This window comes from Listeria goaensis, assembly GCF_900186125.1.
GTDB classification, from domain to species: domain Bacteria; phylum Bacillota; class Bacilli; order Lactobacillales; family Listeriaceae; genus Listeria; species Listeria goaensis.
This window is the reverse complement of record NZ_FYBQ01000001.1, coordinates 1-115,343: the sequence shown is the minus strand read 5'-3', so window position 1 is coordinate 115,343 and position 115,343 is coordinate 1. Positions and strand designations below refer to the sequence as shown.

117 protein-coding genes, 1 other RNA gene, 1 pseudogene and 1 riboswitch (1 of these 120 running past the window's edge) are annotated in these 115,343 nt (G+C 41.9%); of the genes and pseudogenes, 21 read left to right on the top strand and 98 right to left on the bottom strand.

From position 1 onward, the window contains the following. On the bottom strand, nt 1-1,039 hold the 5' portion of the coding sequence (locus CFT42_RS00590; protein WP_088808663.1) for a molybdopterin molybdotransferase MoeA. Its footprint begins 173 nt before the window's first position; only the first 1,039 of its 1,212 coding nucleotides appear in the window; the start codon lies at nt 1,037-1,039; its stop codon lies off the left edge, out of view. A gap of 168 nt (nt 1,040-1,207) precedes the next feature. On the opposite strand from CFT42_RS00590, the gene CFT42_RS00585 reads away from it, so the two are divergent. From CFT42_RS00585 to CFT42_RS00575, 3 genes are read left to right on the top strand one after another with little or no spacing between them, the layout of a single operon-like run. Beyond that, a complete protein-coding gene (locus CFT42_RS00585; RefSeq protein ID WP_088808662.1) occupies nt 1,208-1,879 on the top strand; it encodes a molybdate ABC transporter permease subunit in 672 nt (223 codons plus the stop codon). Between the two features lie 33 nt (nt 1,880-1,912). Continuing rightward, nucleotides 1,913-2,545, top strand: a complete 633-nt coding sequence (locus CFT42_RS00580) for an ATP-binding cassette domain-containing protein (protein ID WP_088809060.1) — start codon at nt 1,913-1,915, stop codon at nt 2,543-2,545. Next, nucleotides 2,520-3,089 carry a molybdenum cofactor guanylyltransferase gene (locus CFT42_RS00575; RefSeq protein ID WP_244169911.1) on the top strand — a complete coding sequence of 190 codons (570 nt, stop codon included), beginning with the start codon at nt 2,520-2,522 and terminating at the stop codon, nt 3,087-3,089. The genes CFT42_RS00580 and CFT42_RS00575 overlap by 26 nt, the downstream gene beginning before the upstream one ends. A gap of 53 nt (nt 3,090-3,142) precedes the next feature. Here the strand turns inward: CFT42_RS00575 and CFT42_RS00570 are convergent, their stop codons facing one another. The 4 genes from CFT42_RS00570 to CFT42_RS00555 all read right to left on the bottom strand — a co-directional run bounded on the left by CFT42_RS00570 (nt 3,143) and on the right by CFT42_RS00555 (nt 7,357). Next, on the bottom strand, nt 3,143-4,021 hold the full coding sequence (locus CFT42_RS00570) for an ROK family protein (RefSeq protein ID WP_088815145.1): 879 nt from the start codon (nt 4,019-4,021) through the stop codon (nt 3,143-3,145). Between the two features lie 94 nt (nt 4,022-4,115). Next, nucleotides 4,116-4,457 (bottom strand): PqqD family protein, encoded by a 342-nt coding sequence (locus CFT42_RS00565; protein WP_088815144.1) that lies wholly within the window; start codon nt 4,455-4,457, stop codon nt 4,116-4,118. A gap of 12 nt (nt 4,458-4,469) precedes the next feature. After that, on the bottom strand, nt 4,470-6,380 hold the full coding sequence (locus tag CFT42_RS00560) for an OPT family oligopeptide transporter (protein ID WP_088808658.1): 1,911 nt from the start codon (nt 6,378-6,380) through the stop codon (nt 4,470-4,472). Between the two features lie 206 nt (nt 6,381-6,586). After that, a complete protein-coding gene (locus CFT42_RS00555) occupies nt 6,587-7,357 on the bottom strand; it encodes a Cof-type HAD-IIB family hydrolase (protein ID WP_088815143.1) in 771 nt (256 codons plus the stop codon). Between the two features lie 443 nt (nt 7,358-7,800). Between CFT42_RS00555 and CFT42_RS00550 the strand changes: the two genes are divergently transcribed. After that, complete coding sequence (locus CFT42_RS00550; RefSeq protein WP_088808656.1) at nt 7,801-8,010, top strand: DNA-dependent RNA polymerase subunit epsilon; 210 nt, start codon at nt 7,801-7,803, stop codon at nt 8,008-8,010. Between the two features lie 6 nt (nt 8,011-8,016). Then, nucleotides 8,017-9,684, top strand: coding sequence for a ribonuclease J1 (rnjA, locus tag CFT42_RS00545; protein ID WP_088808655.1), 1,668 nt, complete (start codon nt 8,017-8,019; stop codon nt 9,682-9,684). 31 nt (nt 9,685-9,715) lie between these two features. Here rnjA and CFT42_RS00540 read toward each other — a convergent pair whose 3' ends face one another. From CFT42_RS00540 to CFT42_RS00495, 10 genes are all read right to left on the bottom strand, one after another. Further along, complete coding sequence (locus tag CFT42_RS00540; RefSeq protein WP_088808654.1) at nt 9,716-10,375, bottom strand: potassium channel family protein; 660 nt, start codon at nt 10,373-10,375, stop codon at nt 9,716-9,718. Nucleotides 10,376-10,390: 15 nt separating this feature from the next. After that, on the bottom strand, nt 10,391-11,032 hold the full coding sequence (locus CFT42_RS00535; protein ID WP_088808653.1) for a response regulator: 642 nt from the start codon (nt 11,030-11,032) through the stop codon (nt 10,391-10,393). Further along, nucleotides 11,029-12,087 carry a sensor histidine kinase gene (locus CFT42_RS00530; RefSeq protein ID WP_088808652.1) on the bottom strand — a complete coding sequence of 353 codons (1,059 nt, stop codon included), beginning with the start codon at nt 12,085-12,087 and terminating at the stop codon, nt 11,029-11,031. Before CFT42_RS00530 ends, CFT42_RS00535 begins: the two co-directional genes overlap by 4 nt. Beyond that, nucleotides 12,084-12,797: a cell wall-active antibiotics response protein LiaF gene (gene liaF, locus CFT42_RS00525; RefSeq protein WP_088808651.1), complete on the bottom strand. Its 714-nt coding sequence runs from the start codon at nt 12,795-12,797 to the stop codon at nt 12,084-12,086. The genes CFT42_RS00530 and liaF overlap by 4 nt, the downstream gene beginning before the upstream one ends. 105 nt (nt 12,798-12,902) lie before the next feature. After that, the gene (locus tag CFT42_RS00520; RefSeq protein ID WP_088815142.1) at nt 12,903-13,781 is read right to left on the bottom strand and encodes a CvfB family protein; all 879 of its coding nucleotides are present in this window, start codon (nt 13,779-13,781) and stop codon (nt 12,903-12,905) included. Between the two features lie 120 nt (nt 13,782-13,901). Then, the gene (locus tag CFT42_RS00515; RefSeq protein WP_088815141.1) at nt 13,902-14,597 is read right to left on the bottom strand and encodes a copper homeostasis protein CutC; all 696 of its coding nucleotides are present in this window, start codon (nt 14,595-14,597) and stop codon (nt 13,902-13,904) included. 89 nt (nt 14,598-14,686) lie between these two features. Further along, nucleotides 14,687-16,138 (bottom strand): PTS transporter subunit EIIC, encoded by a 1,452-nt coding sequence (locus CFT42_RS00510; RefSeq protein ID WP_088808648.1) that lies wholly within the window; start codon nt 16,136-16,138, stop codon nt 14,687-14,689. Nucleotides 16,139-16,170: 32 nt separating this feature from the next. Further along, the gene (locus CFT42_RS00505; protein ID WP_088808647.1) at nt 16,171-16,644 is read right to left on the bottom strand and encodes a PTS transporter subunit EIIC; all 474 of its coding nucleotides are present in this window, start codon (nt 16,642-16,644) and stop codon (nt 16,171-16,173) included. Between the two features lie 21 nt (nt 16,645-16,665). Then, a complete protein-coding gene (locus CFT42_RS00500; RefSeq protein ID WP_088808646.1) occupies nt 16,666-17,496 on the bottom strand; it encodes a PRD domain-containing protein in 831 nt (276 codons plus the stop codon). Between the two features lie 61 nt (nt 17,497-17,557). Further along, nucleotides 17,558-18,049 carry a PTS sugar transporter subunit IIA gene (locus CFT42_RS00495; RefSeq protein ID WP_088808645.1) on the bottom strand — a complete coding sequence of 164 codons (492 nt, stop codon included), beginning with the start codon at nt 18,047-18,049 and terminating at the stop codon, nt 17,558-17,560. A gap of 256 nt (nt 18,050-18,305) precedes the next feature. Here CFT42_RS00495 and CFT42_RS00490 point away from each other — a divergent pair, with 256 nt between their 5' ends. After that, nucleotides 18,306-19,166, top strand: coding sequence for a mechanosensitive ion channel family protein (locus tag CFT42_RS00490; protein ID WP_179946362.1), 861 nt, complete (start codon nt 18,306-18,308; stop codon nt 19,164-19,166). Between the two features lie 274 nt (nt 19,167-19,440). On the opposite strand, the gene CFT42_RS00485 is transcribed toward CFT42_RS00490, so the two are convergent. The 11 genes from CFT42_RS00485 to pyrR all read right to left on the bottom strand — a co-directional run bounded on the left by CFT42_RS00485 (nt 19,441) and on the right by pyrR (nt 33,156). After that, on the bottom strand, nt 19,441-21,129 hold the full coding sequence (locus CFT42_RS00485) for a MucBP domain-containing protein (RefSeq protein WP_088815140.1): 1,689 nt from the start codon (nt 21,127-21,129) through the stop codon (nt 19,441-19,443). 564 nt (nt 21,130-21,693) lie between these two features. Next, nucleotides 21,694-22,320, bottom strand: coding sequence for an orotate phosphoribosyltransferase (pyrE, locus tag CFT42_RS00480; protein WP_088815139.1), 627 nt, complete (start codon nt 22,318-22,320; stop codon nt 21,694-21,696). Then, nucleotides 22,317-23,018: an orotidine-5'-phosphate decarboxylase gene (pyrF, locus tag CFT42_RS00475; protein WP_088808641.1), complete on the bottom strand. Its 702-nt coding sequence runs from the start codon at nt 23,016-23,018 to the stop codon at nt 22,317-22,319. The genes pyrE and pyrF overlap by 4 nt, the downstream gene beginning before the upstream one ends. Further along, nucleotides 23,015-23,929 carry a dihydroorotate dehydrogenase gene (locus CFT42_RS00470; RefSeq protein ID WP_088808640.1) on the bottom strand — a complete coding sequence of 305 codons (915 nt, stop codon included), beginning with the start codon at nt 23,927-23,929 and terminating at the stop codon, nt 23,015-23,017. Before CFT42_RS00470 ends, pyrF begins: the two co-directional genes overlap by 4 nt. After that, a complete protein-coding gene (locus CFT42_RS00465; protein ID WP_088815138.1) occupies nt 23,926-24,687 on the bottom strand; it encodes a dihydroorotate dehydrogenase electron transfer subunit in 762 nt (253 codons plus the stop codon). Before CFT42_RS00465 ends, CFT42_RS00470 begins: the two co-directional genes overlap by 4 nt. 18 nt (nt 24,688-24,705) lie before the next feature. Next, nucleotides 24,706-27,891 carry a carbamoyl-phosphate synthase large subunit gene (gene carB / locus CFT42_RS00460; RefSeq protein ID WP_088815137.1) on the bottom strand — a complete coding sequence of 1,062 codons (3,186 nt, stop codon included), beginning with the start codon at nt 27,889-27,891 and terminating at the stop codon, nt 24,706-24,708. Further along, a complete protein-coding gene (locus CFT42_RS00455; protein ID WP_088808637.1) occupies nt 27,884-28,978 on the bottom strand; it encodes a carbamoyl phosphate synthase small subunit in 1,095 nt (364 codons plus the stop codon). The genes carB and CFT42_RS00455 overlap by 8 nt, the downstream gene beginning before the upstream one ends. Continuing rightward, nucleotides 28,975-30,252, bottom strand: a complete 1,278-nt coding sequence (locus CFT42_RS00450) for a dihydroorotase (protein ID WP_088815136.1) — start codon at nt 30,250-30,252, stop codon at nt 28,975-28,977. The genes CFT42_RS00455 and CFT42_RS00450 overlap by 4 nt, the downstream gene beginning before the upstream one ends. After that, the gene (locus CFT42_RS00445; protein ID WP_088808635.1) at nt 30,240-31,151 is read right to left on the bottom strand and encodes an aspartate carbamoyltransferase catalytic subunit; all 912 of its coding nucleotides are present in this window, start codon (nt 31,149-31,151) and stop codon (nt 30,240-30,242) included. Before CFT42_RS00445 ends, CFT42_RS00450 begins: the two co-directional genes overlap by 13 nt. A 70-nt stretch (nt 31,152-31,221) precedes the next feature. After that, nucleotides 31,222-32,493: a solute carrier family 23 protein gene (locus CFT42_RS00440; protein ID WP_088808634.1), complete on the bottom strand. Its 1,272-nt coding sequence runs from the start codon at nt 32,491-32,493 to the stop codon at nt 31,222-31,224. A gap of 117 nt (nt 32,494-32,610) precedes the next feature. Further along, the gene (pyrR, locus tag CFT42_RS00435; RefSeq protein WP_088808633.1) at nt 32,611-33,156 is read right to left on the bottom strand and encodes a bifunctional pyr operon transcriptional regulator/uracil phosphoribosyltransferase PyrR; all 546 of its coding nucleotides are present in this window, start codon (nt 33,154-33,156) and stop codon (nt 32,611-32,613) included. Between the two features lie 244 nt (nt 33,157-33,400). Here pyrR and CFT42_RS00430 point away from each other — a divergent pair, with 244 nt between their 5' ends. Then, nucleotides 33,401-33,661: a hypothetical protein gene (locus CFT42_RS00430; RefSeq protein WP_088808632.1), complete on the top strand. Its 261-nt coding sequence runs from the start codon at nt 33,401-33,403 to the stop codon at nt 33,659-33,661. Here CFT42_RS00430 and CFT42_RS00425 read toward each other — a convergent pair. From CFT42_RS00425 to CFT42_RS00325, 21 genes are all read right to left on the bottom strand, one after another. Continuing rightward, nucleotides 33,651-34,292, bottom strand: coding sequence for a hypothetical protein (locus CFT42_RS00425; protein WP_088808631.1), 642 nt, complete (start codon nt 34,290-34,292; stop codon nt 33,651-33,653). The genes CFT42_RS00430 and CFT42_RS00425 overlap by 11 nt on opposite strands. A 187-nt stretch (nt 34,293-34,479) precedes the next feature. Further along, nucleotides 34,480-35,379, bottom strand: coding sequence for an RluA family pseudouridine synthase (locus tag CFT42_RS00420; RefSeq protein ID WP_088815135.1), 900 nt, complete (start codon nt 35,377-35,379; stop codon nt 34,480-34,482). Further along, nucleotides 35,376-35,846 (bottom strand): signal peptidase II, encoded by a 471-nt coding sequence (gene lspA, locus CFT42_RS00415; RefSeq protein ID WP_088808629.1) that lies wholly within the window; start codon nt 35,844-35,846, stop codon nt 35,376-35,378. The genes CFT42_RS00420 and lspA overlap by 4 nt, the downstream gene beginning before the upstream one ends. Nucleotides 35,847-35,906: 60 nt before the next feature. After that, nucleotides 35,907-37,196 (bottom strand): NCS2 family permease, encoded by a 1,290-nt coding sequence (locus CFT42_RS00410; protein ID WP_088815134.1) that lies wholly within the window; start codon nt 37,194-37,196, stop codon nt 35,907-35,909. Nucleotides 37,197-37,292: 96 nt separating this feature from the next. Continuing rightward, on the bottom strand, nt 37,293-38,213 hold the full coding sequence (locus CFT42_RS00405) for a metal ABC transporter substrate-binding protein (RefSeq protein WP_088815133.1): 921 nt from the start codon (nt 38,211-38,213) through the stop codon (nt 37,293-37,295). After that, complete coding sequence (locus CFT42_RS00400) at nt 38,210-39,043, bottom strand: metal ABC transporter permease (protein WP_088815132.1); 834 nt, start codon at nt 39,041-39,043, stop codon at nt 38,210-38,212. Before CFT42_RS00400 ends, CFT42_RS00405 begins: the two co-directional genes overlap by 4 nt. 1 nt (nt 39,044) lies before the next feature. Next, the gene (locus CFT42_RS00395; protein ID WP_088808625.1) at nt 39,045-39,758 is read right to left on the bottom strand and encodes a metal ABC transporter ATP-binding protein; all 714 of its coding nucleotides are present in this window, start codon (nt 39,756-39,758) and stop codon (nt 39,045-39,047) included. Between the two features lie 140 nt (nt 39,759-39,898). Beyond that, on the bottom strand, nt 39,899-40,312 hold the full coding sequence (locus CFT42_RS00390; RefSeq protein ID WP_088808624.1) for a MarR family winged helix-turn-helix transcriptional regulator: 414 nt from the start codon (nt 40,310-40,312) through the stop codon (nt 39,899-39,901). A gap of 25 nt (nt 40,313-40,337) precedes the next feature. Then, nucleotides 40,338-41,813 carry a lmo1851 family serine protease gene (locus CFT42_RS00385; RefSeq protein ID WP_088815131.1) on the bottom strand — a complete coding sequence of 492 codons (1,476 nt, stop codon included), beginning with the start codon at nt 41,811-41,813 and terminating at the stop codon, nt 40,338-40,340. 172 nt (nt 41,814-41,985) lie between these two features. Beyond that, on the bottom strand, nt 41,986-42,192 hold the full coding sequence (locus CFT42_RS00380; protein WP_088808622.1) for a copper ion binding protein: 207 nt from the start codon (nt 42,190-42,192) through the stop codon (nt 41,986-41,988). Between the two features lie 12 nt (nt 42,193-42,204). Then, nucleotides 42,205-44,418 (bottom strand): heavy metal translocating P-type ATPase, encoded by a 2,214-nt coding sequence (locus tag CFT42_RS00375; protein WP_088815130.1) that lies wholly within the window; start codon nt 44,416-44,418, stop codon nt 42,205-42,207. A 14-nt stretch (nt 44,419-44,432) separates the two neighbouring features. Then, nucleotides 44,433-44,729 carry a metal-sensing transcriptional repressor gene (locus CFT42_RS00370; protein ID WP_088808620.1) on the bottom strand — a complete coding sequence of 99 codons (297 nt, stop codon included), beginning with the start codon at nt 44,727-44,729 and terminating at the stop codon, nt 44,433-44,435. 109 nt (nt 44,730-44,838) lie between these two features. Next, nucleotides 44,839-45,657 carry a M15 family metallopeptidase gene (locus CFT42_RS00365; RefSeq protein WP_088808619.1) on the bottom strand — a complete coding sequence of 273 codons (819 nt, stop codon included), beginning with the start codon at nt 45,655-45,657 and terminating at the stop codon, nt 44,839-44,841. A gap of 69 nt (nt 45,658-45,726) precedes the next feature. Further along, a complete protein-coding gene (deoD, locus tag CFT42_RS00360) occupies nt 45,727-46,425 on the bottom strand; it encodes a purine-nucleoside phosphorylase (RefSeq protein WP_088808618.1) in 699 nt (232 codons plus the stop codon). Nucleotides 46,426-46,438: 13 nt separating this feature from the next. Continuing rightward, complete coding sequence (locus tag CFT42_RS00355) at nt 46,439-46,669, bottom strand: YozE family protein (protein WP_088815129.1); 231 nt, start codon at nt 46,667-46,669, stop codon at nt 46,439-46,441. Nucleotides 46,670-46,753: 84 nt separating this feature from the next. Beyond that, nucleotides 46,754-47,659 (bottom strand): Gfo/Idh/MocA family protein, encoded by a 906-nt coding sequence (locus CFT42_RS00350; protein ID WP_088815128.1) that lies wholly within the window; start codon nt 47,657-47,659, stop codon nt 46,754-46,756. 55 nt (nt 47,660-47,714) lie between these two features. Next, nucleotides 47,715-48,152 carry a peptide-methionine (R)-S-oxide reductase MsrB gene (gene msrB / locus CFT42_RS00345; protein ID WP_088808615.1) on the bottom strand — a complete coding sequence of 146 codons (438 nt, stop codon included), beginning with the start codon at nt 48,150-48,152 and terminating at the stop codon, nt 47,715-47,717. A 6-nt stretch (nt 48,153-48,158) separates the two neighbouring features. Next, on the bottom strand, nt 48,159-48,692 hold the full coding sequence (gene msrA, locus CFT42_RS00340; protein WP_088808614.1) for a peptide-methionine (S)-S-oxide reductase MsrA: 534 nt from the start codon (nt 48,690-48,692) through the stop codon (nt 48,159-48,161). Nucleotides 48,693-48,718: 26 nt separating this feature from the next. Continuing rightward, nucleotides 48,719-49,345, bottom strand: coding sequence for a YpmS family protein (locus CFT42_RS00335; protein ID WP_088808613.1), 627 nt, complete (start codon nt 49,343-49,345; stop codon nt 48,719-48,721). Between the two features lie 14 nt (nt 49,346-49,359). Further along, nucleotides 49,360-50,154 carry an SGNH/GDSL hydrolase family protein gene (locus CFT42_RS00330; RefSeq protein ID WP_088815127.1) on the bottom strand — a complete coding sequence of 265 codons (795 nt, stop codon included), beginning with the start codon at nt 50,152-50,154 and terminating at the stop codon, nt 49,360-49,362. An 18-nt stretch (nt 50,155-50,172) separates the two neighbouring features. Beyond that, a complete protein-coding gene (locus tag CFT42_RS00325; protein WP_088808611.1) occupies nt 50,173-51,012 on the bottom strand; it encodes a DegV family protein in 840 nt (279 codons plus the stop codon). A gap of 155 nt (nt 51,013-51,167) precedes the next feature. On the opposite strand from CFT42_RS00325, the gene trhA reads away from it, so the two are divergent. Next, on the top strand, nt 51,168-51,800 hold the full coding sequence (trhA, locus tag CFT42_RS00320) for a PAQR family membrane homeostasis protein TrhA (protein WP_088808610.1): 633 nt from the start codon (nt 51,168-51,170) through the stop codon (nt 51,798-51,800). Nucleotides 51,801-51,832: 32 nt separating this feature from the next. Here trhA and CFT42_RS00315 read toward each other — a convergent pair whose 3' ends face one another. From CFT42_RS00315 to CFT42_RS00305, 3 genes are all read right to left on the bottom strand, one after another. Beyond that, on the bottom strand, nt 51,833-53,830 hold the full coding sequence (locus CFT42_RS00315; RefSeq protein WP_088815126.1) for a heavy metal translocating P-type ATPase: 1,998 nt from the start codon (nt 53,828-53,830) through the stop codon (nt 51,833-51,835). 174 nt (nt 53,831-54,004) lie between these two features. After that, nucleotides 54,005-55,786: an ABC transporter ATP-binding protein gene (locus CFT42_RS00310; RefSeq protein ID WP_088815125.1), complete on the bottom strand. Its 1,782-nt coding sequence runs from the start codon at nt 55,784-55,786 to the stop codon at nt 54,005-54,007. Further along, complete coding sequence (locus CFT42_RS00305) at nt 55,773-57,521, bottom strand: ABC transporter ATP-binding protein (protein ID WP_088808607.1); 1,749 nt, start codon at nt 57,519-57,521, stop codon at nt 55,773-55,775. Before CFT42_RS00305 ends, CFT42_RS00310 begins: the two co-directional genes overlap by 14 nt. A gap of 150 nt (nt 57,522-57,671) precedes the next feature. Between CFT42_RS00305 and CFT42_RS00300 the strand changes: the two genes are divergently transcribed. Together CFT42_RS00300 and CFT42_RS00295 are read left to right on the top strand one after the other, a co-directional pair. Next, nucleotides 57,672-58,493, top strand: coding sequence for an AraC family transcriptional regulator (locus CFT42_RS00300; protein WP_088808606.1), 822 nt, complete (start codon nt 57,672-57,674; stop codon nt 58,491-58,493). A 136-nt stretch (nt 58,494-58,629) separates the two neighbouring features. Next, on the top strand, nt 58,630-60,003 hold the full coding sequence (locus CFT42_RS00295; protein ID WP_088815124.1) for an L-cystine transporter: 1,374 nt from the start codon (nt 58,630-58,632) through the stop codon (nt 60,001-60,003). Nucleotides 60,004-60,024: 21 nt separating this feature from the next. Here CFT42_RS00295 and CFT42_RS00290 read toward each other — a convergent pair whose 3' ends face one another. From CFT42_RS00290 to mntR, 9 genes are all read right to left on the bottom strand, one after another. After that, nucleotides 60,025-60,582, bottom strand: a complete 558-nt coding sequence (locus CFT42_RS00290; protein ID WP_088815123.1) for a 2'-5' RNA ligase family protein — start codon at nt 60,580-60,582, stop codon at nt 60,025-60,027. Nucleotides 60,583-60,631: 49 nt separating this feature from the next. Then, nucleotides 60,632-61,609 (bottom strand): aromatic acid exporter family protein, encoded by a 978-nt coding sequence (locus CFT42_RS00285; protein WP_088808603.1) that lies wholly within the window; start codon nt 61,607-61,609, stop codon nt 60,632-60,634. A gap of 83 nt (nt 61,610-61,692) precedes the next feature. Then, nucleotides 61,693-63,180 (bottom strand): phosphohexomutase domain-containing protein, encoded by a 1,488-nt coding sequence (locus CFT42_RS00280; protein ID WP_088815122.1) that lies wholly within the window; start codon nt 63,178-63,180, stop codon nt 61,693-61,695. 44 nt (nt 63,181-63,224) lie between these two features. Beyond that, nucleotides 63,225-64,094 (bottom strand): putative RNA methyltransferase, encoded by an 870-nt coding sequence (locus CFT42_RS00275; RefSeq protein ID WP_240310283.1) that lies wholly within the window; start codon nt 64,092-64,094, stop codon nt 63,225-63,227. Continuing rightward, the gene (locus CFT42_RS00270) at nt 64,091-64,576 is read right to left on the bottom strand and encodes a dihydrofolate reductase (RefSeq protein WP_088808601.1); all 486 of its coding nucleotides are present in this window, start codon (nt 64,574-64,576) and stop codon (nt 64,091-64,093) included. The genes CFT42_RS00275 and CFT42_RS00270 overlap by 4 nt, the downstream gene beginning before the upstream one ends. Before the next feature lie 11 nt (nt 64,577-64,587). Next, complete coding sequence (locus CFT42_RS00265) at nt 64,588-65,532, bottom strand: thymidylate synthase (RefSeq protein ID WP_088815121.1); 945 nt, start codon at nt 65,530-65,532, stop codon at nt 64,588-64,590. 10 nt (nt 65,533-65,542) lie between these two features. Beyond that, on the bottom strand, nt 65,543-67,417 hold the full coding sequence (gene abc-f / locus CFT42_RS00260) for a ribosomal protection-like ABC-F family protein (RefSeq protein ID WP_088808599.1): 1,875 nt from the start codon (nt 67,415-67,417) through the stop codon (nt 65,543-65,545). Nucleotides 67,418-67,728: 311 nt separating this feature from the next. Further along, nucleotides 67,729-69,411, bottom strand: coding sequence for a formate--tetrahydrofolate ligase (locus CFT42_RS00255; RefSeq protein ID WP_088815120.1), 1,683 nt, complete (start codon nt 69,409-69,411; stop codon nt 67,729-67,731). A gap of 139 nt (nt 69,412-69,550) precedes the next feature. Further along, on the bottom strand, nt 69,551-69,979 hold the full coding sequence (gene mntR / locus CFT42_RS00250; protein ID WP_088808597.1) for a transcriptional regulator MntR: 429 nt from the start codon (nt 69,977-69,979) through the stop codon (nt 69,551-69,553). A 354-nt stretch (nt 69,980-70,333) separates the two neighbouring features. Here mntR and cspD point away from each other — a divergent pair, with 354 nt between their 5' ends. Both cspD and CFT42_RS00240 read left to right on the top strand, forming a co-directional pair. Beyond that, nucleotides 70,334-70,534 carry a cold-shock protein CspD gene (cspD, locus tag CFT42_RS00245; RefSeq protein ID WP_088808596.1) on the top strand — a complete coding sequence of 67 codons (201 nt, stop codon included), beginning with the start codon at nt 70,334-70,336 and terminating at the stop codon, nt 70,532-70,534. A 113-nt stretch (nt 70,535-70,647) separates the two neighbouring features. Beyond that, the gene (locus tag CFT42_RS00240) at nt 70,648-71,034 is read left to right on the top strand and encodes a ribonuclease HI family protein (protein WP_088808595.1); all 387 of its coding nucleotides are present in this window, start codon (nt 70,648-70,650) and stop codon (nt 71,032-71,034) included. Nucleotides 71,035-71,082: 48 nt separating this feature from the next. Here the strand turns inward: CFT42_RS00240 and CFT42_RS00235 are convergent, their stop codons facing one another. From CFT42_RS00235 to CFT42_RS00175, 14 genes are all read right to left on the bottom strand, one after another. Further along, nucleotides 71,083-71,337 carry a hypothetical protein gene (locus tag CFT42_RS00235; RefSeq protein ID WP_088815119.1) on the bottom strand — a complete coding sequence of 85 codons (255 nt, stop codon included), beginning with the start codon at nt 71,335-71,337 and terminating at the stop codon, nt 71,083-71,085. After that, entirely contained in the window at nt 71,276-71,452 is a 177-nt protein-coding gene (locus CFT42_RS14695) for a hypothetical protein (RefSeq protein WP_159458133.1), read from the bottom strand. Before CFT42_RS14695 ends, CFT42_RS00235 begins: the two co-directional genes overlap by 62 nt. Nucleotides 71,453-71,473: 21 nt before the next feature. Continuing rightward, nucleotides 71,474-71,857 carry a DUF1801 domain-containing protein gene (locus CFT42_RS00230; protein WP_088815118.1) on the bottom strand — a complete coding sequence of 128 codons (384 nt, stop codon included), beginning with the start codon at nt 71,855-71,857 and terminating at the stop codon, nt 71,474-71,476. 14 nt (nt 71,858-71,871) lie between these two features. Further along, entirely contained in the window at nt 71,872-72,747 is an 876-nt protein-coding gene (locus CFT42_RS00225; protein WP_088808592.1) for a 5'-3' exonuclease, read from the bottom strand. 193 nt (nt 72,748-72,940) lie between these two features. Further along, nucleotides 72,941-73,840, bottom strand: coding sequence for a helix-turn-helix domain-containing protein (locus CFT42_RS00220; protein ID WP_088815117.1), 900 nt, complete (start codon nt 73,838-73,840; stop codon nt 72,941-72,943). A 592-nt stretch (nt 73,841-74,432) separates the two neighbouring features. Continuing rightward, nucleotides 74,433-74,702, bottom strand: a complete 270-nt coding sequence (gene rpsN, locus CFT42_RS00215; RefSeq protein WP_088815116.1) for a 30S ribosomal protein S14 — start codon at nt 74,700-74,702, stop codon at nt 74,433-74,435. Nucleotides 74,703-74,809: 107 nt separating this feature from the next. Beyond that, a complete protein-coding gene (locus CFT42_RS00210) occupies nt 74,810-76,120 on the bottom strand; it encodes a nucleobase:cation symporter-2 family protein (RefSeq protein ID WP_088808589.1) in 1,311 nt (436 codons plus the stop codon). Continuing rightward, nucleotides 76,110-76,703 carry a xanthine phosphoribosyltransferase gene (locus tag CFT42_RS00205; protein WP_159458132.1) on the bottom strand — a complete coding sequence of 198 codons (594 nt, stop codon included), beginning with the start codon at nt 76,701-76,703 and terminating at the stop codon, nt 76,110-76,112. The genes CFT42_RS00210 and CFT42_RS00205 overlap by 11 nt, the downstream gene beginning before the upstream one ends. Before the next feature lie 79 nt (nt 76,704-76,782). Next, a riboswitch (purine riboswitch) is annotated at nt 76,783-76,884 on the bottom strand. A gap of 40 nt (nt 76,885-76,924) precedes the next feature. Beyond that, nucleotides 76,925-78,433, bottom strand: a complete 1,509-nt coding sequence (locus tag CFT42_RS00200) for a carboxypeptidase M32 (RefSeq protein ID WP_088815114.1) — start codon at nt 78,431-78,433, stop codon at nt 76,925-76,927. A 6-nt stretch (nt 78,434-78,439) separates the two neighbouring features. Continuing rightward, nucleotides 78,440-79,582 (bottom strand): THUMP domain-containing class I SAM-dependent RNA methyltransferase, encoded by a 1,143-nt coding sequence (locus tag CFT42_RS00195; protein ID WP_088808586.1) that lies wholly within the window; start codon nt 79,580-79,582, stop codon nt 78,440-78,442. A 137-nt stretch (nt 79,583-79,719) separates the two neighbouring features. Further along, an RNA gene (rnpB, locus tag CFT42_RS00190) (RNase P RNA component class B) lies at nt 79,720-80,205 on the bottom strand. Between the two features lie 34 nt (nt 80,206-80,239). Next, nucleotides 80,240-80,578 carry a cell division regulator GpsB gene (gpsB, locus tag CFT42_RS00185; protein WP_088808585.1) on the bottom strand — a complete coding sequence of 113 codons (339 nt, stop codon included), beginning with the start codon at nt 80,576-80,578 and terminating at the stop codon, nt 80,240-80,242. 115 nt (nt 80,579-80,693) lie between these two features. Beyond that, nucleotides 80,694-81,242 carry an SLOG family protein gene (locus tag CFT42_RS00180; protein ID WP_088815113.1) on the bottom strand — a complete coding sequence of 183 codons (549 nt, stop codon included), beginning with the start codon at nt 81,240-81,242 and terminating at the stop codon, nt 80,694-80,696. After that, nucleotides 81,239-81,607: a DUF1798 family protein gene (locus CFT42_RS00175; protein ID WP_088808583.1), complete on the bottom strand. Its 369-nt coding sequence runs from the start codon at nt 81,605-81,607 to the stop codon at nt 81,239-81,241. The genes CFT42_RS00180 and CFT42_RS00175 overlap by 4 nt, the downstream gene beginning before the upstream one ends. Before the next feature lie 205 nt (nt 81,608-81,812). On the opposite strand from CFT42_RS00175, the gene recU reads away from it, so the two are divergent. Beyond that, nucleotides 81,813-82,427, top strand: coding sequence for a Holliday junction resolvase RecU (gene recU / locus CFT42_RS00170; RefSeq protein ID WP_088808582.1), 615 nt, complete (start codon nt 81,813-81,815; stop codon nt 82,425-82,427). A gap of 19 nt (nt 82,428-82,446) precedes the next feature. Continuing rightward, nucleotides 82,447-84,966 carry a PBP1A family penicillin-binding protein gene (locus CFT42_RS00165; RefSeq protein WP_088815112.1) on the top strand — a complete coding sequence of 840 codons (2,520 nt, stop codon included), beginning with the start codon at nt 82,447-82,449 and terminating at the stop codon, nt 84,964-84,966. 37 nt (nt 84,967-85,003) lie between these two features. Here CFT42_RS00165 and CFT42_RS00160 read toward each other — a convergent pair whose 3' ends face one another. The 16 genes from CFT42_RS00160 to CFT42_RS00085 form a co-directional block, all read right to left on the bottom strand. Then, the gene (locus tag CFT42_RS00160) at nt 85,004-85,495 is read right to left on the bottom strand and encodes a YpoC family protein (protein WP_088815111.1); all 492 of its coding nucleotides are present in this window, start codon (nt 85,493-85,495) and stop codon (nt 85,004-85,006) included. Further along, on the bottom strand, nt 85,488-86,147 hold the full coding sequence (nth, locus tag CFT42_RS00155; RefSeq protein ID WP_088808579.1) for an endonuclease III: 660 nt from the start codon (nt 86,145-86,147) through the stop codon (nt 85,488-85,490). Before nth ends, CFT42_RS00160 begins: the two co-directional genes overlap by 8 nt. Before the next feature lie 7 nt (nt 86,148-86,154). Then, entirely contained in the window at nt 86,155-86,868 is a 714-nt protein-coding gene (locus CFT42_RS00150) for a DnaD domain-containing protein (protein WP_088815110.1), read from the bottom strand. A 378-nt stretch (nt 86,869-87,246) separates the two neighbouring features. Beyond that, entirely contained in the window at nt 87,247-88,539 is a 1,293-nt protein-coding gene (gene asnS / locus CFT42_RS00145; protein ID WP_088815303.1) for an asparagine--tRNA ligase, read from the bottom strand. 12 nt (nt 88,540-88,551) lie between these two features. After that, a complete protein-coding gene (locus CFT42_RS00140; protein ID WP_088808577.1) occupies nt 88,552-89,736 on the bottom strand; it encodes a pyridoxal phosphate-dependent aminotransferase in 1,185 nt (394 codons plus the stop codon). 15 nt (nt 89,737-89,751) lie between these two features. After that, nucleotides 89,752-90,258, bottom strand: coding sequence for a cell wall elongation regulator TseB-like domain-containing protein (locus tag CFT42_RS00135; RefSeq protein ID WP_088808576.1), 507 nt, complete (start codon nt 90,256-90,258; stop codon nt 89,752-89,754). A gap of 97 nt (nt 90,259-90,355) precedes the next feature. Continuing rightward, nucleotides 90,356-93,148: an ATP-dependent DNA helicase DinG gene (gene dinG, locus CFT42_RS00130; protein ID WP_088815109.1), complete on the bottom strand. Its 2,793-nt coding sequence runs from the start codon at nt 93,146-93,148 to the stop codon at nt 90,356-90,358. Between the two features lie 37 nt (nt 93,149-93,185). After that, complete coding sequence (gene panD, locus CFT42_RS00125; RefSeq protein ID WP_088808574.1) at nt 93,186-93,569, bottom strand: aspartate 1-decarboxylase; 384 nt, start codon at nt 93,567-93,569, stop codon at nt 93,186-93,188. Further along, nucleotides 93,562-94,413 carry a pantoate--beta-alanine ligase gene (gene panC / locus CFT42_RS00120; protein WP_088815108.1) on the bottom strand — a complete coding sequence of 284 codons (852 nt, stop codon included), beginning with the start codon at nt 94,411-94,413 and terminating at the stop codon, nt 93,562-93,564. Before panC ends, panD begins: the two co-directional genes overlap by 8 nt. 1 nt (nt 94,414) lies before the next feature. Continuing rightward, nucleotides 94,415-95,248: a 3-methyl-2-oxobutanoate hydroxymethyltransferase gene (gene panB / locus CFT42_RS00115; RefSeq protein ID WP_088808572.1), complete on the bottom strand. Its 834-nt coding sequence runs from the start codon at nt 95,246-95,248 to the stop codon at nt 94,415-94,417. A gap of 217 nt (nt 95,249-95,465) precedes the next feature. Next, the gene (locus CFT42_RS00110; RefSeq protein ID WP_088808571.1) at nt 95,466-95,921 is read right to left on the bottom strand and encodes a thioredoxin family protein; all 456 of its coding nucleotides are present in this window, start codon (nt 95,919-95,921) and stop codon (nt 95,466-95,468) included. A 153-nt stretch (nt 95,922-96,074) separates the two neighbouring features. Next, nucleotides 96,075-97,052, bottom strand: coding sequence for a biotin--[acetyl-CoA-carboxylase] ligase (locus CFT42_RS00105; protein ID WP_244169910.1), 978 nt, complete (start codon nt 97,050-97,052; stop codon nt 96,075-96,077). Next, complete coding sequence (locus CFT42_RS00100; RefSeq protein ID WP_088815107.1) at nt 97,045-98,217, bottom strand: CCA tRNA nucleotidyltransferase; 1,173 nt, start codon at nt 98,215-98,217, stop codon at nt 97,045-97,047. Before CFT42_RS00100 ends, CFT42_RS00105 begins: the two co-directional genes overlap by 8 nt. Before the next feature lie 16 nt (nt 98,218-98,233). Beyond that, nucleotides 98,234-98,641 (bottom strand): methylglyoxal synthase, encoded by a 408-nt coding sequence (locus CFT42_RS00095; protein ID WP_088808568.1) that lies wholly within the window; start codon nt 98,639-98,641, stop codon nt 98,234-98,236. Between the two features lie 14 nt (nt 98,642-98,655). Next, a complete protein-coding gene (dapB, locus tag CFT42_RS00090; protein WP_088809057.1) occupies nt 98,656-99,444 on the bottom strand; it encodes a 4-hydroxy-tetrahydrodipicolinate reductase in 789 nt (262 codons plus the stop codon). Then, nucleotides 99,444-99,776, bottom strand: coding sequence for a nucleotide pyrophosphohydrolase (locus tag CFT42_RS00085; RefSeq protein WP_088808567.1), 333 nt, complete (start codon nt 99,774-99,776; stop codon nt 99,444-99,446). The genes dapB and CFT42_RS00085 overlap by 1 nt, the downstream gene beginning before the upstream one ends. Before the next feature lie 77 nt (nt 99,777-99,853). On the opposite strand from CFT42_RS00085, the gene CFT42_RS00080 reads away from it, so the two are divergent. Further along, nucleotides 99,854-100,720 (top strand): YitT family protein, encoded by an 867-nt coding sequence (locus CFT42_RS00080; RefSeq protein WP_088808566.1) that lies wholly within the window; start codon nt 99,854-99,856, stop codon nt 100,718-100,720. Here the strand turns inward: CFT42_RS00080 and CFT42_RS00075 are convergent. Together CFT42_RS00075 and CFT42_RS00070 are read right to left on the bottom strand one after the other, a co-directional pair. Beyond that, nucleotides 100,717-101,811: an NAD(P)/FAD-dependent oxidoreductase gene (locus tag CFT42_RS00075; protein WP_088815106.1), complete on the bottom strand. Its 1,095-nt coding sequence runs from the start codon at nt 101,809-101,811 to the stop codon at nt 100,717-100,719. The two genes, CFT42_RS00080 and CFT42_RS00075, sit on opposite strands and share 4 nt — an antisense overlap. Next, nucleotides 101,808-102,479 (bottom strand): uracil-DNA glycosylase, encoded by a 672-nt coding sequence (locus CFT42_RS00070; protein WP_117590145.1) that lies wholly within the window; start codon nt 102,477-102,479, stop codon nt 101,808-101,810. Before CFT42_RS00070 ends, CFT42_RS00075 begins: the two co-directional genes overlap by 4 nt. A gap of 162 nt (nt 102,480-102,641) precedes the next feature. Between CFT42_RS00070 and CFT42_RS00065 the strand changes: the two genes are divergently transcribed. Genes CFT42_RS00065 through CFT42_RS00040 form a run of 6 tightly spaced genes read left to right on the top strand, consistent with a single transcriptional unit; the run spans nt 102,642 to nt 109,277 of the window. Further along, the gene (locus tag CFT42_RS00065) at nt 102,642-103,790 is read left to right on the top strand and encodes a GGDEF domain-containing protein (protein WP_088808564.1); all 1,149 of its coding nucleotides are present in this window, start codon (nt 102,642-102,644) and stop codon (nt 103,788-103,790) included. 5 nt (nt 103,791-103,795) lie between these two features. Then, nucleotides 103,796-104,944 (top strand): GGDEF domain-containing protein, encoded by a 1,149-nt coding sequence (locus tag CFT42_RS00060; protein WP_088808563.1) that lies wholly within the window; start codon nt 103,796-103,798, stop codon nt 104,942-104,944. Next, nucleotides 104,937-105,920, top strand: coding sequence for a glycoside transferase (locus CFT42_RS00055; protein WP_088808562.1), 984 nt, complete (start codon nt 104,937-104,939; stop codon nt 105,918-105,920). Before CFT42_RS00060 ends, CFT42_RS00055 begins: the two co-directional genes overlap by 8 nt. Further along, nucleotides 105,917-106,591 carry an EAL domain-containing protein gene (locus CFT42_RS00050; protein ID WP_088808561.1) on the top strand — a complete coding sequence of 225 codons (675 nt, stop codon included), beginning with the start codon at nt 105,917-105,919 and terminating at the stop codon, nt 106,589-106,591. Before CFT42_RS00055 ends, CFT42_RS00050 begins: the two co-directional genes overlap by 4 nt. A 44-nt stretch (nt 106,592-106,635) precedes the next feature. Further along, complete coding sequence (locus tag CFT42_RS00045) at nt 106,636-108,267, top strand: NAD-dependent malic enzyme (RefSeq protein ID WP_088815105.1); 1,632 nt, start codon at nt 106,636-106,638, stop codon at nt 108,265-108,267. Between the two features lie 2 nt (nt 108,268-108,269). Further along, the gene (locus CFT42_RS00040) at nt 108,270-109,277 is read left to right on the top strand and encodes a serine hydrolase domain-containing protein (RefSeq protein ID WP_088815104.1); all 1,008 of its coding nucleotides are present in this window, start codon (nt 108,270-108,272) and stop codon (nt 109,275-109,277) included. 21 nt (nt 109,278-109,298) lie between these two features. Here CFT42_RS00040 and CFT42_RS00035 read toward each other — a convergent pair whose 3' ends face one another. The 7 genes and pseudogenes from CFT42_RS00035 to CFT42_RS00005 all read right to left on the bottom strand — a co-directional run. Continuing rightward, nucleotides 109,299-110,579: a BaiN/RdsA family NAD(P)/FAD-dependent oxidoreductase gene (locus CFT42_RS00035; protein ID WP_088815103.1), complete on the bottom strand. Its 1,281-nt coding sequence runs from the start codon at nt 110,577-110,579 to the stop codon at nt 109,299-109,301. 65 nt (nt 110,580-110,644) lie between these two features. Further along, on the bottom strand, nt 110,645-111,328 hold the full coding sequence (locus tag CFT42_RS00030; RefSeq protein WP_088808557.1) for a zinc metallopeptidase: 684 nt from the start codon (nt 111,326-111,328) through the stop codon (nt 110,645-110,647). Nucleotides 111,329-111,430: 102 nt separating this feature from the next. Next, nucleotides 111,431-112,021 carry a lipoprotein heptaprenylglyceryl N-acetyltransferase LhaT gene (lhaT, locus tag CFT42_RS00025; RefSeq protein ID WP_179946361.1) on the bottom strand — a complete coding sequence of 197 codons (591 nt, stop codon included), beginning with the start codon at nt 112,019-112,021 and terminating at the stop codon, nt 111,431-111,433. 99 nt (nt 112,022-112,120) lie between these two features. Next, complete coding sequence (locus CFT42_RS00020; protein ID WP_088808556.1) at nt 112,121-112,657, bottom strand: ReoY family proteolytic degradation factor; 537 nt, start codon at nt 112,655-112,657, stop codon at nt 112,121-112,123. A 25-nt stretch (nt 112,658-112,682) separates the two neighbouring features. Then, nucleotides 112,683-113,939: a tetratricopeptide repeat protein gene (locus tag CFT42_RS00015; RefSeq protein ID WP_088815102.1), complete on the bottom strand. Its 1,257-nt coding sequence runs from the start codon at nt 113,937-113,939 to the stop codon at nt 112,683-112,685. A gap of 495 nt (nt 113,940-114,434) precedes the next feature. After that, nucleotides 114,435-114,791: a hypothetical protein gene (locus CFT42_RS00010; RefSeq protein ID WP_088808554.1), complete on the bottom strand. Its 357-nt coding sequence runs from the start codon at nt 114,789-114,791 to the stop codon at nt 114,435-114,437. 5 nt (nt 114,792-114,796) lie between these two features. Next, a pseudogene (locus CFT42_RS00005) lies at nt 114,797-115,343 on the bottom strand (hypothetical protein); the annotation flags it as partial.

The window sequence follows — 115,343 nt, the reverse complement described above, 5'->3', positions numbered from 1 at the left end:
GTAAGAAGCGGTCGTAGCCATTATTTTTTAAGTAGTCTTCTGCCATAATCCCCGTCACCTCACGAATCGGTAACTTTTTCCCCGAAAGTTTCGCAAGTGCAGGTAGAACAAACAAATGATAGCCTGTAAAACACGCGCCTGGGTTGCCAGACAAGGCGATTAAGAGTTTGCCGCGAAAGCGCAGAGCCGTGGTTGGACTGCCGGGACGCATTTGGATTTTGTTGAAAAGAAGCTCGTTTTGGGTCGCGATATCGGCCATAAAATCATAATCGCCAACGGACACCCCGCCAGTTGTAATAATCAAATCTGCCGTTTCGCTTGCCAAAGTCAATTTTTCAAGTGTCAATTCGTAATCATCTGGCAGCGCCTCTTGGAAACAAATTTCGCAATCAAATTCTTCTAGGAGCGTGCGCAACAGTGCGTCATTACTATTATAGATTTTCCCATCTGGTAAAGCTTCAAATGGTGAGACAAGCTCGCTTCCAGTTGAAAAAATAGCCACTTTGGGGCGTTGAATGGTATGTATTTCCGTTATGCCAAAAGCAGCAAGCAAGCTTACTGAACCCGCGTTTATGACATGGCCTTTCGGAAGTAAGACGTCACCAGCGCGAAATTCTGCTCCCACTTCAGTAATGTTGCTTTGTGGTTGCGTATTAATTAAGGTGATAAAACCGTCTTCCGCTCGTTTTGACTGCTCCAGCATAATAATTTTAGCGGCTCCATCTGGCACCTTTGCACCGGTCATAATGCGAACCGTTTCTCCTTTTTTTAGCGGCTTGTCATACGTCGCACCACATGGCACTTCGCCCACCACACGAAGCGTAATCGGATAGTTCCAATCATCAGCCGCACAAATCGCAAAACCGTCATAGCCTGACCTGCGGAAGTAAGGAAAGTCAAACGGCGCAAGAATAGCGCGGCTTAACACCCTTCCTTTACTTGAATAAAGCGCGGTCAATTCTTCACTTAATGTGACTGATTTCTCGACCACGATATTTTGAGCTTCTTTGTAGGAAATCGAATCCCGTTTAAACGTCATAAAAACCCCTCATTTTCTGTATGCGTTTACTTTATACTAATATAACGTAAATGAGCGTATTTGAACAGTGAAGCCGTTTGATTTCGGCTAATCATTGACATTTTATAGTCCAGAAAGCGATAATAATAGCAGAAAACATCTTCTTTTCTTGGCTTGGAGGTCATCAATATGTTTACGCCTGTTTGGCATTCTATTTTTGTGGCGGTTATTTCTACAACTATCGCCTTTTTCGCTATGTTACCACTTAGTTATTATTTTGCAAAACGGAAATCAAAAATTCAGCTTCCAGTTGAAACTTTAATTTTACTTCCACTCGTCTTACCACCAACCGTTGTTGGTTTAATTTTGCTTTCTATTTTTGGGAAAAACAACCCGTTTGGGGGCATGATTTGGGATACCTTCCATTTTAGCTTTATCTTTTCGCTGGCTGGTGCTATCGTTGCTACCGTCATCATCATTTTGCCCATCATGTATCAAGGTTTAAAAGCGGCGTTTTTATCCATTGATCACGAACTCGTCTGGGCAGCGGAAACGCTATCTGCAAGTTCCGGTCAAATTTTCCGCAAAGTCATTCTGCCAAATTGCTGGCAACCTATTTTAGCTGGTATTCTGTTAAGCTTTTGCCGCGCAATGGGTGAGTTTGGCGCAACCCTTATGGTCGCTGGTTACATCGAAGGAAAAACCGATACGATTGCATCAAGCATTTATTTTATGGTACAGCAAGGAAATATGAAACTTGCCTTTTATTTAGGACTTCTAAATTTACTTATTGGCGTTGTGGCACTCATGATTATTCATGTTTTAACCGTTAGACAAAGCAATTTGATGAGGGGGATGTAAAACGTGACTTTACAACTTCAATTTACTAAAAAAATGCCTTTTCATGATTTAAAAGTGGATTATACTTTTGGGAATAAAATCACCGCGATTATGGGAGCGAGCGGTGCCGGGAAATCAACGCTATTTCAATGTATAAGCGGCTTGAAGCGAATTGATTCTGGCATTATCCAGTTTGAGGATATCGCTTTCGACGACACGTCTATTGCCCTTCATTTGCCGACAGCAGAACGAAAAGTAGGCTACTTGTTTCAAAATTTAGCGCTCTTTCCCAATATGAACGTGTACGACAATATTTCTTTTGGGCTTAAAATGAATAAAGCTAAGCGAAAAGATACAGCAGCAATCGAACGCCAAGTTCGCCACATCGGCGATTACTTGCAAATTTCACACTTGCTTTATTCTTCCGTTCAAAAGCTTTCTGGGGGCGAAAAACAGCGTGTGGCGATGGCGCGCGCAATGATCATTAACCCGAACCTGCTCCTGCTTGATGAACCGTTTAATGGGCTTGATGAGGATACGCGCCACCTTTGTATGGACCTTGTTCAAAATATGGCTACGGATTTCAATTTACCTGTCATTTTTGTGACGCATTACCGTTTTGAAGCGCAAAAAATGACGAACGAAATTGTGATTTTAAAGGATGGTCACCTTGAAAAAGACGCCTAGTGTTGCCATAATTTTAGCTGGTGGGAATTCGACGCGCTTTGGCTGTGACAAGGCGTTCTATGTCCCGGAAGGTAAAACGAAAACGTGGGTGGAGGAACTTGTAGCCAAACTAACGCCCGTCGTCTCACTGATTTATATTTCCATTCAGGAAAAACAATTGGGTAAGATGAACACCCTTTTTTCTCAAAACGAAAGAATTAAACTGGTTGTCGATGAGCCAGAACTTGCTGATTACGGCCCGCTTGGTGGCCTTTATAGCGTTTCGCGCATGTTACACGGGGAAAATTGCCTGATTACACCCGTCGATGTGCCGCATATCCAAACAGCCGATTTTGTACGCCTTCTTGCCGCTCAGAACGTCTATGTCAAAACAAAAGAGCATGACCACTATTTAATGGCACATCTTCCGAATTTCAAAAGCGCCATCGCAAGTTGCATCCAGCTGGATGAGCATCGCGTGATACATCTTTTAGAAAAACTGGGCACTGCCCCGCTCTTTTTCAACGACGAACTGGCCTTCCTCAACCAAAATACGCCGTTATAATATGAATTTAAAAAGGCACAGCTCTAAAATGAGAGCTGTGCCTTTTTGAAATATCAGCCTGAAATTTGGCTTTTGAAGTATTCTGCCGCTCCAATTAGGTTGGCTTGATTTTGGAACTCGCATTGTCTGAGTTCTGGCGCAAAGTAGCCCCACTCCTTTTCTTCCAAAAAAGCGTCCATTGTTTGCTTCATTTCAGTAAGAAAAGCTTGGCGCGACGAAATCCCACCGCCTAGAACGATGCAGTCTGGGTCGAGGGCAACTTGCAAGTTAAAAATGCCAAGCGCAAGCGTGTGGTAAAACTTCTTGATTTCTTCTTGTGCGACTGTGTCTCCGTCTTCTGCACGTTTAAAAATAATTTCTCCGCTTAACGAGCCCTCTTCTTCTCCTGTTCGCTTACTATAGCGTTCTACAATGCGGACAACCGTCCCGAGTTCACTAAAGGTTTTATCGCCTTCTAAAAACATCATGCCGTATTCGCCAGCATAGCCATGTTTTCCTGTGTACAGCTGACCGTTTTGAATGAAAACACCACCAACCCCAGTTCCGAGAATTAGAAATAGGACGTTCGGTAAACCTTTCGCTGCCCCACAAATTGCTTCCGCCATTCCGGCCGCATTCGCGTCGTTAATCATTTCTACTGGCAATTCGAATAGCTTTTTTAATTCTTCTTTGATTGGAAAGTGGTGAATATACGGAATAGCACTAATGCCATCGATAATCCCTTGTTCGTTTAATACAACGCCCGGGGCACTAATTGCGACGCCTGAAAACGAAAATTTATTTTGCCGACTTTCAAGTTCCTTTTTTAATAACGCTTTCATTTTGTCCCAAGTTTTAGGTGTTGGAAATGAAAAAGTGTCTTCGAGCGCATTATTATGCCAGACGCCGCCTTTTACACTTGTACCACCGAAGTCAAAAACTAGTAGATCCATTCTATTCCCTCCAAAAGCTTTTTCTTAATTAATGCCATAGTTTTTCGTATCTGTCAAAAAAAAGCTGGGAATGTTTTAACATTCCCAGCTTAGGTTAAGCTTTTCTCCATTTTAGCCAACCGTATGATTCAACAATTTGCAGGAAGCGGACTAAGCGTGATAGGCTCATTTCATCTTCATTACCGAAGGTTTCATTAAACTCTGCTTCAAGCTCAAACACGTTTTTTTGCCCGTCAATGCGGCTTAAAATAAATTCGCCTTCTGCATCTAATTGAATTTTACGAAAGGCTTTTTGTTTAAAAAAGCGGACTGCTATTTTTTCAATAGGGTTATTTCGTGCCACAAGTAAATACGCTTTATCGCCTTCTTTCGTGACTTGCAATTTATCTTTTAAAACCGGAATTTGATGGAGCAAATTCACTTTTTCTTTTGCCACAAAATGTCCCTCCTATTTTGCTTTTTTAGAACGTGGAACGGTTGAAATATAAAGAAGTGTACAGATGATTATAAAGACGATAAATGGTAACCACTGATTTTGAATGAGCACTTCTGTTGGAATGATGTTTGCGTTAATCGAAATGATGAAAGCGATAATAACGCCGAGTAGCGATTCACCGGCAATTAAACCGGATGCGAACAATGTCCCACGCTCAATTCTTTCTGCGCCTTTTCCTTCTGTATCTTTTTCTTTTTTATGCTTAATAACTGCATTTACAATCATTCGTACGAAGCCACCGAACATAACGGTTGCACTAATGTTTAGTGGCAAGTATAGGCCTACTGCAAATACGAGTGAATTCATGCCTAAAAATTCAATGACAATCGCAATTGAAACGCCGATGAATATAAGCGTCCACGGTAAATTGCCATTTAAAATTCCTTCTGCAAGAATTTTCATAAGCATTGCTTTTGGAGCTGGCAATTCAGCCGAACCCATGCCATAAGCATTGTCAAGTAAGGTTAAGATATATCCCATAACAAGACCACTAGCAAGTACACCTATCATCATTGCGACTTGTTGTTTCCAAGGAGTTCCACCAACTAAATAACCTGTTTTTAAATCCTGAGAAATATCTCCTGCAACAGCAAGCGCTGAGCAGACGATAGCCGCAACGGTTAAGGTTAATATGATTCCTTCATCACCGTGATAACCAAAAGCTTTATAAACGAGCGCAACAATAAGTAATGTTGCAATTGTCATACCAGAAACTGGTGAAGAAGAACTTCCGACAATCCCTACAATACGAGAAGCAACTGTTACAAATAAAAAGCCGAAAATACCGATGGCAAGCGCACCAATAATCCCTACATTTGTGAATGGATCAAAGGCGATAATGACGAGTAGAATTGCAATACATATGATAACCCATTTCATTGGAATATCTTTATCTGTACGTTCTAATTCAAGCATTTTTCCACCTTTATTTTTGTTCATACTTTTCATTGTGCTGCGTAAAGTTTGAATAATGGCTGGTAAAGTTTTGACAAGTGTAATCAGTCCACCTGCCGCAACTGCCCCTGCGCCAATATATCTTATGTAATTATCCCAAATTCCTGCTGCATCAAGATTTTTAAGTGCTTCACTTGCAGGAAAGATAATTTGCGCACTCTCTCCCCCGAAAAAGGCGATGGAAGGTACTAAAACTAATGAAGCCATAAGGCCACCAGCTACCATTTGACCAGCAATTTTAGGGCCGATAATAAAGCCGACACCGACTAACGCTGGATAAATTTGAGTTCCAATGAAGGCTTCTTGAAATTTATAAACGCCGACTTGGATTTCACTTTTAAAAAGTTTAAAGCCGTCTGTAAGTATTTTTACGCTACCGCCTGCTAAAAAGCCAAGTGCGACTAATTTTGCTTGTGAGCCACCTGTTTCACCAGATTTTAAAACTTCTGCACAAGCTGTTCCTTCTGGGTATGGAAGAGTCTCATGTTCATTTACAATGAGCATTCTTCTAAGTGGAACCATCATGAATACGCCAAGGAATCCCCCGACAAGAACGATGAATATCAACATAATTTGCTTAATTTCAACACCCATTAAGAATAGCGCCGGAATCGTAAATACCGCTCCTGCACCTAAGGCTTCGCCGGCTGTTGTCATTGTTTGTACAATATTATTTTCTAAAATGGAATCCCGCTTAAAAATACCTCGTAATATCCCCATCGAAATAACTGCGGCTGGAATAGATGCCGATACTGTTAGACCTACCTTTAATCCTAAATAAGCATTTGCTGCGCCAAATAGAATGGCAAGAATGATACCTAGAACGATAGATGTAACCGTAAGTTCTGGAAGTGATTTCGATGCAGGGATATAAGGAACAAATGGCTTACGCCCTTTTTGTTCACTCATATTAACACTCCTTTATATTTATTAACTGCTTTACAGCATAAAAGCAACATCTAATATAGTACACCTGTCACATGACTTTTACAACATATTTTACGTAAATAAGAATAAAACCATACATATTTCACCAAAAAAAAGACCCGTTTTTCCACAAAACAGGTCTTTTGACTTATCGCTATCTTAATATTATTCAAATTAATAGAATTTTCCTACAGAATCCCAAGATGTTGAAGTGCCTTCATAATGCCATCTTCTTCGACTGAATCTGTGACGTAATCTGCTACAGCTTTGACTTCATCTCGCCCATTTCCCATTGCAACGCCGCACCCAACTTCTTTTAACATATCAATATCATTAAGGCCGTCACCAAATGCGTATGTGTCCTCCATTTTAAACCCGAGCTTTTTAATTAACTCACGAATGCCTTTTGCTTTTGATCCGTTCGCTGGACAAACATCAACGGAAACGTCGTGCCAGCGTAAGAAACGATACTGCGGGAAATTTTCCGCGTAAAAATCATCATCTTTTTCGGCGCAGAAAAGGAGGCATTGATAAATGTTGCGTCCCTTATAATAGTTGGCATCTACTCTTGGATATTCACGTTTAATAGATGACATGCCTTCTGCTACACCAGGGTGATTAGGTAAATTTACTCGAAGTGAATCGCTTGCTGAAAATACGATTGGATTTTCTCGTTCAGTTGCAACTGTAATTAAGCGTTCAAGGGATTCTTGTGGGAGCGGATTTTTATAAATGACTTCTCCTTCAAAAATAACATATTGTCCATTGTAACTGACAAAGGATTGAATATTTAATTCTCTTGCAATTTCATCTAGCATAAACGGTGCTCTTCCTGTTGCAATGGCCACAAAAATGCCTTTTTCTTGAAGCTTTTGAACGGCTTCTTTTGTGGAAGCTGGAATTTCTTTTGCTTCATTCACAAGTGTGCCATCTACATCAAAAAATACAATTTTACTCATTTAGACATACTCCTCAGTACTTAGACTTCTACTTTAGTATAACAAATTCATTTAAAAAGTGGGAAAATCCATCTAAAAACAGCTTTTTTACGAAAATAAGGCATATTCTAGTAGCATTTATGTCATTTTATGGTATATTAGAAAGCAAGGATATTGTTCGGAGAAAAAGAATCTTGAAATACATTTGGAAAAAGGAGTTTTTAATGACGTTCACATCCCACAAATTTGTTTTAAATTCGTGGAATGATGGTATGTTAATTAAAACCTTACATGACACTTTATGATGCACGCAGATAGGATTAGCTTGTCCTGCTGTGCTACTTTACTTTTGTCTTTTTCCATGCCTACAAATTAATATCCGCAAACACTAAAATCAAAGTTTAGGACTTGTAGAGTTTACAAGCTGACTTTTTTTAATTTTTTATAACTAAGGAGAGAAAAAAATGATTTTTAAAGTATTTTATCAGGAAACAAGTACTGAAACACCTGTTAGAGAGAAAACACAAACTTTATACATGGACGCAAATGATGAAGTTGAAGTACGCCAAAATTTAAAAAATGAACCTTTCCACATCGAATTTATCGAAGGTTTGAGTGACAAGCATTTAGCGTATGAAGAAGGACAACCGGGCTTTTCGCTCTGGAAGAAGTAAGATTTTATGAAATTTGTAAAAAATAATGAAACGGCTGTTTTCGCCTTGGGTGGACTTGGTGAAATCGGTAAAAATACGTATGGCGTACAATTTCAAGATGAAATTATTTTGATTGACGCTGGAATTAAGTTTCCAGAAGATGAGCTATTAGGGATTGATTATGTCATTCCTGACTACACTTATTTAGTGAAAAATAAAGATAAAATTAAAGGGCTTTTTATTACGCATGGTCACGAAGATCACATTGGTGGTGTGCCCTATTTACTTCGCCAAATTAACATTCCCATTTATGCCGGGAAACTAGCGAGCGCTCTTATTCGCAATAAATTAGAAGAACATGGTTTACTTCGTCAAGCTAAAATTTATGAGTTTGAAGAAGACGATGTATTTAAATTTAGAAAAACGAGCGTTTCATTTTTCGGAACAACGCATAGTATTCCGGATACGTACGGTGTTGTCGTTAAAACACCTTCTGGTAATATTGTGCACACTGGTGATTTCAAATTTGATTTCACACCGGTTGGCGAGCCTGCTAACTTAACTAAAATGGCTGAAATTGGAAAAGAAGGCGTGTTATGTCTTTTGTCAGATAGCACAAACGCTGAAGTTCCGAACTTTACGATGAGTGAACGCGTTGTTGGGGAAAGTATTAAAAACATCTTCCGTGATGTACCTGGTCGGATTATCTTCGCCACATTTGCTTCCAACATTTATCGTTTGCAACAAGTTGTGGAATCTTCACTTGAAACGGGACGGAAAATCGCTGTTTTCGGTCGGAGTATGGAGTCGGCGATTGAGATTGGTCGTGAACTTGGCTATATTAAAGCGCCGAAAGATACTTTTGTTGAAGCTAACCAAATCAATCGTATTCCAGCAAATGAGTTAACGATTCTTTGTACAGGAAGTCAAGGGGAACCAATGGCGGCACTTTCGCGAATCGCAAACGGGACGCACCGTCAAATTCAAATTCAACCAGGCGATACGGTTGTCTTCTCCTCGTCCCCGATTCCGGGAAACACAATTAGCGTCAACCGTACAATTAACTTGCTTTATCAAGCAGGCGCAGAAGTTATTCACGGAAAAGTAAACAACATTCATACTTCTGGACACGGCGGCCAACAAGAACAAAAACTAATGCTTCGTTTGATGAAACCAAAATATTTTATGCCGATTCACGGGGAATATAGAATGCAAAAAATCCATGCTGAATCAGCAGCAGAGTGCGATGTGCCACTTGAAAACAGCTTTATTTGCGGCAATGGTGATGTGCTTGCGCTAACAAGTGATTCCGCCCATGTGGCAGGTAAAATTCAAGCAGCAAACGTCTACATCGATGGCAGCGGAATTGGTGATATTGGAAATATCGTCTTGCGCGATCGTCGCATTTTATCTGAAGAAGGTCTTGTTACTGTGGTCGTTTCAATTGATATGAAAAACTCAAGAGTAATGGCTGGACCAGATATCATTTCCCGCGGATTCATTTATATGCGCGAATCAGGAAATTTAATTGGCGAAGCACAAGACTTGCTTAAAAAACATTTAAATAAAGTTATGGGACGTAAAACGACGCAATGGTCGGAAATTAAAAATGAAATTACCGACACACTACAACCATTCCTATATGAAAAAACAAAACGTCGTCCAATGATTTTACCAATCATTATGGAAGTATAAAAAAAACGAGTGGAAATTTCCACTCGTTTTTCTATTGGATTTTTTCTTGTAGACGTTCAATATCATCATCAGAACCGATTACGATAAGAATGTCGCCATCGTGTAAAGCAGCCTGCGCTTCTGGTGTGATAATCATTTGTTTGTCGCGTTTGATACCGACGATATTGACGCCGTATTCATTTCGGAAATCGAGTTCTTGTAAGCTTTTTCCGAGGAATCTTGGATCGGACACAGCAATTTCTACAAGACTGTATTCATCGGAAAGTTCCAAGTAGTCGAGCATGTTTTTTGATACGATGTAGTGGGCAATTCGTCGTCCCATGTCGCGTTCTGGGTGAACGACTCGGTCAGCTCCAATTTTATCGAGCAATTTGGCATGTTTGTCACTAGTAGCTTTTGCTGTCACGAATTTAACGCCCATTTCTTTTAAAATGAGGGTTGTTAAAATACTCGACTGAATATCTTCACCGATTGACACAATGACGTGTTCAAAATTTCGAATGCCAAGCTGACGAAGCGCGTTTTCGTCTGTTGAATTCGCAATAACCGCATGGGTTGCAATCGACATATATTCATTGACGCGCTCTTCACTCGAATCAATCGCGAGTACTTCCATTCCCTGCTCTATAAGAGAGCGGCAAATACTTCCACCAAAACGGCCGAGGCCGATAACTGCAAATCCTTCTTTCATTCTAAAAACGCCTCTCTATCCTTGATTTTTAACCAAATCATGTTTAAAAGCATAAATCGCTGCTTGAGTCCGGTCCTGCACGTCTAGTTTCGATAAAATATTGCTGACGTGTGTTTTTACGGTTTTGAGTGTAATGAAAAGCTCATCGGCAATTTCTTGATTTGATTTTCCTTCTGCGATTAAAAGTAAAATTTCATTTTCGCGATTTGTTAAATCATCATGCAAGTTCTTTTCTGGTTTTGCGGTTAGTCGTTGCATCATTTTCCCGGTCACTTCAGGTTCGAGCACAGAATCCCCGCCGTATGTAGCGCGAATGGCATCAGCAATTTCACTTGCTGTCGATGTTTTCAGCATGTAGCTACTCGCACCAGCTTCCAGTGCAGGATACACTTTTTCATCATCAATAAAACTTGTGACGATGATGATTTTCGCTTCTTTCCATTGTTGCATAATTTCTTTTGTTGCTTCGATTCCGTCCATTTCTTCCATGACTAAATCCATTAAAATAATGTCGGGGCGCAGGTCCATTGCCATTTTTACGCCTTCAAGACCATTTTCTGCTTCGCCTACGACTTCCATATCATCTTGGACAGATAAATAAGCAGATACGCCAATGCGTACCATCTCATGATCGTCTACTAATAAAACTTTTATCATTCGTCGTCCACTTCCTTCTCCGCCACTAACGGAATTTTAATCTCTACACTTGTTCCCTTTTTGGGAAAACTAATTATTTTAATGACCCCGCCAAATTCAGCGACACGTTCACGCATATTTTGTAAGCCGTATGAGCCTTGGGGCACATTATTCATGTCAAAACCGATTCCGTCATCTACGACTTTTAAAACGGCTAAATTATCAATGAAAACAAAACGAACTTCAAGCAATTCCGCTTTTGAATGACGTAGCGTGTTGGAGAGTAATTCTTGTACAATACGGAACAAATGATCTTCAATTCCTTTTTGCAATTTAATATCTTCAATTTGCCACTCCACTTTAATTGGCAGTTTGGTTGTTAGCTCTTTTAGAAGCTGTTCCATACCTTTTTTGAGCGACTTTCCTTCTAGTTGCGTTGGACGTAAATGCAAGAGTAGCGCACGCATTTCAGATTGAGATTCATTTACTATTGATTCTACCATTTTTAATTGTTTCTGCAAAACGGGAGAAGCATTGTTCTCAACTTGTTCATTCAGCGCTGATAAAAGCATCATGGCGGCAAACAATTGCTGGCTGACAGAATCGTGCAATTCACGCGCGATACGGTGACGTTCTTCTGACAGAATCGCTTCTTTTGTTTCACCGCTTGTTTCTGCTTTTTCGCTTGCTATTTTTTGCGTTAAGAGCGTTTGGGATTTCATTTTTTCGCGTAGCTGATCGATTTGTTTGTACACTTGCTGTACTTCAACAAAATTTTCTTCATCTTCATCGTGAACTTTCTTTTCTAAATCCCCTTGTTCAAGTAGGCGAATTGCAAAATCGATGCCTTCAAATTTCTGTTTAATAACATACCCAGAAACAGCCCCGATAATTACACCTGCTGAAACAGCCGTTAGTGGTACAAAAACAACGTAAGGTAAATATAGGATTTTAGATTGAAATAAGAGCTCATACCAACTTAAATTACTTGCGAAATAGTAAATGAGCGTTCCGACAAGCGTAGCCCCAAGTAATAGAGCTGAACAAAGCGCCATTTGGGTCTTCGTATAAGTCATAGACGAATCACCTCTAAATCTCCAAACACAACGGATGTGACGATTTTAATTTTACGTGCTGAACGATCATAATTATCCGAGTAAATCTTGACCGTATTATTTTGCATCATTGTACTTTGCTTATCATATTGTAATTTACCGAAAATAGCTGAGTGCTCTAGGCAAATGCCAATATCAAATGGAACAAGCAACCGAATTTTCCCGGATATACCACGAATCATAATAATGCTTTCTCCTGTAGGTAAAACGGTGTTCCCGAGATCAATTATCGTATCACCGATTCCAGTTTGCACATTAATATCTTCCCATTCATATACAACATCTAACACACGCTGATTGCCGAACCACTGATTGCGAATGAAATGGTTCGTCTTATCCGTTTTTGATTCAGGCTCACTTGTTTCAAGCATAAGTAGTTCTGGCGCTCGTTTACGACCAATGTAATGAAAAATCGCAAAGATTCCAACAATCACTAACCCTACTTTAAACGTAGAAGTGAGAAGAATGGCTATTAAAATAAATACGGCTGCTAAAAACAAACGATTGCGTTGCTTCCGCTTTGTTAAATCAGTCTTGCGCGAAGAAAATAGTAAGAAAATACCGATGGCAAGCATGATTAAAAGTTGCCATTTAAATAAAACTTCTAAACCAATTCCAACAATGACGATAATAAGACCAATAAAAAGCGTGGAACTTTCGAATTTTTTCATGACGAACACCTCCTTTTTTTGTCTAAATCAAGCCGTTAATAGGTTCATTATAGAAAACTCCGCTTAATGGGACAAACCGCTATAGCTGTAAGCGTGTCTACAACTTTAGTCGGATTCAGGCGGTGCTGTATTTAATTTCGTTGTGAGTCCGTCTTCTTGTGTGACTTTGCGTGCTTTCATTAGTGTGCCGATTGCGCGTTTGAACTGGGCTTTGCTGATGCCGAATTTAGCGCGAATGGCGTCGGGATCTGATTTATCGCCAAATGGCATTTCGCCGCCGACACTGTTTAAATAGGTCAAAATCATTTCGGCGTCGTCACTGAGCACTTCATGGACCCGGCCGCGCAAGGAAAGATTTAACGTGCCATCTGGTTTTACGGCAATGACGCGCGCCTTTACGTATTCACCAAGTCGTGGTTCGCTCGTGCGTTCGCTTTCGTGAATGAAGCCGATTGCATAGTTGTCCGTCAGCACAAATGAACTGATTTTTAGGAGCTTATAGACCGTACCGGATACATTTTGGTTGAACATATCTTCTTTTGCACGTCTTGAAATGGCTTTATATTCGGTTTCCGAACCAAGCTCGCCCCAAATCCGATGCTTTTCATCCACCCGAAGAGAGAGCATTAAGCGGTCGCCTTTTTTCGGCCAGAGGTGCGTAAGTGCGGGCATGTCGTCCATGGAAACGACGATATCTTTTTCGATGCCGATATCGACGAAAACGCCTAAATCTTTTCGAACATTTGTGATGGTTCCAAAGCCGTAATGCCCCACTTGGACTTTTGGTATTGTCGTGGTTGCCGTAACTTCGTGGTCATAATCGATGTAAACAAAAACCTGAATGTCGTCGCCTACCGCGAGGTCTAGGTTTTGGCTATTTCCTTTTTTTAATAAAACGAGTTCGCCTTCTTTTTCTAAAAGAAAACCGTCTTGTTTAACTTCTTTCACTGTCATCATTTGGCTTTTGCCAATTAAATTTTGCACAATTTTTGCCACCTTTTCCGTATATTCCTTGGTCTATTATAGCTTATCTTGCGCGAATTAGATAGCTAAAAAGCCACCAAAATTGGCGGCTTTTCAGAGCATATTTTATTTGGCTTACATTTAGAGGGAATGAATGGCTTGTTGTAATTTTGTGATTTTTTCTTTGTCGAGGGAATTTGCGAAACTACTGTCTTTTCGGGCACCGCTTCCAACGTGATAATCCGTATGGTTCAAAGCTTCCTGAAATTGTGCAATATTTTCACTCGATACGCCGCTTCCGACAAGTATGCGGAATGAATTCGGTGCATTTTTACTATCTGCTATCCATCTTTTCAGGCGTGGAATCGAATCAAGCGCGCTATTTGTGCCTCCAGACGTCAAAATTTGGTCAATCTCTTCGCCGTATCCGCGGAGCACATGATAGGCTTCCTCGATGTCAGACGCGTCCTCTAGCGCCCGGTGAAAAGTAAGTTTTAAGTCACCTTTCCAGCTAATCACTTTTTCAAGTAATGCCGTATCAATCTTCCCTTCTTTGGTTAAAGCACCGAATACAATTCCTGTTGTGCCCACTTCTTTTGCGACTTCGATATCGCGTTTCATGGCGCGAATGTCTGCATCATCATATGTAAAAGAAAAACTGTGTGGCCGAATCATCATCATCGCTTCTAACTTCGAATTTTTAACAATTTCAGAAATGGCTCCGTAACTTGGTGTGAGTCCGCCTTCACTAATCGCCGAAACAACTTCCATTCGGTCAGCGCCAAACTGTTCCGCGCGTTTTGCATCTTCGGCATTTTGAACAATGACTTCTAACAAATTTATCCACTCCATTCTTTCTTCATTATCGCCAATTTGATTAGGCTTTTCAAGTAAAAAAGAGCGAGAATTAATTCTCGCTCTTTAGATTATTTCCCAGTAATGTCATGCAATTTATCTGCGACGAATTCAACGTCTGCGCCGACGATAATTTGAACATTTTCTTTATTAAGTTTAACGACACCGCGGGCGCCTGATTTTTTAAGCGCTGGTTCGTTGAGTAAATCCGAATCTTTCACTTGTAAACGTAAACGAGTTGTACAGTTGTCAACTTTCACGAGATTGTCTGGTCCGCCTAGGCCGCCTAAGTAGCCACGTGCCATTTCTTCGTATTTATCGACTTTACCGCCAACTGGCATTTCTGCTTCCGTAGAACCGACTGCTGCTGCGGCCGTTTGAACGCTTGCATTTGGCATTTCTGCTGCTAATTCTTCTTCCGTTTCATCTTCACGTCCTGGCGTCTTCAAATTGAATTTCTTGATGACGAAATAGAAGAGGACGAAATAAATGAGTGTGAAGATGAGCCCAATTGGGATGAGCTGCCATGCATTATGGCCCTTCGTAAAGTTTAAGGCGAAATCGATTGCCCCGGCGCTAAATGTGAAACCAAGTTTTATTCCGAGAAGGTTTGTAATAAACATCGACACACCCGTTAAAATAGCGTGAATTCCGTATAGGAACGGTGCGATGAACATGAACGTGAACTCGATTGGCTCGGTAATCCCAGTTAGAAACGCGGTGAAAGCAAGCGAGAACATCATCCCGCCGACTTCTTTGCGGTTTTTCTTTTTCGAAGTGAGGTACATCGCAAGCGCAGCGCCTGGAAGACCGAACATCATGATTGGGAAGAAACCTACTTGGAACGTTCCAGCTGTTGGATCGCCTGCGAAGAAGCGGTTAATATCCCCGTGTACCATTTGGCCTGCGGCATCAATAAAGTCACCGTAACCAAACCATAAATATGTGTTTAAAACGTGATGGAGCCCAGTTGGAATTAATGCGCGGTTCAGTACGCCAAATACTCCCGCACCAAATGCACCAGCGCTTGTAATCCAGCCGTTAACAGCGTCAAGACCATCTTGAATCGTTGGCCAAGCCCAACCAAATAGAGCAACTAAAGCAAGTGCTGCAATTGCATTTACGAGAATCGCTACGTGGCGACCATCAACAAAATTTTGATTTCCAAAAAACTTTTTATCATATAAGTAATTGTACAAAATTGGTGCGGTTAATCCGGCGATGAAACCAGCAAAAACGCCCATGTTGATGCTTTCATTTACACCGATAACACCAAAGTTTAAAATAAAGAATACGAGCGCGCCATTTAAGCCGGCTGCTCCGCTATTATCACGAGATAGACCGATGGAAATCCCGATGGCAAATAGTAAAGATAAGAACGTGAATAGTGCTGCTCCCCCTGAGTGGATGAATGGTACATTGAATACATCATCTGCTCCTAGTCGGTTTAAAAGGCCTGCTGCTGGCAATACGGCAATTGGCAGCATGAGCGCTTTTCCGATTTTTTGCAATCCACCTAACATTTCATTTCCTCCATTTCATTTTTTCGATATGTTTAGAATATTGCCGCAACGAATGCGCCAATGAATAAGGCTACAACAGATGTTATAATCGGAACAAAACGACGTCCACCGAAAAAGGCGAGCCATTCTGGCAAACGAATATTATAAAATTTATTGTATAAAACGCCTGCTGTTATTCCCATGTAAATTCCACTGAAGAAGTTGAAATTCGCTGAAAATTCCGTTGTTGTAAAGACTCCATCTTTTGGATAGTTTAGCGATACAATAACGGCTCCGTAAACTAACCAACCGACAGCACCTGCAAGGGCTGCTGCTCCGCTTTGATCTTTCGACATTCCGATTGCGATACCCATCGAAACAATTAATGGGAACATGAGCACAAGACCATCATAAATGGATTTCATTGCGTCCATTCCAGTTTGGCTCGCTACCCAGAAAATACCCATAATAATAAGGGCAACAATTGGGTACACAGCGCCAATCGCGAATCTTTTTAATACATCCATCTTTATTCCTCCTAAATAAGTTTAATTTCCCCAAAAACTCCTAAGTCTTTCAATGTGAAGGGCAATATATCCTAATTCCGCATCAGGCAAGGCTTTTTTGTAATCTCTTTGCAAGAGAAGTGCAACCTTCTTCGCGGTATTAAAACTAAATTCAAATTTGGACTTAATCATGTTTAGCATTTCATCGTCCATCGTATGTAATTCTTTTTTCTCTACACGGTTTAAAACAAAACGAAGATGTGTGATAAGTCGCTCATAGGCAATATCTTGGCCTGAAAGGGAGACGTTAAGTTCTGTCGTAATCGTTTCAACCATGCTAGAAATAATTGTGGCTTGGCGTACACTTTCATGAATGTCGCCTGAGCCTATTTTTGCGGTATGAATGTGCAGTGCAATATAAGCCGCCTCATCAATTGGCATATCAAGACCAAAGCGTTCTTTCACATGATTAATCGCCCATAAACCTATCTTAAATTCTGCTTCATATAATACTTTAATTTCATTCAAAAGTTTATTTTGCAAAATAATGCCTTCTTTTATTCTTTCAATGGAAAAGGCAAGATGGTCTGTTAACGCGATATGAATGTGCTCGCTTAGCTTTCCGCCTAAAGTGGCTTCTGCATATGAAATAATTTCTTCAGAGATAGCAAAATATTCTTCGTTGATACGATTTAATAGTTCTTGAAAATGTTCCGCTTCTTCTTGCATGACAAACATTTTTTCAATTTTACTTGGCGAGATAATATCATTGCGTTTTTTATTAAACGCGATGCCACCACCAATTGCGACTTTTTCTTGGTCACCATCACGAACGACCACCGCATTATTATTTAATATCCGAATAATCTTCATGTTGGCTCCCCCTCTTATCGCAATTTTTAAGCAAGGGAGCCGTAACTCCCTCACTCAAAACTTATTTTAATTTTGAAACAAACACTTCTGTTTCGCCAGCAATTGTGTTGGTTACAGCTTTCCAGTCGAAATCAAATTTATCTTCTGCACTGTTTGTCACAACCATTGGAATGATTGTACTGCTCGCATTTTTCTCAATGAAATCTAAATCGGCTTTAATGAGCGCGTCGCCTTTTTTCACTTTTGCACCCATTTGCGTGAGCACTTCAAAACCTTCGCCTTTTAAAGCAACCGTTTCAAGACCGATGTGAACAAGAATTTCTTGACCAAGTTCTGTGCGAATTCCAAAAGCATGTTTTGTGTCAGCAAGCTGAATAATTTCTCCATCAGCAGGTGCTACAATCGTGCCATCAGTTGGTTTAATGGCAATACCTTCACCCATCATTTTTTGGCTAAACACTGGATCTGGTACTTCGTTAAGAGCGACAAAAGTTCCTGTTGCATGTGCAAAAATCGTTTCGTCTTTCTCTTTTTTGAACATTTTTTTAAACATTATCCATTCCTCCTAAGCATGCTTTCTTTTCCAATTGGTAATAGACATAAAAAAGGCACGGAGGGTGCAAAAACTCGGCAGTAAAACCAGCTTCACCTCTCCATGCCTGTTCGTGACAGTAACATGAAAGCATATTTAATAACTTTTTCAAATCTATCTTACTCTTTAAAACAAAAAAATGCAACCTTTTTTTTCACACTTAATGTGTTCCGTTGCTGGATAGCGCTTCGTTTGATACAATGGACTAGAATTTAGAATGAAGGACGTGACACATATCGTGAATCAGTTTTCAAAATGGTTAAGCACAATTGATTGGGATGCTTTCTGGGGGAATGTTATTTCCATTGGGATACGCGTTGCCCTATTAATTGTATTATATTTTGTATTAAATTATGTCGGTCGGAAAATCATTAAAAGTTTTTTCAAAAAATATCGCGCCAATCAAGCGGTTTCGCCTGGTCGGGCAGACACGCTTGAAGGCTTGACTTTTAATGTTTACAGCTACGTTTTATTTTTCACCTTTGCGATTTTGATTTTGCAAAATTTCATGGACGTGACGGCAATTATTGCGGGTGCCGGGGTGCTAAGTTTAGCGATTGCCTTTGGGGCACAGGGGCTTGTTAGCGATGTAGTGACTGGATTCTTTATTTTGCTTGAACGTCAGCTTGATGTTGGTGATAATATTACGCTTGATGCTGTGAATGGGATTGTGGAAAACTTGGGGCTCAGAACGACGCAAGTGCGCGATTTCGACGGGACGCTACACTTTATTCCAAACCGCCAAATTATGGTCGTGAGTAACCATTCGCGCGGAAATATGCGTGTGCTTGTTGATGTGGCGATTAGTCCAACCGCCGATACGGAAAAAGCGATGCAGATTATTGGTCAAGTTTGTACAGAAATGAAAGAGCACAATAAAAACATCGTGGAAACACCGGTTGTGCTTGGCGTGGAAAATTCAGACGGAACAAACATGATTATTCGTGTTGTTGGAAAAGCTGTGAACGGTGAACAATTCAATGTAAAACGCGATTTATTGAAAGAAATTCGGGCCGCACTTGTGGCTGGCGGAATTGACCTGCCTCTTCCAACTGTTGTGGCAAATCCGGCAAGGTAAAAGCAATCCTTTTTGTACTAAATTTCTTGAAATAGCAGCATTTTTAAGAACTCTGTAGAATCTAGGAAAAAACAAAATTAAATTTTAAAATTATTCTTATCTGAAAGGTTTATAGTGCATCGCTCATAAAAAATATGTAAAATCCCCCCTTAGGCTGTGCAATAAAAAGCACAACTTAAGGGGGGATTCCTCATCTTGTCCCATTTCAATGGGTTAGACAAATGATAATAAATGTTCTTGCTTATAAGAAAAGTTGAATCTATATCAATTAAAATTAACGTTGCGTTTGTTTTCTTCTAAAGAACAAACCAAATGCGCCCAGTACGAGTGCTCCACCAAACAAGATAAGAAGTGGACTACTTGTATCTCCAGTTTTTGGAAGTTCCATTTTACTAGTTTGCTTTTGATTCAAGTTGTTATGACCGTTGCCAGTTCCGTTATTCGTTGCTGGTACACCATCTTTTTCGTAAACGAAGTTAACTGTTTGTGGTTCTTCTGTGAATACGCCAGAAGCATTAGCCGGATCTTGAGCAATCAGTTTGTAGCCTTGAATGTCTTCCGCTACAGCTTTATACTGAGTTCCAAGTTCTCCGGAAATCTTTTCAGAAGGAGCAATTTTATTACCATTTTTATCTACAAAGTTGATGGTAACTTCACTTTTTACAGAATTGTCAATTTGTTGATATACATAAGTGACTGTTTGTGCTTTATCACTGAAGGTACCTGTTGCATTAGCAGGTGTTTCTTTTAAATACCAACCAGCAATTGTTTTTGCTTCTGATGTATAGTCCGCGCCAACATTTCCGCTTAAAGTATCCGCTGGTGCTAATTCATTTCCTTTTGTGTCCACATATTTCACGGTCACATCTGCTGCTGCTTGAACTTCTGCTATTTTCTTAAATGGAACTTGTAAATTGACATTACCACCATCTTGTTCAAAAGTAACCATTTTACTTAGATTTTCTTGATAAGTGGCTTCATCAAATTCATATCCTTCGAAGTTTGCAGCAATTCCATCTAAATCAAATTTTTCTGGACTTGCCCCAACAGCAGCTTCAAATTGTGCTCCATCTATATCTCCACTCATATATGCAACCATATTACTAAGCACATCACTCCATAATATTTCAGAGTCTAATGTTCCTGATCTTAAATCATTATATGTGGCATCTTTTGCTAAATCACCAAATGTCACAGTATCTGTTGGTACGCCATCTGGATATGCATATGATAAGTTGAGTGATGACACTAACTCTTTACATTTACCATCTACAGAATAAAACGAAATACCTACTGTTCCTTTATTTACTGCATTTTGATTATTTGTATACGTGTAAGTTACAGTTTGGTTTGTTTCACCAAATTGTCCATTTTGATTGCTAGGAAGTTTTGTTTCATCTAAGGTGTAGCCGTCGATTATTTTTGCTTCTGTCGTATATGCCGTATTCAAATCACCTTTTTGAACAGTATCATCTGCAATCTTTGTACCATTCTGATCAACATATTCCACCGTTGTCGTCGACTGTGTATTCACCGTATATGGATATACTCCACCGTTACCAGCACCATCATAATATTCTAGGCTAAAGCTCCCAGCACCAGCTTTTGTAGGAGTCCCTGAAAGAACTACATCCAAATATTGATAATGAGTCCCATCGTCACTTTTAGGTCCGTATACTACCTTATAATTAATTCCATCCATATCGGTTAAAATCACTTTCACATCAGAAACATAACTTCCCCATTCACTATTACTTGAAGCTTGGTCTTGAACATGAAGAGTTTTCGTTACAGGTTCCCCGACTGTTAATGTTAAATCACTAGTAGCAGATAAAGTTTGATCACTTTCTAATGTTGCTGATTTTTTCTCAGAATCTCCTACTTTTGCTGCGCTTACATATAATGGTGCTTGAGCAACCAAAGCAGTTGCAAGTGTAATGATACCTACTCGTTTTAAATTCATATTTTTTCTCCTTTTTAAAAATTAATTAGTATAACTTTATAGATTGATTTTGAATATCAAACTATTATTTTTAAGATATTCACATCCTTTACCGAAAATTCTGAACTATATTTTTAGATTTAATTCTAGTGATTTTTAACTAAGAGACTATACATATCAGATTATCTTTCTTTTTTTTAATTATATCCCTGTATAATTTAATTTTTTTCATCTCTTTAGTTTTTATGACTTTTCTTCAAATTAAGTTCATTTGTATTTTCTTATCAAAGTATAACAAAGAATAAAGATTCCCATTTGTGTAAATTTCCCAGTTTCATTCTTTTTTTGTGACAATTTTTCAAAGGCAATAATTTTTTATTATATATCTATATTTATGGATTTCATATGTTTTGTGATAGTTTTTGCTTATAAAAATATTCCCTCCTAAGATTTTTGTTTTTAAGCAAAAAAGAAAATTGAAGCAAAAATCCTGTCAATCGTATAAGATTTAGGACATAAATAAAAAATAAGCATGAATCCAGTAAAAGCTATTTTAAAAATGGCTTTTACTGGATCCATGCTTATTTATTTCCCAAATGCTTCTGGATTTTTATTCCATTCTTGTAGAATTTGACGCTCATTTTCTGTGACGTAGCCTTCTTCAATTGCGACATCAATTAGTGTTTCGTAATTGGTCAGTGTGACGAGTTTAATATGTGCTTCGCGCAATCGTTTTTCACTAACAGGTAAGCCATATGTAAAGATTGCGGCGATGCCGAGCACAGTGCAACCGGCTGCTTCAAGGGCTTCTACTGCTTTTAGCGAACTTCCACCAGTTGAAATAAGGTCTTCGATGACGACAACTTTTTGACCGGGCTCGATTGGTCCTTCAATTTGGTTGCCTTTACCATGTTTTTTTGCTTCACCGCGAACATATACCATCGGCAAGTTGAGTAAATCGCTTACCCATGCAGCATGTGGAATACCTGCTGTTGCCGTTCCTGCAACAACTTCACAGTCTGGAAATTCAGCTTTAATTTTTTCAGCTAAGTGCATCGCAATCATTTTGCGCACTTTTGGAAATCCTAGTGTTAGACGATTATCACAATAAATCGGTGACTTCATACCTGATGCCCATGTAAACGGGTCACTTGGCTGTAAAAAGACAGCCTTTATTTTTAATAGTGCTTCTGCCGTGTTTTTTTCCATCATTTTCCCCACTCCTCTACAATTTTCGCATATGCTTTTTGTGGATTTTCTGCTTGTGTAATTGGACGACCAACCACAATGGCACTCGCTTGCATCTCTCGTGCCGCGCTTGGTGTGACGATGCGCTTTTGGTCATCAGATGCGGCGTTTGCTAGGCGGATTCCGGGCGTGACACATAAGAAGTCTGGGTGCGTTATTTTTTTGATGTCATGCGCTTCAAACGCGGAGCAGACCACACCGTCAAGGCCTGATTCGTAGGCGAGCGAACTGTAATTTAAGACAGACTCTAAAAGTGTCGTCTGAATTTGTTGGTCACGCTGCATGTCTGCTTCACTCGTACTCGTAAGCTGCGTCACGGCAATCAGTTTCGGGCGTTTGCCACCTTGGCTGCCTTTTACAAGTCCTGAAAGCGCGGCTTCCATCATGCGTTTTCCGCCGGCAGCATGGACGTTCACCATGTCGACACCAAGCCGTGCAATGACCGCCATGGCGCGTTCCACCGTGTTTGGGATATCATGCAGCTTTAAATCAAGGAAAACTTCGTGCCCTTCCGCTTTAAGCGATTCGACAAAGGCTGGGCCAGTCGCATAGAACAACTCCATTCCTACTTTTAGCGCTAATTTCTCTTCTGCTATTTTTCCCAAAAATCCTGCGACTTGTTCTGCTGTACTAAAATCTAGCGCAATAATTGGTTTTGTCATCTACCTGCCCCTTCTTTCCTCAAGTCTTCTAGCGTGCTTATACCAAGCTCGTCCATGCGAGCAGGAAGTGCATCAATCAGCTTTGGACAAATATGTGGATCCGTAAAATTGAGTGTACCGACTGCGACCGCGTCCGCGCCAGCGATTAAAAATTCCAACACATCATCCACCGTTTGAACGCCGCCCATCCCAATGATGGGGAGTTGTGTGATTGTGCGAACTTCATGAATCATTCGAATTGCCACTGGCTTAATCGCCGGGCCTGACAAGCCACCAGTGCCATTTGCGATAATCGGCTTGCGCGTTTTTAAATCAAGCCGCATGCCAAGCAGCGTATTAATCATCGTCAAGCCGTCCGCGCCAGCTTCAGAAGTCGCTTGGGCAATCGCCTTAATATCTGTCACATTTGGCGAAAGTTTCACATAAACAGGCACCGTTGCCACTTCTTTGACCGCCTTCGTCAATCTGTGCGCCACTTCTGGATCTGTTCCAAAAGCAATGCCGCCGTGTTTGACGTTCGGACAAGAAATGTTCAGCTCAATCGCTTTGACGGCTTTTGCATCACCGATTTTCGCACAAACTGTGACATAATCTTCTTCTGTTGCTCCCGCCACGTTGGCAATAATCGGCGTATCAAATTGTTCGAGGAAAGGCAGTTCTTCGTTCATCACCGCATCTAAACCGGGATTTTGCAAGCCGATGGCGTTTAGCATGCCACTAGGCGTTTCCGCGATTCGCGGCGTAGGATTGCCAAGACGCGGCTCTGGCGTACAAGCCTTAACCATAATCGCACCGAGTTTGTTTAAATCAAACAAATTCGCGTACTCGCGTCCAAAACCGAAACAACCAGAAGCTGGCATAATCGGATTTTTCAAGTTTAAACCGGGAATATTCACTTCTAAGCGATTCATAATTTCACCTCATTTGCGTTAAAAACGGGGCCATCTTGGCAGACTTTAAATTGCTTTCCGGCTTCATTTCCTTTGCAGACACAAGCATAGCAAGCGCCAATCCCGCAAGCCATGCGTTCTTCAAGCGAAAGGTAAACCTCGGCCTCTTGAAAGCTCGTTTGAACGGCCTGAAGCATCGCGCGTGGACCGCAACTAAAAACCGCATCAGGCGACCAGTCGAACTGGTTCGTAATATCCGTCACAAAACCTTGTGTTCCGTATGTTCCGTCGACCGTACTAATATGGACCTCGCCGAACTTGGCCATTTCCGCCTCGTAAAAAATATCCTTTTTTGCCGAAAAACCGTTCACAAACGTTACCGCTGCGCCTAGCGCGTGTAGTTCTTTTCCTAGCTGGTATAAAGGAGGCACGCCAATGCCCCCGCCAACGAGCAGCACCTGCTTGCCCGCTAAATCTTCCTTGACTGAAAACCCATTTCCAAGTGGCCCTAAAACGTCAGCAGAGTCCCCGGCTTCTAACTGTGCCATTTGCCGCGTTCCGTCCCCTTCAACACGGTAAATTAACGTGCATTCGCTGCGCTCTTTATCGTACGCCGCAATACTAATTGGTCGCCTTAAAAGCAAGTCTTGCCTGTTCGGTTTAATCATCAAAAATTGCCCCGGTTGCATCTTTAAAACGTCTTCTCCGCCTAAAACCAGTTCAAAAACGCGGTCGGCAATTTCAGTTTGCCTAATGACTGCCATCTTTTTCGCTTCCATGTTTCTCCTCCCGTCTGTTTAAACGGACTGAATCGCTTCTAGTTCAAATGAGCGTGATTCGAGTACGCGTAAAATTGCTTCCGCCGTATCAAGTGACGTACAAACCGGTATGCCATTTTCAACCGATTCGCGGCGAATTTGGAAACCGTCACGTTCTGGTCTTTTCCCACTCGTCAGCGTATTCACCACAAGGGTAATTTGTCCGTTCCGAATGTAATCCAAAAGCGTTTCATGATTTTCACCAATTTTCTTCACTTCGGAAACTTGAATGCCAGCTTCTTCCAGCACTTTCGTTGTTCCAGCAGTTGCCATAATTGTAAAGCCAATCGTGTTGAAACGTTCCGCTAGCGCAGTGGCTTCTTTTTTATCGCGGTCAGCAATTGTTAGGAGCACCGTCCCGTAGTCATGCATTTTTGTTCCACTTGCTACAAAACCTTTATATAGCGCCTTTTCAAGCGTCACATCTTTCCCCATAACTTCGCCCGTTGATTTCATTTCTGGGCCAAGTGACGTATCTACGCTGCGCAATTTCGCGAAGGAGAACACGGGTACTTTTACAAAAATTTCCTTCTTCTCGCGCGCAAGTCCTGGCATAAAGCCAAGCTCCTTCAAGCTCTTCCCTAAAATTACCTTCGTTGCCACATTTGCCATCGGAATGTCCGTAATCTTACTTAAAAACGGCGCCGTCCGACTCGAACGCGGATTCACTTCAATGACAAAAACTTCTTCGCCGCTCACTACATATTGAATGTTCAACATGCCGATAATGCCAAGTCCTGTCGCAAGTTTCGTCGTATAATCCGTAATTTGTTGCTTCACTTTTTGGTTTAAACTTTGGGCCGGATAGACTGCGATAGAATCGCCCGAGTGTACACCAGAACGTTCGATATGCTCCATAATTCCCGGAATAAGCACATCTTTCCCGTCGCTAATGGCATCGACTTCTACTTCCTGACCTTGCACGTAGCGATCGACAAGCACTGGATGTTTCGGATTCACCTTCACTGCGTTGTTCATATAATAGATTAATGCCTCTTCCGATTCGACGATTTCCATCGCACGTCCACCTAGCACGTATGACGGGCGAACTAAAACGGGATAGCCGATTGATTTTGCGACTTCAAGCGCGCCGTCCACAGATGTGGCCGTTTTGCCGGCTGGTTGCGGGATTTGCAAAATTTCAAGCGCCTTTTCAAACTTGTCGCGATTTTCGGCGCGGTCGATGTCTTCTAAGCTGGTGCCTAAAATTTTAACACCGCGTTCTGCTAGCCCTTCCGCCAAATTAATTGCTGTCTGCCCGCCAAATTGCACGACGACACCTAGTGGCTGTTCGATTTCAATGACGTGCATAACATCTTCTAGCGTTAGCGGTTCAAAATACAGCTTGTCGGAAATCGAAAAGTCAGTGGAAACTGTTTCAGGGTTATTGTTGATGATAATCGCTTCATAGCCAGCTTGTTGAATGGCCCAAACAGAATGCACCGTCGCGTAGTCGAATTCCACACCTTGGCCGATTCGAATCGGGCCGGAGCCGAGCACGATGACTTTTTCTTTCTCACTGCGAATCGATTCGTTTTCCTCTTCATAACTGCTGTAAAAATACGGTGTCGTAGAGGCGAATTCGGCGGCACATGTGTCCACCATTTTATAGACTGGCAGCAGATTTTCTTGTTTGCGCAAATCGTAAAGCGCGGCCTCACTTGTTCCCCATAACTCCGCAATAAACGCGTCGGAGAAGCCCATTCGTTTCGCCTCATAAAGCGCCTCGAGGTCTCCTTTTTGCTCTTTTAATTTAGTTTCAAGCGAAATGATTTTTTCTAATTTATACAGGAAGAAAAGATCGATTTTTGTTTTTTCGTGAAGGGACTCGATTGTTTCCCCTCGTCTAAGAGCAGCGGCCAAGAAAAACAGTCTGTCGTCCTCTGGGAAGCGAATTTTTTGTTCGAGCTTCTCGGCTGTTGCCTGTTCTGCTTCTTCTAAATACACGTGGCTAGCACCGATTTCGAGGGAGCGTGCGGCTTTTAGGAGCGCTTCTTCCCATGTGCGACCGATGGCCATGACTTCGCCGGTTGCTTTCATTTGTGTGCCGAGTCGTCTGTCGCCATTTTCAAATTTATCAAACGGGAAACGCGGGATTTTTGCGACAACGTAATCGAGGGCTGGTTCAAAATGTGCGAAAGTCGTGCCGGTTACGGGATTTTTAATCTCATCTAGTGTGAGACCGACTGCAATTTTTGCGGCTAATTTTGCAATTGGATAGCCGGTTGCTTTTGACGCGAGTGCTGATGAGCGACTAACACGCGGATTCACTTCGATGACGTAATATTGGTAGCTATCTGGGTCGAGTGCGAGCTGGACATTACAGCCGCCTTCAATTTCGAGGGCGCGAATGATTTTCAGCGAAACGTCTCGCAGCAGTTGGTATTCGCGGTCTGAAAGCGTCTGACTTGGCGCAACAACGATGGAATCCCCTGTATGTATGCCGACTGGGTCCATGTTTTCCATGTTACAGACAACCATCGCGTTATCATTTGCATCGCGCATGACTTCGTATTCGACTTCTTTGAAACCAGCGATGCTTTTTTCGAGTAGGCACTGCGTCACTGGGCTTAGCTTTAAGCCACTTTGGACGATTTCTGCAAGTTCCGCGTCATCATGACAAATCCCGCCGCCTGAACCGCCAAGCGTATAAGCTGGTCGAACAATAACGGGGTAACCAATTTGGGCTACGAAAGTTTTTGCTTCTTCTAAATCATGAATGATTTCGCTTTCTGGTACAGGCTGTCCTAGTTCATTCATAAGGTCACGAAACGCCTCGCGGTCTTCCGCTTTTTTGATGGCCGTTAAATCGGTTCCGAGTACTTCCACGTTCATCTCATCTAAAATGCCGGCGCCAGCAAGTTCCATTGCCATATTTAGACCCGTTTGCCCCCCAAGTGTTGGTAAAATCGCTTCGGGACGCTCTTTGCGAATGATGCGCGACACAAAGTCGAGTGTGATTGGTTCAATATATACTTTGTCTGCCATTTCAGCATCTGTCATAATCGTCGCTGGATTTGAGTTCACTAAGACGACACGATAACCTTCCTCTTTTAAACTCAAGCAAGCTTGTGTGCCTGCGTAATCAAATTCTGCGGCTTGGCCGATTACAATTGGGCCAGAACCGATTACTAAAATCGTCTTAATATCCTCGCGTTTAGGCATAATCCATCCGTCCTTCCCGGTCTAAATCCATCATTTCTATAAATTGGTCAAACAAGTAATTAACATCGCTTGGTCCTGGGTTCGCTTCTGGGTGATATTGCACGGTGTAAGCAGGATAATCGCGGTGTTTTAAACCTTCAATTGTGCCATCATTTAATTCAACATGCGTCACGGCTAAATCGGTTTTCAAAAGTGAATCTGCATCCACCGAGTAGCCATGGTTTTGTGCCGTAAAATCGACGCGTCCCGTAGCAAGCTCCTTCACTGGGTGATTGGCACCGCGGTGACCGAACTTCATTTTAAATGTATCCGCGCCATTTGCGAGTGCGAACAATTGGTGCCCTAGGCAGATTCCGAAAAGCGGCACCTTGCCTTGCAAGCCTAAAATCATATCCTTCGCTTCCGGCACATCTTTTGGATCTCCAGGGCCATTTGAGAGCATCACGCCGTCAGGATGCATGTTTAAAATTTCAGCAGCCGTCGTATCGTAAGGCACAACTGTCACGTGACAATTGCGCTTATTTAATTCCTTTAAAATCGAACCTTTCACCCCGTAATCGACAAGCACCACGCGTTTCCCCTCGCCCGGACTCGCAAATGGCTTCGAAGACGACACCTCACTCACTTGGTCAGAGGGCAGCCTAACAGAACGCAAGTGATGCAGTAAGCTTTCTTTATCGGCATCAGCTGGGGCTAAAATGCCTTTTAATGTTCCAACGCTGCGAATCATTTTGGTGAGTTTACGCGTATCAATTCCCGCAATACCCGGAATGTCTTTTTCCTTCAAAAATGCATCAAGCGTCATTTGTTCGCGCCAGTTGGAAGCAAAATCAGCCGCTTCACGGACAATCACCCCTTTAACCACAGGTTGAATCGATTCGAAATCATCGCGATTGATGCCATAATTCCCAACAAGCGGGTACGTGAAGGTAATCATCTGGCCGTAGTAAGAAGGATCGGTAATCGTTTCCTGGTAGCCCGTCATGCCCGTGTTAAACACGACCTCACCAATTGTTTCCTTGTCCGAGCCAATCTTATCGCCGATAAAATAAGTTCCATCTTCAAGCATTAACATTCTTTTCATCATTTATCCCCCCAAGTGTAGACGATTTCGCCACGTGCGATTGTTAAAACTGGCCATCCGAAACATTTCACGCCGCCAAACGGTGTATTTCTTCCTTTCGATAAAAACGTCTCCGGATTAATTTCCTCTTCTTTGTCTAAATCGATAACCGCAATATCGGCAACATCTCCGATACCAAGATGTCCGTACGAAAGCTTAAATACCTCTGCTGGTTTCTCCGCCATATAACGCGTAAGCTGTGCGAGCGTCCAGTCCCCGTTTTTCACAAAATGCGTGTACAGAAGCGGAAACGCCGTCTCAAGTCCGACAATGCCAAATGCGGCTTTCTCCATTGACACGTTTTTTTCGCTTTCCGCATGCGGGGCGTGGTCTGTTGCGATAAAGTCAATCGTCCCGTCAAGCAACCCTTCTAAAAGCGCGTTTTGATCCTCACGACTTCTAAGTGGCGGATTCATTTTCCAATTGCCAATATCGCCTGGAATGTCCTCCTCATTTAGTAGCAGGTGATGCGGTGAAACTTCTGCCGTCACATGAATGCCAGCGCGTTTTGCGTCGCGCACAACACGCACCGATTCTTTAGTTGAAATATGGCAGACATGATAGTGGCACCCTGCTGCTTCGGCGAGCAAAACGTCACGCGCAATTTGAACGGACTCCGCAATATTTGGAATCCCTTTTAACCCCGATTCCTTCGCGAACTTCCCGTCATGGACAACTCCCCCGTAGACAAGCGAGTTATCTTCGCAGTGAGCGACAACCGCCATATCGAGCTTCGCCGCGCGCTTCATCGCTTCGTACATTGTACCAGCCGTTTGAACGCCAACCCCGTCATCGGTAAACGCAAAAGCTCCTGCGCTTTTTAAGCCCGAAAAATCAACGAGCTCGTCCGTGCCAAGTTCTTTCGTAATCGAGCCATATGGTAAAACGCGAACGCGCGCTGTTTCCTGAATTCGTTCGACGAGTGCAGCCATTTTTTCTGGCGTATCTGGAACTGGCTTCGTATTTGGCATTGAGCAAACCGTCGTGTAGCCGCCTTTCGCTGCCGCTTTCGTCCCGGTTTCAATGGTCTCCTTATGCTCCCCGCCTGGTTCGCGCAGATGCACATGGACATCAATTAGCCCCGGTGAAACAAATTTCCCTTTGACGTCAATAACTGTCGCCGTTTCTTCCGTGATGTTTTCAGCAATCTTCACAATTTTGTCGCCGCTTATTAAAATATCTTGCTTCGTTAATTCCCCGTTTTCGTTTAAAATTTGTCCGTTTTTTAAAATGTACATGTTTTCACCCTCACTTCTTTTTCTTTTAAAACTGCTTCCAAAATTGCCATGCGCATATAAACGCCGTTTGTCATCTGTTCAATAATGCGCGACTTGGCCGACTCTACTAAAGAATCTGCAATTTCCACATCGCGATTAACTGGGCTTGGGTGCATGATAATCGCTTGTTCACCCATTTTATTTGCGCGCGCTTCCGTCAAACCAAATGTTTGATGGTACGTTTCTTTATGGAAAATCGCCTCGCCGTCGTGGCGCTCGTGTTGAACGCGCAGCAGCATGACAACATCTACCGTTTCAACGAGCGTATCCATCGTCATATGCTGTCCAAACGCGCTTAGCTCATTGTTGAACCATTCATCTGGGCCGGCAAAATAAATGTCAGCACCAAGTCGTTTGAGCACTTTCATATTCGAATTCGCCACGCGACTGTGGGAAATATCGCCGACAATGCCGACTTTCAAACCGGTGAAGTACCCAAATTGTTCGCGAATGGTGAATAAATCGAGCAGGCACTGGCTAGGATGCTCACCGCAACCGTCACCGCCGTTTATAATGGCCATATCAAGCGTGCGTAATTCATCGAAGAAGTTTTCAGCTGGGTGGCGAATAATTGCGATGTCCGTCCCGAGTGCTTGCATGGTTAAAGCCGTATCATAAAGCGTCTCACCTTTTGTTACGCTAGAGGCACCAGGCTCAAAACTTAACACGTTCATGCCGAGTTTTTTCTCAGCCATCTCAAAGCTTGTATGTGTTCGTGTACTCGGTTCAAAAAACAAATTGACAGCGTAGACTTCTTTTTCGAATTTCGTTTTTTCTTCTTTTTTAAAAAAAGCCGCTTGGTTTAAAAGCCCTTCAATTTCTTCATTACTTAGTTCGTCCATCGTCAAAAGATGTTTCATTTTATAACGCCACCTTCCATTTTTTCTATATAAAGACCTCTTTTAGATTTTTCCAAAAGAGGTCTTACATTTACGCGTGTTTCTTCTCGGGAATGACTAAGTTTAAAATAATCCCAACGACAGCTGCCATCGCCATTCCAGTAATTTTCACGGAATTGATTTCTACGAAGAAGCCACCGATGCCGATAACGAGCACGACAGAAGTAATAATTAAGTTGCGGTTAATATTTAAATCGATTTGGTTGTCAATCATCATTCTAAGCCCACTTGAAGCGATAACACCGAATAACAGGAACGAAATCCCGCCTAGAACAGCTTGCGGTACAGATGTGATGATAGCGTTGATGTAGCCAATAAAGCCGAATAATACAGCGAACACAGCCGCCCCGCCAATGACGAAGACGCTATAAACCCGTGTAATCGCAAGCACACCAATGTTTTCCCCGTATGTCGTAACAGGAGGCCCACCGATAAGCGACGCAATAACAGAAGCCGTTCCGTCCGCAATAAGCGAGCGATGTAGCCCTGGATCTTTAAAGAAATTTCGGTTCGTAATTTTGTTTAAAACGAGTTGGTGCCCCATATGCTCAGCCATCGTGACGAATGCAAGTGGCGCCATACTAATGATGACCGTTGCCGTTACAACCGGGTCAGCATCAATAAATGGAATTGTGAAATCTGGAATTTGGAACAAACTAGCTTGTTTGACAAGTGAGAAATCAACGAGACCAAATGGAATGCTTACAAGGTAGCCAACGAAGAAGCCGAATAAAATCGGAATCAGTCCGAAAAATCCTTTGAAAGCAATCATTGCAATCACTGCGGCCATTAACGTAATCAGCGCAACAGCAACTGACTGGAAGCTATAATCGCCACCACTACTTGTTCCCATCGCCATAGCAGCAGCATTTGGTGCAAGGCTAAGCCCGATAACCATAATTACTGGTCCAACTACAAGTGGCGGCAAGACTTTTTGAATCCATTCAACACCTGCATAGTAAACAATTAAAGAAATAATCGCATACACGACCCCGACGGAAAACGTTCCGACCATAACCGAGCCCGGCGAATCTGCCAACATAAACATCGTGAGTGGCTGAATGAATGCAAATGAGGAACCTAAGTAAGCGGGAATCTTGCCGCGTGTAATTGCTAAATACGCGAGTGTCCCGAGCCCACTCGATACAAGGGCGACGCCGGGATTCATTCCTGTCACACTTGGTACAAAAATGGTTGAGCCAAACATCGTAAATAGATGCTGAATACTTAAAACAATCCATTTATTCCAAGTAGGTTTTTCGTGTATATCAAGTACTGGCTTTGCTTCGATTTGTTCTGACATTTTTTTCTCTCCTTTAATTAAAAAACTCCCTGCGCTAGGCAAAGAGTTAGAAAGGTAGAGTTTGGCTCTACGACTCCACTCTTTGCTAGCCTCTCTGGACTGCATTTAAAAAGTGTTTTATTTGAGTATCATGATGGCATCTTCGTCCGTATCTACTTCAGAAAGATGCACTTCAATACGTTCTTCTTTTGAGGTCGGCACATTTTTCCCGACAAAATCGGCGCGAATTGGTAGTTCTCTGTGGCCACGATCAGCGAGCACCGCAAGCTCAATTTGCTCCGGACGACCAACGTCCATTAGCGCATCCATCGCCGCACGCACCGTTCGTCCCGTGTATAGCACATCGTCCACTAAGACAATCTTTTTCCCTTCTAAGGAAAATGGGATTTCCGAGCCGTTTACAGATGGTTCCCGCGTTTCTGCGTTTTTAAAACTTAAATCGTCGCGGTAAAGCGCGATATCGACTTCCCCGACAGGCACTGCCACGCCTTCGATTTCCTGAATGCGCGCTGCAATTCGTTTAGCAAGGAAAATGCCACGCGTTTTAATCCCGACGAGCGCTAAGTTTTTTGCGCCTTTGTTGCGCTCAATAATTTCATAGCTGACACGAGTAAGGGCACGCCCTACTGCTGCTTGATCCATGACGACTACTTTTTCAGCCATAATGTCCTCCTTTACATATAAAAACCCTTCACCAAAGCGGCGAAGGGTATACGTATCATGCGTATAGGGAAATACACTTTTCCCGTACAAAACGTTTACCTTTTTAGCCTCTCTGGACTACCTTTAAAGGTGCTCTTTAACTTCCTTCAGCTTACAGGAAAAAAGAATATGTGTCAATGCTTTTTACCTAAAAAAATAAATTCATGTTATAATGATGAAAGAATAAAGTAAAGGAGTGGCATTTATGGCTAAATCTAAAGCAAAAAAACAGCGTGAAAAGCTCGTGCGCGAAGGTCGCCTAAACCCAGAAATAAAACGCAGTCCTTTCCACACACTCGACTTATCCACACGCAAAACGAAAACCAAAAAAGATGCGTTGTATCAAAACAAATATAAAAACCATTCTTTGGGTGATGAAAAGAATGGTTTTTATTTTGCAATTAAATTGTTGTTTTTGTGTATTTGGAAAGGAGAAGGAAGATACTCCTTTTCGCTTAAAATGTAACCTCCATACTATCAGGAGCATTCGCACTTGTAAGGTTTTCAAAATACCAGAAGTACACATTGTCACCATCTAAAGTAATTGGAATAACTTTTGTTGCGGTTTGCCCGTCTATTTTTAATTTTGGTGTATTTATTGCTTTAGAAATTCCCCATTGTAACTTCGTAGTTTCTGGACTTAAATTAAAAGTTTGTTTTGGATTGTTCATTTTAATGGCTAGTTGAATCATTTCTACATCTGATAGTTTTGATTTTTTCTGTGAATCCAGCTGCGCCTGCCAGACAATTTGTGTTGCATTTGTTGGATTTGAATACTGTTCTTGTCCTGAGTCTAATTTTAATTGGTATTTATACACTGTTATCGTATCTTTATTTTCATAAGAAGATTTGAAAAATATGATTTGATGATTGTCGTCTTTTAAAGATAATAATTGCTCACCCAAACTATCTTTATCAAGAGCAACCGAGAAGGTATTATTTGCAGTAGCCTTATCAATAGATGGATAAAATTTCACAACATTTTCTTCATTTTTCTTCTCCTCTCCCTTCAGAGATTCAGCTGTATTTGAACAGCCCATTAAAACAAAGAAAATGCTTAATGAAATTTTTAAAAAAGCTACATTTTTTTGATTCATATTATGGCCTCTTTTCATTATGCAATTGCGCATGCTTGATTCCAGTCACTCTTAATCGCTCCCTACTTTAACACCATTTTATCTTAAAATCCGCCGTCCCTTTTATCGCTGTGCACTTCCCCCCCAATATAACACAAAACTCTCGAACAAAAAAGAGCACCACGAAAGCACTCTTTTCCAAAAATATTCAATTTGATTCGCGTAATGTTGCGAGGGTTTCGTGAAAAACATCTGGTAATGGAGCTTTAAAATGCAGGCGCTCGCCCGTTTTTGGATGTTCAAATCCTAACTCACTTGCGTGCAAGAATTGGCCGTTGCCTTTTAACGTGTTTTTTGGTCCGTATTTCGGGTCGCCGGCAAGGGGGTGCCCGATGTATTTCAAATGAACGCGGATTTGATGCGTCCGGCCAGTATCTAGTTGGCATTTTATAAGCGTGTAGGCACCAAATCGTTCGACGACTTCAAAATGCGTGCGCGCTTCCTTGCCGTCTGCAACAATTGCCATCTTTTTGCGATCTTCTTTTGCTCGTCCAATCGGCGCTTCAATCGTGCCCTTTTGGTGCTTAATATCACCATGGACGAGAGCCAAATAAATCCGGTCGCTCGTCTTGTTCTTCAGCTGTTCTGAGAGCGACTCGTGTGCCGCATCGTTTTTCGCCACCATTAGAAGCCCCGACGTATCTTTATCGATACGGTGAACAATGCCAGGACGGACGACCCCATTTATCCCCGACAAATCCTTACAATGATAAAGTAGCGCGTTCACAAGCGTACCGGACATGTGGCCCGCTGCCGGGTGAACGACCATGCCTTGCGGTTTATTCACGACCAAAACATCTTGATCTTCGTAATAAATATCGAGTGGGATATCCTCTGCTTCCGCAACAAGTTCTGTGACCTCCCGAATTTGGTAGGTGATAACGTCGCCCGTTTGCACTTTATAGTTCGCTTTGACGCTTTCGCTATTTACAAGAACATCACCCGACTTTAGCATCGATTGAACAAGTGAACGGCTTAAATCGGTCAGTTCACTAAGTGCCTTATCTAGGCGGGCGCCTTTCATTTCTTCAGTAATTTCAAGCTTCATGAATTCGTTCCTTTCGTTTTGCGATCATCTAAAAAGACGTAAATAAGCATGAGCACTACCCCAATTGATAGCGAGGCATCCGCAATATTAAAAATCGGAAAATGATAGCTTCCCCACACGGTGGCAATGAAATCCACGACTTCCTGATGCAATAATCGGTCAATGAAATTCCCTAAAGCTCCGCCTAAAATGAGCGCCAAGCTAACAGAAAATAATGTGTGACCTTTCGCATACTTTTGCATAATATAAACAATAATGCCGACAACGATGACAGTAATAATGTAGAAGAGCCACATTTTTCCTTCTAAAATGCTCCAAGCAGCTCCGTTATTTCGGTAACTTAGCCAGTAAAGGAAATTCGGAATCACCGTAATTTGTTCCCCTATTTCCATATTTTGTACCACTAGCCATTTTGTAAATTGGTCGACAATTAAAACGGCGACCGTGATGAGATAATAATAGTACATCTATTCTCCTCTTTTCCAAAAAGAAAAACCACCCATCGACTGGGCAGCTTTTCCGAGTCATTATATCCATTGTAAAATATATTGCGCTAAAAATAAAGCCGCAATCACATACATCACAGGCGAGATCTTTTCCTCTTTTTTTACAAATAAATGTAAAATGGGGTACGCGATAAAGCCTGCGGCAATTCCGTCCGCGATACTGTAGGCGAAAGGGATAATGACAATAATGAGTAGGCTTGAAAAACTATTCGCAGGATTTTTTAAATCCATTTCTTTTAATTCCTGTACCATCGACATCCCGATGATGATTAGAATCGGCGCAACCGCGCTGTTTGGAATAACTGAAAGGAATGGCATTAAAAAGAGCGAACATAAGAACAAAACACCCGTTGTAACACTTGCAAGGCCTGTTTTGGCGTTGCTTGCAATCATCGAGCCGCTTTCAAGTGCGGAAACCGTTGGACTTGTTCCGAAAATCCCGGATAAAAACACGGTCACAGAACTCGCTTGAAGCACTCGTGGTAAGCGTTCCTCATGTTTTAATTGCCGCACTTGACCGTATGTCAAACCGACCGTTTCAAACACGACAACCATCGTTAGAGAAAATACGCCAGACCAGAAGGCCACTTCCGTTATGCCGGAAAAATCGAGTTGCAAGAACACGTCTTTAAACGGTGCGAGGCTAAGCGCGCTTCCGCTCACTTTTCCGTTTATGCCGAAGAAATAGCCAATGATCGTTCCGATGAGTAGGCTGACTAAAAAGCCGCCTGGCACTTTGCGAATGACGAGAATCATCGTTATAAGTAGCGTGAGTATGGTCGCTAAAACGGCGGGGTCATCTAATTTACCAAGCGCTAAAATCGAATGACTGCCACGCGTTACAATTCCGCCTTTCTCTAAGCCAAGTAAAATCAAGAAGAACCCTAGTCCAACTGTTATAGCTTGCTTCAAGACAAGTGGAATGGCTTCATTTAATTTTCGAGCCAAAGGGGTAAAAGCAAGCACCATAAAAATGATACCGCTCACGACAACGACAGCGAGCGCTTGCTCGAATGAAAGCCCCATCGTGTTTACTAGGCTGTATGCAAACAGCGCATTAATCCCCATACCGGGCATTAAAATAAGCGGTAAGTTTGCCCAAAAGCCCATTAGAAAACAGCCTACTACGGAAATGAAAATCGTTGCGATGACAACGCCCTCGTAACTCATTCCTGCCTCACTCAAAATCGAACTGTTGACAACAATGATGTACACAACGGTGAAAAAGCCAATCATGCCAGCTAAAAGTTCAGTGCGAATTGTCGTACCTTCCTTCTTTAACTGAAACATTTGTTCAAAAACTTTTTTCATTTTTCTTCCCTCTATGAAATTGTCCCTCTCCCAACCCACAAGGATACGCCTTGTCACAAGATAAAATTATAGCAAAGAACTGGCTAAAAGTAAACGCTACTTCGCGAGTCCGCCGTGTATCCGCTCAAAATTGAGTTGCATCATTTCCAAATACGAGTCACCCGCTGTCCCGTTTTTCGCTGTTGAATCAGTAAACAGTTTGGCAACAATAGGGACGTCCGTTTCTTTGGAAACACTTTCCATGCTTCGCGGATCCACGCTCGTTTCAACAAATAAGCTTTTCACATTGCGCGTACGAATGGTCTTAATAATTTGGCGCATCTGTTCCGGAGTTCCTTGACTTTCAGTATTAATCTCCCAAATGTAAGCCGCAGAAAGTCCGTATCTTTCAGCAAAATATTTAAACGCTCCCTCACTTGTTACAAGCGTCTTCTGATTCTCATTCAAATCACCGAAAGCAGCAAGGCCTTCCGCATCTAGTTTCTCCAATTTGGCAATATAGTCCTTAGCCCGTTTTTCGTAATACGCTTTATTATCAGGATCTTTTTTGGAAAGTGCCTTCTCAATGTTTTTCACATAAATAATCCCGTTTGATACATCTAACCAAGCGTGCGGATCCGTTTCACTCTCCTTCCCCTTTTCCGTCAAATATTTCGGTTTTACACCTTCACTCAAAACTGTTGCATCGTCTTGCGATTTCCCGGCCGTTTCAAGCATCTTCGTAAACCAGCCATTGCCCATTTCAAGATTTAAACCGTTGTAAAAAATAACATCCGCATCCGTTGCTTTCTGAATGTCCTCCGGTAACAAATCGTATTCATGCGGATCTACGCCTGCCTGCACAATGTTATATAAATCAATTTTATCTCCGCCAACATTTTTCACCATATCTGCTAAAATCGAATACGTGGCGACAACTTGCAATTTGTCAGTTGATTTTTCTTTATCGCTAGCCGCACCGCACGCACCAAGCACGACCAAAGCGAGGAAACTCGCAAATAAAATAACACGTTTCATCCTAAAACCCCTTTCTTTTTAACTAAAATAAGATTTTTGCTTATAAAAATGATGATAAATAAAAGCGTTGCCGTGAGTACAATGGTTGCGCCGGAAGCCAAGTTATAGCGATAGCTTAAAAACAGCCCAATCACAGAACTCACTGCACCGAATGAAGCAGCCAGAAAAATCATCGTCTTCAGCCAGTGGGTGATTAAATACGCTGTAGCAGCTGGCGTAATGAGCAGTGCAACGACGAGAATAATCCCCACTGTTTGCAGCGCCGCAACCGTCACGAGCGTGAGCATCAACATAAGAAAATAGTGCAAGAAGCGCGTGTTATAGCCATATGTTTCGGCCACAACCGGATCAAAAGAACTGATAAACAATTCTTTGTAAAAAAGGCCAATTAATGTGACGACAATGGCCGCAATTCCAATCGTCAGCCACATGTCTGATGAACGTACAGCGAGTACATTCCCAAACAAAATGTGATACAAATCCGTGCTGCTTTTCGCAAGCGTAATTAAAATAATGCCTAGTGCAAAAAAAGCACTAAATACGATTCCAATCGCCGTATCGCTTTTAATCGTACTTTTTTGGTTCACAAATCCAATCCCGAACGCCGCCAAAATACCGAATAGCACCGCCCCAAAGAAAAAATTAATGCCTGCCATATACGAAATCGCAACGCCTGGTAACACCGCATGACTAATTGCATCCCCCATCAGCGACATACCACGCAAAATGATAAAACTACCAATGACGCCGCACACAATTCCTACCGCAACAGACGTAAGCAATGCTTTTTGTAGAAATTGGTATTCAAATAATCCTTGAACAAATTCCATTTTATCCGCCCCTCACCATTTGAACCTCATAAGCTCGTTTAATCATCTCGTCTGTAAAATGAGCCTCAACAGGTCCAGCTGTAATTAATTTTTTATTTAGTAAAATAATCTCATCGAAATATTCTGCTACTTTATGAAAATCATGGTGAACAACGACAATTGTTTTGCCAGAGTCGCGCAGTTTTTTCAGCAGTCCCATAATAAATCTTTCACTCGTCGCATCAATTCCCGCAAAAGGTTCATCTAGCAAAAAAATTTCCGCATTTTGTGCTAGCGCTCGTGCAATAAAAACGCGTTGCAATTGTCCGCCAGATAATTGACCAATTTGTTTCTTTGCATAGCTTTCCATTCCAACTTGTTTAAGCGCCTGATGCGCCCGCTCTTTTTCTTTCTTTCCGGGCTTTTGCATCAACCGCAAACTTGGATAGGTTCCAAGCAGAACCGTTTCTTGGACAGTTATAGGAAAAGTTAAATCGATTTCACTACGTTGCGGAACATAAGCAATTTTTTGTTTCACTTTTATAAGCGCCACATCCGAAATCATCACCTCTCCCGCTTCACGCTTCACGAGCCCCATCATCGCTTTTAGTAACGTCGATTTCCCAGCCCCGTTAGGCCCAATAATTCCCGTTAATTTTCCAAGCTTTATCGCAACACTAATATCGTCCAACACAACTTTATCTTCGTATCGAACCGTGATATTTGTAATATCCATAAAATCCTCCTCTTTCCTAAAAGACTCTTTTTGAACTAAAACTAAAATTGTTTCCTTTGACCAACTTTTATTTTAGTATAATCGAGACATTTTAAAAAGGCAAGGTTTTTGTATAAAAAAGAACCTCACATACGTGAGGTTCAATCAATTGAGTCCGCTAACTTTTTTAATAGCCGTTTAAATTCTTCTTGTTCGGCATCTGAAAAGACAGCGAAGCGTTTTACAATTAATTCGCGTTTTCGTTTGCTGACTTCCTTAACAATTTTCTCCGCTTCGTCAGTGAGTGAAAGCAAAATGATGCGTCTATCTTCTGTTAAACGATTGCGCGTAATAAGCGAACGAGCGACTAGCGCGTCCGTGAGTGATGTAATGTGACTCGCCGAAACGTCCAGTTTTCTAGCTAAATCACTCGTTTTATTAACACCACTACTAATCAATCTCAAGACGCGGTATTCACCGCTGCTCATTTTTTTGTCTAAAACAGATTCAATATCATGGCGAAAACTGCTGAATACTCTTTTGACGGCTGCTTCAATTTCTAAATAGTTATCCACTTCAATATCCTCCTGTGTGTATCTCTTATTTGGTCATCGCTTTTGCGGCATTTAATTGCGGATCGTTTTCCTTTAGTTGTTTTTGAATCAACTCCACTAACTTGTCCGTCGTTTTCCCAGTCATAATGCCTGTTTGTTCTAAATCATTATCACGTTGGAAGCGTTCCACTGCATAGGCGGTTTCGGTTGTGTAAAGCCCATCAACATCGCCAACATTGTAGCCAAGCGCTTTTAGGAGTTCTTCAATGGTCTTAACATTGTCGCCAAAATCATTGATTGTATATTTCTCGCTGCTAGGCGGAACTGTTGCTGTCGCATAAGCTGGCATGCTGATGACCTTATCAGGCGTAATTCCTTTTTTATGAATCCATGTGCCGTTTGGTGTGAGCCACTTCGCAATGGTTAGTTTAATCGTTGACCCGTCCTCGATAGTTTTAGCTGTTTGGACCGTGCCTTTTCCAAAGGACTTCGTACCAACGATTTGAATATCCCCTGATTCACTCGCTGCTGCTGCTAAAATTTCCGATGCGCTTGCGCTACCATTATCAATCAATATCGTTGTTGGCACTTTTACTTTATAGCCATCATTTGCTGAACTGTCTGCTGTAATGGCTGTTTTCTCGCCATCTTTGTCCTCTTCTTGCACAACCACTTTCCCATCTGGAACGAACATACTAGCAATACTTACCGCTTGATCCAGCAAGCCGCCTGGATTTCCGCGCAGGTCCATAACAAGACCTTTCATGCCTTCTTTATCAAGTGATTTCAATGCTTTTAAAAGTTCTTCAGATGTATTCTCAGAGAAAGTACTGATGGTGACGTGCGCAATTTTATCGTCGCCCATTTCTTTATAAACCGTTTCAATCGGAATTTCTGCACGCGTGATTACCACATCAAAAGGCTTATCAACACCAGGGCGTTGAATAGTAAGTGTTACTTTCGTGCCTTTTTCCCCGCGGATTTTTTTCGTTGCTTCTGTGGCAGTATCACCTTTGACTGATTTCCCGTCTACTTTTAAAATAATATCTTTTGGTTTAATGCCCGCTTTTTCAGCTGGAGAATTTTTAATCGGTGAAACGACCATGATGTTTCCGTCCTGCTCTTGAATTTCAGCACCGATTCCTTCAAAGCTTGAGCTAATCGAATCATTGAAATCCTCCGACTCTTTTTCTGTCATAAAAGTTGAGTAGGGATCATCTAGCGAATTTATCATCCCTGTAATCGCTCCATCAACTAAATCTGCTGAATTCGTGTCTTGGTAGAAGTTTTTCGTAATCTCGTCGTACGCTTCATATAATTTTGTAAACTCTTTACGTTCTGGAATGGAAACTTTTACTTGTTTATCTTCCCCAAGTGACATCACAATCGTTGTAACAAGCGCTGTCACGAACACAAAGGCAAATAAAAGCATAATAAATGGAAATGTCTTTATTTTAATATAGCCATGTCCTGGCTTCTGTTTTTTCGAGTTATTCTCATCTTGTTGTTGGTTTTGATCCATCAACCTTCACCACTTTCTTTATGTATAGCAACTTTCATTTACTATCCTAACTTTTTTATTTTAACAGTTTTTCCCCGTTTATGGTATCCTTTTCCATTGAAATAATTGTAATAAGCTTACAATATAAAAAGCGCAATCAAAAAAGATTGCGCTTTTTATATTTCCTTCGCGATTAAACGACTTCATAGCCTGCTTCTTCAACAGCTTCCGCCATTTGTGTTTGGGTTACTTTGCTAGCATCAAAGCTAACCGTCGCAGTTCCTTCTTCAAGTGAAACTGTGGCTGCTGAAACACCAACTAATTCTCCTAGCGCTTTTTCAACGCGCGCTTTGCAATGATCGCAGCTCATTCCTTCAATTTCTAGTACTTCTTTTTCCATACTAATCTCCTCCTAATTTTTAAATTTATATCTTTTTAGTCGCAGTGCGTTACTGACAACAGATACGGAACTAAACGCCATGGCAAGTCCTGCAACCCACGGGGCAAGTAGCCCAAGGGCTGCAATTGGAATACCGGCACAATTATAGGCTAACGCCCAAAAGAAGTTTTGTCGAATGTTTCGCATCGTAGCACGGCTAAGCTCAACGGTTTCTGGAATGAGCGTTAAACGATGGCCAACAAGCGTTACGTCACCAGTTTCAATTGCTATGTCGGTACCTGTTCCGATGCTAATTCCTACATCAGATGCGGCAAGAGCTGGGGCATCATTTATACCATCGCCAACAAAGGCTACGACATGACCTTCATTTTGTAGTTTAACAACTAACTCACTTTTATCCCCAGGAAGTTGTTCTGCAAAAAATCCATCAAGTTTGAGTGCTTCGGCCATATTTTGAACGACAACCGTTTGATCTCCTGATGAAACAAAAGTTTTAATCCCTTGTGCTTGTAAGCTTTTAATTGCCTGAACTGCTTCTGGACGTGCCACATCAGATAGCGCAAAGGCTCCCGCAAAAGTTCCTTCAATTGCCATCAAGACAATCGTTTTCCCTTCTTGCATAAAGGATTCAACTTGCTGGCGGACATCTTCTGTGAGCTCCGTTATCGCCTGAATGTACCGGTAAGAACCAAGCTCCACTTTTTGACCGTCCATGACGCTTGACATCCCGTGACCCGCTTTCGCGCGAACTCGGCCTATTTCAATGCCAGACGTTTGAACACCGTCTTCTGTCAGCTTCCGATTTATCGCCATAGCAATTGGATGTTCATTTTGCGATTCAATTGCGAGTGCATATTTTAGAAAGCGTTCGTCCACACTAAAAATATCTGTTACATTTAATTTGCCTTCTGTAAGTGTGCCTGTTTTATCGAAAATGATAGTATCCACTTTTGAAGTTCGTTCAAGATGTTCTCCACCTTTGAATAGAATACCATTTTCAGCGCCTTTCCCAGTTCCAGCCATAATGGCGGTTGGAGTCGCTAGGCCGAGCGCACATGGACAGGCGATGACAAGCACGGCGATAGCGACTTCAAGCGCGTGACTCAATTCGCCGCCGACTAAAAGCCAAGTAATGAAAACAACAAGGGCGATGCCTAAAACTACGGGAACAAAAATACCTGAAATTTTATCGGCGATTCTTTGGATAGGAGCTTTCACACCTTGAGCCTCTTCTACTAATCGAATAATTGATTGCAAGACGGTTTCTTCCATTCGTTTCGTTACGCGAACTTGCAAGGCACCATCAAAATTCACCGTACCACCGATGACGTCGTCGCCTGCTTTTTTATTCACGGGGACTGGTTCTCCGGAAATCATTGACTCGTCGATACTCGTTTCGCCAGATACAATAATACCATCTATGGGTATTTTTTCGCCCGGACGAATGACTAAAATATCCTCTAGGCGGAGCTCTTCAAGCGGTACCTTCCATTCTTTTCCGTCGCGAAGCACGTTCGCTTCTTTCGATTGAAGTTTTAGTAACCCTGCGATGGATTCCGTCGTGCGTGAAGTCGCATAGCTTTCGAGTAGTTTCCCAAGCAAAATGAGCGTAATCAGAATCGCACTCGTTTCAAAATAATAATGCGGCATATCTGTTTGTCCTGTCATTTGCAAAATATACTCGACAAGGCTGTAAAAATAAGCTGCGCTCGTTCCAAGTACGACGAGAACATCCATATTCGCGCTTTTCCCCCGAAGTGCTTTGTAAGCTCCGTCATAAAAACGATAACCAATAATAAACTGCACAATGCTGGCTAAAACGAGTTGAACTGTCGGGTTAATGACGTTCATCACAGTGTGGGCAAAGCTTGTCGTAGCAAGCCCGGGAATATGTGAAATCATCGTAAGTAAGAGCGGAAGCGAAAGAATCGCCGAAATGACAAAACGCCAAACTTCTTTTTGGAAATTCTTCGCTAAAATTTCGTCTTTTTCGGCTTTGGACATTTTTTCTTTCGCATCATATCCTGCGTGCTTGACAACCCCAATCAAACCATCTGGCGAAATCACGTCTGGGTCATAGTAAACCGCCGCGCTTTCCGTTACCAAATTGACGTTCGCCTGCTTAACGCCATCTGCTTTATTTAATGATTTTTCAACGCGCGTCGAGCAGGCCGCACACGTCATACCAAATATATTTAAATCTTGCCGAATGTATTTCTCCTCCATTTAAAACACTCCTTTTACGTTTTGGAAAATTGGCGTATTGTTTGGACCAAATCATCCAAAACTGCTTCGCCGTCGCCCTGACTTGCAGCGTCCATCACGCAGTGCTTCGTGTGATGCTCAAGCACTTCTAGTCCAACTTTTTTTAGCGCCGAATTCGCCGCCGAAATTTGCACGAGAATATCCGTACAATACCGATCATCTTGCACCATTTGTTGAATTCCACGAATCTGTCCTTCCACGCGCTTTAATCGATTTAAAATTTGCTTTGTTTCCTCCGAATCGCGCGGAACAATTGGTTTATCCATATTCATGCGAGCCCCTCCTTTTCCGATTTACAATTACTATTATACCCCCTATAGGTATAAAAGCAAGTGTTTTGTTCAAAAAAAAAGAATCATGATACATCATGATTCTAAAAAACTACTTCGCACTAGCCGCCTGAACTTCCTTATCCAAAGCTTCTACGTGGTCAAAAAATTCTTCTAGCGTCCAGTTATTTTCGTAAATAATTTTAGCCGCATCTACACCCACATAACGGAAATGCCAAGACTCATATTGATATTCTGTAATGGCTTCCTTGCCTGCTGGATAGCGTAAAATAAATCCATACTGATGCGCATTTTCTTTCGCCCACTTGCCTTCTGGTGTGGCGCCAAAGCCTTCGCTTAAATTGAAATCCGCGCTTTTAGATGAAATATCCATCGCGAGCCCCGTTTGATGTTCGCTAGTTCCCGGATAAGCCACAGCCTCGCGCGCCTTAGCATCACCTTTCGCATTTACTTCGGCTTGGAAAACTTCTTGTTGGCGTTTATAAGAACGATACCCCGATACGGCATATAAATCGTACCCAGCCTCTTTTGCTCCTTGGAACATTTTCGAAAGACCTTCCGCTGCCTCTTTTCGCATATGCGCTTTTTCAATAGAAGTATCTCCGAATGAGAAAGCGACATCAGGCACGACTAAGTCGGCTGGTGCGTACGTTGGTTGCATCGAGTATTTCTTATTCGCTAAAATTAAAAGATTATCTTCATTTTCAATATACGTAATGCCATTTTCCACTTTTGTCTGATTTTGCTTATCAATAAACGGATAAAGTGGATCTTTTTTTAATTTTTGCAGTTCCGTATTTTGTGTAACTTCGTTTGTCGGTGCATTTACTTGCTTTTGCGAATCAACATCATGAACAGTTTGTACGATGGACACACAAATCGCAAGCGCTATGCCAATAATTGTATTCATGTGAAATGATCAACCTTTCTGAATAACTGCACAATGCCCCCATCAGCTTTTTAAGTTCTAAATTTCGTTTTAGCGTGTAGCGGAAAGCGCCACTTCAATCATATCATCGAAAGTCGTTTGGCGTTCTAATGCCGTTGTTTCTTCCCCAGTAAAAATATGATCGCTAACGGTTAAAATTGCTAACGCACGACGATTGTATTTTTGAGCTAGCGTATAAAGTGCAGCGGCTTCCATTTCAATCCCAAGCACACCATAATCCGCTAATTTTTGTTTATCAAGCTCATCATTGTAGAAACGGTCAGATGAAAAGACATTGCCAACTTTAATTGATAAGCCTTTTTCAACACCTGCGTCATACGCTTTTTTTAGTAAGCTAAAATCTGCAACAGGTGCAAAATCAACACCGTCAAACGTATTGCGATTAATTTGTGAATCAGTAGAAGCCGCTTGAGCAATGACTACATCACGTACTTTGACGTCTTTTTGCATGCCGCCCATTGTACCAACACGAATTAAATTTTGCACGTCATAACTTTGAATGAGCTCATTCACATAAATCGATATCGACGGTACACCCATTCCTGTTCCCATGACGGACACTTTTTGCCCTTGATAAGTTCCTGTAAAACCAAGCATCCCGCGAACATCATTAAATAAAACTGGCTTTTCAAGAAAGCGCTCCGCAATATGTTTCGCACGTAAAGGATCTCCTGGCAATAAAATACTTTCGGCAATTTCACCTTGTTTTGCTGCAATATGTACACTCATCTTACTTTCCTCCTTAGCGGTTTTTTTCTTCGTCTAACAAGTACTCGTCCCAAAGTTCATCAAAAGTCGCCATACCATTTAAATAAGGCGCATTTAACTCTAAATAATCACTTAAAGTATGATAATTTTTCGCTTGTTTTGGAAAACTATGATCTTTATAAGCCGCATTCGCAAAATTTGTTTTTGCGTCCTGCTTTACTGGATCCCGATAAGTCATTAAAAAATGGTAAAAAGATCGTCCCAAATTCGTTCCCTCCATCTTGTTTTTCAACTTTTACTATAGAGGATTTTCGCGAAAAGGTAAAGCTAAATTGTAAAAATGATGAAATCAGCGCTCAGATAGCTTTTTCAAGATTGCTTCACAAATTTCGTGGGTTTCTAGTGCGTCATCTTTTGAAATTGGTTCTGCCGCACCGCTTCTGACAGCATCTAAAAAGGCATGGATAATCGGTACGAAGCCGCGTTTTGCGAGCGTTCCTTCCCAATCTGCATGGCGCACTAGGCGCGTTTCGATGCCGGTTTGAATCGTTAGTTCCGTCAAATTGGCGACGGTCCATTTTCCGTTTTTCGTCATCAATTCAGCTTTTTCTTCGCTGACACCGCTATTTCGGTTCATGATGGCCGTTGCGTTTTTCGTTTCGCCCTTGAATTGTACCGTTACACTCGCTAATAAGTCTCCGTCAAACGTACCGTAGACATCAAAATCCTGAATTTTTTCCCCTAAAAGAAAACGAACCGAATCGATAACATGAATGAAATCGTCATAAATGAACGTTCGCGCCTCACCTGGTTGGTTCGGGCGATTTTTTTGAATGACAATCATATTGGCATCTGGAAGCTCTTTAAGCGTTTGATAAAACGGCACAAAGCGGCGATTGAAGCCCGTCATAAACAGCGTCTTTTTTTCTTTTGCAAGTGCTGTCAATGCGCGCGTTTCCTCGATATTATCCGAAATCGGTTTATCAACATATACAGAAATCTGATTGTCTAAAAGTTGGCGCACGATTTCTGGATGACTTGCCGTTGAACTATGTACAAATGCGGCTTCAATACCCGCTTCAATGAGCGAATCAATCGACTGATGAATATATGGAAAGCGATATTTATCGCTAAGCTGTTTCAATTTCAACGAATTTCTTGTATAAAGATGAATTTCAACATTTTCCATTTCTGCAAAAACTGGCAAATACGCCTTTTGTGCAATCCCACCTAACCCAATAATTGCGACTTTCATTCTAGCACTCTCCTTTAAAAGAAGGCCCTTTAGAATGTCCAAAGAGCCTCCTGATTTATTCAAACAGTTTTTGATATTCTGCATAACCTTCTTTTTCCAAGTCACTTCGTGGTACAAAGCGAAGCGCTGCTGAATTAATGCAGTAGCGCAAACCACCACTTTCCCGTGGTCCATCTGTAAACACGTGTCCTAAATGGGAGTCGGCTTCTTTTGAACGAACTTCTGTCCGTCGCATGCCGTGACTCGCATCAAATTCTTCTGCGATTTCTGCCGCATCAATTGGCTTTGTGAAGCTCGGCCAGCCGCAACCCGCATCATATTGATCTTTGGAAGAAAAAAGCGGCTTTCCAGATACGATATCCACGTAAATACCTTCACCAAAATGATTGTAAAATTCATTTTCAAACGGGCGCTCCGTTGCGCTTTCTTGCGTCACTTTATATTGTAAATCCGTGAGTTCGCGTAGCCTTGCTTGTTTTTTCTCATTATTCATAGCGTATCACCCTTCCCAGTGTGACTGAATAAACTGATCACGGCCAGATGCATTTCGGTAGCCCTTATAATGACGCGCATCTTTTTTATAAAAATCTTGATGGTAGTCCTCTGCCGGATAAAACGTTTCAGCCGGTACAATTTCCGTTACAATCGGTTTTTTAAAACGACCACTTTTGTCTAAAGCTAGTTTTGATTTTTCGGCAATAGCCTTTTGTTCAGCATTATGGTAAAAAATTGCTGGCCGGTAGGAATCGCCGCGGTCAACAAATTGGCCAGTCGCATCAGTTGGATCCGTTTGCTGCCAGTAAACCTCGACTAATTTATCATAAGGAAAAACTTCTGGATCAAACGTAATTTCAACCGCTTCCGCATGTCCCGTCTTACCGCTACAAACTTCCTCATACGTTGGATTTTCCGTAAACCCTCCCGTATATCCCGATACAACTTTCAAAATGCCCGGTTGTGTGTCAAAAGGCTTCACCATACACCAAAAACAACCGCCTGCAAATGTCGCTTTTTCTAAATGTTTTTCCGTCAAAATTATCACCCTTCCTACCAAAAAAACTATTTCACTGGTACTAAAAGTGTAAACGAAATATCATCTTTCTTCAAATTTAGCGCATCGACACGAACTTTCGTATCCCCTTTTAATTTTAAACGATCGAGTGCAAGATAGATTGTTTTCTTTTTCGGAATCACCGTCACCCAATCAGGGAATTTATATTCCTTGTTCACAAAACTCATCACAGAAGAAACCGGCAGCGGCAGCGCACCAACCGACATACTTTTAAGCGTGAGTAGCACATTTCCATCGTCCACTACTTTTGGGGAAAAATTAAGTGTCAGCTGGATCGGTTCATTAAACAGTTCCGCTTCCGCTTGGAAAGTCACCGTGTTGCCAACATAAACGTCATAGCCAATATCATCATCATTCGTAAAATCATCAATGTACGTCGCAATCAGCTTATTTAAATCCGCTTTCGTCGTACTCGTTTGAAACTCCACATTCTTTTTATTGCTAATTAAAGCCGGCCCACCAGATTCAGTAGGACTTAAAACGAAAATCGACAAATAAATCCAAATGAAAAATCCGCCAATAAGAAGTAATAACGCCAAACAAATGATTTTCCAATAATTTATTTGCCGCTTTAAATCCGCTTTCGTTTCATTATTTCGCTTGCTCCGCTCCAAACCAATCACCTTTCTTATTTTGGAATTTCCCCGTCTTGTATCGCTTGATTTATGCTTCCATAAAGCTCAGCCGCCATCTTTTCATAGCCTTCATGATTCGGATGGAAATAATCACCCGAAAGTAGCGGGTTCGGCTTGTCCATATTTTTCTTTTCGCGATTTTCAATAACATTCGCAACTGGCACAAAAATAACGTCTTGTTCGTCTGCAACAATTTTTTCAGACCCTTTATTCCAACTCGAAATAATCGTATCCAGTTGTTTAATTTGGCTGAAATATGTGGTGTACGGATTATAAATCCCCACTAAAAAAACAGGCGCATCTGGATTTAAGGCACGGATTTCTGAAAAGAGGGTGACTAATTGCTTTTGGAAATTTTTTTCCGCTTTCGTAAAATCACTTACTTGTGCTTCAAGTAAGCGCGACTTGAGGATTTTCATGACATCATTTCCCCCGATTGTAATTGTGACGACATTCGCCTTTTTTAAATCGGAACGGAAATCCTCATTTTCATCCAAACGTTTTAAAAGCTGATCAATTCGGTTGCCCGAAACGCCATAATTATACGTTTTGACGCTTCTGACATCCTCATTTTGTTTCAGTTCTCGCTCTAAAATCCCGACATAGCCGCCATTTTTCTCTTCATCGCCAATGCCCTCCGTCAAGGAATCGCCCATCGCGAGCAATCGAATTGGCGTCTGTTCCGCAATCCTTTTTTGCTCCATATAATCTTTCAAATAAAATCCGCCTAGAATCCCCGCAACAATGACAAATACGGCGACTAAAAGCCAAATCCATTTTTTCTTCATCTATCTTATTCACTCACTTCATTCAGTATAGTACATAACTGCAAAAGCGCCGTTTCCTGCATGCGTTGCCACAACTGGGTCGGCATTAAAAATCGGCATTTTGCTAAGCTGTAATATTTCCATCGCCTGCGCTTTGAACTCCTCGGCCATTTTAAGACCATTCGCATGTTCAATATCCAGCTCGACAATTTTTTTCGACTCCGTTTTAATCACATCAAATAAATACGACATGATTTTTTTGTTGCTTCGTAATTTAGCCTCTTCTTCTAGCTGGCCATTTTTTAAACGCGCAATCAATTTAATGTTTAACAGACTACCTAAAATCCCTTGCACTTTCCCGACGCGCCCACCTTTAATAAGGTTTTCAAGCGTCACAACGACAATATAAAGTTTCGTTTTCGACCGAATTTCCGTCATGCGCGCCGTAATTTCCTGAACCGAAGCATCGCCAGATTTCGCCAATTTAGCTGCCTCAAGCACTTGGAAAGCTTGGCCTCTTGCGATATAATCCGTATCAACAACGGTCACATTTCCTTCAACCATTTCGGCAGCTTGTCTAGCCGTATTCACCGTTCCACTTAATTTTTCCGTTAAATGAATGGATAAAATATCGTAACCTTCAGCAATATATTTTTCATACATCTCAACGAAATTCCCAATTGCGGGTTGAGAAGATTTTGGTAAACTTTTTGACGAACTCATTAAATCCATAAAAGCTTCCGGTGTTAAATCGGTTAGCGGATTATATATTTTCCCGTCAACCTCTACAGACAACGGTAAAACTGCAATTCCCCACTCGTTTTGTTCTTCAACTGAAATACATGCTGTAGAGTCCGTAATAATTTTTATTTTCCTCATACTTTCATCACATCCAATTTTCGCTTGATACTCCCTATTATAACGTTCAATTGGCTATTAGGATAGTCATATTAGGAAAATCTCAGAAAACTCTTTTCATTCTAACATTTTTGCCGTAAGATAAAGATATTACAAAAGAAAAGTTTGGTGATAAAATGAACACGATTTCCTATAATTTTAAAGAAGAACTCGCGAACGCCATCACGCACGGTATCGGCTTTTTACTTAGCATTCCAGCCTTTATTTTACTCGTCCTATATGGCGTAACGAAAAATGATCCTCTCTATTTAACCAGCTTTCTCATTTACGGCATCTCGCTTATGGTTCTTTATCTTTGCTCCACACTACTGCACAGTTTTAAGCCATGCAAAGCGCGCAAAATTTTCAACATTATGGATCACGCATCCATCTACTTACTAATCGCTGGCACCTACACACCGTTCGTTTTAATCACCTTAGAGGGCGCACTCGGCTGGACGCTCTTCGGCATTGTCTGGGGGCTTGCGCTTCTCGGCATTACGTACAAAATCTTCTTTTTGGAAAAATGGCGGGTTCTGTCAACCATCGTTTATGTCATCATGGGGTGGCTCGTTTTAATCGGCATTAAGCCGCTTTATTCCGGCCTTAGTGCAACTGGTTTTTGGCTTCTCGCTACTGGCGGCATCATGTTCACGATTGGCGCTGTGCTTTACAGCTTTCCAAAAATCCCGTACATGCATGCGATTTGGCACCTATTTGTCATCGCTGGCACAACCTTTATGTATTTCTGTATTTTGTTTTATGTATAGAAAAACGCCACCGGGCTCTTGCCCGGTGGCGTTTATTTAATTTGCTTCAGCAAAAGTTGCGCATTAATCGCCACAATAATCGTACTTAGCGACATAATCGCCGCACTAATTGCGGGCGGTAAAATGAACGGGTATAAAACGCCTGCCGCAACTGGAATGGCAATCACGTTATAAAGCGTTGCCCAAGCCAAGTTTTGCACCATTTTACGTTTCGTTAATTTTCCCCAATGAATCACCTTGAACACATCTTCTGGATTGTTTTGGATTAAAATAATATCTGCCGCTTCATTTGCGACTTCCGTTCCGCTCCCAATTGCGATGCCAACACTCGCTGTTGCTAGGGCTGGGGCATCATTGACACCATCGCCAACCATCGCTACGTACTCCCCTTTTTCTTGGAGTTCCGTTAAAATTTGGAGTTTTTCTTCCGGTTGAAGTTCCGCAAAGTAGCCATTAAGTCCAAGTTCATCGCTCACATGTTTCGCGACCGCTTCATTATCTCCTGTAGCCATAAAAACACGAATCCCGTTTGCCTGCAAATCTTTCACCGCTTGCTTCGATTCCGGCCGAACCTCATCAGCCAGCTCAACTTGCCCAATCAGCTCGCCTGCGATGACCAAATACACAACCGTTCGCGCCGCAGCATCTTCCGTTTTAAGCGGCTTCAAATCAAAATCTGCCAGCGCCTTTGGACTAAGCACCGCATGCTTTTCGCCGTCAATCAAGCCACTAACCCCTTTTGCAGTTAAAGCTTCAAAACCAGTAACATCGTGCTTCCGCACCTCATGCTCCTTGCCGTAATTTGTAATCGCGCTTGCAATTGGGTGTTCTGAAAACTGCTCGAGGGAAACAACGCGCTGAAGGACTTGTTCCTCCGAATAATCGCTTTTAAAGCTCACGACCTGAACAACCGTAAAATTCCCGATTGTCAGCGTACCCGTTTTATCAAAAACAACTGTTGTCATTTTGCTACTATTTTCAAATGCCGTCCGGTTGCGGATTAAGACGCCGTTCGCTGCCACTTTCGAAATCGAGTTAGAGGCCACGAGCGGAATCGCGAGTCCAAGAGCATGCGGACAGGCAATAACCATGACGCCAACCATCATCATAATCGCAAACGACGGTTCCCGCCCTAAAGCCAGCCAGACAATTAAAGTTGAAAAACCCGCTGCTAGTGAGATATAAGTTAGCCATTTGGCTGCACGGTCCGCTAGATTTTGCGTTTTTGATTTGGCGTTTTGCGCTTTTTGCACAATATCAATGACCGTCTGCAAATAAGATTCCGCCCCGACTCCCGTCACACGAAGCGTTATCGTGCCACTTCCGTTAATCGAGCCGCCAATCACCTGGTCTCCCGTCACGCGCTTGACCGGCCGTGATTCCCCCGTCAGCATCGACTCATCAATATGCGTGCTACCACTTTCAATTTCACCGTCTGTCGGGATTTTATCATTTGCACGCACGAGCACCTTGTCGCCTGGCTGAATATCGCTAATGTCTACCTCCACCTGTTTCCCGTCCACCAGTTTAATTGCCTGTTTCGGCAAAAGTCCTGCAAGAGCTTCAAGCGCTTTTGACGCCCCCATAATCGAACGCATCTCAAGCCAGTGCCCAAGCAGCATGATGGAAATCAGCGTACCTAATTCCCAAAAGAAATCCATGCCATGAAAACCGAAAACCGTTGCTACACTGTAAAAATAAGCAACTGAAATGGCGACACTAATTAAGCTCATCATGCCAATTGCATGGTCTTTCACTTCCGAGACGGCCCCTTTTAAAAACGGTAAACCGCAGTAAAAATACAAAATGGATGCGAGAATAAGCTGCACAAATTCCGTCCCGGGAAATGTCAATTGATAGCCAAAAATATCTTGCACAGCAGCAGAAAGCACGACAAGTGGGACTGTCAAAAAGAGCGAAATAATAAACTTCTTCTTAAAATCCCCCGTATGATGCCCCGCATGTTTATCGTGCATATGCTCCGAATCTTCCTTATGCAAATCATGGTGATGACTATGTTCATTTTCCATCAATCACACCTTCTTTACATGATATTTCAGACTGATACGTTTTAGTTCACACAAATTCAAAATTTTTCACAATCTGATTTCCATCACTATTGTAACATCAATTTGTGAATTTTTCCGAAAAGGACTTCGCAAAATAAAGTCGCATGAAATCTTTTTCGATTCCATGCGACTTTTCTAGAGCGCATTCAATAAATCAAATTGCGCCTGATACAAATTGTAGTAATAGCCTTTTTGCGCCATGAGTTCATCATGACTACCAGCCTCCTGAACGAGCCCATTGTCAATATAGAAAATTCGCGAACTATTTTTAATCGTAGAAATCCGGTGCGCGATAATAAATGAGGTCCGTCCTTCTAACAAACGTTCAAGTCCCTCTTGTAATAAAATTTCCGTTTTAGTATCAATGCTTGAAGTCGCCTCGTCTAAAATTAAAATCTTCGGATCCGCAAGAAGCGTTCGCGCAAACGAAATGAGTTGCCGCTGTCCAGCCGAAAGCGTGCTACCACGCTCTTTAACCTCCGTATGATACCCGTCTTTTAAATCCTTAATAAAATCATGTGCCCGAACGATTTTCGCCGCCTGAATGACCTCTTCTTCCGTTGCATCTAGCTTCCCGTAACGAATATTCTCAATAATCGTCCCGGAAAAAATAAAGGTATCTTGCAGCATGACCCCCATTTGACTGCGCAGCGAATGAAGTGTCACATCACGAATGTTCTGCCCATCAATAGCAATTTCCCCTTCATTCACATCATAAAAGCGGCTCAGCAAATTGATGACCGTCGTTTTCCCAGCCCCCGTTGGCCCAACAAGCGCAATCGATTCGCCGGCTTTCACATGAAAATCAATTCCTTTTAGGATATCATGATTTTTTTCATAGCGGAAAAAGACTCTATTAAAATCAACATTCCCTTTAATTGGACGCATTTTCGCAGCGTGCGGCAAATCTTGAATATCCGGTTTTACATCAAGCGTTTCAAAAATCCGCTCAAGATAGGTCGTTGCTGTAATTAACGCATTATAGAAATTCCCGATATTAATTACCGGATTCCAAAAATTCCCAACATAGCCGACAAAGGCAATTAGTGTCCCTGTTGAAACATCTACGCCTAGCCCTCTTATGCCGACAAAGTAAATCAAACAAGTCGTCATTACCGCAATATTTTGCACACCCGGCCAAAGTAAAAACTGGATTTTAACAGCCTTCATCCACGACTCCCGGTAAGCATCGCTCACATCGCTAAAAATTTCAAAATTCTTTTCTTCACGCGCAAAACTTTGTGTGACTTTAATACCCGCAATACTTTCATGAATATAGGCGTTCATATTTGATGTTTTATTGCTTAAAACTTGGTATGCCTTGCGTTGAGCCGTTTTGATGACTAACACGATAATAAGTAAAACGGGCACAAGCGCTAAACTATAAAGCGTTAGCACAGGATCAATAGCAAACATAAAACCAAGTGTCACAATCACGCTTAAAATATCTGAAATAAGATTAATTAATCCATTTGATAATAGGTCACTCAGCATATTAATATAATTGACGACGCGAATTAAAATCTTGCCGTGTGGGCGACTATCAAAATATGAAAATGGTAGCTTCTGCAAATGACTAAAAATCGCCGTTCGCATATCCTTTAAAATGTCTTGCCCGATAACCGTAATTGAATAAGTTCGGTACCGCATACACAGTCCAGTAATGACAACCGAAAGAATGAAAATGACGGCAATCCAAAATAGCTGAGTATAATCTTGATTCGGAATCGTATCATCAATGACAATTTTAGTTAAATAAGGACCCGCCATTTGCGCAATGTTCGCTAGTAAAATGACAAATAACGTCAAATAAATCGGCTTCTGGTAAGGTTTAATATAGACAAAAATGCGTTTTAAGTGCGCCGCATTGAAGCCCTCTTCTAGTTCCTCATCAACATCAAATTTATTCCGTGCCATCGCCGCTCACCTCCGTTCCAAGTTGCTTATGATAAATTTCATAGTAGTATCCTTGCTTCTCAAGTAACTCCGCGTGATTTCCACGTTCAATCACTTCTCCGCGGCGGAGAATCAAAATTTCATCCGCATCTTTTACCGAAGAAATTCGGTGCGCAATAATAAACGTCGTCGTTTTATGCGTCACTTTTTTTAACTCATCTTGAATTTTTACTTCTGTTTCCATATCCACTGCAGAAGTTGTATCATCCAAAATTAAAATAGAAGGCTGCTTCAATAAAGCTCGCGCAAGCGAAATCCGCTGTTTCTGTCCACCCGATAAACCAACACCGCGCTCACCAACTATTGTGTCATAACTTTCCGGCATCGTTTCAATAAAATGATCCGCATCAGCAATACGCGCCATCCGCCGAATATCTTCCATTGAAGCATCTGGTGCGCCAAACGCGATATTGCCCTCAATCGTATCCGAAAACAGGAAAATATCTTGCATCACAGTTGCAATATGCTGTCTAAGCTCGCGCACATGCCATTCTCTTGCATCGACACCATCGATTAGCACTTGCCCAGAAGTTGGGTCATAGAAGCGGCAAATTAAATTGACGAGCGTTGACTTACCTGCTCCGGTTTCCCCTAAAATCGCAATCGTTTGCCCTGGTTTAACTTGAAAAGAAACATTTTTTAATACCTCGGTTGTTGGATCATCTTCAAAATGAAAAGAAACATTTTTGAATTCAACATACCCTTCAATCGTATGTGGCAATTTTTCAGCGCGTAGTGGAATTTTCGCTTCTGCTTTTAGCATGTCCCGAATTTTAAAAGAAGAGGCGATAAAACGCTGCGCGTCATTGATTAACCAACCACTCATTCGCATCGGCCCGTTCAGCATCCATAAGAAGCCATTAAATGCGACTAAATCGCCAAGTGACATTTGCCCTTTCATCACTAAGTAGCCACCTAGAATAAGTGTAATAATGGTTAACATACCTGCTAATGAATCAAGCACTGGTAAATATTTCTTAGAAACTTCCGCAGAATCTAAGTTACGCTTTTTAAAATCAAGATTGTGCTTATGAAATTTTTGCATCTCGTAGTCTTCCCGTGCGAAGGCTTTTACAACACGATTTCCACTAATATTTTCCTCCACCATGGAATTAAGGCGCGAAAAACTTTCCCTAATTTCATAAAAAGCGGGTTGTGCCTTTTTAGACATCAAAATGGTAAGAATCGCTATAAATGGTGTTAGTAGTACGAGAGTAAGTGTTAATTTCCAATCAATAGTCAGCATGATGCCAATCGCAAAAATAAACAGGAATAAATTTTCCAAAATATTATAAACAACCCAAGAAACGAAATGCCGAATCGCATCTGTATCCCCTGTCATTCGCGCCATAATATCCCCAACACGAGTGTGATTGAAAAAGTCAAAATCAAGCGCTTGCAATTTTTGGTAAAGGTCTTCACGAATTTGATATAATCCGTTTTGTCCAATCCGTTCGAACAAAATTTGATAACTATAGCGAAAAACAGTTCGAATAAAGGTACTTATAATCATAATAAGCAAAATCGGAATGAGCAAAGAAGTCTTGTGCTGATAAACGACCAAGTCAATCACCTTACCGCCAAGCAATGGATAAAGAACGCTAATAAGCGAAGCAAGAAGTATAAGAATAAAAGCAATTAACAAGCGCGTACGATAAGGCCTCACATATGTCCAAATCCATTTTAAGCTGTCCAAGTGCGAACACATCCTTTTGAATTAATATACAAGTACTTAGTTTACACCGATTTTATTAAAAAAGAATGGTTAATCTTTCCCATAATGATGGACTTTATTATATAATTAAATCGAGGCTTGTAAGCGTTTAAATCCAAAGGGGGAAAGAAGATGCTCAAAATCGATACCAACACGTTTAATCCGCAAATTCTTTATGTGGGCGATTGTTATACGAACGAGCCACGGATTGGCGAGAATCACCATCATGATTTTATCGAGTTTTCCATTATTTACGAAGGACAAGTGAAGTATAATATCGAAGGACGTGAGGTTCTTTTAAGTCGTGGCGATATGCTTATTCTAAACCCAGGTGTGCGCCATTTTGATATTGCCGAACGAGGCATGCAAAATATCCAGATTCATATCGGTTTTCGCAATTTTTCTTTAGCCGGCTTCCCGCGCAACACCTTTCCTTTTAAAGAAACCGTATTGCAAAAAAATCAGTTAAGCTCGAAAATTTTAGCCATTTGTGAGGATATCCTTCGAGAAAAGTCCGAAGAAAATCCTGGCTATGATTTACTGCTAAAAACTTACGTTATGCAACTTATTATCCAAATATTGCGCGAAGCAGAACCAGAACAGATCCAAACAAGCGGCTTAAAACTGTCTATGGAAGAACTTGAAAAACAACAAATCGTCAATGAAATCATTCACTATATGGAAAAACACCACACCGAAGAAGTTTCCTTGTCACGCCTATCCGAAACCATGTACATTAGTCCCGCCTATATTTCTCGCGTTTTTAAAGAGGAAACTGGCGACTCACCGATTCATTACCTGATTAAAATCCGCCTCGAAAAAGCCTATCTGCTACTAAAAGACGGCCACCTAACCGTCAAAGAAGCCGCCAAACTTGTCGGCTACAATGATGCCTATTATTTTAGCAAACTCTTCAAAAAACATTACGGCTTCCCGCCGTCCCAAACGAGTTGAATTAAAAGAAGAACCTGCCAGAGCTGGCAGGTTCTTCTTTTAAAAAATTTTAATTGACTTCTGTTTTATTTCATTGTATTCTTAATACCAATAATTCTTATCGGAATTATAAACATTAAAAAAGGGGGCTTTTTATTTGAATACCATTTTAGTCATACTTAATTTAGTTGTGGCGCTTGCCATTATCGGACTTTTTATCTTTTTACAAAAGCGTCATGTTTCATTCTCAAAAAGGGTTTTACTCGCACTTTTCGTCGGCATTTTAGCCGGATTTATATTACAGTGGATTTACGGCATGTCAAGCGTTGTTACAACAGAAACAACCGACTGGCTAGGGATTATCGGCGGAGGTTACGTCAAATTCCTACAAATGATTGCCATTCCACTTATTTTTGTTTCCATTATCACCGCTTTTACGCGTCTGGAACTCAAAACGAATATCGCTAAAATCGGAATTTGGATTATTGGAACACTTATTGTAACGGCGGCAATTGCTGCTGTGGTTGGTATCGTTTCTGCCCTACTCTTCCATTTAAACGCCGATAATATCTCACAAGGTGCGGTAGAAGTCGCACGCGGCAAGGAGCTTCAAGACCGGTTCGCAGAAATTGGTGATCTTACTTTACCCCAAAAAATCTTAGAATTATTACCAGCTAATCCGTTCCTCGATATGACTGGTGCAAGAGCAACATCAACCATTGCCGTAGTTATTTTTTCAGCCTTTATTGGCGTCGCGTATCTTGGTGTTAAACGCAAGCAGCCAAAAGAAGCAGAAATTTTTTCGCGCGGCATTGATGCCATTTTCGCCATCGTTCTTCGCATCGTGAGATTAATCCTTCGCCTAACACCGTATGGCGTTTTCGCGATTATGACAAGTACTGTTGCGACAAGTGATGCTAATGCGATATTGAAGCTAGGGAACTTTGTCATCGCCTCTTACGTTGCCCTCATCACCATGTTTATTCTTCACCTATTAATCGTTGCGATTGCAGGCGTTAACCCTATTACTTATGTAAAAAAATCACTCCCCGTTTTAACATTCGCTTTTACTTCCAGAACGAGCGCGGGAGCCTTACCTCTCAACATTGAAACACAACGCAAACTAGGTGTGCCGTCAGGGATTGCCAATTTTGCCGCATCATTTGGACTTTCCATTGGTCAAAATGGCTGTGCTGCTATTTATCCAGCGATGCTTGCCATTATGATTGCACCAACAGTCGGCATTGACCCTACTTCGATTAGCTTCATTCTAACCGTAGTTGCCATTGTAGCCATCAGCTCGTTTGGCGTAGCCTGTGTTGGAGGCGGCGCAACATTTGCAGCCATCATCGTATTATCTGCCTTAAACCTACCCGTTGGACTTGCTGGCGTTTTAATTTCAATCGAACCTTTAATCGACATGGGGCGTACCGCGCTTAACGTGAGTGATAGCATGGTATCCGGAATCGTCACAAGTCGCGCCACAGGCTCTCTTGAAAAAGAACAAGAAACTGAAGAAGTTGCCGTATAATATGAAAAGGAGCAAGGCGACCTATCGCCTTGCTCCTTTCTCTATTTTCTTCAATCGTTTTCTAAAAATGATTTCAACACGGTTTCCCGGGAACGATTCAATTAGCGCAATTCCCGTTATCTTTCCTTTAATCGGCGAAAGATTGACCCCGTACCGATAAACACCCGCGATTTTTTCATTGTGTAAATGACTGGAAATCGTCGTATGCGGCGTCCATCTGCCCGGTAAATAATGCGATGTCGGATTGCGATTGTAGTCATCAAATAAAAGGTGATGCTTTTCATGTAGAGACAGCAACTCTCTTGTTACCGTAGGAGCCAAGAAAACTACGCCTGACTTTAAAAATGTGCCTACTGCATTAAATTCCACTTTTATCTCATACTGCCCTTTATAAAAATGCACAAGCTTATTCACAAATTGCTGATGCCGAATATTATCGTACGTAGCAAGCGTAATATGTGGCATCCGGTGGCGCATGTCGTCCACATAATTTGACAAGCCACGCCGTTTCAATTCAAACCAAATGTCCTTAATCTCTCGCTCCGTATTCTCATCAAAAAGTGCAATTACAGCATACATACAACCACCTCCGCATGCTTTTTTACCAGTTTTCCCCTTCCAACTTAGACTAAACGTTCACCTGCTCTTTTTCCAACCCAAATTCCACATAAAAATCACGTTTTGTTTCTAAAAAATAACGTAAATCATTCATAAATTGAAAGAGCACCGCCCGATTTTCAAATTCTTCCCGCGAACTAGGCAAATCACTTTTTCGAAAAGCGCGAACAAGATTTGTAATTTCTTCAACCAACCTATCAGCCGGATTATCTTCCGCAAGTTCAAGCGCCGTCTTCTCCGTCAATCCAGCCAAAATTTTGCTATGCTCCGTATTTCCCTTAAACTCCGCAAGATGTCGCTTCATCTGCGTCAAAACACGATACTGAACAAGCCGCATATCCACATATTGCACATAATAATGCACTTCTTTTAAAAAATAATTGTCCACATTTTGCGTAGCTCCCGCTTGCATGGCTAAAAGAGACGTTTTAAGTTCACTAAAACGAACATCACCGTCAACATAAGGCACTTCGTTTTTTAAACTTTGCGACATCGCGAATAAAATCTGCCTCATCAATGCCTCAATTTTTTGCTGATCCTGTTTTAATTTCACATCCAGTTTAGGCATATAAAGGTTTAGCAGTATTGCTATCCCCGCCCCCACTGCCATAAGCGCCATTTCATTAACAAACCAGAAAAGCGCTAGCGACTGTTCCACTAAAATGTGCGTCACAAGCACCGAACTAACGACTATCCCATCTGTCACTTTAAGACGCACAGCAAGCGGAATAAAAATAAGTAAATACAGTCCAAAACTAATCGCATTAAATCCTATCAAAAGAAATAAAATGGCTGAAATCGATAGCGCAATCACAGTCGAATAAACGCGCTGAATCGCAAGTTGCATCGATCCCTTCTTCGTATTTTGAACACTCAAAATCGTAATAACTCCCGCCGAAACAGCATATTCTAATCCTATCCACTGTGCAAGCAGTATTGCAACTGTCGCCCCAATTGCCGTTTTTAATGTCCGCATCCCAATTCGCATCGGTCGACCTCCTCTTTCACATCACTCTATGATAGCATGAAAACAAAAAATCTTGAAGAATTCTCTTCAAGATTTTGTAAAGTTTAAAATGGAATGTGTAGCCCATCAAAACGTTCAAAAAATGGCTCTAGCGTGTCAAGCACGCGATTTATGCCCCCCGCTTCGTCAGCCTCTAAATTAAACGGCATCACTGGTTCATGCAAACTCATTCGAAGTAGAAACCAGCCCGAACCATACTTGCCGCTTGTCTTAACGCGAATACCTTCAAAATTCTCCCGTTCAAGTTCAAAGTCAGGCGTCTGTTTGATAAAGCTTTCAAATTCGTGCAACACGTTTTGTCCGTAGGATTTAAAATTAGACGTCGCAATTTGAATGCGAATCTCCTTGCTTTCTTTTGGCTGCTCTAGGTCGGCTATCAAAGCAGTTAAGTCTTGACTGTTTTTCTTGAGTACCGCATATTCCATTAAAATTCGAGCCACTAAATAGGCGCCGTCATCTAAAAAGTAGTTTTCTTTCAAAGCAGCATGTCCACTCACTTCAATCGCAATTTCAGATGGCGTACCCATTTCATTTAAGCGAATCGCTTCGCCAATAACATTGCGATAGCCGCGTTTAAAACGATGCTGCTTGCCAGCATGTGCCTCAATAAAAGCTCTTAAATGGTCAGAAGTTGTCGAATCCGTCACGATTGTCGTTTCAGGATACTCTTTTAAAAGAATAGCGGAAATAACGGCGATAAGAGCATTTCGATTCAAGCTTTCCCCGTGCTGATCCATAATAGCCGCGCGGTCGACATCCGTATCAAAAATGACACCTAAATCAGCTTGACTTTCTAAAACAGCTTTTCGTAAGCTCGCCATTGCCTCATCATTGTCAGGATTCGGAATGTGATTCGGGAAATGGCCGTCCGGCTCTAAAAATTGACTCGCTGAAACGTCAGCACCTAGTGGAGCTAAAACGCGCTCTGCGAAAAAACCACCTGCTCCATTTCCTGCATCGACCACAATTTTACTGTCAGCAAGTGGCTTTTCTCCTGCGCCAACTTTTGTTTGAATCTTCCTCACTAAATCATCTGCGTAGAGGCTCATCAAATCAATATTTTCAACCGAACCAGCTTGTTCTTTCACATGCTCTCGGTCCGCATGTTCCAATATGTAAGCAATATCTTCTTTTTCAGCGCCACCCGCTTTTGTGAAAATTTTGATACCGTTGTAAAAATAAGGAAGGTGACTTGCCGTAATCATGATGCCACAATCGGCGTCAATTTCCGCGTACTGGGTCGCCATAAACATCGCAGGCGTAGTCGCAAGGTGCGCGTCCAAAACAGCGAAGCCATCTGCCGCGAGCACGGAAATAAGCTCCGACTTAATTCGTTCCGCCGATAAACGGCTGTCATGGCCAATCGCCACTTTTATGCGCCCTTTTAACCCTTTCTTTTTGGTTAGAAAAAAGGTGATGCCGCGTGCTATTTTTTGTATCGCCTCATCCGTCAAAGTCACGTCGTGTTCGTCCGTTTGAATCGCAATACCACGAATATCTGAGCCATTTTGAAGTGCTAAAAATTCAGTCATACGAAACCTCCTGTTTTTCTTTTCATTATATAACATGGAAAGCCCTATTTTAAGTCCAAATTATGTTTAGCGCCAACAACTAATTTGTAATCAACGGTGATTTTTTGAGGCGTTTTTTGTAGTAGCGCCGCTTTCTTTTCTTCCGTAATGTGCCAGCCAAGTGGTGTCATTTCCATTAAATCCGTCAGCTCCACCCGATTAAGTTCGCGCTCATACGTAATACGCTCCTCATGCAAAATCGTAAAAGTTTCCTTAAAGCGTTCATGCACACGCTCATTTGAATACGTGTTTTCTTCATAAAAAAAGGCACGTAACTCGGTTAAATAATTCGTTTCCGGCATAACCTTAATTAAAATACCGTCATCCGTTAAAATTCGCGCAAATTCCTGATAACTAGCTGGCGACAAAATATTTAGAATGACATCCGTTTGTCCCGTTTGAAGCGGCATATTCGCAAGATCCGCAACCGCCCAAATTGCTTCCCCGTAATCTCTCGCAGCCTGCCGAACGCCTTCTTTTGCAATATCAAAACCAAATGCCCGAACTTTTTTCTCACTCTGGGCTAAAAGATGCGCCAAGTGACTGCCCTCGCCTGAACCAGCGTCAACCATTTGAATCTCCGCTTTATTGAAACGATTTATAAGAGGGACAATTTGCGCCGTCAGACCATCAAAAAAGCCTGTTTCAATGAGCCGTTTCCGCGCTTCAAATAAACCTTGCTCATATTTCGTTTTCACTCCGTGTGGCAGTAAAAACAAGTAGCCTGGTTTCGCAACATCAAACGCGTGCCCCGTTTCACATTTTAATGTCAATGGCCGAACAAAATGACATGGCGACGCACAAATTGGGCAACGAAATGCATCCACTGCGGCAGAAATTCGTTCCGCTCGCTGCTCTAGTTTCGATTTCATCATACCGATTTTCTTTCGTACGTATAGAAACCAAATGTAACGTTGCTTTTTTCATCACGCATGCCGTCCGTTTGGCTCATCAATTGGAAATTTGACCAGTCGATTTCAGGGAAAGCCGTATCAGCATCATAAGCCGCATCAATTTTCGTCACAATTAAACGGTCGACTTCCGCTTGAAATAAGCGATAAATTTCTGCTCCCCCGCAAATAAAGACCGACTCATTTGCCGCCAAATCCAAAATAGTTTGCTTATCATGGACCACTTCCGCATCTGGCAATTGGAGCGACTTATCACGTGACAAAACGAGATTTCGCCGATTAGGTAAAGCTTTTCCAAGGGAATCATACGTTTTTCGCCCCATCACAATTGTGTGACCGCTCGTCTGCTCTTTAAAAAACTTCAAATCGGCTGGCAGATGCCACGGCATTTTATTCTCTTTCCCAATGTTGCCCATTTTATCTTGTGCCCAAATAAAAGAAATCATCGTCATCCTCCTCAAACAGAAATCGGTGCTTTAATCATCTTGTGCGGGTCGTAGCCTTCTAGCGTAATATCCGCCACATCAAAATCGAAAATCGTCGCCGGCTTATCCGATAAAACAAGCTTCGGAAGCGGACGCGTATCACGCGACAATTGCTCTTTCACTTGCTCAATATGGTTGTTGTAAAGATGCGCATCTCCCATCGTGTGAACGAATTCGCCCACCTCAAGCCCCGTTTCACGCGCAATTAAATGCGTAAGTAGCGCATAGCTTGCAATGTTGAACGGTACCCCTAAAAAGATATCCGCACTTCTTTGATAAAGCTGACAGGATAGTTTTCCGTCTGCCACAAAAAATTGGAACAGCGTGTGACAAGGCGGCAAAGCCATGTTCGGCACATCTTCCGGATTCCATGCGGATACAATTAGACGGCGCGAATTGGGGTTCGTTTTAATCATTTGAATGACTTCCTGCAGCTGATCAATTGTCGCACCGCTAGACGTTTTCCATTCACGCCATTGTTTCCCGTAAATATTGCCAAGCTCACCGTATTTTTCAGCAAAGCTCATGTCTTCTAAGATTTGCGCTTTAAATTTCTCCATTTCAGCTTGATAAACTTCATTAAATTTCGGATCACTATTCGCCCGCAAACCAAAATCCGTCATATCAGGGCCACTGTAATCCGCACTTTTCACATAGCGCTCAAACGCCCATTCATTCCAAATATTGTTATTGTGTTGCAACAAATAGCGAATGTTCGTGTCCCCGTGCAAAAACCATAACAATTCACTCACAACTAAGCGAAACGGTACACGTTTTGTCGTCAAAATCGGAAAACCTTCCTGTAAGTTAAAACGCATTTGATAGCCGAACGTACTAATCGTTCCAGTCCCTGTGCGGTCCCCTTTTTGCGTGCCATTTTCTAACACATATTTTTCCAAATCTAAATATTGTTTCATCGTCCCACTCCTAATTCGCAAATTGCGATAAATATTCATAACGCTCGTACAAATGTAACAATTCGGCTTCTCCTGCTTCAATTTGTTCACTTAACTCGCGAGCTTTTGTAAAATCGGCACCTGTTTCAAGTAAAGCTTCGTTCAAATTCGCGACGAGCTCTTCTTTTGTGGCAATGGCTTCTTCAATACCGGCCCATTCTTTTTTCTCCATATAAGAAAGTCGCACTTTTTCTTTCGTTTCAGCTACAGGTTTTTCCTGCACTTTTCGAACGGTTGGCTTAATTTCTTTTTGTTCTTCCAAAAGCAAATACTCGCTATACATCCCGTAATATTCTTGGACGACGCCAGCGCCTTGAAACACAAGCAATTTGGAAGCCGTTTTATCAAGAAAGTAGCGATCATGGCTGACTGTAATGACAGTCCCATTAAACGTTTCTAAATAGTCTTCCAAAACGGTCAAAGTTTCTGTATCTAAATCATTTGTCGGTTCATCGAGTAATAGAACGTTCGGCGCGCTCATCAAAATTTTAAGTAAAAAGAGGCGCCGCTTTTCCCCACCTGAAAGTGAAGCAATCAATTTCCCGTGCGTTTCTTTTGGAAAAAGGAAGCGTTCAAGCATGGCGCTCACACTAATTGTTTCATTTTGCATCGTCTTAACTTCATTTCCAATTTCCTGTAGAAAAGTAATTAGCCGCTTATCTGGATCAAGTTCGGTATTTTGCTGCGTATAATAGCCAATTTGCACTGTCTGCCCCGTCGTCACATCTCCCGCATCTGCCGAAATTTCTCCTGCAAGCATGTTGAGCAAAGTTGACTTTCCCGTGCCGTTTCGCCCAGTAATCCCAAGCCTTTCACCCGGAGCAATTAATAAATTAAAATCGTTTAAAATCACTTTCTGGTCAAAACGCTTCGCCACATGTTCAAGTAAAAACACATCATTTCCTAAGCGACTCGTCTTGAAATCCAGCTCTAGTTTCGTATCGTCCGCCTTCGTCTTCACCTTATCTTCCAAGTCCGTAAAACGATCCTTACGCGCCTTCTGCTTCGTAGAACGCGCTTTCGCCCCGCGGCGCATCCAAGCAAGCTCTTTGCGATATAAATTGCGATTCTTTTCCGACTCTCGTACCTCGTTTTCCATCCGAACCGCTTTAGATTCCATGAAACTCTCATAGTTGCCTACGTAGCGGTAAAGCTTGCCGCGGTCGAGTTCAACGATATGATTCGTAATCCTATCCAGAAAGTAACGGTCATGCGTCACAACTAAAACGGCGCCTTTAAAGCGCAAAAGAAAGTCCTCTAGCCATTTGATTGAAGCAAAGTCCAGATGGTTCGTCGGCTCATCTAAAATGAGTAAATCGGGCGTTTCAATTAATACTTGGGCCAGCGCCGCACGTTTTCGTTCGCCACCAGAAAGCTCACTAATTTTTGCTTTTAATTGTGTGACGCCAAGTCGGTCGAGAATCGTCTTCGCTTCGGTGTTCATATCCCACGCATTCGTCGCGTCCATCTCCGCCTGTGCCCGCGCAAAACGCTCATTTATAGCCTCACTATGATTTTCTTCCATGGCAAGCAAAACTTCTTCATATTCCCGCATCGCCCGTAAATTTCGTGTTTCTCCCGCAAAAACCGCTTCTAAAACCGTTGCATTTTCATCTAAAGGGGGATTTTGTCTTAAAAAGCCAATTGTATAATCATTCGCTTTCACAATTTCTCCTGTATCCCCACTTGAAACCCCTGCAAGACAATCTAAAAAGGTGGATTTACCCGTACCATTTACGCCAATTAGACCGATGCGCTCACCTTCTGAAATTGTCAAATCTACTTGTTCAAAGAGAGTTTTATCTCCAAACGTCTTGGTTATATTCATCGCTTTTAGTTGTTTCATTTATCCTCATCCTATTCAGGTTTGTATTATCTATTCTAGCATATCCAACCGCGTATACGTAAAAAAACTTTCAATGAAAGAGGGACGTGTTGGAACAGCCCCTTCGGCAGAATCTGTTTAAGACGGTGGTTTATAATTTTAGTAGCGTGCAAAATAACTATCTTCGCTTCTCCGTCCATTTATTTTAACACAATCCCCTCAACCAATCTACGTTTTCGCAACTATTGTATTTTCGCTAACAACGCTGGTTTTTCAAGTAGTTTCGTCGTTTTTTGCATACAAAAAAGACGCGAAAATCGCGTCTTTCTAGCTTAGAATAATCCCATTGCATTTCCGTTTTCATCAACGTCCATATTCAGTGCCGCCGGTTTTTTCGGAAGACCAGGCATGGTCATAACATCGCCAGTTAGAGCAACAATGAAACCTGCGCCTAGTTTTGGAATAAATTCGCGGATATGAATCGTAAAGTTTTCTGGGCGACCAAGTAGCGTTGGCTCATCAGAAAGTGAATACTGCGTTTTCGCCATACAAATTGGATAGCGATCCCAACCGTACTTTTTGAAATCAACAATTTGTTTTTGCGCTTTCGTGGAGAGTTCGATGCCCATGCCGCCGTAAATTTTCGTAACAATTTTTTCAAGTTTCGCTTCAATGGATTCAGCATCGTCGTAAAGGCGCGTATAATTTGCTGTGCCTTTCTCAATTTCACCAATCACTTTTTCGGCAAGTTCGAGCCCACCTTCTCCGCCTTTTTCCCAAACTTCTGTAAGCGAGAATGGGATGTCATTTGCTTGGCAGAGTTCTTCTAGGGCACGCACTTCTGCATCTGTGTCTGACACAAATTTATTGATGGCAATCACAAATGGCAAACCAAATTCCCCAATGGATTCTGTATGTTTTTTCAGATTAGCAAAACCAGCTTTCAGTGCGTCCACATTTTCTGCCCCAAGCTCGGTTTTCGCTACACCACCATGCATTTTAAGTGCGCGAATTGTTGCGACAATGACCACACAATCTGGTGCTTTTCCTAAAGAAGGCACTTTAATATCTAAGAACTTTTCTGCGCCTAAATCTGCGCCAAATCCTGCTTCAGTTACAACAAATTCGCCGAGCCTAAGCGCCGTTTTGGTTGCCGAAATACTGTTGCAGCCATGTGCGATATTCGCAAACGGTCCCCCGTGCACAATCGCCGGTGTATGTTCTAATGTCTGCACAAGATTCGGTTTTAACGCATCTTTTAAAAGTAACGTTAAAGCCCCTTCATAGCCCAGTTCTCCGACTGTAATTGGCTCCCGTGCATAGTTATAGCCAATCACGATCTCGCTTAAACGATGCTTCAAATCTTTTAAGTCTGTCGCTAAGCAAATGATCGCCATAATTTCAGACGCAACCGTAATATCAAAACCATCTTCGCGTGGAATCCCTTGAACGGGACCGCCAAGACCGACAATAACTTTACGAAGTGCGCGGTCATTTAAATCCACCACACGTTTCCAAACGATGCGTCGTTGATCAATCTTCAAATCGTTGCCTTGTTGCATATGGTTATCGATAAATGCCGATAAAGCATTATTTGCCGTTGTAATCGCATGAAAGTCACCAGTGAAATGCAAGTTGATATCTTCCATTGGCACAACTTGTGCATAACCGCCACCAGTTGCCCCGCCTTTAATTCCCATTGTTGGACCAAGCGACGGCTCACGAAGTGCAATCACCGTCTTCTTCCCTTTTCTCGAAAGAGCATCCCCGAGACCAACTGTCACGGTTGATTTCCCTTCACCCGCGGGTGTGGGGTTAATCGCCGTAACTAAAATTAATTTCCCGTTTTCTTTATTTTCTAATGAATGGATGGTTTCATAGGTCAACTTGGCCTTTGTTTTACCATAAAGCTCTAAATCCTGTTCATCTAAACCGATACTTTCCGCAATTTCTATAATAGGATTTACCTTTGCTGCGAGTGCAATCTCGATGTCTGATTTTACTTCTTTCGTCATTCTATTCCCCTCCATATATGTATAATGAGAAATTGTAAAATGTAAACCCTTTCCTTTTTAGGCACCGAAAAAATCGGCCAGTAAGAAACTACTGAACGGAAATTTGATTGCGCAGCTACATTTACAATTCCGTGTTACCTTACTCATCTTTTTCCGAGTCAGCTGAATTCAGCGCTCGAAGCTTTTTCAGTGCGTCTTCGTTCTCTTCAAAAAACTGTAAGAGATCGCCAATTCGGTCAATTGAATTCCAACTTAAATGATGCTCAATTCCTTCAACATCTTCATAAACATGCTCTTCTTTTACGCCAATCGTACGTAAAAAACTTTCCAACAAAGTATGGCGTTCGAGTAGTCGTTTCCCTGCTTTGTTACCTTTCGGCGTTAAAATCAGGCCACGATACTTTTCATAGACAAGATAGCCATCTTTATCAAGTTTTTGTACCATCTTCGTAACCGAAGAAGGATGCACCATAAGTTCGTCAGCAATATCCGAAACACGCGCATAACCCTTGTTTTCGATCAGAGAATAGATTTTCTCAATATAGTCTTCCATACTAGGTGTTGGCATAGCACTACCCTCCAACTCAATTTCTTTCACATACAAATTGTACTACACTCTTCCTCGTTTCACAAAGCATTTACCCCTTTTTCTGACAAAACTTTTTCTTTTTGAAAAAAACGCATAGTAAACAAATATTAGTTTGTAAGTTTTAGTACTTTCGTCGCTTCGTTTGATGCTGATTTCAAGAATAATGATAAAAAACAAAAAAGAAAACCTTTACAAGTCAGAAGATTATAGAATTTTTTAAAAATTCCCTTGACCTCTATAGGTACTTTGGTTTATATTAAAAGTATCGTATAAGACTTTCTTGTATGACAGAAAGGTTCTTTAAAAGGGCCAAGATTTGGAGGATTTATTTCAATGCAAAATGGGAAAGTAAAATGGTTTAACAATGAAAAAGGTTATGGTTTTATCGAAACAGACGGCGGCGAAGATATCTTCGTACATTTCACAGCGATTCAAGGTGATGGCTACAAATCTTTAGAAGAAGGTCAAGAAGTTTCCTTTGAAGTTGTAGAAGGTAATCGTGGACCACAGGCGGCAAATGTAGAAAAAATTTAATGTGATGACTTTGACACGGACAAGCTGGCTTTTAGCCGGCTTTTTATTTTTGCATTTTTATAAAGAAGAAAATATAATAGGGAAGAAAATGCATCCAAGGAGGAATGTATCAGATGGACGTTTTTGTTGATGGCGCGAGCTCCGGAAATCCAGGTTTAAGCGGTGCAGGCATCGTTTTGAAAGCCGATCAAATCTATGAGCAACATGCCATTCCAATTGGTATCCTAACCAATCATGAAGCCGAATTTATCGCCTGCAAACTTGGCCTAGAACTCGCGCTCACACACAACCCGGAATTTATCCGCATCTACACCGATTCAAAAATCGTCTTAGACAGCGTTGAAAAAAACTACGTCAAAAACCCATTATTCAAGCCGCATCTAGACGCCATTTTAAAGCTCGCCGAACAAGTTCCACTTTTCTATATCAATTACCGTAACGTCGCCCAAAATAAAAAAGCCGACGAACTAGCCCGCCAAGCCATTCAATCGGAAAAATAAAAAATCAGACTCTTGCTTCCCTTCATGGTTTTCAAGAGCCTGATTTTTTTACTGCTTTTGATAGTCGAACACGTAGCCGATATCACGGAGTAGTTCAATCCCATTGTCCAATTCTACCGTTCCTAGTAAAAGTTTCAAATCTAATTGTTCTCGCACATACGCGATTATTTCTGCTATAAAACGAGGTTGATTAAGATTAATTGTGATGCGCTGACCTTGATATAAAGCTGGAACCCCTTTGTTAAAACGGACAATAGCCGCTATCCCATTTCCCCGTCCTAAAATAAATAAGCAACTTCCCATTTGTATCCGCACTTTTAATAATTAAAGACGAATCATTTTGATAGTCATAATCATCAAAAGAGTACTTCCATAAAAATTTTTGCCCCTCAACTGTTATTTTACGAAATGTTGTCATCTTATCACCTCTAACTAAACTCTATTTCTTTTTATGATAAGTAAAGGCAGCTTCTGCACAAAATTGAATGGCTTTTTCAGGAAGTGACTTAGAAATATCAAATACAATGGCTCGATTTCCAGAAAAATACAATTCATTTCCAAAAATCGTCCGGAAATTTTCAATCAAATTCGTTTGGCAATGAAAAAACATGGCCACTTGACTATCAGAAAATGTATCAAGCCGAATTGGGGTCCCGCCTTTTAGCGCATAGCTCGGTTGTCCCCATTTTAAGTCCTCTTGTAAAACGGCATCCCCATCAACTAAAGCCGCCACCTCAAACAAGATACTGCGAATTTCAAGCAATTTCACTTGTTCAAGAGGCGTATAGGTCGCATATTTTTCTTTTACAGAAATCGCTTGCATCTGTTTGTCACTCCTTATAACTGAATATCGCGCTCGACGGTTTTTAACCCGTAATGCAACACTGCATCGTTCATTTCTTTTGAAAATCCGCGGAATAAACAGCGATCATAATCGATTTCAAGCGGCACGTCCGTATGAATCGCTGCTAATTTTTGACTCAAGAACAGCATCTCTTTATCCTCTGCGATTTTCTGTTGTTGGGCGGGTTTCAATTTGTCGAGGTTGGCTAAAACACCGTCTACCGATTCAAATTCTTGGATAAGTTTTAAAGCTGTTTTTTCACCAATACCGCGCACGCCCGGGTAACCATCTGACGTATCGCCCATGAGCGCCTTTACATCAACAAACTGCGTAGGTGTAATTCCCATTTCTTCATAAAAAGTGGCTTCGTCGTAACGCTTATAGTTGCCATAACCCTTTTGCATAATCCACACATCATTTTTCGAGTGAATAAGTTGCAGCAAATCTTTATCGCCACTTAAAACCGTTGTGTTTAAATCTGACGTTAATTTTGTCGTAATCGTCCCGATACAGTCGTCTGCCTCAAAACCGGGGACACCGATATTGACAAACCCAAAAGCCTCTGCGACTTCCTTCGCCAAATCAAATTGCGGTATCATCTCATCAGGTGGTGCAGTTCGCCCCGCTTTATACCCGTCAAAAAGTTCATTACGAAATGTCTGTGCGCCCATATCCCAACAAATCACCGCATGTGTTGGCTGACTTTGGCGCATCGCTGCAAAAATGTGGCGTAACATTCCTTGTACGCCATTGGTCGGTAGCCCCGCTTCATTATACATAAATTGTTTGCTTACCGCTGTGGCGTAAAAAGCGCGAAAAAGTAACGCCATACCGTCCACAACAAGTAAATTAGGTTGTTTAGTTTCCATTTCGTGACTCCTTTTATCATGATTACTTCAATTTTACCATAAAAGAAGAGGCCAGAACATAAATCTTAGCTAAACATAAAAACCGTGAAGAAAATCACTTTCTTCACGGTTTTGGTTAATGAAAAGCCATCTTTGGTTGCCACTACTTGATTCACTTTGGCAAATGGAAATTTATGTTCCAAACGGTTCTAGTTCATAACGGGATTTTGCTGTTTTTTATAAGCTTCTCCCAGTCTTTCAACATATCATCCGCAATCATATCCTCGCCTAGTACACGCATAGACTGAATAATCTTTTTCACTTCATCGAATGTACTTTGATGCTCGCCGCCAAGAAAGTATATCTGATTTAAAATAAATTTACAGCTTAGGATTAAAACGCAATCATGAGCTTCTTTCGCGTCCTCTAGAACTTCCTCAATAATCGGCTTAGTTTCTAGAATTCTATCGTTCACTCTTAGCAAAGTGCAGTAATTAAATTTAGTAGTTCGACTAAGCTTATCAATATCTCTATAACCAGCATACTTATCATAAAATTTATTCAGTCGCTGCAAGATTAAGCTCATAGGCTCTTCAGCAAAAATATAGAATATGTTAGACATTAATACAATATCATTGTAATACCACGTTTCCCTATTTTTCAAATCTTGCCAGACAGCATCAAAGTGATGCCGAGCGGTATTTATATTTTGGGATTCTTGGAGTTCCATGTAGCCAAATAATATAGACTTTAAATGATTTAAAAATGTGTCACTATTCCCATTATGTTGCAATGCTTCAATTTTACTTATTAAGTTTTGAAATCCTGACTTGTTAAGCGTTGAACCAAGCCTTCTGAATTCATTAAAAATCTCTTGTATATGAGAATGGGCATAACCATTTCGAATATACTCAAATTCAGATAAATCCATTAAAAATCGTTCTAAAATATCTAAAAGTAGTGGATAACTAGGTGTTTGAGTACAGTTTTCGAGGCGTTGTAAATGTGTTCGCGACATAATATCCGTATAAACATCAACTTGTTTCAATCCAATACTTGTGCGTATGCTTTTTAAAGTTTTCCCGACTGCTAACTTATTTTTGTTTTCTGTCATCTCCATCGCATCCTTTTTATGTTTTTATAAGTTGCTTTTTAATAAGTCAGTATATTTTGTGTGATAAACTGTATTTGTCAGGGAGGTGAGGAAATGTTAGCTTCAGTACTAGTTTATTTCATTATTGTATAATTCTTTCCCCAAGTGTTTAGGCTACTTAATTCGTAAGATGACGTGGATGAATCGGAATTAAATAGCCTGACATGTCACGACAATTTTGTAAATCTTTGGTTTTAGTATACTATTTTATTTATAAATTGTCTAATGCAATCTGAAATATGTTAATACTGAATCAAGCATCATTTCTCTGACGCACTATCGTAGTTATTTGTTTTCATTCATCTTTTTTTGCTGTATAACTTCATACAAGTATAACAGCCAGCCGGACTATGTTCGGCTTTTTTTGTGCTGTCTATGTAAAAAGACTGCTACAAGAAAGCAGCAGTCCTAGCATGTAGGAAAACTCCAAACACACGTAAAATCAGACTAAAGCAGCACATACTGGAAATCGCAATCTATCCGACCACGTGTGATAGAACGAAGCTTTAACAACGAAAATTGCCGTTTGTCGTCAATTTTCACCTGTATAATTTTACCAACTGGCTTTTTTGACGCCAGGAATTTGTCCTTTATGCGCAAGTTCGCGAAAACGGATTCTACTCATGCCAAATTTACGCATATATGCATGTGGTCTACCAGTTAATTCGCAGCGGTTATGCAAACGCGTTGGCGATGAATCACGCGGTAATTTCCGAAGTTCTTCGTAGCGTCCCTCAGCCTTCAACTCGCGCCGCAATTCTGCGTATTTAGCAACTAATGCTTTTTGTCGTTCATATTTTGCTACCTTCGATTTTTTAGCCATCGTTTCTCCTCATTTCTATAAATAGGAATCATTACGTTTTACATTTTACGCTTTTCTACAAAAAAGTCAACTAAAAAAGCAACCCAAATGAGGTTGCTTTAAGAAAATTAGTCGTTAACCTGTTGCCACTCTAACTCTTCTGTTGCTTCTTTTTTGCGTGTTGGTAACATATTAAAAATAATATTTAAGCTGATTGCCGTAAAGCTTCCAGCAACAATACCGTTACTTGTGAAAAGTTGAATGAAAGATGGAAAGTTTTGGAATAGATCTGGTACCACGGTAACGCCTAGTCCAACACCGACGGAGCACGCAATAATAAGCAAATTTTCTTGCGACGTGAAATTCACCTTACCTAGCATTTTAATTCCTTGGGCAACGACCATACCAAACATCGCAACCATGGCACCACCTAAAACACTTGTTGGAATAATGGTTGTCACTGCCCCAATTTTTGGAATCAAACCGAGGATTATTAGAAATCCGGCGGCGACATAGATAACTTTACGTGTTTTAATCCCAGATAATTGCACTAAACCAACATTTTGGGAGTAGCCTGTGTACGGGAAAGTGTTGAAAATTCCGCCGAGAATGATGGCTAGCCCTTCTGCGCGGTAACCACGTGTTAAATCTTTTTTATCAAGCGTGCGACCCGTAATGTCAGACAGTGCGAAATACACGCCTGTGGACTCAACCATGCTGACGAGTGCGATTAAAATCATCGTCACAATTGCTGGCCATTCAAAAGTCGGCATACCAAAGTAAAATGGTTGTGGGAGATGGAAAAAGTCTGCTTCTTTAACGGGGGCTAAATTGATACCACCTAAAATCGCGGCAGCAAGCGAACCACAGGCAAGCCCAATCAACACGGCGATAGCTTTCGTAAATCCTTTGCCGAATCGATAAACTAAAATAATGAGCAGGAGCGTGCCAAATCCTAAGCCGATATTATAAAACGAGCCAAAATCTTTTGCGCCCTGTCCGCCTGCAAGGTTGTTAATCGCCACCGGAATGAGCGTTAAGCCTATCACCGTCACGACCGAACCCGTTACGACTGGTGGAAAAAAGCGCACAATTTTTGAAAAAAACGGCGCGATAAGAAGAACAAAGAGGCCTGACGCAATGATGGAGCCGTAAATCGCAGAAATGCCCATTTCCTGCCCGATTAAAATGATGGGCGCTATCGCCTGGACTGCACAGCCAAGTACAACTGGCAAGCCGATGCCGAAAAAACGATTGACGGTTAATTGGAGCAGCGTAGCGATGCCGCACATGAAAATGTCGATGGAAACGAGGTACGTCATTTGTTCGGCGTTAAAGCCGAGCGCCCCACCAATGAGGAGTGGGACAATAACTGCGCCAGCATACATTGCCAGTACGTGTTGAAAGCCGAGTGCGGCCATTCTGCCTTTATTTAACATCGCCATTCTCCTCTCTAATAAAGCGAATCGTTTGATTTTCAAGTGAGGCGATTCGAGCTAGTGAGAGTACTTCTAGTCCTACTTCGTCTAGTAAAGCGCGTCCTTTTTGGAATGATTTTTCGATGACAATGCCGATGCCTGAAACTTTTGCTTTTGCCGTTTTGGCAATGTCAAGTAAACCAAGAACGGCTTGTCCGTTTGCCAAAAAGTCGTCGATGATTAAAATTGTATCCTCACTCGTTAAAAAGCTTTGCGATATGGAAATCGAATTGGTTTCTTTTTTTGTAAACGAATAGACGTCCGCCGTGTATAAATTTTCTTTCAACGTGACGGATTTTTTCTTGCGCGCAAAAATGACGGGGACATCAAGGAAAAGCCCAGCGAATACAGCGGGCGCAATACCTGATGATTCGATGGTGACGATTTTTGTAATACCGCGACCTTTAAAATGTTCCGCGAATTCATTGCCGATTTCGCGCATTAAGCGGGGATTAATTTGGTGGTTCAGGAAGGCATCGACCTTCAGCACATCACCTTCTAAAACCGTCCCTTTTTCCAAAATATAGTCTTCTAATAACTTCAAAACAAGTTCTCCCTTCATTTTAAAGACAACAAAAACCTATCTCCCGGCTAGAGAGATAGGCAAAATAAACCAGCTGTGCTGATTGTCGCTTATCACTCATAGTCCAGTTATTTACGGCAACCGGGTAGAAACTCATTGTCCATATCACAATTATTATATAAGTGCTTCATTTAATTATTTTTCCATTATAACGAACGGTTTTCGTTTGGTCAATCGCTTTTTTAGAACTTGTAAACAAATTTGTAACGTTCATTCAATAAATCTAACAAATAATCGGGGTTTAAACTTTCGCCTGTTGTATCTTGCAAAATTTCAAGCGGTTTCTTTAGCTTCCCGTATTGATGGACGTTTTTTGTAAGCCATTTTCGAATTTCCGTGTAGTCATCGCTTGCGATAATCGCATCAAGATTCGGAATTTCACGTTTCATGGTGTGGAAGAACTGGGCGGCGTACATAAGGCCGAGCGCGTAAGACGGGAAGTAGCCGAAATCGCCACCTGCCCAGTGAATGTCTTGCAAGACGCCATCGCTATCTTTTTCAGGGCGAACGCCGAGGTAGGCTTCGTATTTGTTCGCCCATGCCTCTCTTAAATCGGCCACTTCAAGTTCGCCGTTCATGAGAGCTTTTTCTAGCTCGTAGCGAATCATGATGTGCAGCGGATACGTTAAAATATCTGCTTCAATTCGAATGAGTGAGCTTTCAGAAATGTTCGTCGCGCGGTAAAAGTCCTCCAGCGACACCGCATCAAACACAGGTTTAGCCAGTTCAGCAAGGTCTTTAAAATTGCTCTTCCAAAAGGCGAAGCTTGAGCCGAGAATGATTTCATAAAAGAGCGACTGCGATTCGTGAATGCCCATTGAAGCGCCTTCTGAGAGCGGTGTACCCGAAAGTTTCGGGTCAAAATTTTGTTCATAAATGGCATGCCCGCCTTCATGAATGATGCCAAACACGGCCATTTTGAAATTATCTTCGGCATAGCGTGTCGTAATCCGCACATCATTCACATTTAACCCAATGGCGAACGGGTGAATCGTATCATCTAAGCGGCCTGCGTCAAAGTCAAAACCCATTTTTTGCAAAATACGTTCACTAAACGTTTTTTGAATGTCTTTTGCGATATTCACTTGAAGTGGCTTGCTGCTTGGTACCTCGCCCTGCTCCATTTTTTTGCGCAAATCCATAATCCCGCTTCTTAACTTCCCAAACGCGGCATCAAGCGTTTCCACCGTCATACCCGGCTCATATTGCTCGAGCAACGTGTCGTATTTATTCGCTTTGTAGCCCCAATACTCGATGAACTTTCGTTTCATCGCGACAATTTGGGTTAAAAGTGGTTCGAATTTCGCGAAATTGTTTTCCGCACGGGCTTCGCCCCAAACGTTTTCCGCATCCGCAACAAGTTTGGAATAAGCAGCAAATTCTTTTGCAGGAATTTTTTTGTTGAGTTCATATAAACGACTGCACTCTTCAAGCGTCTTACGTCCCACTTCTCCTAACTCGTCTTTATGCGGCGTAAGAGCGGCAATAAACGCCGCCATTTCTTCTGAGACTTCGAGTTTAAAGATGTCTTCTGAAAGCACGCCAATGACTTCAGCACGTGCTTCCGCGCCTTTTTTCGGAATTCCCGTGCGAATATCCCAATAAACTAAATTGAGCGCCTCGCTAAGCGCTTCTTTGCGTTTCACATAAGCCAAAAACTCTTTTTCAATTTCATAAATGGATTCTGACATTGTCACTCACTCCTTATTTCTCGGTTTTCGTGGTCCCCAATACTGATATAAATCCGTTCGCAAATAACCATTATATAATTTACGTTTTTTCGTTGCTTTTTTTCCGTAAACTTCTTCAAATTTTTCATAGCTCGTGAGTACATATACCGACCAAGTTGGCATTTTTGCGTATGCTTCGCCCATTTCCTTGTAAAGAATTCGAATTTGCTCCTCGTCTTCTAAACGCTCACCATAAGGCGGGTTCGCCACGACAACGCCATATTCTTTTTCAGTCGTAAAGTCACTTGCTTGCATTTGTTTAAAGGAAATTAAATCAGCGAGCCCTGCCTCTTCCGCATTTTGCTTCGCGATTTCGATTAAACGGTGGTCGATATCCGCCCCTAAAATATCAAGTGGCTGGTCGTAATTCGCAAGGGTTTCCGCTTCATTTCGCGCATCTTTAAAAATCTGTTTGGGCATCCAGTCCCATGATTCACATACAAAATCGCGATTAAATCCAGGCGCAATATTTTGCCCAATCATCGCCGCTTCAATTGGAATCGTGCCGGAGCCGCAAACCGGATCATAAAACGGACGGTCCGGGTGCCAGCTCGTCAGTAAAACAAGTGCTGCTGCCATCGTTTCTTTAAGCGGAGCACCGCCCTGAGCCGTTCTATAGCCACGTTTATGTAAGCCCGCTCCGCTCGTATCAATCGTAAGCGTCACAACATCTTTTAAAATCGACACTTCTATTTTGAAAAGCGCCCCCGTCTCCATGAGCCTTCCACTCCGCCGGTATTTTTCACTAAGCCGATTCACAATCGCTTTTTTCGTAATCGCCTGACAATCCGGCACGCTAAAAAGCGTTGATTTAACGGATTTACCGGAAACTGGAAACGCCGCATCAAGCGGTAAATAATTTTCCCACGGCAAAGCTTTTGTTTTTTCAAATAGCTCATCAAATGTGGTCGCCTTGAATTCACCGACGACAATTTTGACCCGGTCCGCTACGCGCAGCCATAAATTGGCACGAGCAATCGCGCTTTTATCCCCACTGAAAAATACTTTCCCATTTTCAACTTTTGGTTCGTAGCCCAGCCGCTTCACTTCTTTGCCGACAATGGCTTCAAGTCCAGATGCAGCGGTAGCTACAAGATTAAATTCGTTCATCGTCATCATCCTTTTTTATTTTATCCAAGAAAAAAACTGCTTCAAAAGGACATCTACGTAACACGTAAAAGGCATTAAAAGAATGCGGTGGCCCTTTGAAACAGCCTTAATTGTTCATTTTCATCCTGCTATTAACGTTCTATAAGCCATGTTCTGTCCTCTACTGCTTACAGGGTTACAGTAAAGGGATAATCATCTATCTACACCCAGATTGCCCATAAATAGCAACCTTCATTGTCAAAAGCTTGCGCACCACTGTTCACGTATAAAAATACGCTCCAGTACGGTGCTCACTTTTTTCTAGAATCTTACCATTTATGGACAATCTTAAAAGGTGTCTCTTCCCTCATTCATTTACTCGGGAAAAGTGCCCCTACCATTGTTTGAGTTTCTCGCTCGTGGGGTTTACCTCGTTCCACTCCTCTTATTTCTAAAAGGACTCCGTCACTGTGGCACTTTCAAGGTACAATGACCATATCTAAAAGACTTAGGTCATTCACCTGCCGTCAAACTGGCATCAGTTTGCCTTGGCTTATGGTTTCACCAAGCACGATCACTACGGGCATCTCAGCACCGTGCGAGCATGGACTTTCCTCTGCATAACGCAGCGATTATCCGAACGTTAATAAAATTTTCTACTAGCTGATACTATCACATTTATTCGCCGTCGTCTAGCTTATTTCCAAAAACATGTTTTTCTAAATTTGATAAACGTTTTAAAATATCAAAATTAGTAGCACCTGCTGTTTGCGCTGGCGCTTGGTACGCACTTCTTGTCGGTTCTGATTTTACAGATGCACTATCAAGCTCTTGCACAAGGCGAATATTTTCCGCTTGTAAAGCTTCAATCTCACGTGTAAACGTTCCATAGTCTTTAATGACCATATCTAAAAACTCATCCACATCTTCTGGATTATAGCCACGCAAGCCAGTTTTAAACGCTTTTTCTAAAATTTCTTTTGCTGTTAAGTGATAATCAAATTGTTCCTCAGCCATAATATCCACCTCAATTTTATTCATTTCATGATTGTTTCTTCATCGAGTTAATTAATAAATCTATATCCTTATTCTTCCAAATCTAATAACATTTGTCAATGTAAACCCTTCTTTTTTAGAAAAAATCATTTTGAGTTTCGGCGACGATTTCTTGTAACTCGTAAAAATCAATTAGTGTGAGCGCGTACTCATTTTGTTCCGAAAAGTGCTTTGCCCGTTCATAAAAAAATTTGGGGGACCCTTCCTTCTCAAAATCATAAAGCAAGAGCGCGCCTCCTGTGTTTTCAATGATAAACTGGTCGCGCATGCCGAATTGTCCGGGATTCTCATACGGGCGCTCCGTAATATAGGCCCGGTAATCTGCTGCGGCAACGACTTCCTCATACCACAGTTTGTTCGCCTCATTCCAGTTACTCGCCTGCTCAACAAATGGCTCTAAAATCGCCAGCTGAACCTGATATTCTTGCTTCAAGCCACGCACCACTTCCCCGGCCCAAAGCTCGGTTCCAAGCTGCCCAGAAATAATGACCCACTCCAAACCTTCATCTATATAGGAAAGCAATTTTTTCCTTAGCGCCAATTGGATATACTTGGCCTCCTCGGCATCACGTTTAAAAATACCTAATTCAAAATTCTTATAGCCCGAGATAGCAATCGATTTCACTCTAAATTTTCACCTCGTTCTAATGCAGTTAACATGCGTTCTAGTGTATACTTAGATGATTCATAATGATCATGAAAATGTTTATAAAAGGATTTTCCATTAAAACAATTGACAGCGGTCATTTGAATATTCTGAGTGCACTGCAAAAGTTGCGTTTCTGTTAAATAAAGCGGCCTGTTTTTGTTCACATAAGGAACCGCAAGCGCTAAAAATTGCTCACATTTTTCTTTAGCGGCATCAACAAACGGCTTCATATCTTGATAAAAATCAAAGTCTTCCTGCGCTTTTTGATTGGCTAAATAGCGTTTGAAATTTTCTTCATTTTGTTGTAAAAGCGCCTTTGTTTGCGCGACAAGTTTGTCCATATTTAGCACCTTTCCCTAAAGTTTCTATTAAACTAGGATAACATAAAGTCGCTTTTTAAAACATTTCTCTGCTTTAAAGGCGCTTTTTACTAAGCAGAAAAGGCTTTCGTATGCGCTTTAGCCAAAATTTACTATCATTTTCATTTTAATTTGGTATAATAAAGAATGGTTCATTTTGAATAATAATCATAATTGAGGTGAGCATATGGCAATTGGCTATCCTAATGGAAAGAAAAATCTGCTGCATCAAAATAGCCAGTCCCCTGTAAAAAAGAAGCCGCAAACAAACTACGGGAAACGTGGTATGTCGCTTGAGGAAGATTTAAATGAAACCAATGCCTATTATTTGGCACATGAACGGGCAGTGATTCACAAGAAACCCACCCCTGTTCAAATTGTGAGAGTTGACTATCCAAAACGAAGTAGCGCGACAATTAAAGAAGCCTATTTCAAGCAGCCGTCAACAACAGACTATAACGGCGTCTATCAAGGAAAGTATCTTGATTTTGAAGCGAAAGAAACAAAAAACAAAACTTCTTTTCCGTTAAGTAATTTTCATCCCCATCAAATGGAGCACATGAAACAAGTTTTAAACCAAGGTGGTTTTGCTTTTGTCATTACCTCTTTTAGCTCACTTGGGGAAGTTTATTTAACAAGTTTTGACTCTTTCTTGCCGTTTTGGGAAAGAATGCAAGATGGTGGGCGTAAATCTATCACGCTTGCTGAGCTAAAAGTGCATTCGACACTGATTCCCTATGGTCTAAATCCAAGGTTGGACTATTTGAGTATTTTAGATTCACACTTTTTTAGTTCGATTTGATTAAAGGAGAGAAAAATGAATGGCAGAAAAACCGCAAACTAGATCAGAGTATCGCAGCAAAAAGACAAATGCTAAGCCGAAAAAGCCCAAAAAAAATATCGCGAAAACGATTTTTAAATCCATATTCTTCGTGGCTCTATTCTTTGCGTTCTTTGGTATTGCTGCTGGTGCATCTTTATTTTACGTCTATGCAAAAGACGCGCCTGAACTCACTGATTCAAAATTGCGTGACCCGCTATCTTCTAAACTTTTAGATAAAGATGGTAAGGTCTTTGCAGAAATCGGTACAGAACGCCGTGAGTATATTGAGTATAAAGATATTCCAAAACAGCTGGAAAATGCAATTCTTTCTACAGAGGATTCGCGTTTCTACTCGCATGATGGTCTCGACCCTATTCGTTTAGGTGGCGCCGTTATCGCGAATGTTAAAAATGGCTTTGGTGCGGAAGGAGCAAGTACGCTCTCGCAACAAATCATTAAAATGAGCTATCTGGATTACACCAACAAGACGCTTGCACGTAAAGCGCAAGAAGCTTATTTAGCTCTTCAACTTGAAGAAAAATATAGCAAACATGATATTATTGAAATTTACGTCAACAAAGTGTATATGTCTGACCGAGTTCATGGTATGGAAACGGCGGCTGAACATTTTTACGGAAAAAACTTGAAGGACTTGAATTTAGGGCAAACGGCTTTAATTGCTGGTATGCCGCAAAGTCCAAACAACTACAATCCGTATGACGATCCAGAACTGGCGAAAAAACGTCGTGATTTAGTACTCACAAACATGTACAACCATGATAAAATTACGAAGCAAGAAATGGAACAAGCGCAACAAACACCTATTTCAGACGGCTTGCGTTCTCAAAAAGAACGTGAGGAAAAAACGTACAAATATGATGCGTACGTCACACAAGTTTTAAGTGAAATTCCGGAAGAATATGATGTTTACACGGATGGTTTAACGATTTATACGGCACTTGATCAAGATGCCCAGCAGTATACGGAAAAAATGTTAAATACGAACGAAATCGTACAGTATTCGGATGATAAGATGCAAGCTGGTCTTGTGTTACAGGATACGAAAAACGGCCGTGTGCAAGCTATAGGTGGTTCGCGAAATCAGGCAGAGAATGTTACACGTGGTTACAATTATGCGACGCAGCTTAAACGCCAAGTTGGTTCGACGATGAAACCAATTGCTGATTATGGTCCTGCTTTCGAATATTTAAATTGGTCTACTGCTCAAATTTTAGATGACGCACCGTATACGTACACGGGGGGCTCTAAAATTAACAACTGGGACTTTGGCTATAAAGGACCTATAACGGTTCGGCAAGCCCTTTACCAGTCACGTAACATTCCGGCGCTTAAGACATTACAGGCGGTTGGACTTGATAAGGCAAAAGCCTTCACTGATGGACTCGGCTTTAATTACAAAGAGTTCTATGAGTCTTATGCGATTGGTGCTAATGAGTCGAATCCTCTTCAAATGGCTGGTGCTTACGCGGCTTTTGGGAACCAAGGGATTTATACCAAACCTCATACGGTAACCAAAATCGTCCTATCTGATGGCGATACGTCGATTGATATGGAACCGAAAAGCGAAGTGGCAATGAAGGAATCTACTGCTTATATGACTTCTGATGTTTTAAAAGATGTTTTAACGATGGGTACTGGTACAAGTGCAGCTGTTCCTGGTGTTCCAGTCGCTGGTAAAACAGGGACAACAAACTTTGACGCTGCGGCACAAAGTAAATACTATTATCCAAATGGTGCGGCACGTGATGCGTGGTTTGCTGGCTACTCAACGAATTACACCATCGCCGTTTGGACTGGTTATGACAGCTTGAAAAATTATTTATCTCCAAATGAGCAAAAAATATCGCAACGCATGTTTAGTAAATTAATGAGTCATGTTTCAGCTAATAAAACAACTGCCGACTTTAAAGCACCTAGTAACGTTGTATCTATTCCGATTCTAAAAGGCTCTAATCCTCCTGTTCGTGCGGCTGCTGGTACGCCAAGCGACAAAGTAACGAATGAGTTATTTATTGCTGGCACAGCACCAAGCAAAACGGCTTCAACAACGGATAAAGAAAAGGAAGCAGCAGCGAAGAAGAAAGCTGAAGAGGAAGCGAAGAAAAAAGCTGAGGAAGAGAAGAAGAAGGCTGAAGAGGAAAAAAATAAACCTCTTGCAGCACCAAGTGGCATCTCAGCATCTTACAATACAGCGACTAAACAAGTTTCCGCAAGTTGGGGAGCTGTTGAAGGCGCCACTTATGAAGTGACCGTAAATGGTCAAAAATCAACGGTCACAACCACTTCGATTACGGTTAGTGGAATGAGCCCGGGAAGTACGGTCAACATTAGCGTTGTAGCAATAAAGGATAATAAACGAAGCAGCGCCGCGACAACATCTGTTGCAATACCTGCAAATGCTAGCGCAAATGACGACGCGACAAACAATAACCAGAATGGAAATAATCCTGGCAATAATAACGGGGACAACGCCAATGGGGATCCTCCAAGTAACTAATAAAAAAGAAGTATAGCTATCTGCTATACTTCTTTTTTTACTTATGCTTAGCAATTAATTTTCGCTGTTCTAGCAAAAGCTCGTTTAATTGCTTAAATCCTGGAAATGTATGGGCGCGCATTAGACAATATTCGAGTCGTTCTTCAAGATTTAGCGGCTTAATGGACAGTTCGCTTAGCGCTTCATTTAAATTTTCTAATCGGACAGGCTTTCTGTTACTCCAAAAAAGAATGGTCAAGAAAATGCCAAGTGCATCTTGAACGAGGTAGGAGTCGGGCTTTTCATGTGCGCGAAATTTTGCTTCCATGGCGCTTAGAATGGCTGTCATTTGTTTGGTGAGTTTACGACAGGCTTTTTCGGCATCATTTGCCCATGGTTGCACACCCTCGTTTTTCGTATAAAATAAGGTTTCTTGCCAAAAAGGACAGCCCGCAACGAATATCGATTCTTCGTCAAAGGCGTTGATATTCACGTTCGGCGCAGGAAATGCAACGTGCTGGAGTTCCTCGACATATTGAAATTTAACCATCAAAACCTCTCGCTTTCGCTTGTTTCTTCCCTTCACGGCAAATAAAAAGGAGCGGACATGTTGGGCACTCTGGTTTTCTCGCCTTACAATGATAGCGTCCAAAGAAAATCAAATCGTGGTGCGCATCTGACCACATCTCTTCAGGCAATTTACGTTTCAAAGTTTCTTCCACTTCGACAACAGAGTCTTTTAAGCGGCATATTCCGAGGCGTTTTGTAACGCGCTCAACATGTGTATCTACGGCCATTGCAGGGACGCCAAATCCGACTGATAAGACGACATTCGCCGTTTTTCGGCCGACACCAGGTAAGCTTTCTAATTCCGCATGTGTGCTTGGTACTTCGCCGTTAAATACTTCTAATAAGCGCTTTGATAAACCTTGAATGTTTTTTGCTTTGTTGCGGTAAAGCCCAATTGAGCGGATATCATCTTCTAGCTCTTGAAGTGGAACCGCCAAATAATCCTCGGGCGTATGATATTTTTCAAACAAAGAAGCCGTGACCTTATTTACTAAATTATCTGTGCACTGTGCGGATAGTACAACTGCGACTAAAAGCTCGAATGTATTTTTATGTACGAGCTCACAATGCGCATTAGGAAACATTTTTGCCATTTCCTGAATGCACATTACCGTTTGCTTTTTATTTAACACGTGTCCATCACCCTTTTCGATTTTCTAGCCAGTCATACAGCGGAATGGAGTCCTTACTTTTTTGAATATCACTTCGATTTGTCGTAATTCCAGTTCGCCCGTTCTGATGGAAATTTTCAGCAATACGTCGCGCGTCTTCTACCGTTTTCACTTGCTCTTTTTTCCAGTTTAATAAAATCCGGTCGATATAACGAAAATTGAGTTTCTGTGAAATAACCGCCTCTTTTAGCGCCTCACGAATTAATTCCGGAGCAAAGTGATCTTGGTCCAACCAGCCCGATAGCATTTCGGCTTCAAGCGGGGAGAGCGGCCGACCAAACTCGGATTCAAACGTGCGGTAAATATGCGTTTCTGCCTCGTTAACCGCTTCCTTTTGATTCGTAAGTTCTTCATTTGCTAAAAAAGCGGCAAGTTTTTGATACAACGGTTCTAAAGAATAAACCTCATGAGCCAGCTTATTTTCCTGTGCTAAAATGGCCAAGTTGCCCTTCCTAACAAGCGATTCGAGCAATCGCGTCACCCGCTCAAATGATGTCCCCATTCGCTCGGTCAGCTCGCTAATACTAGGGAACGAATTCCCGCTCACACGGAACGCTTCAATTTGCAAAACAAGCATAAATTCCGTTTCGTCTATATTTAATTTCGTATAATGTTTAATAAGAATTTGCGGTAATGTGACAAAGCCTTCTGTCATCCACGCACTTAATTCATTTTTTTCCATCCAAAACACCTCACATAAAATTATAGCATAGACGAAAAAAATAAGAAAATGCGGGAAAGTTTCATTTTGGACATAAAAATAGCGAAACCTCCTAGGTTTCGCTACAGACTGATGACAAACAGCAATCTTCGTCGTTAAAGCCTCCGTTCCGTTCCGCTTCGCCTAACTTCTCACATGGTCGGGCAAACTACGCCCTTCCTGTTTTCAGTCATCACTTACTCAAGTACGCTCCGGTGCGGTACTCATGCGTAAGAATCTCACCATTTGTCATCAATCTGATTGTGCGTGGTACGTTTTGTTTGGCTTAAAGTTTAGAGTTTTTCTACAAGCTGATAGCGAAACCTTCTGGGTTTCGCTATTTTTGCATGTCATTTATTTTTATGGATATAAACGATTCAATAGACGTGGGAATGGGATGGTTTCGCGAACGTGTTCAGTGCCAGAAATCCAAGCTACTGTGCGCTCTAATCCAAGTCCAAAACCAGAATGCGGTACGGAACCGTAACGTGCCAAGTCGATATACCAGCTGTAAGCTTCTTCATCTAGACCGAATTCTTTTACACGAGAAAGCATTAAATCTAAATCGTGAATACGCTCGGAACCACCGATGATTTCGCCGTATCCTTCTGGTGCGATTAAATCCGCACAGAGAACGACTTCGCTGTTTTCAGGGTCTTCTGGCATGTAGAAAGGTTTGATGCCTTTTGGATAATGCGTGATGAAGACAGGTTTTTCAAAGCTATCGGCAATCGCGGTTTCATGCGGTGCACCAAAATCTTCGCCCCATTCAATATCATCAAAACCTTTTTCTTTAAGAAGTGTAATCGCATCTGTATACGTAATCCGCGGGAATGGCGCCGTCATTTTTTCAAGAACGGCTGTATCACGACCAAGACGTTCAAGTTCAATAGCGCAGTTGTCTAAAACGGATTTTACAAGAAATGCGACATATTTTTCTTGCACTTCAAGACTATCTTTTAACGTATAGAAGGCCATTTCTGGTTCAATCATCCAAAACTCGATAAGATGGCGACGCGTTTTGGATTTTTCAGCGCGGAATGTTGGACCAAATGAAAACACTTTTCCAAGTGCCATTGCGGCTGCTTCCATGTAAAGTTGTCCACTTTGCGATAAATAAGCATCTTCATCAAAATATTTCGTGTGGAACAATTCCGTTGTGCCTTCCGGTGCGCTGCCTGTTAAAATTGGCGGATCCACCTTAATAAAACCTTCTTTGTTGAAAAACTCGTAAGATGCGCGGATAATTTCATTTCTGATTTTCATAATCGCGTGTTGTTTATTGGAACGCAACCATAAATGGCGATGGTCCATTAAAAATTCCGTACCATGTTCTTTCGGTGTAATCGGATAATCGTGTGCTTCTGAAATCACTTCAATATTTTGAACAGTCATTTCATAACCAAACGAAGAACGACTATCTTCTTGAATGACCCCCGTTACATAAAAACTCGTTTCTTGCGTCATGCCTTTTGCCAGTGTGAAAATGTCTTCTGGCACTTCCGCCTTCACAACAACACCTTGCATAAAGGCAGTTCCATCACGCATTTGTAAAAAGGCAATTTTGCCGCTGGAACGTTTATTTGCGAGCCAAACACCAATTGTAACTTCTTGTCCTACATAATCTTTCACTTGATTAATTGTAATTTTCACCATGTACACTCCCTATTGATTCATAAAGTCTTTGATTCGATTTATTGCTTCTTGGAACAGCGCTGGATCTGTCGCATAGGAAATCCGAATATAATCCGGCATGCCAAACCCTGATCCCGGAATAACGGCCACGAGTGCTTCCGTCAGCAAAGCTTCCACAAACGCATCCACGCTTGGATAGCCTTTTCGCGCGGCCGCTTCGTGCGCGTCAATAAAGAAATAAAAAGCACCATCTGGTTTTTTCGGTTTAAAGCCGGGTATTTCTTCTAACTGCGGGTAAAATCGCGCCATGCGATCCGAAAACGCCTGATACATTTTCTCCGGCACTTCCTGGCTCCCGTTATAGGCTTCAATCGCCGCGTACTGCGCATTTGCAGTTGGATTACTCGTCATATGATCCGCTAGTTTGCCCATGCCCCGAATGACGTCGGCATTTGCCGCAGCATAACCGATACGCCAGCCGGTCATGGAATACGCTTTTGAAACACCATTAATTAAAATTGTGCGCGCATAAATTTCCGGGCTAAGACTCGCAACGGAAACCACATCCGCCGGGTCGCCGTAATATAGTTTTTCATAGATTTCATCAGATACAATCCATAAATTGTGTTTGACGGCAATAGCTGCAAGCGCCTTTAATTCGGCTTTTGAATAGCACATGCCAGTTGGGTTGTTTGGCGAATTTAATAGCACCGCTTTCGTTCTCGCCGTAATTGCTCGTTCAAAACTAGCTGGATTCATTTTAAAATCAGCATCGAATCCTGTTTCAACAAAAACAGGCACGCCGCCGGCAAGTTTGACTTGTTCCGGATAAGTAACCCAATAAGGAACAGGGATAATCACTTCATCTCCCGGATTTAAAATCGTTTGGAAGGCAGAATATAAAACGTGTTTCGCTCCCGTTCCTACGAAAATTTGGTCTTCTGTATAACGCACATCTTGGTCACGTTCTAATTTCTGAACGATGGCTTTTTTCAACTCGGGAATTCCTGTTGATGGGGTGTATTTCGTAAAGCCATCTTTCATGGACTTATAAGCTGCCTGAATGATATTTTCCGGCGTGTTGAAATCGGGTTCTCCTGCGCCGAGGCCAATGACATCAATACCATCTTGTTTCATTTTTTTCGCTTTTGCCGTAATAAAAAGCGTCGGTGAAGGTGCTACTTCCTGCACGCGTTTAGACAAAGGTAAGTCCATTTTTTGCTCCTCCTCTTATAAATTTTCGATTTGTCTTAGCCATTCTCCTTCGCTGAAAGACATGTCGTAGTAACCAAGATTATCGTTTTTATCTAAATAGCTGACTTCCCAAATTGGGACGCCTTCTTCCATACCAAGTGTTACGTTTAAAATTTTGCGCGGCTTCTTCTCTTTTTGCACAATATCTCGCGCTTGTTGTTCGCTTATACCATCAGACGCATATTTGACTAAAACTTCGCCCGATTTTTTCTTCGGCACCCAAACAATAATGTCTTTTCCAGCTTTATTTTTCCCGGTTAAAACATAATACGTTTCTTTTGGTCCATTGTACAAATAAAAATCATCGTGCGATTTCAAATCTACGCTGCCGCTTATTCGGTCTAGCGCCGCTTGCTCATCTTTTTTAATTGGCTTTTCAGCACTATGCAAAAACCAAAAGAAAGCGAGTCCTAAAACTACCAAAATGCTGACTGGAATGAGAATATATCGGGCGATTTTTCGCCTGTTTTTTCGTTTTTGCAAATCTATTCGCTCATTTCTATTCTTTAATTGCCAAAATGGCTAAGTTTCAATATGTTCCTATTATAGCAATTTGCTGCTTTTTTTTGAAGCTTTATTATTATTCTGACTTAAAAAAGTCAGCAATTTCGCTTAAAAGAACTGTTTTATCGCCTTTTTTCGTAGGAACTTTCGGAATAGAGTTTAAAAAAGATTGACCAAATTTCGTCGTATCAATTCGGTTATCGAACACTAAAATAATTCCACGGTCCGTTTCGCGGCGAATTAAACGCCCAAAGCCTTGCTTAAAGCGCAATACGGCTTCCGGTAACGAATACGTTTGAAAGGCGTTCTCCCCGCGTTCTTTACGGAGAGCAATTTGAGCTTTCGTATATGGATCTTCGAGCGGTGCAAACGGTAAGCGCACAATAGCCAGACAAGATAAATCTTCGCCCGGAATATCAATCCCCTCCCAAAAGCTCGTCGTCCCAAGCAGAATTGCTTTTTCAAACAGTTGAAATTGTTTCGTTAGCCGGGCAGGACTTCCCGCAGACACGCCTTGTGCGAGAATCATATATTCCGCAAGTGCCTCTTTCCCCTTCATGAAGCGTAGCGTTTCGCGCAACATCTCGGTTGCCGTGAATAAAACAAGCATGCGTCCGTCCGTACAAAGCGCCACATCACTCAAATAATCAGCCAGCGCCTTCGCATAATCCGAAACAGGCGTCCCTTTAATTTGCGGCATATCTTGCGGAATCAAAATCCGCGCATTTTCCTCGTACTGGAACGGCGATGGAATTTTCGCCTCTAACAAGTCACTTTCCTCAAGACCAAGTGCTTTTTTTATGTAGGAAAAATCATGATTGACAGAAAGCGTGGCAGACGTCAAAATGACGCTTTCTTTTTGTTCAAAAAAGTCCTCTTGAAGCGCCCTCTCCACCTCCATAAGCGTACCAACAATACGCAAACTCGGCAACGCCCCGTTTTTGTCCGCCTCAAGAGAAATCGTCATGACAGGCTGATTCTCATTTAGTAAACAAGCAAAATCCTCCCGCATTGTTTTCCAATCAAGTAAGAAAGAATACACTTCCTCAACAAAAGCCGTTTCCGCTTCTTTTAAGTCCGTTTCTTCTTGCTTCCCTTTTTTTAGAAGCGTTTCGATATTCCGTTCCACTTCACGGAACAGTACGAGAACATTTTCAGCCGCATATTTTAATGTGTCATCAAAATGAATTTTTTGTTCATTTTCAATTAAAACGAGTTCTTTTTTAGCACCGCGACTATTTAATAGTTCCGCATGTAACAAACTAAATAAAATATCTGTTGCTTCTGTCAGTTTCAACTGGGCGATGTCTAAATCAAACAAACTCTCTTCTGCTGGAAAGACCATTTCTAAGCGACTAAGAAGTGAATATTTTTCGAGCGTTCCAAGTTGATTCAAGAAATACTTCACTTTTCGGTAAGACAAGTAAAAGCTCTTCTGCATGCGAGCGCTCTCCGCAAAATGATGCGCCTCATCAATAACTGCGAAAGAATATGCTGGCAATAATTTTTTCCCATTGAAGTGATCGGAAAGAAGTAAAGCATGATTCACAATGACTAGGTCGGCATGGCGCGCCTGCTCCAAACTAAATTTGTAAAAATCAAAAGCAATCCACGGATCTTTCGTTTCAGAAAGGTACCAACCAGTATGCTTCATTCTGTTCCAAAACAGCTCGCCACCACTCGATAAATTGACTTCATCAATGTCACCCGTTTCTGTTTCCGTAAGCCAAACGAGCAGTTTTAATTTCGTCACGACAACATCGTACTGCGGATCGCTTTCATGAAGCAATTGCTCAAATTTAAATAAATTTAAATAATGATCTCTCCCTTTTAACAGCGAAGCTTGCACATCAAATCCAGTTAATTTTGACACAAGCGGGACATCTTTTTCATAAAGTTGGGTTTGCAAAAGGTTGGTATATGTACTAATAATAACAGGCAACTCTTTTTGTTTCGCAAAATAAATTGACGGCAAAAAATAACCTAATGATTTTCCAATCCCAGTTCCTGCTTCAATAAGCGCATGGCGCCCTGTTTGCATCGCCTGAAACGCCAAGTTCATCATCTCAAATTGACCACTTCTCGCATATAAAGGGGCGCCCGCACGTTTAAATAACGCAAGTTTTTCTTCCTCACTTTTTGGAAAATCCAATTTATCTTCTGTACGATAAATCGGCTTACGAATATTTTTTTTACGCAAAACTAAACCACGATGTTCCAGCCATTTTTCAGGAAGCGGCTCAGCTTGGCGGTCTTTTTTCATCTCAATCTCAAAGAAAAGTTCCGGCAAATGCGTTTTTAACGGCTGGGCAATCGTCGTCATCTTCCGAATCACCGAAACCGGTAAACTCTCCAACTTCTCCACGCACTGAAGAAACAATTCCGCTGTTACCAAAGCATCACTATCGGCTTTATGTGGATTTTCATGAATAAAACCAAACTCATCAGCTAAATCCTGCAATTTATAACTATCGACAGACGGATATAAAATACGCGCCATTTCCACCGTATCAAGCAACTTCATTTTACTAAGTGGCCTACCCGCACGGCGCATTTCCTTTTGCAAAAAAGTCCAATCAAAATTCACATTATGCGCCACAAAAATCGTATCATCCAGAAGCGCCAAAATCGTATCCGCCACATCTTCAAACAGCGGCGCATCAGATAAATCATCTGGCGTAATCCCCGTCAATTCCTGAATAAAAGGCGGAACTGGCTTTAAAGGATTGATATAGGTTGAAAAAGTCTCTACAATTTGTTTTCCTTCCACTAGCGTGGCAGCAAATTGAATGATTCGGTCATCTCTTGATGCCTGATTTCCTGTCGTTTCTAAATCGACCACTACATATTTTTTTAACTTTCGTCCCATATGATTCACCTTCCTAAAACCAGTTCCACTTGTTTTTTTACAACGTTGTATTCGCTTTTTCTTCGTAAAGTCGTTCTACAATTTGATTGTTTTCATCTAACACAATCACTTTCGGCGTCATCGTTTTGGCATCGTTCGTTTCAAACAAACCATAGCCCATAATAATAACGATATCCCCGGGTGACACAAGCCTAGCTGCCGCCCCGTTTAAACAAATTACACCACTATTTTTTTCACCCGCAATAATGTAGGTCTCTAAACGCGCACCGTTATTATTGTTCACAATCTGTACTTTTTCGTTTGGCAGTAAGCCCGTCGCCTCTAAAAGCGCCGCATCAATCGTAATGCTCCCCACATAATTTAAATTCGCTTCCGTAACCGTCGCGCGGTGAATTTTCGCATGCATCATCGTTCTAAGCATCATACTCACCTCGCTTTATAATTTCGTTATCAATTAAACGCGCCTTTTCATACTGCACTGCTATGGCTAAAATAAGCGAATTTGAGAAATCAGACACCGCAGTAAAATCAGGATATTCGTAGAGCGCCAAGTCGTCCACTTTCTGCGCCACATTTCCAAGAACCGCTCGTACCTCGGCTAAAATGACAGCCTCATCGTTTACGCCTTCCAAAATGCGTTTCTTCCCAGCTAAAAGGGCTTGATGAATAATCGGCGCCTCATTTCGTTCAGCGGTGGATAAATTGACATTTCGACTGCTTTTCGCGAGGCCATCTTGTTCGCGCACCGTCGCTACACGCCGAATGGTAATCGGTAGAAAATAATCACGAACAAGTCCTTCCACAACCGCAACTTGCTGGGCATCTTTTTGCCCAAAATAAGCACGGTCGGGGCCAACAAGATGGAATAGTTTGAGCAATACAGTAACGACGCCATCAAAATGACCCGGCCGTTTCGCCCCGTCAAGCACATCAACACGCTTTGTAACATGCAGCGCCGTTGATAATTCCACCGGATACATTTCCGCGACACTCGGCAAAAAGAGAATATCCACGTGGGCTCCTTCTGCCAGTTCAATATCGCGTTTTTCATCACGCGGATAGGTATCTAAATCTTCATTCGGCCCAAATTGCGTCGGATTCACAAAAATGCTCATCACAACCACTTCATTTTCTCGCCTTGCTTCCCGAACGAGCATAAGATGACCAACATGTAAATAGCCCATCGTTGGAACGAAGCCAACCGATTTCGAGTCCACCGCACGAAGCGTTTCGCGGAGTTCCGTTTTTGTGCGTACAATTTTCATCTTATTTTCCCCCGTATAAGCCTTTTAGCTCTTCTTCATTCATCGTAAAGCTATGGCTCTCTTCTGGAAAAGCTTGCGTTTTGACATCTTGCACATAAGTAGTAAGTGCCTTTTCAATCAGCTCATCAACTTCCGCATAAGCCTTCACAAATTTAGCGCGCCGCGAAATACCATACCCGATGACATCATGATAGACCAGTACTTGCCCATCAGTTCCAGCACCTGCGCCAATCCCAATTGTTGGGATACTTATATTTTTCGTCACTTGCTCAGCAAGCTGTTTGGGAATCGCCTCTAAAACGAGCGCAATAGCACCTGCTGCCTCTATCTTTTTAGCATCGTCTAACAATTTCTTAGCCTCTTCTTGCGATTTTGCACGGACTTTGTAGCTTCCTGTAAGTCCAATAGCCTGAGGCGTCAAACCAAGATGCGCGACAACAGGTGCCCCAGCCGTCGTCAGTGCCGCAATATGTCGCACAACATCACCAGCACCTTCCAGTTTCACCGCATTTGCACCACTTTCTTGAATGAGTGTCCGCGCGCGTTCTACCGTTTCGCTTTCTGTCCCGTGGTACGTCATAAACGGCATATCGGTCACAACAAATGTATTTTTCGCCCCGCGTTTCACCGCTTTTGTATGGTGAATCATATCCGAGAGCGTCACTGGAATTGTTGAATCGTAACCTAACACCGTCATGCCAAGCGAGTCACCAACTAAAATCATGTCGATTTCAGCGGCTTCCGCATTTTTGGCAGAAGGGTAATCATAAGCAGTCAGCATCGTTATTTTTTCTTGCTTTTGCTTCATGTTCAAAAAATCAATTGGAGTTTTCATTTTAACGCATCCTTTCGTCCATGTTCATAAATGAATCACGGCAAAAATTAAGTTGAAAAAGAAGCTTTACGGTATCGTTTCATCCGAATACGATCATTGTCTTTGCTTCCTCTGTTAGTTTAGCATATTTGTACATCGCTATAAAGTACACTTACTTAAAAAAGCCCTCGCCTAAATCGAGGCTAGGGCAGGCAAATTTAAGAGCCTTGCGATTTTTTTACATATTTTTCTCCAGCCATGTTTTTAAATCGGCCTTACTATCGTTCCCTAAAAATTTAGATGCCACTTTGCCATCTTTCAAATAAACCATTGTAGGCACAGAATCAATATCCATTCCTTTCAGCAAGTCCATCATTTTGTCACGATTTTCTTTACTTGCCGCATCTGTATTATAATAAGCCATTTTCTCCGGCCAATTTTCCTCTTGAAGTACTTCTTTTAAAATCGGTTGAAAAGCTTGGCAATCCACACAAGACGGGCGTCCTACATAAACAAAGCCATCTTTTTTATCCGCAAATTCGCTCGTTCCAATTGTCGTTAAAAAAGCTTTCGCAGCTTCACTTGTTTTTTCCGTCTTTTCCTTTTCCACCGCTTTTTTTTCTTCCGTTTGCGAACAGGCCGAAAGAACCAACCCTAACACACAAACACCAACAAACAGCATGATTTTTTTCATGTCCAACCTCCTAATTCATTTTCATTTTACACAATCTCTGTAAAAAAAGAAAATGCTAAGTTTAGCATTTTCTAAAGGGTCTAGCCCCACAAAATTCAATTTCACCAAACCATTCGGCTTGATTTTCTAATTTTCCGTAGCAGAAAAACAATTTTAGGAGTTGAAATCAATATCCGCTGAATAAATTTGGTGCAGTACGTTTGATTCGTCACGAACGAGCAAAACACCGTCATCTGAAATTCCTTCGGCAAAGCCAGCCAGTTGTCCTTGCATCGTCGAAACCGTAATTTTTTCCCCAAAAGGAATCGCCTTGTCTTCCCAAAGTAGCTTAATCGGACGGAATCCTTCCGCCATGAACAGCTGGTAATATTTTTCAAGCTGTTTTAAAATTTCTTGAATGAGCGCCGTGCGCGAAATAGCATGCCCCGCCTGGAGCGCAAGCGAAGTCGCCTTTTCTTGAATCTCCACTGGGAACGTCATTTGATTGACATTGATGCCGATGCCGATGATGACCGCCTCAACAGAAGCCGCTTCAGCGCGCATTTCTGTTAAAACACCGCACACTTTTTGTCGGCCAATGTAAATATCGTTTGGCCATTTAATTTGCGGTTCGAGTTTCGTGATTTCCTCTATCGCTGTTGCCACCGCGAGCGAAGCGATGAACGTAAACTGTGGCACTTTTTGCATCGCAATTTGCGGCTTTAAAATGACACTCATCCAAATACCTTTGCCGCTTTGCGAATCCCAGACGCGCGCTAGGCGACCTTTGCCGCTTGTTTGCAACTCGCTAACCACAACCGTGCCACTCGTAGCACCCTCGCTAATTTTTTGATGCGCCACAAATTGCGTCGAATCGACTTCATCGTAAAAATACAGTTTTTGCCCCATAAATTTCGTATGCAAGCCAATTAAAATGCTGTCTTTTGAAAAGGAATCGCTATTTTTAACTAGGCGATAACCTTTATTTCGAACCGCTTCAATTTCAAAACCTTCATTTCGCAGACTTTCCATATGTTTCCATACCGCCGTGCGCGATAAACCAAGTAAATCTGCAATTTGCTGCCCCGACAAAAACTCACCTTGACGCTTCGCAAAAAGCGCGAGCAATTTCTCTCGATTTTGATTAGCCACGTCGTAACCACCTCCGAATCGCTTCCTCTTCATTTTCCACTTCCCGAAAAACAATCGCCCGCTCAATCTTTAAAAGCAATTCCCGCAGCCATAAGCCGCCCGGTTTGCCGAACATTTCCATTAGTTCCGTTCCCGAAATCGCAAGCTCCCGCCGAGATTTAATCGGCAACTTTTCGTAAATTTCAAGTGCATCAGCCACTTTTTTCTCTCCTGAATAAAACGCGCGTCCCGCTTCAACTAAATCGACTAAAGTAGACCCAGCTTGAAATACAGTTAGCGGATTCCAAGAAACATCATCTAGAATGAGTACATACGCAGCCGTTACGAGCTGAATGCGCTTTGTTGGCAACTTCCAAGCTTTCAAAAATGAAACCGCCTCATTCGGCCGAACAGCAAGGAGCAGCGCGAGCCAAATTTCCTCTTCTGTCGGATTATCCGTAAAATGAAACGCGCAAAGCTCGGCAAGTTCCGATTTTCTGCCAGCAAGTTGCGGCAAATAGTTTTCCATGTTAGCTTGCAGCACGACTTGGAGGGCGTCTTTCCGAAAAGCCCCGCGCATCAATTTAACCCACTCCACAGCTTTCCGTTCCGTAGCAGTATGCGTTAGAAGGCCCACTTCCGAAATGAGCGCCGCTTTCGTTTCAGCTTCAAGCGCAAAACCAAGTTGGCTGACGAAGCGAACTGCGCGCATCATTCGGAGAGCGTCCTCGTGGAAGCGCGTTTTTGCATCTCCTACCGCACAAATCATTTTCATGCGAATCGCATCGCGCCCGTGAAATGGGTCATGGTACACCCCGTTTTTATCCATCGCAATGGCATTCATCGTAAAATCACGACGCAGTAAATCCTCTTCTAGCGAACGCACGAACGTAACGTCTGTCGGGCGTCTGAAGTCCTCGTATTTCCCGTCTGTACGAAACGTTGTCACTTCATAATATTCCGTTTCATAGCGAACCGTAATCGTCCCGTGTTCGATGCCGGTGTCATATGTAGCCGGAAAAAGCAATTTCACTTCTTCCGGGAAAGCGCTTGTGGCAATGTCAATATCATCAATTTCGCGGTCTAGGAGCGTATCACGCACTGAACCACCGACAAAATACGCCTCATATCCTGCCGCTTCTAATTTTTCTAAAACTGGAATGGCTTGTTTAAATAGTTGATTCATCGCTCTCTCTCGTTTCTTAAAACGTGTCGTCACGTCGTAGTTTCCGCCAATCTAAAAAGCCTTTTGAAAGTCCGCGAAGCAGTACTTCCGCTGTCCCGATGTTCGTCGCAAGCGGAATCGCATATACATCACAAAGTCTGATTAGCGCCGTCACATCTGGCTCGTGCGGCTGTGCTGTTAATGGGTCACGTAAAAAAATGACTAAGTCCATCTGATTTTCCGATATTTTCGCACCAATTTGCTGGTCACCACCGTGCGGTCCGGATTTAAAACGATGGACATCAAGCCCTACTTCTTCGATGATTCGCTTTCCAGTCGTGCCAGTTGCAAAAAGCGTGTGCGGCTTCAAATAATTTTTGTAGCTTAGCGCAAGTTCAATAATTTGTTCCTTTTTTTCATCGTGAGCAATCAGGGCAATATTCATTTTTTTCACTTCCATCATAAAATATTTTCAAGTCCGTAAATGAGCGTATCGAATTCGGCTGTTTTACGGATAGCAAGCGCAACGCCTGACATGAAGGAAATACGGTCATAAGAGTCGTGCCGAATGGTCAGCCCTTGCCCTTCTGAACCAAAAATAACTTCTTGATGGGCGACGAGTCCCGGTAAGCGAACACTATGAATGCGCATGCCTTCATAATCGGCACCGCGAGCACCTTGAATAGTTTCTTCTTCCCCAATCGCGCCTTGTTTAATCTTTTCACGTGTTTTGGAAATCATTTCCGCCGTTTTTACCGCGGTTCCGCTCGGGGCATCTAACTTTTTATCATGGTGGAGCTCGATAATTTCAACATTTGGAAAATACGCCGCCGCTTTTTCAGCAAATTGCATCATCAAAACAGCACCAACAGCAAAATTAGGGGCAATCAAACTGCCGATTTTTTTATCCGCAGCAAGCTTTGTCAGTTCTTCGATTTGCTCGGGCGAAAATCCAGTTGTGCCAACAATCGCGCGTACCCCATGCTCAATAATTTTTTTCGTATTAGAATACGCCACACTTGGCATCGTAAAGTCCACAACAGCTTCTGGCTTCACTTCGGTAAGGAGCTGTCCTAAATCACCAAATACCGGCACATTTAGTTCACTAAATTCCGCTAATTCATTTATATTTTTTTCTACTGGATCTTTATCTAACACACCAACAAGTTCCAAGTCGCTTTCTCGTAACACCGTTTTTACGACCTCATGTCCCATTCTACCTTTATAACCAGATACTGCTACTCGTATCATTTTTCTTCCTCCTTTTTCGTCCAGCGATTTATGTCGCGTGTCGCAAATTTTTGCATCACTGTGTCATGCGCTTCTTCCAAATCAATATGTAACGAATTCGCCATACATGTTAGTACGAAAAGACAATCGCCCAGTTCCTCTTGAATCGTTTTCTCGCCTTCTGATGATTTTTTCGGCTTTTCGCCGTAGTAATGGTTGATTTCACGCGCAAGTTCACCAGTTTCCTCTGTCATTCTTGCCATCATCGCAAGTGGCGAAAAATAGCCTTCTTCAAATTGTCCAATAAAAGCATCTACTTCATGTTGCATCTCTCTTATCGTCTTTGTCACGCGCTTTACCTCCCATTTTTTGGTACACTAATAGTATTATTATAACGTTATTCTAAAAATCTTGAAAGGAGCAGATTATGTTCAAAACACTTCGGGTTAAAAATATTCTTTTCATCTTGCTTGGCACAGCCATTTATGCATTTGGTCTTGTCAATTTTAATATTCAAAACGGACTCGGTGAAGGCGGTTTAACAGGGATTACACTCCTTTTGTTACACTTCTTCCATATCGATCCCGCCTATTCAAACCTTATCCTAAACGTTCCACTCTTCCTTTTAGGCTGGCGTATTTTAGGATTTCGTACCTTTCTTTACAGTGGTATCGGCACCATTAGCCTATCACTTTTCTTATGGATTTTTCAGCGCATCCCGTTTACACTCGATTTGCACACAGATTTACTGCTCGTCGCTTTATTTGCAGGCAGTTTCACTGGTGTTGGACTCGGGCTCGTCTTTCGCTACGGCGGGACAACAGGCGGTAGCGATATTATCGCGAAATTGCTCCACTTTAAAAAAGGGATTAGCATGGGGCGCACATTATTCGTCATCGATGCACTTGTTTTAACGGCCTCACTCTCTTATTTAGACATTAGACAAGTCATGTATACTCTTGTTGCCGTCTTCATTGGCGCGCGCGTTATTGATTTCGTCCAAGAAGGCGCGTATGCCGCACGCGGAGCCATGATAATCTCGAAAGACAACAACGCCATCGCAACTCACGTCATGCTCGCAATGAACCGCGGTGTCACCATTTTAGAAGGTCGCGGCGGCTTTTCCAAACTTGACCAAGATGTGCTTTATATCGTCGTTGCAAAAAACGAAATTATCCAACTTAAAAATATTATCGAAGCCGTCGACCCACACGCTTTCGTTTCTGTCAGCGTCGTCCATGATGTGATGGGGGAAGGCTTTACGCTGGATGAAAATAAAAATCCGCTTTATTAGCGCTTTCGGATATAATTCGCTGGGTCAAAACGTGTGATATCCAGCGAAACCGGTTCACCTAGCGCGCACTCAGCAATTAGTTTTCCAACAAAAGGACCCGTTGTTAAACCTGATGCCCCTAAGCCATTTGCCACATAGATTGGCGTGTCCCCGATTTGACCAATGAACGGTGTAAAATCAGGCGTATATGGCCTAGTTCCAACCGAAATTGTGCTCGTCTGTGCGCCTTCCAGCTGAATAAACGGCGCGAGCTCTCGAATGATTTCCTCATAGCCGGCTTCCGTAGGCTCACGGTCGAAGCCGGCTTCTTTTTCATGTGTGGCCCCAAGCATGATTTGCCCCGCATCAAACGGCACAATACTCTTCGCAGCTGGCGGCAAAATAACTGGCCAGTCGTCCGTTTTCTCAGCAAAAGTCATCGTCACAATTTGCCCTTTTTGCGCCAAAACATCCGCCTCAAAACCAAGTGGCTCCAAGAATCGCGGCATCCAAGCGCCAGCTGCCAGCACAATTTTATCAAAAGCAACTTCTTCTTCTCCTGCAAAAAGCGCCCCTGCCGCGTTCACCTTACCGTGCGCCTCCATTTTCACTGCACCGTTTCGTTTCGCCCCGTCTAAAAGCGCGTCACGAATCCGTGCGCCATTCACACGCCCGCCGCCACTCACGAAAACCGCCCCAAAACCAGGCTGCACGAGCGGAAACCGCTTTTTCACATTCGCTTCTTGTAAACGAATCACCTCGCCCATTTCAGGTGCCGACACGCGCCGCTCCTTCGCAAGCGCAAACAAAGCATCGAGCGCCATTTCATTTCCCCGAAGCGCAAGCGTGCCAACTTGTTTGTATCCAGAATCCACAGAAAACCCCGCCAGTTCTCTTGATAGCTGCGGATAAAAAGCAGCGCTATGTTTCGCGAGCTCATACCAAATCTTATTCCGCCGTTTTGAAAGCCACGGACAAATAATCCCCGCCGCATGTTCCGTCGCCTGCCCAGGCGCCTTATCCTCAATAATCGTCGTCTCATGTCCCCATTTCGCCAAATGATAGGCCGCACTCGCACCAACAATGCCAGCGCCAACAACCGCTATTTTCATGTCGTAATCTCCTTTAGCCACACCCGAAGCGCATCAAAATCAGCTTCAATAAGCGGCAATAATTTTCGATTGTAAAAAATACTCGCCGGATGAAACGTTGCCATCATCCGAAATTTCCGCTCCGTATCCTGGTACTTCCGGTTACCAGGCGTAACCAGTTCGCGTGCAGGTACATAAAGGCGCTGACCTCGCACATCTGGAACCGCTATTTTCCCCCCAAGCATTCGTCTTAAAGCAATGTTCCCCATTGTCAGAATAATTTTCGGTTCAATGTGCCGCAATTCGTCATCAAGAATCGGGGCGTGCGCATCAATCTCCTTCTGATTCGGCGTACGATTGTAACGCTTCAAAACGCGCTCCCCGGACTTCGCATCCACCTTGTAAACGTCTTTAAAAGGCCGACTTCGAACGGCGCTCGTTATATAAACGTCCTCACGCGTTAAGAAAGCTCTCTCAAGTGACTTCATTAGTTCAGCGCCCGCTCGGCCGCTAAACGGGATTGAATTATGAATTTCTGTTTCACCCGGCGCCTCCCCAATTAGCATCACTTGCGGTTTTTTGGGACCACGACCTTTTACAAAGCCTTCCAGCGCCAAGTGTTCACTCCGTTTTTTGACAAGTTGAACTAGAGTATCTGAAGTTTCAAAAAAAGCATCATTTGGCTGCATGTTATCCTTCCTTTGCATATATTGACAACAATATGTTAATTTGTAATAATATGATAAATGTATTAAATCATCAGAATAGCACCGTGACTAGCCTTCTGAATTAACCGTATCTTTTTATTTTACTGAATTCCCGTACGAATTACAAAAAGGGAGCTTTTTTTTATGTGGAATATGATTGACTCGTTATGGTCCAGTTTGGCACTTTTTTTATCCGCTCTATTTTTTCACGGTATGATTTTACGTTCACTTCGCGAAAGAAAACCAAATTGGTTTATTAATAATTGGCAACACCATATCATCCGTTATTTTATCGGCATGTATTATGGTGTTTTAGGTTTGTACTTTATTTTGCGTGGCTTGCCAGGTACAGATTACGGCGTTTATACCGACATGCTCGTCAACATTATCTTAATTTTAAACTTATTTTCAGGTGTAGGCCCCGCTACTATTGCAACTATTATCATCGCAGTAGGCAAACTCATGCTAGCCGCAGACACGAGCCTTCAACTTCTCTATCTTTTTTTTATCATCTCTTTCCATCTTATTTGTATTCAAGTAAACACTTTGAAAATCTCGCTTTTTCAAAAGTTCATTTTAAGCAAGCTGAGCATTACGCCCTTCATGCTTTTCTATCTCCATCTTAAAATGGCTATTCCCCTTCAAATGGAAGCTATTCCAAGGTGGCTCTTATTTTTTGGCATTTCTTTTTTCTGTAGCCTGCTATTATATCTGGCTGCCCACTTCATTGATTCCTCCAACAAACAAATTTTTGCCTTGCGCCAGTCAGCTATTTTAGATCCATTAACAAATCTCGCCAATTTTCGTCATTTTGACAATTGTTTAGGCGAACAATTTGCTGAGAGCAAGAAAAATCGCACACCGCTAAGCATTATTATTTTTGATATTGATTTTTTTAAGAATATCAATGATACATATGGACATCAAACGGGTAATGTTATTTTATCAAGCTTAAGTGGCGCCCTACAAAAAGTCCTTTTTCCTAAAGGGACACTCATCGCAAGAATTGGTGGCGAAGAATTTGCCATTTTATTACCAAATATTTCACGCACCGGTGCAAAGCTTTACGCCGAACAGCTTAGGGGGAAAATTGAGAAAACCGATTTCCCTTTTAATCGTGAAGATATCCACTTGACCATTTCTGTTGGCACTGCAACGATGGACGAACTTCACGATTTTGAAAGTGGTGCAGCCTTATTAAACACCGCTGATAAGGCGCTTTATATCGCAAAAGAAAATGGACGAAACCGTGTTCATGCAGCAGTTCATTTAACAGTTCCATTAAAGGAGTAATTTTTATGCCTACACAATTTGATGCCTATATTGATAGTATCTCGACATTTCTGGCCATTTTATTCATTCAAGGAATTGCCTTCCGCAAACTTCGCGAAATAAAACCCAATTGGTTTTTACATCGTAAAAGTCAGCTGCTTTTAAGTATTTCAATTGGTGTTTACTACGGCTTAGCTGGCATTTATTTTATTTTTCGCGGGGACCAAGACGCGGCGACAGTCGTTTATACAAACATGCGCATGAATATTTTACTCATCACTGCCATTTTCGGCGGCCGAATTCCTGTCACCATCGCCTATAGCTTCATGGTTATCGGCCACATTTGGATGGGGGAATCCACGCAAAATGAGCTTAAATTTATTCTGCTGCTAACAGGCTTTTATCTTATTTGCTTTATTGTCACCAAACTTAACATGAGCTATTTCAAAAAATATTTGATTGTCTTTTCCTGTGCCATTCCCGTTCTAGCTTACTACTACTTCACCGACTTTGGCAGCCACACCATTTTAACTGGAAGCGAAGCCTTACTTTACTACGCGCTTTTCATGCTAACGAGCGCACTCGTATTTGCCGCTTGTAACTATATTGATAAGAGCAATAAAATCATGTTTCAGCTTCGAAATTCTGCTATGACAGATATGCTAACCAATTTGCCTAATATCCGTTATTTTTTAGAAACATTTGAAAAAGCTTTTCTTCTTTCTTTGAAAAAAAAGAAACCGCTTAGTTTAATCGTCATTGACATAGATAATTTTAAAGAAATTAATGATGTCCATGGTCACCAGGCGGGCAATACGGTTTTATCCCAGTTTAGTGTGATTTTAAGCAATCATGTGCTGCCAAAAAGTGCGCTCATTTCCCGAATTGGTGGCGAAGAATTTTCCATTTTATTACCCAATGTGGCACTTCCAGAAAGTCAGCAAATCGCCGAGATTATTCGGAGCCAAATTGAACGCACATCGTTTCCTTACAATCCAAAAAGCGGGCAAGTGACAATTTCTTTAGGCGTTTCCTGTCAGCAATTTCCTGATTCGAACTATAAAACGAAAGAAAGTTTGTTTGAGGCGGCCGACAAGGCGCTTTATCTTGCCAAACAAAGCGGACGGAATCAAGTTTTAACAAGCTTTTCAAAGGAGGGCTTGGAAGATGTTTAAAAAATTATTTTTACTGACGCTTATCGCATTTCTAGCTGGGTGCGCGCAAAGTCCGCCAAAAGAAACAACGCCGAAAAAGGCAAATGTGGAGAAACATGTGGCAACCAATTATTTGGCAGAAAACGGGTTAATTGCCGACTATAAAGTGTCTAAAAATGCCAATTATTTGTCGGAAAGTATCGGTTTATATATGCAGTATCTTGTTTTAAACAATGACAGCCAAACGTTTCATTCGCTTTTTACGGCGATGCAAAATGAACTGCTAACTGAACAAACATTTATTAAGTGGAAAATGGGAAATGGTATTACGACAAACGCGTTTATAGATGATATGCGCATTTATGAAGCTCTTCAGGCGGCAAGTGACCAATTTAATTACCCTCCGTACGCTGACTTCGCGAACAAAATCGCGGTGAGTTGGAAAAAATATGGTTTGGGGAACCAAACACCTCGTGATTTTTTCGATTTTAAAACAAAAGAAAAAGCAAAAACGCTTCATTTGAGTTATTATAATAGTACCGCGATGAAAGAAGCTGGGTTTGATAAGGCTGCCTTCAAGCCGCTAGAAAATGCGGTAGCTAGTCCGTTTTTTGATGAAATCTTTCAAGATGGGCGTTATGAAACGACTGGTAATGAAGTGAATATGATTGATCAAATGCTAATTGCGATTCAATATGTTACGCTAACTCATAAAAAAGAACCGCATTTTGATGCTTTTTTGCAAAGCGAATGGGAACAAAATAATCGAGTTTATGCACGTTTTTATCGGGATACGAAAGAACCTGTGGAAAGTATTGAATCGACGGCCGTTTATGCGATGCTTACGGAATACTACACGCAAACAAATCAACCAGATTTTTATCAAAAAGCAATGGATAAACTAAACGAGATGGATACGTCGAACGCTACTACGACACATTTCTTTGATTACATGCATAAAGAGTTAGCCTTGATAAAAAAGGACGTTAGTAGATGAATAAAAACCAAATTTTGGATATGATCGAATCCAATGAATTCCAAACGATTTATCAACCGATTGTGAACATTCAAGAAAATCATGTTTTTGGCTACGAATCCCTGACGCGCGTTCATAACGTACCGATTGGGGATTTTATTAAAGAATGCGAGAAAAACCGTTTGACCAGTCAATTTGAACTGCGCACGCTTAAAAATGGCATCGAGCACTTTAGTTGGCGCGAAAGCACACGACTTTTTTTAAATATTTCCTACGACACGTTTATCCACCACTACCAAGAATTGGAAGAACTACTTAAAGAAAGTGGCGAAATTACATTTGAATTTTTAGAAACATCTGTGATTGATGAATGCCAGTTGCTCGACTTGCACGTAAAAATGACCTCTCTGAAAAGACGTTTTGGCACGCAATTTGCGATTGATGACTATGGTTCAGGCTATGCAGACATCGCACGCGTTCTAAGGCACCCGACTGATTTTGTGAAAACGGACGCTGAACTGTTGAAAGACGTACAAAATCATCACGGGAAAAAATTAGTGCTCACCAACTTGCATCATTTTTTAGAAAAAAAGAAGAAAAAGATGGTTGTAGAAGGTGTTGAAAACAAGGAACAATTCCATTATTTGGTAGGTCTTGGGATTACGTACGCGCAAGGATTTTATTTTATCTGAAAAACGCGGTAAAATAGAACCAAAGATTGAAAAGGAGCCACTTTATGACGAAAAATAATATTTTAAGAAATCCGTTTTTAAACAAAGGAACTGCTTTTACATATGAGGAACGTGAAAAATATGAATTAGACGGCCTACTTCCGCCGCACGTGGAAACGCTAGATGAACAAATTGTACGCGTGAAGGCCATTTTTGACGCGCTTCCTGATGCCTTGCAAAAAAATTATTATTTGACGGACCTTTATAATAAAAATCGGACGCTTTATTTTGCGACAGTGCAAAAATATGTGACGGAACTGCTTCCAATTATTTACACGCCAACAATTGGTGATGCGGTGACCGAATACCACAAGCACTTTCAAAATACCGATGATGCGCTTTTTATCAATGCTTTCCGCCCAGAAATTTTACACAATAGCCTGAAAAACGCGTGCGGACAGCCTGAAAAAATTAAAATGATGGTCATTACAGATGGCGAAGGTGTTTTAGGCATCGGTGACTGGGGCGTAAACGGCGTTCAAATCGCGGTAGGAAAACTTGCGGTTTATACCGTTGCGGCTGGCCTTGACCCGTCTAGCTGCCTACCGGTCATCATTGATTTTGGCACGAACAATTTGGACTTGCGAAATGATCCGCTTTATCTCGGCGAGCGCAAGCCGCGCATGTCTAAAACTGAATATGACCATTTCATCGCGCAATTTATTTCCGCCGCAAAAGAAATTTTCAAAGAAGTCGTCTTTCATTTTGAGGACTTCGGTCGGGCCAATGCGAGCCGAATTTTAGATACCTACAAAGATGAAGTCTGCACCTTTAACGATGATATTCAAGGAACTGGCGCAATGGTTGTCGCGGCTGCACTTTCAACAACACGCGTATCCAAAATTCCGCTTGCGAAACAGCGGATTCTGATTTTTGGCGCAGGAACGGCGGGTATTGGTATTGCCACCGAGCTTTGTCATGAAATCATGCACAGTAGTGGAGTCACACGCCACGACGCTAAAAAGGCCTTTTATTTAGTCGATCGAAATGGTCTTGTGACAGATGACATGGCCGACTTAACAACTGGGCAGCGTTCTTTTGCGCGAGACCGGGCGGATTTTGAGAACATCGACACCACTTCGCTTTTAGAGCTTGTTAGACTGATCAAACCAACGATGCTTATCGGTTCAAGCGGCGTCCCTTCCGCATTTTCAGAAGACGTGGTGCGTGAGATGGCCAGCTATACGATTCGTCCGGCCATCTTACCGCTGTCAAATCCTACAAAACTCGCTGAAGCAAAAGCTGCCGATTTAATCCAGTGGACAAATGGAAAAGCGCTCATTGTGACGGGCAGTCCGAGCGCGCCTGTTGAATTCGGCGGGCAAACGTTTGAAATTGGTCAAGCGAACAATGCGCTACTCTACCCGGGCCTTGGTCTTGGCGCCATCATTTCGCGCGCAGAAAAAATCACAAATGGCATGCTACGCGCAGCAGCAAAGGCTGTATCAGAACAAGTTGATGCCACTCATAAAGGCTCGGCACTTTTACCTCACGTATCAAAACTCCTTCAAACGAGCGAAAAAGTCGCTTACGCCGTTGCAAAAGCAGCCATCAAAGACGGTGTCGCACGGATTAAAACGGTCGCAGAAGAGGACGTTCAAAACGCCATCTGGACGCCTGTTTATAAAGAGGTGTAGCCATGTTTCCACTAACGAAAATGCGCATCGAAAATCTGGTTGACTCAGGCACCGTGCCAGGAGCGAGTTTCCAGTTTTTGACGCAAGAAGCGACACAGTCCTTCACTCGCGGTTTAAAACAAATTAGCCCTTCAAAAAAACCGCTTCTTTCTTTTGAAAAAAACATTTACGATATTGCGTCACTCACGAAAGTTGTGGCGACGACTACGCGTGTGATGCAGCTTGTTGAGAGCGGAAAACTAGCTCTAACGGATTCGCTTGGCACCTTTTTGCCGGACTATCACACGCCCGATTTGACACTACTCGACTGTTTGACGCACCGCACTGGGCTCCCAAAAAACATTCCCGGCTTCCCAATTGAAACGCCTAGCGACATCGACGCCTACATTAGCGCTGCCCGTCCAGTCGCAAAAAACCGCACCATCGTGGACTACTCCGATTTGAATTTCCTACTCCTCGGTAAAGTTATCGAAGTAGCTTGTGAAAAGCCGTTTGAAGCGCAAGTAACCGACGCCATTTTACGCCCGCTTCACATGGAAGACACAACATTCTTTACGGCTGACAAAGCCCATTCAGTCCCAACTGAAGTAACCGAAAAACGCGGCGTCATTTCAGGCACCGTCCATGACCATAAGGCTTTCATCGCAGGTGGTAACACCGGTCATGCAGGGCTTTTCTCAACATTAGATGACCTCAGACGTTTTGCATCGGCACTCCTTTTTGACGACGGCGCCCCGATTTTAACGCGCGAAAGCCTTGCCCGCATTCAAGAAAACTATACGCAAGATTTAAATCGTGACCGAGGCATTGGCTATGACTTAAAACCAAACGGCGACCATTACGCCCTTTACCATACTGGATTTACAGGCACCTTCATCGTCCTTGACATCGTACAAAAAAAAGGACTCATCGTCCTCACAAATCGCATTCATCCAAGCCGCAATAATTCCGCCTTTTTAGAAGAACGCGAACAAATTGTCACAACTTTCCTAAACGAAAAAGCAGAGTAGCCACCCTACTCTGCTTCATTATTAGACAAGTTCATTTTTCCTTGCCTCACTAGAAAATTTCGCCGCATATTCCCCCGCCGTATGCCCCGTCACAAGTGCACACGTAATATTATAACCACCCGTGTAGCCATTAATATCTAAAACTTCACCGCAGAAAAATAAGCCCGGCATCAGTTTCGACTGCATCTCTTTCGGCATGATTTCCTTCGTCTGCACGCCGCCACCCGTCACAAATGCTTTCTCAAAATCAAGCGTCCCGTCTACAGTAAAGACAAAACTTTTCAAAAGCTGCTCAAATGCCTCCCATTTTTTCGGACTCTCCTGCTTATAATGATTTTCCGGATTAATGCTCACTTTTTCCAAAAGAAAGAGCAATAATTTTTCTTGGATTAAAGGGGAAAGCGAGTTTTTAACAGCTTTTTTTGGATTTTCCTCTAACAGCTTAAAGACGTTCTGATGTACTTCTTCTAACCCAAGGTCCGGAAACAAATCGAGTTCCATCGTCACAAGATCCTGCTTCCTAAGCGCCTGATTAACAAACATACTACACCGAAGTGCTGCTGGACCTGAAATGCCAAAATGCGTAAAAATCATATCCATACGGTGCGTCACCACAATTTTATTTTTCTTCCCTAAAACCGAAAGCGACACATCACGAAGCGAAATCCCTTGAAGTGCGCGCGACATAATGAACGGCTCTTGCGACGTAATCGGAACTTCTGTCGGATAAAGTTCCGTTATCGTATGCCCCGCGTCCTTTGCAAAACCATAGCCGTCCCCCGTTGAACCCGTACGCGGAACCGATTTCCCGCCAACCGCCACAATGACGCTATACGCTGTCTTCACCTGTCCGTCCAGAAGCTCGACACCCTTCACCTGCCCATTTTCATACAATACCTTTTTAACAGGCGTCTTCATAAACACCGTAACCCCAAGCTTCTCCATTCGACTTATCATCGCATCGGCGACCGACCGTGCACTATTTGACACCGGAAACATTCGCCCATGATCTTCCTCTTTTAAATGCACGCCAAGTTTTTCAAAGAACGCAATAATATCCTCGTTATCAAATTGGTGAAACGCGCTATACAAAAAACGGCCATTCCCTGGCACATGCCGAATGATTTCCTCTACAGGTAAACGATTGGTGACATTGCACCGACCGCCGCCCGATAAAATCAATTTGCGCCCAAGCTTCGGCCCCTTTTCAACGAGCAACACCTTTTTATTCTTCTCCGCCGCCTGAATAGCCGCCATTAAACCAGACGGGCCACCACCAATTACAATCACATCAAAATCCATATTTTCCCCTCATTTTATCCTTATTTCTCAAAATAAAACCTGAGAGCTGTTCTCAGGTTTTATAACTAATTTCGATTCATATTTGTAAAAATCAAGATAAGACGAAGCAACTCTAGAACAGCTACAGCCATTGCTGCAACGTAAGTCATAGCAGCTGCACTAAGCACTTTTTTCGCCTGTGGATTCTCTGAAGAGTCTAAGAAACCACCATCTTCAAGTTGTACAAGTGCACGTTTACTCGCATCAAATTCAACAGGTAAAGTAATGACTTGGAACAATACACCTACAGCCATTAAAACAATTCCGATTAACATAAGGCTTGGAATCGTTGCAAGCATCCCAATGATTAAAAACACCCACGAAATGTTTGAACTAAACATCGTTGCTGGCACTAATGCCGAACGGAAACGCATAAAAGCATAACCTTCTTTATCTTGAATCGCATGACCAACTTCGTGAGCGGCTACTGCTGCTGCCGCAATCGTTGCTTCATGATAGTTTGATTCTGAAAGGAATACTGCTTTTTTGCTTGGATCATAATGATCGCTCAAAACACCTTTTGTGGCGTGCACCGGCACATTAGAAAGACCGTTTCTATCTAAAATCATTCGTGCAACTTCAGCACCTGTTTGGCCACTTCTTACACGCACTTTTGAATACTGCGCATACGTGCTTTTAACACGAAATTGTGCCCAAAGTGGAATCGCTGCGACAATAAAAAAATAAATTATATAAGATCCTAATGACATTTAAATCATCTTCCTCCTAATACTAACTTTGATTAGTTTTAATTATAAAGTATCTTTGCGCGCTTCTCAATAGGTTTCACTCACTATGAGAAAATTCTAATCTTAAAATAATTCAAGTTTCAGACGATCTTCTTTTAACGTCTTCCGGTACACATAAATCAGAACAAAAATCGTGAGCCAGAATGTCGCATAACCAATATACGGTAAAAAGCGCTCTAAGCCCATATAAATTGGCATTTGCCCAAATAAGTAGTCAATCACATCGTTATGTAATACCCAAACGGCCGCAACCATAAAATGCCCAATACGAAAGCGATAAAAAGGTGCATAAAGCATCGCTTGGATAGCCATAAAGCCATGGCTAATCATGAGCATAACACCCGTCCAAATAATCGTTTGTTGGTCAATCATTAAGAAAACATTCATGCCTACTGCCCATAAACCGTATTTCATCAAACTTACAAACGCCAGTGCTTCCATCAGTGGCCAATGTTTTTTAGCCAAAAAAGCCGCAATCACAAAAAAGAAAAACAAAACAGCAGTCGGGCTATCGGGAACAAACAGCCAAAATATCGGTCGTGTTATTTCTAGTTGCGGAATATACCAAATGTAGCCATAAATAGCACCTAACAAGTTCACAATCAAAAGCAACCGCAAAAACGTACGGTTTTGTAGTAACGCATACACAAACATTTTCCCCCAATCTCAAAAAAAACACAAAACTAGGCATGCTTTTAAGTTAATGGGCGCAAAACGCTCGAACTTAAAAACTTGCCCAGTTTTTAGCCATATCTATTCTTTCATTTCCTTTAAAAATGCCGTAAGTTCTAAGAAACGTTCTTTATCACCCGCATCAATCGCACGGTCAATTTCCTTTTGAACCGATTCCATCATGAAACTACTGAGCGTACGATCTAAGAAGTCTGTCGCAAGCTGCTGTTCTTCTTCGCCAATTTGCAAGTCTTTATGTGGGTTATCTTCACGTACAAGCGCATATTCAGGAGAACTAAGCGCGTCGCTAAAATGAAGCACAATATATAATTCCTCGTCCCAATTTAAACGAATATCATGAAATGCTTTTTCCGGGTTACTCGTTGTTAACTTTCCTTTAAAAAAGCGGAATGGTTCAAAGTCCACACCTTCAGCAGAAAGAACGAGCCCGCGATTGCAGCCTTCTAAGTCATCTACAAAATGCACATATTGTATAATTTGATCATGACCCGCAATATAGTTTAACACCCACATTGCTTCCCGCATCTTCATTTGATGCGTATTTAAAAGCCAGCGAATAAAATCTTTCTTCTCATCTACAGAAATGGATGCCTTCATCACACTCACTCCTTCCGAAAGTTGATTAAAACTCAAGTAAATTTCGAATTTCCGCATCCTCAGGCTCAAAATTCAAGTAACGCTCGAAAATTTCGCGAGCTTTCTGAGTTTCTCCTTCTTCTCGCAGGAATAAACCATATTCCCGTAAAAAAGTCGGATTGTCTTCAAAAAGAGGATAAGCTTTTTCAAAATTTTCTTTTGCTTTATTATATTGTTCCACGCCGCTGTATGCAACACTTAAGTCCCAAAAAATTTGCGGCTCCGTCACAAGCTCCTCAGAAAGTGCCTCTGTAACCTCAAGCAAACCTTCAAAATCTTCTTTTGCTAAAAGGAGTTTGTTTAGTTCTAAAATAGCCGCCGAGTACTCCTCATCCAACACAATTGCTTGCCTGAAAAACTCCTCTGCCGCATCTAGTTTCCCTAAACGGTCTGCCACTTTTCCAGCCTCGAAAAAAAGCTCTTTATTAAATTCATCATATTTCAAGCCTTCCGTGAGCGCCTGAAGTGCCTTCTCCTGTTCGCCGTTTTCCTGATAGCTTTTCGAAAGATACGGATAGAGCGTCGTGTACGCCGGGTCGTGTTCCTTCAAATGTTCAAACGCGTGAATCGCCTTCACATACTCCCTCGCCTGAAATGCCGTAAGCCCTAGCCCAAACAACGTATCCACCGATTCATGTTCTGAAAGTGCCTTTTCATAAAACGGCAACGCCTCTTCAAACGCCCCGCTCGCGCTATAAGCTTCGGCAATACGTTCATAAACGGAAATCGTACCTTGCGCAAGTTCCGTCACGCCTGTATCAAGCACCGCCTGATAATGCTGCACGGAAAGCGCAAATCTTCCTTGTGACAAATAATATTCCCCGAGTGCAAAATCAATAATCGCTTCATTTGGCGCTAATTTTTTTGCCTCAAGCAGTTTTTGCTCTGTCACTTCAAACAAGCCTTGCATTTGATACAAATCAGCCAAAACAAGCAAACTTTCAAGATAAGCTTCATCTTGTTTATTCACTTTTTCCAAATATTCCTGCGCTGTATCAATATCGTCTTTTTCAAGTGCCACTTCTGCCGCTCGAACAAGAAGTGCCCCTTCATCTTTATAATTCGCAAGCAAAAGCTCATATAAGTCCTCCGCTTCATCTAAAAAGCCCAAGCTAAACAATTGCTCAGCAAGAAAAAATTGCTCCTCGTCAGAACCGTTTTGAATTGCCAAATCAAAATATTTTTTAGCCAAAACCATATCTTCGTGCTCTAATGCATGTAACATCTTTTCAGCATTTTCCATAACGCACCCCCGTGTCCATTGAAATCATGGGTACTATTATATCACTAATTGCTACGATACGGAAGGTCATGCTCCAATTGGTCTTGTAAACATCTGCCAATATTTTATCGGTTTATTTAAGGTGTTGCTGTAGATATTTGTCGAAATAGCTCTTCTCTATTTTTCCGTACTACGTTTTAAGTCTGACTCCTAATTCGTGAGAACCTGATAGTTACTCGAGGAAAAATATTTACTTCAACCTTACTACCAGATTTTTTTGTTCACATCCGAGCTCCTACCCAGTTGACAAACTGCCTCTCATACCTAGCAACATACTGATTTTTATACTTTTGAACATAGCTAAAAAGATATGAGTATACTAATTTCTCTGTAGAGTTAGTTTTCTCATATCTTTTTCGGTAGTGCAACTTTTATACAGTGAATACAGTTAGTTTTTGTTAGCTATTGGCAACTTGATTATCAGTCTTGTGATTGAGTGCCTTTTTTGTTTTTTGATTATTCATATTCAATATAGATTTTACTCAAACGATTATTTTCTAAAAATGAAATAATCGTTTGAACTATTTCTTCTAGATCATCTTTCATTGAAATTTGATTAATTTTATTAATATCAAAACGTTTTAATTGATTAATAGTAAGAGAATTATCTTTTATCAACCATGGTGAATCATCATACCATCCTTCATGATTAAAATATTCCTTCACAATTCCCTCTTTTTCTACATTACAATCTAATAAGTTATCTAAAGTAGTCTCGAAATAGCCATTCCAAATTACAAGTTTATTATTATCAGCAACAAAGGTAAGCTCTGCTTCGCCCTCAAAACCTTCATAAAACCTACTATCAATCATTTTATTCATTCCTTCCAATGACCCTTATCTAAAATTTTTATTTGTTCTGGAGTAGCATTTCCTGCTTTTCTAGCATTTATAGCATCATACCATCTATATCCTTCTACCCATTCATTATCACCAACTTTAAAGAATGTTTGTGGCTTGTTTCCTCCATTCCCAGGTACTGTTCTTTGAACAACCCATGTATTACCTTGTTCTACAGGTGCTCCTGGAGTTCTTGTATGCCACCTTACTTCATACTTAAATTGACCATCATTCCACTTATAAGTAAGTTGTTCATAACCGGCATTCATAGTCTTGGCATTAATTTTTGCACTGTCAGGAATACCTACTGGTGCAGTCTGCTTATATTGATTAGCCATTCTAAATTTTTCTGCTTCGGACAAACTAGAAAGTTTAGGAATATTAGCCCCGCTAGCTTTCTCATACGTCATACTCCCCCGAATCGCCGCCGTACTCAAGCCTAGCCCCATTACCACGTCCATCAGGCCACTTTCATCCAGCGTACCTTTCACCGATTCCACATACGCGGATGCCCGAAGCGTGCCA

Bases quoted from the DNA above. Each gene is read 5' to 3' on its own strand.
- dinG (WP_088815109.1), bottom strand. From the start codon at position 93,148: ATGGGACGAAAGTTAAAAAAATATGTAGTGGTCGATTTAGAAACGACA.
- CFT42_RS00040 (WP_088815104.1), top strand. From the start codon at position 108,270: ATGTTTCCACTAACGAAAATGCGCATCGAAAATCTGGTTGACTCAGGC.
- CFT42_RS00365 (WP_088808619.1), bottom strand. From the start codon at position 45,657: ATGAATACAATTATTGGCATAGCGCTTGCGATTTGTGTGTCCATCGTA.
- CFT42_RS00175 (WP_088808583.1), bottom strand. From the start codon at position 81,607: ATGGACAAACTTGTCGCGCAAACAAAGGCGCTTTTACAACAAAATGAA.
- CFT42_RS00070 (WP_117590145.1), bottom strand. From the start codon at position 102,479: ATGCAGCCAAATGATGCTTTTTTTGAAACTTCAGATACTCTAGTTCAA.
- CFT42_RS00570 (WP_088815145.1), bottom strand. From the start codon at position 4,021: ATGGATCTACTAGTTTTTGACTTCGGTGGTACAAGTGTAAAAGGCGGC.
- CFT42_RS00585 (WP_088808662.1), top strand. From the start codon at position 1,208: ATGTTTACGCCTGTTTGGCATTCTATTTTTGTGGCGGTTATTTCTACA.
- CFT42_RS00440 (WP_088808634.1), bottom strand. From the start codon at position 32,493: ATGTCAGAACAAATCGAAGCAAAGCCAGTACTTGATATACACGAAAAA.
- CFT42_RS00330 (WP_088815127.1), bottom strand. From the start codon at position 50,154: ATGAAGAAAAAATGGATTTGGCTTTTAGTCGCCGTATTTGTCATTGTT.
- CFT42_RS00405 (WP_088815133.1), bottom strand. From the start codon at position 38,213: ATGAAACGTGTTATTTTATTTGCGAGTTTCCTCGCTTTGGTCGTGCTT.
- CFT42_RS00375 (WP_088815130.1), bottom strand. From the start codon at position 44,418: ATGGAGGAGAAATACATTCGGCAAGATTTAAATATATTTGGTATGACG.
- CFT42_RS00395 (WP_088808625.1), bottom strand. From the start codon at position 39,758: ATGGATATTACAAATATCACGGTTCGATACGAAGATAAAGTTGTGTTG.
- CFT42_RS00270 (WP_088808601.1), bottom strand. From the start codon at position 64,576: ATGATTTCTTTTATTTGGGCACAAGATAAAATGGGCAACATTGGGAAA.
- CFT42_RS00165 (WP_088815112.1), top strand. From the start codon at position 82,447: ATGGCAGAAAAACCGCAAACTAGATCAGAGTATCGCAGCAAAAAGACA.
- CFT42_RS00485 (WP_088815140.1), bottom strand. From the start codon at position 21,129: ATGAATTTAAAACGAGTAGGTATCATTACACTTGCAACTGCTTTGGTT.
- CFT42_RS00055 (WP_088808562.1), top strand. From the start codon at position 104,937: ATGTTTAAAAAATTATTTTTACTGACGCTTATCGCATTTCTAGCTGGG.
- CFT42_RS00410 (WP_088815134.1), bottom strand. From the start codon at position 37,196: ATGAAAAAAGTTTTTGAACAAATGTTTCAGTTAAAGAAGGAAGGTACG.
- CFT42_RS00385 (WP_088815131.1), bottom strand. From the start codon at position 41,813: ATGGATCAAAACCAACAACAAGATGAGAATAACTCGAAAAAACAGAAG.
- CFT42_RS00020 (WP_088808556.1), bottom strand. From the start codon at position 112,657: ATGAAGGCATCCATTTCTGTAGATGAGAAGAAAGATTTTATTCGCTGG.
- CFT42_RS00540 (WP_088808654.1), bottom strand. From the start codon at position 10,375: ATGAAAGAAGGATTTGCAGTTATCGGCCTCGGCCGTTTTGGTGGAAGT.
- pyrF (WP_088808641.1), bottom strand. From the start codon at position 23,018: ATGACAAAACCAATTATTGCGCTAGATTTTAGTACAGCAGAACAAGTC.
- pyrE (WP_088815139.1), bottom strand. From the start codon at position 22,320: ATGATGGAAAAAAACACGGCAGAAGCACTATTAAAAATAAAGGCTGTC.
- rnjA (WP_088808655.1), top strand. From the start codon at position 8,017: ATGAAATTTGTAAAAAATAATGAAACGGCTGTTTTCGCCTTGGGTGGA.
- CFT42_RS00530 (WP_088808652.1), bottom strand. From the start codon at position 12,087: ATGACTTATACGAAGACCCAAATGGCGCTTTGTTCAGCTCTATTACTT.
- CFT42_RS00240 (WP_088808595.1), top strand. From the start codon at position 70,648: ATGGACGTTTTTGTTGATGGCGCGAGCTCCGGAAATCCAGGTTTAAGC.
- CFT42_RS00010 (WP_088808554.1), bottom strand. From the start codon at position 114,791: ATGATTGATAGTAGGTTTTATGAAGGTTTTGAGGGCGAAGCAGAGCTT.
- mntR (WP_088808597.1), bottom strand. From the start codon at position 69,979: ATGCCAACACCTAGTATGGAAGACTATATTGAGAAAATCTATTCTCTG.
- CFT42_RS00160 (WP_088815111.1), bottom strand. From the start codon at position 85,495: ATGGTTAAATTTCAATATGTCGAGGAACTCCAGCACGTTGCATTTCCT.
- CFT42_RS00310 (WP_088815125.1), bottom strand. From the start codon at position 55,786: ATGGCACGGAATAAATTTGATGTTGATGAGGAACTAGAAGAGGGCTTC.
- panC (WP_088815108.1), bottom strand. From the start codon at position 94,413: ATGAAAATTGTACGCACAAAAACGGAACTCCGCGAAACGCTTCGTGCG.
- CFT42_RS00560 (WP_088808658.1), bottom strand. From the start codon at position 6,380: ATGAGTGAACAAAAAGGGCGTAAGCCATTTGTTCCTTATATCCCTGCA.
- CFT42_RS00015 (WP_088815102.1), bottom strand. From the start codon at position 113,939: ATGGAAAATGCTGAAAAGATGTTACATGCATTAGAGCACGAAGATATG.
- cspD (WP_088808596.1), top strand. From the start codon at position 70,334: ATGCAAAATGGGAAAGTAAAATGGTTTAACAATGAAAAAGGTTATGGT.
- CFT42_RS00505 (WP_088808647.1), bottom strand. From the start codon at position 16,644: ATGGATGTATTAAAAAGATTCGCGATTGGCGCTGTGTACCCAATTGTT.
- gpsB (WP_088808585.1), bottom strand. From the start codon at position 80,578: ATGGCTGAGGAACAATTTGATTATCACTTAACAGCAAAAGAAATTTTA.
- CFT42_RS00195 (WP_088808586.1), bottom strand. From the start codon at position 79,582: ATGAACGAATTTAATCTTGTAGCTACCGCTGCATCTGGACTTGAAGCC.
- recU (WP_088808582.1), top strand. From the start codon at position 81,813: ATGGCAATTGGCTATCCTAATGGAAAGAAAAATCTGCTGCATCAAAAT.
- CFT42_RS14695 (WP_159458133.1), bottom strand. From the start codon at position 71,452: ATGACAACATTTCGTAAAATAACAGTTGAGGGGCAAAAATTTTTATGG.
- CFT42_RS00580 (WP_088809060.1), top strand. From the start codon at position 1,913: ATGCCTTTTCATGATTTAAAAGTGGATTATACTTTTGGGAATAAAATC.
- CFT42_RS00430 (WP_088808632.1), top strand. From the start codon at position 33,401: ATGGCTAAATCTAAAGCAAAAAAACAGCGTGAAAAGCTCGTGCGCGAA.
- CFT42_RS00050 (WP_088808561.1), top strand. From the start codon at position 105,917: ATGAATAAAAACCAAATTTTGGATATGATCGAATCCAATGAATTCCAA.
- CFT42_RS00555 (WP_088815143.1), bottom strand. From the start codon at position 7,357: ATGAGTAAAATTGTATTTTTTGATGTAGATGGCACACTTGTGAATGAA.
- CFT42_RS00325 (WP_088808611.1), bottom strand. From the start codon at position 51,012: ATGAGGAAAATAAAAATTATTACGGACTCTACAGCATGTATTTCAGTT.
- CFT42_RS00030 (WP_088808557.1), bottom strand. From the start codon at position 111,328: ATGTCATTAGGATCTTATATAATTTATTTTTTTATTGTCGCAGCGATT.
- CFT42_RS00315 (WP_088815126.1), bottom strand. From the start codon at position 53,830: ATGGAAAATGAACATAGTCATCACCATGATTTGCATAAGGAAGATTCG.
- CFT42_RS00080 (WP_088808566.1), top strand. From the start codon at position 99,854: ATGTTCAAAACACTTCGGGTTAAAAATATTCTTTTCATCTTGCTTGGC.
- panD (WP_088808574.1), bottom strand. From the start codon at position 93,569: ATGCTTAGAACGATGATGCATGCGAAAATTCACCGCGCGACGGTTACG.
- msrB (WP_088808615.1), bottom strand. From the start codon at position 48,152: ATGAATAATGAGAAAAAACAAGCAAGGCTACGCGAACTCACGGATTTA.
- CFT42_RS00230 (WP_088815118.1), bottom strand. From the start codon at position 71,857: ATGCAAGCGATTTCTGTAAAAGAAAAATATGCGACCTATACGCCTCTT.
- CFT42_RS00455 (WP_088808637.1), bottom strand. From the start codon at position 28,978: ATGATGAAAAGAATGTTAATGCTTGAAGATGGAACTTATTTTATCGGC.
- CFT42_RS00575 (WP_244169911.1), top strand. From the start codon at position 2,520: ATGGTCACCTTGAAAAAGACGCCTAGTGTTGCCATAATTTTAGCTGGT.
- CFT42_RS00210 (WP_088808589.1), bottom strand. From the start codon at position 76,120: ATGTTAAATAAAGGCAGAATGGCCGCACTCGGCTTTCAACACGTACTG.
- CFT42_RS00045 (WP_088815105.1), top strand. From the start codon at position 106,636: ATGACGAAAAATAATATTTTAAGAAATCCGTTTTTAAACAAAGGAACT.
- CFT42_RS00095 (WP_088808568.1), bottom strand. From the start codon at position 98,641: ATGAATATTGCCCTGATTGCTCACGATGAAAAAAAGGAACAAATTATT.
- CFT42_RS00420 (WP_088815135.1), bottom strand. From the start codon at position 35,379: ATGAAGCTTGAAATTACTGAAGAAATGAAAGGCGCCCGCCTAGATAAG.
- liaF (WP_088808651.1), bottom strand. From the start codon at position 12,797: ATGAAAAAATTCGAAAGTTCCACGCTTTTTATTGGTCTTATTATCGTC.
- CFT42_RS00060 (WP_088808563.1), top strand. From the start codon at position 103,796: ATGCCTACACAATTTGATGCCTATATTGATAGTATCTCGACATTTCTG.
- CFT42_RS00350 (WP_088815128.1), bottom strand. From the start codon at position 47,659: ATGAAAGTCGCAATTATTGGGTTAGGTGGGATTGCACAAAAGGCGTAT.
- CFT42_RS00285 (WP_088808603.1), bottom strand. From the start codon at position 61,609: ATGCGAATTGGGATGCGGACATTAAAAACGGCAATTGGGGCGACAGTT.
- CFT42_RS00255 (WP_088815120.1), bottom strand. From the start codon at position 69,411: ATGACGAAAGAAGTAAAATCAGACATCGAGATTGCACTCGCAGCAAAG.
- CFT42_RS00450 (WP_088815136.1), bottom strand. From the start codon at position 30,252: ATGTACATTTTAAAAAACGGACAAATTTTAAACGAAAACGGGGAATTA.
- CFT42_RS00510 (WP_088808648.1), bottom strand. From the start codon at position 16,138: ATGTTAGGTGGATTGCAAAAAATCGGAAAAGCGCTCATGCTGCCAATT.
- CFT42_RS00110 (WP_088808571.1), bottom strand. From the start codon at position 95,921: ATGAAAAAAATCATGCTGTTTGTTGGTGTTTGTGTGTTAGGGTTGGTT.
- CFT42_RS00470 (WP_088808640.1), bottom strand. From the start codon at position 23,929: ATGAATCGCTTAGAAGTGAATATTCCCGGTTTAAACTTGAAAAATCCG.
- CFT42_RS00300 (WP_088808606.1), top strand. From the start codon at position 57,672: ATGCTCAAAATCGATACCAACACGTTTAATCCGCAAATTCTTTATGTG.
- CFT42_RS00425 (WP_088808631.1), bottom strand. From the start codon at position 34,292: ATGAATCAAAAAAATGTAGCTTTTTTAAAAATTTCATTAAGCATTTTC.
- CFT42_RS00380 (WP_088808622.1), bottom strand. From the start codon at position 42,192: ATGGAAAAAGAAGTACTAGAAATTGAAGGAATGAGCTGCGATCATTGC.
- lspA (WP_088808629.1), bottom strand. From the start codon at position 35,846: ATGTACTATTATTATCTCATCACGGTCGCCGTTTTAATTGTCGACCAA.
- deoD (WP_088808618.1), bottom strand. From the start codon at position 46,425: ATGAGTGTACATATTGCAGCAAAACAAGGTGAAATTGCCGAAAGTATT.
- CFT42_RS00550 (WP_088808656.1), top strand. From the start codon at position 7,801: ATGATTTTTAAAGTATTTTATCAGGAAACAAGTACTGAAACACCTGTT.
- CFT42_RS00280 (WP_088815122.1), bottom strand. From the start codon at position 63,180: ATGACTGAATTTTTAGCACTTCAAAATGGCTCAGATATTCGTGGTATT.
- CFT42_RS00275 (WP_240310283.1), bottom strand. From the start codon at position 64,094: ATGATGAAATCGAAACTAGAGCAGCGAGCGGAACGAATTTCTGCCGCA.
- trhA (WP_088808610.1), top strand. From the start codon at position 51,168: ATGAACACGATTTCCTATAATTTTAAAGAAGAACTCGCGAACGCCATC.
- CFT42_RS00035 (WP_088815103.1), bottom strand. From the start codon at position 110,579: ATGGATTTTGATGTGATTGTAATTGGTGGTGGCCCGTCTGGTTTAATG.
- CFT42_RS00150 (WP_088815110.1), bottom strand. From the start codon at position 86,868: ATGGAAAAAAATGAATTAAGTGCGTGGATGACAGAAGGCTTTGTCACA.
- CFT42_RS00535 (WP_088808653.1), bottom strand. From the start codon at position 11,032: ATGATAAAAGTTTTATTAGTAGACGATCATGAGATGGTACGCATTGGC.
- CFT42_RS00370 (WP_088808620.1), bottom strand. From the start codon at position 44,729: ATGAATATGGATAAACCAATTGTTCCGCGCGATTCGGAGGAAACAAAG.
- CFT42_RS00465 (WP_088815138.1), bottom strand. From the start codon at position 24,687: ATGGAAGCGAAAAAGATGGCAGTCATTAGGCAAACTGAAATTGCCGAC.
- CFT42_RS00075 (WP_088815106.1), bottom strand. From the start codon at position 101,811: ATGAAAATAGCGGTTGTTGGCGCTGGCATTGTTGGTGCGAGTGCGGCC.
- CFT42_RS00400 (WP_088815132.1), bottom strand. From the start codon at position 39,043: ATGGAATTTGTTCAAGGATTATTTGAATACCAATTTCTACAAAAAGCA.
- rpsN (WP_088815116.1), bottom strand. From the start codon at position 74,702: ATGGCTAAAAAATCGAAGGTAGCAAAATATGAACGACAAAAAGCATTA.
- CFT42_RS00065 (WP_088808564.1), top strand. From the start codon at position 102,642: ATGTGGAATATGATTGACTCGTTATGGTCCAGTTTGGCACTTTTTTTA.
- panB (WP_088808572.1), bottom strand. From the start codon at position 95,248: ATGAAAACTCCAATTGATTTTTTGAACATGAAGCAAAAGCAAGAAAAA.
- CFT42_RS00500 (WP_088808646.1), bottom strand. From the start codon at position 17,496: ATGAAGATTATTCGGATATTAAATAATAATGCGGTGGTCGTTCGTGAT.
- lhaT (WP_179946361.1), bottom strand. From the start codon at position 112,021: ATGTTTGTGTATGCGTTACTACAAAACCGTACGTTTTTGCGGTTGCTT.
- carB (WP_088815137.1), bottom strand. From the start codon at position 27,891: ATGCCTAAACGCGAGGATATTAAGACGATTTTAGTAATCGGTTCTGGC.
- CFT42_RS00200 (WP_088815114.1), bottom strand. From the start codon at position 78,433: ATGTCAGAATCCATTTATGAAATTGAAAAAGAGTTTTTGGCTTATGTG.
- CFT42_RS00495 (WP_088808645.1), bottom strand. From the start codon at position 18,049: ATGTTTAAAAAAATGTTCAAAAAAGAGAAAGACGAAACGATTTTTGCA.
- CFT42_RS00490 (WP_179946362.1), top strand. From the start codon at position 18,306: ATGAAGGACGTGACACATATCGTGAATCAGTTTTCAAAATGGTTAAGC.
- CFT42_RS00140 (WP_088808577.1), bottom strand. From the start codon at position 89,736: ATGGACTTACCTTTGTCTAAACGCGTGCAGGAAGTAGCACCTTCACCG.
- CFT42_RS00100 (WP_088815107.1), bottom strand. From the start codon at position 98,217: ATGAATCAACTATTTAAACAAGCCATTCCAGTTTTAGAAAAATTAGAA.
- CFT42_RS00225 (WP_088808592.1), bottom strand. From the start codon at position 72,747: ATGGAAACTAAACAACCTAATTTACTTGTTGTGGACGGTATGGCGTTA.
- CFT42_RS00220 (WP_088815117.1), bottom strand. From the start codon at position 73,840: ATGACAGAAAACAAAAATAAGTTAGCAGTCGGGAAAACTTTAAAAAGC.
- CFT42_RS00265 (WP_088815121.1), bottom strand. From the start codon at position 65,532: ATGAAACAATATTTAGATTTGGAAAAATATGTGTTAGAAAATGGCACG.
- CFT42_RS00235 (WP_088815119.1), bottom strand. From the start codon at position 71,337: ATGGGAAGTTGCTTATTTATTTTAGGACGGGGAAATGGGATAGCGGCT.
- CFT42_RS00445 (WP_088808635.1), bottom strand. From the start codon at position 31,151: ATGAAACATCTTTTGACGATGGACGAACTAAGTAATGAAGAAATTGAA.
- abc-f (WP_088808599.1), bottom strand. From the start codon at position 67,417: ATGAAACAACTAAAAGCGATGAATATAACCAAGACGTTTGGAGATAAA.
- CFT42_RS00290 (WP_088815123.1), bottom strand. From the start codon at position 60,582: ATGTATGCTGTAATTGCACTTTTTGATGAGAATACGGAGCGAGAGATT.
- pyrR (WP_088808633.1), bottom strand. From the start codon at position 33,156: ATGGCTGAAAAAGTAGTCGTCATGGATCAAGCAGCAGTAGGGCGTGCC.